This is a genomic window from Paenibacillus suaedae, assembly GCF_032337355.1.
Lineage (GTDB): Bacteria > Bacillota > Bacilli > Paenibacillales > Paenibacillaceae > Paenibacillus_B > Paenibacillus_B suaedae.
In genome coordinates, this window is sequence record NZ_JAVYAA010000006.1 from 173,015 (window position 1) to 288,357 (window position 115,343).

General features: G+C 46.5%; 105 protein-coding genes and 6 riboswitches (2 of these 111 running past the window's edge). Of the genes, 37 read left to right on the forward strand and 68 right to left on the reverse strand.

The genetic code is table 11. The annotated features are described in order from the left end of the window. Positions 1-328, forward strand: partial view of a DoxX family protein gene (locus RQP50_RS22150; RefSeq protein WP_021260279.1) — the 3' portion only. It extends 185 nt beyond the left edge of the window; only the last 328 of its 513 coding nucleotides appear in the window; its start codon lies off the left edge, out of view; its stop codon occupies positions 326-328. Between the two features lie 435 nt (positions 329-763). Beyond that, complete coding sequence (locus RQP50_RS22155; protein WP_315746781.1) at positions 764-916, forward strand: hypothetical protein; 153 nt, start codon at positions 764-766, stop codon at positions 914-916. 166 nt (positions 917-1,082) lie between these two features. Here the strand turns inward: RQP50_RS22155 and RQP50_RS22160 are convergent, their stop codons facing one another. From RQP50_RS22160 to RQP50_RS22200, 9 genes are all read right to left on the reverse strand, one after another. Next, positions 1,083-2,288: a VWA domain-containing protein gene (locus RQP50_RS22160; RefSeq protein WP_072730022.1), complete on the reverse strand. Its 1,206-nt coding sequence runs from the start codon at positions 2,286-2,288 to the stop codon at positions 1,083-1,085. 1 nt (position 2,289) lies between these two features. After that, complete coding sequence (locus tag RQP50_RS22165) at positions 2,290-4,632, reverse strand: DUF5682 family protein (protein WP_315746882.1); 2,343 nt, start codon at positions 4,630-4,632, stop codon at positions 2,290-2,292. Next, entirely contained in the window at positions 4,632-5,735 is a 1,104-nt protein-coding gene (locus RQP50_RS22170; RefSeq protein WP_036590943.1) for an AAA family ATPase, read from the reverse strand. The genes RQP50_RS22165 and RQP50_RS22170 overlap by 1 nt, the downstream gene beginning before the upstream one ends. A gap of 102 nt (positions 5,736-5,837) precedes the next feature. Next, positions 5,838-7,697, reverse strand: coding sequence for a HEAT repeat domain-containing protein (locus RQP50_RS22175; protein ID WP_072729969.1), 1,860 nt, complete (start codon positions 7,695-7,697; stop codon positions 5,838-5,840). Between the two features lie 12 nt (positions 7,698-7,709). Continuing rightward, a complete protein-coding gene (locus RQP50_RS22180) occupies positions 7,710-9,149 on the reverse strand; it encodes an SWIM zinc finger family protein (RefSeq protein ID WP_315746782.1) in 1,440 nt (479 codons plus the stop codon). 53 nt (positions 9,150-9,202) lie between these two features. Further along, positions 9,203-10,021 (reverse strand): hypothetical protein, encoded by an 819-nt coding sequence (locus tag RQP50_RS22185; RefSeq protein WP_072729967.1) that lies wholly within the window; start codon positions 10,019-10,021, stop codon positions 9,203-9,205. A 434-nt stretch (positions 10,022-10,455) separates the two neighbouring features. Further along, on the reverse strand, positions 10,456-11,352 hold the full coding sequence (locus RQP50_RS22190) for a serine/threonine protein kinase (protein ID WP_315746783.1): 897 nt from the start codon (positions 11,350-11,352) through the stop codon (positions 10,456-10,458). Positions 11,353-11,532: 180 nt separating this feature from the next. Continuing rightward, positions 11,533-12,357: an alpha/beta fold hydrolase gene (locus RQP50_RS22195; protein WP_315746784.1), complete on the reverse strand. Its 825-nt coding sequence runs from the start codon at positions 12,355-12,357 to the stop codon at positions 11,533-11,535. Between the two features lie 14 nt (positions 12,358-12,371). Next, the gene (locus tag RQP50_RS22200; RefSeq protein WP_315746785.1) at positions 12,372-12,851 is read right to left on the reverse strand and encodes a GbsR/MarR family transcriptional regulator; all 480 of its coding nucleotides are present in this window, start codon (positions 12,849-12,851) and stop codon (positions 12,372-12,374) included. 215 nt (positions 12,852-13,066) lie between these two features. Between RQP50_RS22200 and RQP50_RS22205 the strand changes: the two genes are divergently transcribed. Next, positions 13,067-14,305 carry an MFS transporter gene (locus RQP50_RS22205; protein ID WP_315746786.1) on the forward strand — a complete coding sequence of 413 codons (1,239 nt, stop codon included), beginning with the start codon at positions 13,067-13,069 and terminating at the stop codon, positions 14,303-14,305. Positions 14,306-14,369: 64 nt separating this feature from the next. On the opposite strand, the gene RQP50_RS22210 is transcribed toward RQP50_RS22205, so the two are convergent. Further along, the gene (locus RQP50_RS22210) at positions 14,370-15,290 is read right to left on the reverse strand and encodes a VanW family protein (RefSeq protein WP_072729962.1); all 921 of its coding nucleotides are present in this window, start codon (positions 15,288-15,290) and stop codon (positions 14,370-14,372) included. Between the two features lie 256 nt (positions 15,291-15,546). Here RQP50_RS22210 and RQP50_RS22215 point away from each other — a divergent pair, with 256 nt between their 5' ends. Then, complete coding sequence (locus RQP50_RS22215) at positions 15,547-16,413, forward strand: YitT family protein (RefSeq protein ID WP_072729961.1); 867 nt, start codon at positions 15,547-15,549, stop codon at positions 16,411-16,413. Between the two features lie 69 nt (positions 16,414-16,482). On the opposite strand, the gene RQP50_RS22220 is transcribed toward RQP50_RS22215, so the two are convergent. The 6 genes from RQP50_RS22220 to nrdI all read right to left on the reverse strand — a co-directional run bounded on the left by RQP50_RS22220 (position 16,483) and on the right by nrdI (position 23,627). Then, positions 16,483-17,520, reverse strand: coding sequence for a glycoside hydrolase family 18 protein (locus tag RQP50_RS22220; protein WP_315746787.1), 1,038 nt, complete (start codon positions 17,518-17,520; stop codon positions 16,483-16,485). Between the two features lie 46 nt (positions 17,521-17,566). Beyond that, positions 17,567-18,856 carry an alpha-L-fucosidase gene (locus tag RQP50_RS22225; protein ID WP_072729959.1) on the reverse strand — a complete coding sequence of 430 codons (1,290 nt, stop codon included), beginning with the start codon at positions 18,854-18,856 and terminating at the stop codon, positions 17,567-17,569. 161 nt (positions 18,857-19,017) lie between these two features. Beyond that, on the reverse strand, positions 19,018-19,854 hold the full coding sequence (locus RQP50_RS22230; RefSeq protein ID WP_065291164.1) for a YitT family protein: 837 nt from the start codon (positions 19,852-19,854) through the stop codon (positions 19,018-19,020). Positions 19,855-20,070: 216 nt separating this feature from the next. Then, a complete protein-coding gene (gene nrdF / locus RQP50_RS22235; RefSeq protein WP_021260297.1) occupies positions 20,071-21,069 on the reverse strand; it encodes a class 1b ribonucleoside-diphosphate reductase subunit beta in 999 nt (332 codons plus the stop codon). Between the two features lie 121 nt (positions 21,070-21,190). Beyond that, positions 21,191-23,287, reverse strand: coding sequence for a class 1b ribonucleoside-diphosphate reductase subunit alpha (gene nrdE, locus RQP50_RS22240; protein WP_072729958.1), 2,097 nt, complete (start codon positions 23,285-23,287; stop codon positions 21,191-21,193). Continuing rightward, positions 23,256-23,627, reverse strand: a complete 372-nt coding sequence (gene nrdI, locus RQP50_RS22245) for a class Ib ribonucleoside-diphosphate reductase assembly flavoprotein NrdI (protein WP_021253639.1) — start codon at positions 23,625-23,627, stop codon at positions 23,256-23,258. The genes nrdE and nrdI overlap by 32 nt, the downstream gene beginning before the upstream one ends. A gap of 631 nt (positions 23,628-24,258) precedes the next feature. Between nrdI and RQP50_RS22250 the strand changes: the two genes are divergently transcribed. After that, positions 24,259-24,540: a hypothetical protein gene (locus tag RQP50_RS22250; protein ID WP_021253640.1), complete on the forward strand. Its 282-nt coding sequence runs from the start codon at positions 24,259-24,261 to the stop codon at positions 24,538-24,540. Positions 24,541-24,696: 156 nt separating this feature from the next. On the opposite strand, the gene RQP50_RS22255 is transcribed toward RQP50_RS22250, so the two are convergent. The 8 genes from RQP50_RS22255 to RQP50_RS22290 form a co-directional block, all read right to left on the reverse strand. Next, positions 24,697-25,461: an alpha/beta fold hydrolase gene (locus tag RQP50_RS22255; RefSeq protein ID WP_315746788.1), complete on the reverse strand. Its 765-nt coding sequence runs from the start codon at positions 25,459-25,461 to the stop codon at positions 24,697-24,699. Between the two features lie 612 nt (positions 25,462-26,073). Next, positions 26,074-26,808, reverse strand: a complete 735-nt coding sequence (locus RQP50_RS22260; protein ID WP_072729955.1) for an ABC transporter permease — start codon at positions 26,806-26,808, stop codon at positions 26,074-26,076. Beyond that, a complete protein-coding gene (locus tag RQP50_RS22265) occupies positions 26,801-27,721 on the reverse strand; it encodes an ABC transporter ATP-binding protein (RefSeq protein ID WP_072729954.1) in 921 nt (306 codons plus the stop codon). Before RQP50_RS22265 ends, RQP50_RS22260 begins: the two co-directional genes overlap by 8 nt. A 71-nt stretch (positions 27,722-27,792) precedes the next feature. Beyond that, a complete protein-coding gene (locus RQP50_RS22270; protein WP_315746789.1) occupies positions 27,793-28,713 on the reverse strand; it encodes a sensor histidine kinase in 921 nt (306 codons plus the stop codon). Between the two features lie 109 nt (positions 28,714-28,822). Further along, on the reverse strand, positions 28,823-29,545 hold the full coding sequence (locus RQP50_RS22275; RefSeq protein WP_315746790.1) for a response regulator transcription factor: 723 nt from the start codon (positions 29,543-29,545) through the stop codon (positions 28,823-28,825). Positions 29,546-29,743: 198 nt separating this feature from the next. Continuing rightward, a complete protein-coding gene (locus RQP50_RS22280; RefSeq protein WP_315746791.1) occupies positions 29,744-30,619 on the reverse strand; it encodes a metallophosphoesterase in 876 nt (291 codons plus the stop codon). A 184-nt stretch (positions 30,620-30,803) separates the two neighbouring features. Then, complete coding sequence (locus RQP50_RS22285) at positions 30,804-32,204, reverse strand: sensor histidine kinase (protein WP_315746792.1); 1,401 nt, start codon at positions 32,202-32,204, stop codon at positions 30,804-30,806. Next, the gene (locus RQP50_RS22290; protein WP_072729950.1) at positions 32,197-32,850 is read right to left on the reverse strand and encodes a response regulator transcription factor; all 654 of its coding nucleotides are present in this window, start codon (positions 32,848-32,850) and stop codon (positions 32,197-32,199) included. The genes RQP50_RS22285 and RQP50_RS22290 overlap by 8 nt, the downstream gene beginning before the upstream one ends. Before the next feature lie 239 nt (positions 32,851-33,089). On the opposite strand from RQP50_RS22290, the gene RQP50_RS22295 reads away from it, so the two are divergent. From RQP50_RS22295 to RQP50_RS22310, 4 genes are all read left to right on the forward strand, one after another. Beyond that, positions 33,090-34,508: an MFS transporter gene (locus tag RQP50_RS22295; protein ID WP_315746883.1), complete on the forward strand. Its 1,419-nt coding sequence runs from the start codon at positions 33,090-33,092 to the stop codon at positions 34,506-34,508. Positions 34,509-34,731: 223 nt separating this feature from the next. Then, a riboswitch (TPP riboswitch) is annotated at positions 34,732-34,845 on the forward strand. A gap of 89 nt (positions 34,846-34,934) precedes the next feature. Further along, the gene (locus RQP50_RS22300) at positions 34,935-35,531 is read left to right on the forward strand and encodes an ECF transporter S component (RefSeq protein ID WP_315746793.1); all 597 of its coding nucleotides are present in this window, start codon (positions 34,935-34,937) and stop codon (positions 35,529-35,531) included. 64 nt (positions 35,532-35,595) lie between these two features. Next, positions 35,596-37,179, forward strand: a complete 1,584-nt coding sequence (locus tag RQP50_RS22305; protein WP_315746794.1) for an ABC transporter ATP-binding protein — start codon at positions 35,596-35,598, stop codon at positions 37,177-37,179. After that, entirely contained in the window at positions 37,176-37,964 is a 789-nt protein-coding gene (locus tag RQP50_RS22310) for an energy-coupling factor transporter transmembrane component T family protein (protein ID WP_315746795.1), read from the forward strand. The genes RQP50_RS22305 and RQP50_RS22310 overlap by 4 nt, the downstream gene beginning before the upstream one ends. Positions 37,965-38,187: 223 nt before the next feature. On the opposite strand, the gene RQP50_RS22315 is transcribed toward RQP50_RS22310, so the two are convergent. Further along, a complete protein-coding gene (locus tag RQP50_RS22315) occupies positions 38,188-39,123 on the reverse strand; it encodes a DMT family transporter (RefSeq protein WP_315746796.1) in 936 nt (311 codons plus the stop codon). Between the two features lie 180 nt (positions 39,124-39,303). On the opposite strand from RQP50_RS22315, the gene RQP50_RS22320 reads away from it, so the two are divergent. Continuing rightward, a complete protein-coding gene (locus RQP50_RS22320; RefSeq protein ID WP_142544600.1) occupies positions 39,304-39,678 on the forward strand; it encodes a VOC family protein in 375 nt (124 codons plus the stop codon). Between the two features lie 42 nt (positions 39,679-39,720). Here the strand turns inward: RQP50_RS22320 and RQP50_RS22325 are convergent, their stop codons facing one another. From RQP50_RS22325 to RQP50_RS22335, 3 genes are all read right to left on the reverse strand, one after another. Beyond that, positions 39,721-40,065 (reverse strand): ArsR/SmtB family transcription factor, encoded by a 345-nt coding sequence (locus tag RQP50_RS22325; protein WP_315746797.1) that lies wholly within the window; start codon positions 40,063-40,065, stop codon positions 39,721-39,723. Positions 40,066-40,157: 92 nt separating this feature from the next. Beyond that, the gene (locus RQP50_RS22330) at positions 40,158-40,760 is read right to left on the reverse strand and encodes a DUF1697 domain-containing protein (protein WP_315746798.1); all 603 of its coding nucleotides are present in this window, start codon (positions 40,758-40,760) and stop codon (positions 40,158-40,160) included. Between the two features lie 49 nt (positions 40,761-40,809). Further along, positions 40,810-41,880, reverse strand: coding sequence for a hypothetical protein (locus RQP50_RS22335; RefSeq protein WP_315746799.1), 1,071 nt, complete (start codon positions 41,878-41,880; stop codon positions 40,810-40,812). A gap of 174 nt (positions 41,881-42,054) precedes the next feature. On the opposite strand from RQP50_RS22335, the gene RQP50_RS22340 reads away from it, so the two are divergent. Continuing rightward, the gene (locus RQP50_RS22340; protein ID WP_072729942.1) at positions 42,055-42,744 is read left to right on the forward strand and encodes a DUF421 domain-containing protein; all 690 of its coding nucleotides are present in this window, start codon (positions 42,055-42,057) and stop codon (positions 42,742-42,744) included. An 8-nt stretch (positions 42,745-42,752) separates the two neighbouring features. Here RQP50_RS22340 and RQP50_RS22345 read toward each other — a convergent pair whose 3' ends face one another. From RQP50_RS22345 to RQP50_RS22370, 6 genes are all read right to left on the reverse strand, one after another. Further along, positions 42,753-43,148 carry an antibiotic biosynthesis monooxygenase family protein gene (locus tag RQP50_RS22345; protein ID WP_315746800.1) on the reverse strand — a complete coding sequence of 132 codons (396 nt, stop codon included), beginning with the start codon at positions 43,146-43,148 and terminating at the stop codon, positions 42,753-42,755. Further along, the gene (locus RQP50_RS22350; protein ID WP_315746801.1) at positions 43,091-43,600 is read right to left on the reverse strand and encodes a 6-phosphogluconate dehydrogenase; all 510 of its coding nucleotides are present in this window, start codon (positions 43,598-43,600) and stop codon (positions 43,091-43,093) included. Before RQP50_RS22350 ends, RQP50_RS22345 begins: the two co-directional genes overlap by 58 nt. 210 nt (positions 43,601-43,810) lie before the next feature. Continuing rightward, entirely contained in the window at positions 43,811-44,341 is a 531-nt protein-coding gene (locus RQP50_RS22355; RefSeq protein WP_315746802.1) for a GNAT family N-acetyltransferase, read from the reverse strand. 164 nt (positions 44,342-44,505) lie between these two features. Then, on the reverse strand, positions 44,506-45,858 hold the full coding sequence (gene brnQ / locus RQP50_RS22360; RefSeq protein WP_315746803.1) for a branched-chain amino acid transport system II carrier protein: 1,353 nt from the start codon (positions 45,856-45,858) through the stop codon (positions 44,506-44,508). Positions 45,859-45,963: 105 nt separating this feature from the next. After that, positions 45,964-47,313, reverse strand: coding sequence for a TldD/PmbA family protein (locus RQP50_RS22365; protein ID WP_315746804.1), 1,350 nt, complete (start codon positions 47,311-47,313; stop codon positions 45,964-45,966). A gap of 3 nt (positions 47,314-47,316) precedes the next feature. Next, positions 47,317-48,705 (reverse strand): TldD/PmbA family protein, encoded by a 1,389-nt coding sequence (locus RQP50_RS22370; protein ID WP_315746805.1) that lies wholly within the window; start codon positions 48,703-48,705, stop codon positions 47,317-47,319. A gap of 409 nt (positions 48,706-49,114) precedes the next feature. Here RQP50_RS22370 and RQP50_RS22375 point away from each other — a divergent pair, with 409 nt between their 5' ends. From RQP50_RS22375 to RQP50_RS22385, 3 genes are all read left to right on the forward strand, one after another. Continuing rightward, entirely contained in the window at positions 49,115-51,205 is a 2,091-nt protein-coding gene (locus tag RQP50_RS22375) for a serine hydrolase (protein ID WP_315746806.1), read from the forward strand. Positions 51,206-51,331: 126 nt separating this feature from the next. After that, on the forward strand, positions 51,332-52,021 hold the full coding sequence (locus RQP50_RS22380) for a response regulator transcription factor (protein WP_021253666.1): 690 nt from the start codon (positions 51,332-51,334) through the stop codon (positions 52,019-52,021). A 10-nt stretch (positions 52,022-52,031) separates the two neighbouring features. Beyond that, positions 52,032-53,441, forward strand: coding sequence for a sensor histidine kinase (locus RQP50_RS22385; RefSeq protein ID WP_315746807.1), 1,410 nt, complete (start codon positions 52,032-52,034; stop codon positions 53,439-53,441). A 58-nt stretch (positions 53,442-53,499) separates the two neighbouring features. Here RQP50_RS22385 and RQP50_RS22390 read toward each other — a convergent pair whose 3' ends face one another. From RQP50_RS22390 to aspA, 7 genes are all read right to left on the reverse strand, one after another. Next, on the reverse strand, positions 53,500-53,991 hold the full coding sequence (locus RQP50_RS22390; protein WP_036590961.1) for a C40 family peptidase: 492 nt from the start codon (positions 53,989-53,991) through the stop codon (positions 53,500-53,502). A gap of 378 nt (positions 53,992-54,369) precedes the next feature. Next, positions 54,370-55,515: an AI-2E family transporter gene (locus RQP50_RS22395; protein ID WP_028531490.1), complete on the reverse strand. Its 1,146-nt coding sequence runs from the start codon at positions 55,513-55,515 to the stop codon at positions 54,370-54,372. Between the two features lie 3 nt (positions 55,516-55,518). Beyond that, entirely contained in the window at positions 55,519-56,097 is a 579-nt protein-coding gene (locus RQP50_RS22400) for a hypothetical protein (protein WP_315746808.1), read from the reverse strand. 53 nt (positions 56,098-56,150) lie between these two features. Further along, positions 56,151-56,408: a hypothetical protein gene (locus tag RQP50_RS22405; RefSeq protein WP_315746809.1), complete on the reverse strand. Its 258-nt coding sequence runs from the start codon at positions 56,406-56,408 to the stop codon at positions 56,151-56,153. Beyond that, positions 56,348-59,536: a bifunctional cytochrome P450/NADPH--P450 reductase gene (locus RQP50_RS22410; protein WP_315746810.1), complete on the reverse strand. Its 3,189-nt coding sequence runs from the start codon at positions 59,534-59,536 to the stop codon at positions 56,348-56,350. Before RQP50_RS22410 ends, RQP50_RS22405 begins: the two co-directional genes overlap by 61 nt. 182 nt (positions 59,537-59,718) lie before the next feature. Beyond that, positions 59,719-59,970 (reverse strand): cold-inducible protein YdjO-related protein, encoded by a 252-nt coding sequence (locus RQP50_RS22415; RefSeq protein ID WP_227774756.1) that lies wholly within the window; start codon positions 59,968-59,970, stop codon positions 59,719-59,721. Positions 59,971-60,094: 124 nt separating this feature from the next. Then, on the reverse strand, positions 60,095-61,513 hold the full coding sequence (gene aspA, locus RQP50_RS22420; RefSeq protein ID WP_139295368.1) for an aspartate ammonia-lyase: 1,419 nt from the start codon (positions 61,511-61,513) through the stop codon (positions 60,095-60,097). Between the two features lie 218 nt (positions 61,514-61,731). On the opposite strand from aspA, the gene RQP50_RS22425 reads away from it, so the two are divergent. Next, a complete protein-coding gene (locus RQP50_RS22425; protein ID WP_315746811.1) occupies positions 61,732-62,376 on the forward strand; it encodes a metal-dependent hydrolase in 645 nt (214 codons plus the stop codon). A gap of 160 nt (positions 62,377-62,536) precedes the next feature. On the opposite strand, the gene RQP50_RS22430 is transcribed toward RQP50_RS22425, so the two are convergent. Next, positions 62,537-63,415, reverse strand: coding sequence for an AraC family transcriptional regulator (locus RQP50_RS22430; RefSeq protein ID WP_072729932.1), 879 nt, complete (start codon positions 63,413-63,415; stop codon positions 62,537-62,539). Positions 63,416-63,625: 210 nt separating this feature from the next. Here RQP50_RS22430 and RQP50_RS22435 point away from each other — a divergent pair, with 210 nt between their 5' ends. Next, positions 63,626-65,836, forward strand: coding sequence for a GH92 family glycosyl hydrolase (locus RQP50_RS22435; protein WP_315746812.1), 2,211 nt, complete (start codon positions 63,626-63,628; stop codon positions 65,834-65,836). Positions 65,837-65,943: 107 nt separating this feature from the next. Here the strand turns inward: RQP50_RS22435 and RQP50_RS22440 are convergent, their stop codons facing one another. Further along, positions 65,944-66,585 (reverse strand): DUF1232 domain-containing protein, encoded by a 642-nt coding sequence (locus RQP50_RS22440; RefSeq protein WP_051249901.1) that lies wholly within the window; start codon positions 66,583-66,585, stop codon positions 65,944-65,946. A gap of 375 nt (positions 66,586-66,960) precedes the next feature. Between RQP50_RS22440 and RQP50_RS29385 the strand changes: the two genes are divergently transcribed. Continuing rightward, a complete protein-coding gene (locus RQP50_RS29385; protein ID WP_021253678.1) occupies positions 66,961-67,173 on the forward strand; it encodes a DUF3973 domain-containing protein in 213 nt (70 codons plus the stop codon). A 77-nt stretch (positions 67,174-67,250) separates the two neighbouring features. Further along, positions 67,251-67,892, forward strand: coding sequence for a sporulation membrane protein YtaF (gene ytaF, locus RQP50_RS22445; RefSeq protein WP_315746813.1), 642 nt, complete (start codon positions 67,251-67,253; stop codon positions 67,890-67,892). 122 nt (positions 67,893-68,014) lie between these two features. Here the strand turns inward: ytaF and RQP50_RS22450 are convergent, their stop codons facing one another. After that, positions 68,015-68,935, reverse strand: coding sequence for a DMT family transporter (locus RQP50_RS22450; protein ID WP_315746814.1), 921 nt, complete (start codon positions 68,933-68,935; stop codon positions 68,015-68,017). A 103-nt stretch (positions 68,936-69,038) separates the two neighbouring features. Further along, positions 69,039-69,219, reverse strand: a riboswitch (FMN riboswitch). A 238-nt stretch (positions 69,220-69,457) separates the two neighbouring features. On the opposite strand from RQP50_RS22450, the gene RQP50_RS22455 reads away from it, so the two are divergent. The 4 genes from RQP50_RS22455 to RQP50_RS22470 all read left to right on the forward strand — a co-directional run bounded on the left by RQP50_RS22455 (position 69,458) and on the right by RQP50_RS22470 (position 73,116). Beyond that, positions 69,458-70,639 carry a GNAT family N-acetyltransferase gene (locus tag RQP50_RS22455; RefSeq protein WP_315746815.1) on the forward strand — a complete coding sequence of 394 codons (1,182 nt, stop codon included), beginning with the start codon at positions 69,458-69,460 and terminating at the stop codon, positions 70,637-70,639. A gap of 156 nt (positions 70,640-70,795) precedes the next feature. Beyond that, the gene (locus RQP50_RS22460; protein WP_072729927.1) at positions 70,796-71,107 is read left to right on the forward strand and encodes a hypothetical protein; all 312 of its coding nucleotides are present in this window, start codon (positions 70,796-70,798) and stop codon (positions 71,105-71,107) included. A gap of 119 nt (positions 71,108-71,226) precedes the next feature. Beyond that, on the forward strand, positions 71,227-72,009 hold the full coding sequence (gene pdaA, locus RQP50_RS22465) for a delta-lactam-biosynthetic de-N-acetylase (RefSeq protein ID WP_315746816.1): 783 nt from the start codon (positions 71,227-71,229) through the stop codon (positions 72,007-72,009). A gap of 177 nt (positions 72,010-72,186) precedes the next feature. Then, on the forward strand, positions 72,187-73,116 hold the full coding sequence (locus RQP50_RS22470; RefSeq protein ID WP_315746817.1) for a DMT family transporter: 930 nt from the start codon (positions 72,187-72,189) through the stop codon (positions 73,114-73,116). A gap of 118 nt (positions 73,117-73,234) precedes the next feature. Here RQP50_RS22470 and RQP50_RS22475 read toward each other — a convergent pair whose 3' ends face one another. From RQP50_RS22475 to RQP50_RS22510, 8 genes are all read right to left on the reverse strand, one after another. Continuing rightward, on the reverse strand, positions 73,235-74,311 hold the full coding sequence (locus RQP50_RS22475) for a lactonase family protein (RefSeq protein WP_315746818.1): 1,077 nt from the start codon (positions 74,309-74,311) through the stop codon (positions 73,235-73,237). Between the two features lie 163 nt (positions 74,312-74,474). After that, the gene (gene gpmA, locus RQP50_RS22480; protein WP_315746819.1) at positions 74,475-75,206 is read right to left on the reverse strand and encodes a 2,3-diphosphoglycerate-dependent phosphoglycerate mutase; all 732 of its coding nucleotides are present in this window, start codon (positions 75,204-75,206) and stop codon (positions 74,475-74,477) included. Positions 75,207-75,357: 151 nt separating this feature from the next. Next, positions 75,358-76,428 (reverse strand): undecaprenyldiphospho-muramoylpentapeptide beta-N-acetylglucosaminyltransferase, encoded by a 1,071-nt coding sequence (locus RQP50_RS22485; protein ID WP_315746820.1) that lies wholly within the window; start codon positions 76,426-76,428, stop codon positions 75,358-75,360. 55 nt (positions 76,429-76,483) lie between these two features. Continuing rightward, positions 76,484-76,852 carry a glyoxalase superfamily protein gene (locus RQP50_RS22490; RefSeq protein ID WP_090513723.1) on the reverse strand — a complete coding sequence of 123 codons (369 nt, stop codon included), beginning with the start codon at positions 76,850-76,852 and terminating at the stop codon, positions 76,484-76,486. A gap of 319 nt (positions 76,853-77,171) precedes the next feature. Next, complete coding sequence (locus RQP50_RS22495; protein WP_315746821.1) at positions 77,172-77,750, reverse strand: SCO family protein; 579 nt, start codon at positions 77,748-77,750, stop codon at positions 77,172-77,174. A 151-nt stretch (positions 77,751-77,901) separates the two neighbouring features. Next, entirely contained in the window at positions 77,902-78,831 is a 930-nt protein-coding gene (locus tag RQP50_RS22500) for a TetR/AcrR family transcriptional regulator (RefSeq protein ID WP_315746822.1), read from the reverse strand. Between the two features lie 154 nt (positions 78,832-78,985). Beyond that, positions 78,986-80,206 (reverse strand): MFS transporter, encoded by a 1,221-nt coding sequence (locus RQP50_RS22505; protein WP_315746823.1) that lies wholly within the window; start codon positions 80,204-80,206, stop codon positions 78,986-78,988. A 338-nt stretch (positions 80,207-80,544) separates the two neighbouring features. Continuing rightward, positions 80,545-80,955, reverse strand: a complete 411-nt coding sequence (locus RQP50_RS22510; RefSeq protein ID WP_021255023.1) for a DMT family transporter — start codon at positions 80,953-80,955, stop codon at positions 80,545-80,547. A 226-nt stretch (positions 80,956-81,181) separates the two neighbouring features. On the opposite strand from RQP50_RS22510, the gene RQP50_RS22515 reads away from it, so the two are divergent. After that, positions 81,182-81,307, forward strand: coding sequence for a YjcZ family sporulation protein (locus RQP50_RS22515; protein WP_227774755.1), 126 nt, complete (start codon positions 81,182-81,184; stop codon positions 81,305-81,307). 314 nt (positions 81,308-81,621) lie between these two features. Here the strand turns inward: RQP50_RS22515 and RQP50_RS22525 are convergent, their stop codons facing one another. Together RQP50_RS22525 and RQP50_RS22530 are read right to left on the reverse strand one after the other, a co-directional pair. Beyond that, entirely contained in the window at positions 81,622-82,500 is an 879-nt protein-coding gene (locus tag RQP50_RS22525) for a DMT family transporter (protein WP_065291218.1), read from the reverse strand. Between the two features lie 179 nt (positions 82,501-82,679). After that, positions 82,680-83,870: a dicarboxylate/amino acid:cation symporter gene (locus RQP50_RS22530; RefSeq protein WP_268624832.1), complete on the reverse strand. Its 1,191-nt coding sequence runs from the start codon at positions 83,868-83,870 to the stop codon at positions 82,680-82,682. A gap of 308 nt (positions 83,871-84,178) precedes the next feature. Here RQP50_RS22530 and RQP50_RS22535 point away from each other — a divergent pair, with 308 nt between their 5' ends. Further along, positions 84,179-84,883 (forward strand): peptidylprolyl isomerase, encoded by a 705-nt coding sequence (locus RQP50_RS22535; RefSeq protein ID WP_394358425.1) that lies wholly within the window; start codon positions 84,179-84,181, stop codon positions 84,881-84,883. 186 nt (positions 84,884-85,069) lie between these two features. Here RQP50_RS22535 and RQP50_RS22540 read toward each other — a convergent pair whose 3' ends face one another. From RQP50_RS22540 to RQP50_RS22550, 3 genes are all read right to left on the reverse strand, one after another. Then, positions 85,070-85,552 carry a hypothetical protein gene (locus RQP50_RS22540; protein ID WP_315746824.1) on the reverse strand — a complete coding sequence of 161 codons (483 nt, stop codon included), beginning with the start codon at positions 85,550-85,552 and terminating at the stop codon, positions 85,070-85,072. Between the two features lie 134 nt (positions 85,553-85,686). After that, entirely contained in the window at positions 85,687-86,547 is an 861-nt protein-coding gene (locus tag RQP50_RS22545; protein WP_174809809.1) for an amidohydrolase family protein, read from the reverse strand. Continuing rightward, positions 86,544-89,663, reverse strand: coding sequence for a GNAT family N-acetyltransferase (locus RQP50_RS22550; protein WP_315746825.1), 3,120 nt, complete (start codon positions 89,661-89,663; stop codon positions 86,544-86,546). Before RQP50_RS22550 ends, RQP50_RS22545 begins: the two co-directional genes overlap by 4 nt. A gap of 414 nt (positions 89,664-90,077) precedes the next feature. Here RQP50_RS22550 and ftsW point away from each other — a divergent pair, with 414 nt between their 5' ends. Next, positions 90,078-91,244: a putative lipid II flippase FtsW gene (ftsW, locus tag RQP50_RS22555; protein WP_315746826.1), complete on the forward strand. Its 1,167-nt coding sequence runs from the start codon at positions 90,078-90,080 to the stop codon at positions 91,242-91,244. Between the two features lie 268 nt (positions 91,245-91,512). Here ftsW and RQP50_RS22560 read toward each other — a convergent pair whose 3' ends face one another. The 4 genes from RQP50_RS22560 to pdxR form a co-directional block, all read right to left on the reverse strand. Next, on the reverse strand, positions 91,513-91,911 hold the full coding sequence (locus RQP50_RS22560; protein ID WP_072730012.1) for a DivIVA domain-containing protein: 399 nt from the start codon (positions 91,909-91,911) through the stop codon (positions 91,513-91,515). Between the two features lie 213 nt (positions 91,912-92,124). Further along, positions 92,125-92,298, reverse strand: a complete 174-nt coding sequence (locus RQP50_RS22565; protein WP_175560738.1) for a hypothetical protein — start codon at positions 92,296-92,298, stop codon at positions 92,125-92,127. 92 nt (positions 92,299-92,390) lie between these two features. Further along, positions 92,391-93,326, reverse strand: a complete 936-nt coding sequence (locus tag RQP50_RS22570) for a D-alanine--D-alanine ligase (RefSeq protein ID WP_315746827.1) — start codon at positions 93,324-93,326, stop codon at positions 92,391-92,393. A gap of 3 nt (positions 93,327-93,329) precedes the next feature. Continuing rightward, positions 93,330-94,781, reverse strand: a complete 1,452-nt coding sequence (gene pdxR / locus RQP50_RS22575) for a MocR-like pyridoxine biosynthesis transcription factor PdxR (RefSeq protein WP_072729914.1) — start codon at positions 94,779-94,781, stop codon at positions 93,330-93,332. A gap of 221 nt (positions 94,782-95,002) precedes the next feature. Here pdxR and RQP50_RS22580 point away from each other — a divergent pair, with 221 nt between their 5' ends. The 5 genes from RQP50_RS22580 (at position 95,003) to RQP50_RS29390 (ending at position 98,825) form a co-directional block, all read left to right on the forward strand. Continuing rightward, positions 95,003-95,974 carry an aldo/keto reductase gene (locus RQP50_RS22580; protein WP_072729913.1) on the forward strand — a complete coding sequence of 324 codons (972 nt, stop codon included), beginning with the start codon at positions 95,003-95,005 and terminating at the stop codon, positions 95,972-95,974. A 264-nt stretch (positions 95,975-96,238) separates the two neighbouring features. Continuing rightward, the gene (locus RQP50_RS22585) at positions 96,239-96,991 is read left to right on the forward strand and encodes an MBL fold metallo-hydrolase (RefSeq protein ID WP_315746828.1); all 753 of its coding nucleotides are present in this window, start codon (positions 96,239-96,241) and stop codon (positions 96,989-96,991) included. A 244-nt stretch (positions 96,992-97,235) separates the two neighbouring features. Beyond that, positions 97,236-97,634 (forward strand): MerR family transcriptional regulator, encoded by a 399-nt coding sequence (locus tag RQP50_RS22590; RefSeq protein ID WP_072729911.1) that lies wholly within the window; start codon positions 97,236-97,238, stop codon positions 97,632-97,634. A 33-nt stretch (positions 97,635-97,667) separates the two neighbouring features. Further along, a complete protein-coding gene (locus tag RQP50_RS22595) occupies positions 97,668-98,372 on the forward strand; it encodes a VOC family protein (protein ID WP_072729910.1) in 705 nt (234 codons plus the stop codon). Positions 98,373-98,522: 150 nt separating this feature from the next. Continuing rightward, positions 98,523-98,825: a DUF5316 family protein gene (locus RQP50_RS29390; RefSeq protein ID WP_072729909.1), complete on the forward strand. Its 303-nt coding sequence runs from the start codon at positions 98,523-98,525 to the stop codon at positions 98,823-98,825. Positions 98,826-98,953: 128 nt separating this feature from the next. On the opposite strand, the gene RQP50_RS22600 is transcribed toward RQP50_RS29390, so the two are convergent. The 3 genes from RQP50_RS22600 to gcvH all read right to left on the reverse strand — a co-directional run bounded on the left by RQP50_RS22600 (position 98,954) and on the right by gcvH (position 100,917). Beyond that, complete coding sequence (locus RQP50_RS22600) at positions 98,954-99,547, reverse strand: GNAT family N-acetyltransferase (RefSeq protein WP_065291195.1); 594 nt, start codon at positions 99,545-99,547, stop codon at positions 98,954-98,956. Continuing rightward, on the reverse strand, positions 99,507-100,340 hold the full coding sequence (murI, locus tag RQP50_RS22605) for a glutamate racemase (protein ID WP_072729908.1): 834 nt from the start codon (positions 100,338-100,340) through the stop codon (positions 99,507-99,509). Before murI ends, RQP50_RS22600 begins: the two co-directional genes overlap by 41 nt. Before the next feature lie 184 nt (positions 100,341-100,524). After that, positions 100,525-100,917 carry a glycine cleavage system protein GcvH gene (gcvH, locus tag RQP50_RS22610; protein ID WP_072729907.1) on the reverse strand — a complete coding sequence of 131 codons (393 nt, stop codon included), beginning with the start codon at positions 100,915-100,917 and terminating at the stop codon, positions 100,525-100,527. Between the two features lie 192 nt (positions 100,918-101,109). Further along, positions 101,110-101,218: riboswitch (glycine riboswitch) on the reverse strand. A gap of 163 nt (positions 101,219-101,381) precedes the next feature. Beyond that, a riboswitch (glycine riboswitch) is annotated at positions 101,382-101,476 on the forward strand. A gap of 3 nt (positions 101,477-101,479) precedes the next feature. Continuing rightward, positions 101,480-101,603: riboswitch (glycine riboswitch) on the forward strand. A 101-nt stretch (positions 101,604-101,704) separates the two neighbouring features. Between gcvH and gcvT the strand changes: the two genes are divergently transcribed. From gcvT to gcvPB, 3 genes are read left to right on the forward strand one after another with little or no spacing between them, the layout of a single operon-like run. Next, the gene (gene gcvT / locus RQP50_RS22615; RefSeq protein ID WP_072729906.1) at positions 101,705-102,832 is read left to right on the forward strand and encodes a glycine cleavage system aminomethyltransferase GcvT; all 1,128 of its coding nucleotides are present in this window, start codon (positions 101,705-101,707) and stop codon (positions 102,830-102,832) included. After that, the gene (gene gcvPA, locus RQP50_RS22620; protein WP_072729905.1) at positions 102,829-104,184 is read left to right on the forward strand and encodes an aminomethyl-transferring glycine dehydrogenase subunit GcvPA; all 1,356 of its coding nucleotides are present in this window, start codon (positions 102,829-102,831) and stop codon (positions 104,182-104,184) included. Before gcvT ends, gcvPA begins: the two co-directional genes overlap by 4 nt. Further along, entirely contained in the window at positions 104,181-105,638 is a 1,458-nt protein-coding gene (gcvPB, locus tag RQP50_RS22625) for an aminomethyl-transferring glycine dehydrogenase subunit GcvPB (protein WP_072729904.1), read from the forward strand. Before gcvPA ends, gcvPB begins: the two co-directional genes overlap by 4 nt. Before the next feature lie 136 nt (positions 105,639-105,774). On the opposite strand, the gene RQP50_RS22630 is transcribed toward gcvPB, so the two are convergent. Together RQP50_RS22630 and RQP50_RS22635 are read right to left on the reverse strand one after the other, a co-directional pair. Beyond that, the gene (locus RQP50_RS22630) at positions 105,775-107,376 is read right to left on the reverse strand and encodes a PASTA domain-containing protein (protein WP_072729903.1); all 1,602 of its coding nucleotides are present in this window, start codon (positions 107,374-107,376) and stop codon (positions 105,775-105,777) included. A 375-nt stretch (positions 107,377-107,751) separates the two neighbouring features. Continuing rightward, positions 107,752-108,897, reverse strand: coding sequence for an NAD(P)H-dependent flavin oxidoreductase (locus RQP50_RS22635; protein WP_265332110.1), 1,146 nt, complete (start codon positions 108,895-108,897; stop codon positions 107,752-107,754). 544 nt (positions 108,898-109,441) lie between these two features. On the opposite strand from RQP50_RS22635, the gene RQP50_RS22640 reads away from it, so the two are divergent. The 4 genes from RQP50_RS22640 to RQP50_RS22655 all read left to right on the forward strand — a co-directional run bounded on the left by RQP50_RS22640 (position 109,442) and on the right by RQP50_RS22655 (position 112,869). Continuing rightward, positions 109,442-109,696 carry a FeoA family protein gene (locus tag RQP50_RS22640; protein ID WP_072729902.1) on the forward strand — a complete coding sequence of 85 codons (255 nt, stop codon included), beginning with the start codon at positions 109,442-109,444 and terminating at the stop codon, positions 109,694-109,696. Further along, on the forward strand, positions 109,693-110,427 hold the full coding sequence (locus RQP50_RS22645) for a FeoB small GTPase domain-containing protein (RefSeq protein ID WP_072729901.1): 735 nt from the start codon (positions 109,693-109,695) through the stop codon (positions 110,425-110,427). Before RQP50_RS22640 ends, RQP50_RS22645 begins: the two co-directional genes overlap by 4 nt. After that, positions 110,405-111,808 carry a nucleoside recognition domain-containing protein gene (locus RQP50_RS22650; protein ID WP_072729900.1) on the forward strand — a complete coding sequence of 468 codons (1,404 nt, stop codon included), beginning with the start codon at positions 110,405-110,407 and terminating at the stop codon, positions 111,806-111,808. The genes RQP50_RS22645 and RQP50_RS22650 overlap by 23 nt, the downstream gene beginning before the upstream one ends. A 227-nt stretch (positions 111,809-112,035) precedes the next feature. Next, on the forward strand, positions 112,036-112,869 hold the full coding sequence (locus tag RQP50_RS22655; RefSeq protein WP_072729899.1) for a DUF2785 domain-containing protein: 834 nt from the start codon (positions 112,036-112,038) through the stop codon (positions 112,867-112,869). 120 nt (positions 112,870-112,989) lie between these two features. Here RQP50_RS22655 and RQP50_RS22660 read toward each other — a convergent pair whose 3' ends face one another. Together RQP50_RS22660 and dhaK are read right to left on the reverse strand one after the other, a co-directional pair. Continuing rightward, the gene (locus RQP50_RS22660; protein WP_072729898.1) at positions 112,990-113,847 is read right to left on the reverse strand and encodes a CAP domain-containing protein; all 858 of its coding nucleotides are present in this window, start codon (positions 113,845-113,847) and stop codon (positions 112,990-112,992) included. A 6-nt stretch (positions 113,848-113,853) separates the two neighbouring features. Next, a riboswitch (cyclic di-AMP (ydaO/yuaA leader) is annotated at positions 113,854-113,983 on the reverse strand. A gap of 171 nt (positions 113,984-114,154) precedes the next feature. Then, on the reverse strand, positions 114,155-115,343 hold the 3' portion of the coding sequence (dhaK, locus tag RQP50_RS22665; protein ID WP_072729897.1) for a dihydroxyacetone kinase subunit DhaK. The gene runs 572 nt beyond the window's last position; the window shows 1,189 of its 1,761 coding nt (coding positions 573-1,761); the start codon falls outside the window, past its right edge; its stop codon occupies positions 114,155-114,157.

Consider the following 115,343-nt stretch of genomic DNA (forward strand, 5'->3'; position numbering starts at 1 on the left):
GTGGGCGTCATTCCTCGAACATGTCGCAATCCCGAATGCCCAACTATTCAGCCTCATGGTTCAATGGGGAGAACTTCTTGTCGGTATCGGCCTGATCGTAGGCGGGTTAACGAGAACTGCAGCATTTTTCGGCATTGTAATGAATATGTCATTTCTACTAAGTGGTTCTATCAGCGCCAATCCTATCATGATTATCCTTACGTTGTTCATTCTCGTCGCCTATACCAATGCAGGCCGCTTCGGAGTGGACCAACTGTTGTTCCGCAGACTGAAATTGACTCGCAGCCATTCACCTCAAAGCAGCACTTCAACCTCAGTAACCTCGTGAGTAACACAACTGCTCATCAAAACGCTCACAATGGTAAACAACATAGCTCGATCACTATTGTTCTTTTTTAGTCCTGCAAGTTATAGCGTATTTATTTTATTGACTATACAATTACAATTGTCAGCGTGACTCCCCAACCGCCTTTATTTAATCGCTTTAAATACACTCGATGTTGTCATCGTATCCAGCATTTCTTATTTACCTATACCTCATCAAAACATAAGCTTCCAATCAGTCTCCATCAATAAGGTATATAAGATTCACTCTGTTCTCGCATATCTCCCATTATATTTTGGCTCATCCTGTCATTGAGCTGCGAGAGAATACTTCGTGTAAGTGAATTCTTAGCGGCTCTATGGCAGTAAACTCATGATCGCAGTACAATATAAATATAGATGTCTAGATGGAAAATCAATGCCACTGGGAGAGGATACTTTGATTGCAAATTCTATTGCCAGACTCGAAGCTGCCTTGAATACGCTGCCTGAACAGTTTCAAGCGCTGCAAGAGGAAGTCTATCAACCGCGTACTCTCTCTCTCAACCAAGCCTTGATGTTCGCTGCAAACTCCCTGACGGACAAATCGTGACCTTGGAATGGTTGATTCAAGACTACGTGGCGCATATGGAGCATCACCTGCATCAAATTTTCAGCAATCGTGACATCTTGTATTCCAGTTCATAAATTAAAATGAAAAAAGGACGGTTAACATACCGTCCTGTCCTTTTTAGATCTATAACTTTGTGAGCACCACATCACTTGGTACCTACCCGCTTAGCCAGCTCAGTCAGATCATGCCCTTTCAACGCTCCTTCAACCAATTCTGGCAGCAAGCTTGGTGTACAAGCGAAACATGGTGTTCCATCCCGCGCTAGAATCTTAGCAAGATTCTCATCATAGAAGGGCTGGCCTTGATCAGATAGCGCGAGCAGGCACATTGTCCTTACCCCTGCCTCCCTTAGCTCCTTCATCCGGCGGATGAGCGCTCCACGATTGCCGCCTTCATACAAGTCGGACACAATGATGAACAATGTCTTCTTCGGCTCCGATATGTACTGCTCACAATACGCCACAGATTTGTTAATATCCGTTCCACCGCCCAATTGAATCCCGAACAGCATGTCAACCGGATCATTAGCACACTGTTCTGTCAGATCAACCACTTCGGTATCGAATACGACAACCCGTGTATCCAACGATGGTATTGATGCAAATATTGACCCGATTACAGACGCCCAAATTACGGAGTCCGCCATCGATCCGCTCTGGTCGATATCTACGATGACCGTCCATTCTTTATTGCGCTGCGCGCGGTCGAAGAAATAGAACCGCTCCGGAATGATCTGCTTCCGCTCCATGTCATAATGCTTCAGGTTACGCGAAATGGTTCTCTTCCAATCGATACCGCTTACAGACGGAAGCGGAGAATGCTGTCTTCGATTCAGCGCCCCCGTAACCGCTCGGCGTATGTCACTTTCAAGCAGCTTCACGAGTTCATCCACAACCGCCTGTACAAGCATGCGAGCCGTATCCTTCGTCTTCTCAGGGATTTTCCCCTTCAATGACAGCAATGTGCCCACTAATTGAATATCTGGCTTTACTTGCGCCAGAACCTCCGGCTCGAACAGCAGCTGCTTCCATCCTTTTCGCTCCATCGCATCATGCTGAATAATCGATACGACATCTTCAGGGAAGAAGGAACGTACATCTCCAAGCCATTTTGATAAGCGCGGTGCCGATTGGCCAAGTCCTGCTCCCTTCCTGCCAGCGGAAGAACTGGATTCGGCCTGCGAATCACTCGTCTCGTCATAGATAGCCGCCAATGCTTGATCCATGATCTGTTCTTCTTCCGACAGATCGGTACAGCCATTCACGGAATAGCTGGATAGCTGCGCTTCAGCTGGCTGGCCGAGGATGAGCCGCCAACGTGTAAGTGCTTGTGATTCAGCGAATTTGCTCATGTTATATGTCCCCAAAATCAAAATCATTCAATTCGTCAATCATGCTCGCTTCTTCCTCCTTCAACTCACCCATAAGCAGCTCTTCGGCCTGTTCGGGTTGGACGCCCCACAATTCCCCAAGCAGCTCGGCAATCATCGCCTTCTCTCTCGGATCGAATGTGCTGAATGCTCGCCGCAGGAAGACGAGTGCTCTTACAAACTCATTATCATCCAGAGATAGAATATATTCATTCAACTGCTCCCAGAGCGTCATGCGTGACAACAACGCATATCGATTGCGCATTGATAATCCTTCGAACCACCCCGCACCCAGCTCTGCTGGGATACCTGGGGACAAGCGGCGTGACACCTCCTCTGCACATTGCTGTGCAGAGATGACGTTGCGTTCCATCAATATGGCACAGGCAAATCCGCACAACCGTGGATTCCGATCATCCCGCTCTGCCAAGTGTTGCAATTCTTGCAGCCATAGCGCTTCATCAACCCGTTCGCTATGATCGAGTGATATGCTGTTCAACTCGTTCATCGCGATGATCATGGCATTGGCAGCCTCATCATTGCAGCTGCTAGCATCGAGCAGGAACAGACAAGCGCGGAAGAACAGCTGCTCCAGCAGTGGCAGCAATGGCGTCATATCCATACGTCTTATATCGCCGTAACGGATAATCGTAGACAGGTCTCTTGCCGCCGCTGCAATCTGAACGACATCCCGACTATCCACTGCCAGCCGCTGCAGCGCTTGACGAGCGGCTTCCATCTGCGTCAGCATGCCGCACTCGCAGGCGACGCGGATTAGCTTGGATGCCTCGTTAATCGTTACGCAGCTATCCAGCCTCTGCTGAAGCTTGTAGGCAGCAGCCACCTCAACTGTCTCTCCCAGCAACGTGGATTCGACAACTTCAATCTCCACTTCCGGCGTCCATTGAAGTACCCAATGCTCGGCCCAGGTTGCTTGCTCTTGTGGGCTCGGCTTCTGCTTCGCAAGCGATATACCAAGCAGAGTCAGCCGATGGAATAGAAATGAGCGATTCAAGTCAAGAAATGCAGACTCTTCCGAACTGACACGACGATTCTCGCGCAGATCAAGCGCGAGATCGGTCGCCACGGCCGTCTTGTACTTCTCCAGCTTCAGCTTGCGCAGCCAACGGTTCAGGTCATCCTGAATCGGTGTCTGGCTAACGCCATCAGCAAGCGATCCAATTGCAGTTCCGATATCAACTCGCACTAATGCTTCTGCGATAACGGACAGTTCACCGCGACCGAGCAATGTAAGTGCCGCGTCACGTAAATCCAGCAAGGTCGGCGCACTCCCTCCGTGTAAGGAGGCAAGCGATTGCGCCAGACGTACGGCCTCAATTACCTCTGCTGTAGAGCGATGCGTCCCTGATTTGCGCAGTGAACGAGCAACTGCGGATAAATAATGCATCGGCAGATCAGCAAGCGTGCCGTCCAGCATATGCTCCCACATCATCTGGAAGTAGCCAGGCGCATGATTACCCGCTCCATAACCTGAGCGTGAGGACAATCGATAATAGGAATAAGGCATCAGGGTAAGCTTCGAGCTCCGCTTCGGCAGCTGCGCCACTTCTTCATCCGTCATCGCTGCCGTTAGATCCGCCAGTGCAGAAGCATGATACGCACCGCATATAACGACGATTTTTTCAGGAGCATGGCCTGCGTTTATCGTGTCTTGGATGTTCCGCCGCATATATGCTTCTCTGATCGCGTTGTAGGCATATTCCGTGCGATCGGTCAGTCGTTCTGTCTCTTCTGTTAACAGCCGCATCTCAGCGGAAAAAGCCAATATGGAATCACGATAGGCACCCGGGTTCAAGTTGTGCTCGTAGTTTCGTTCCCAATACGTATCATAGTCAGGCTCCCCTGCCAGCTCGGCAATTCGGCCGTAAATCGAGCGCTGTTCCCCTTCCTGTATCCGTTGTTCAAATGATTCAGTCTCCATGCTGTCACTTTCCTCATCAGCAGAATCTGCGCGATGCCGTGTTTCCTGCAAAGCAAGCGTGACAGAGGATGGAAGATCGATAAATGCAGCTTGTGCGCCATGTTGCTCTGCCCATCTCATGGCTTGCAGCTCTGGCGAATAAGCGGAAAATGGCCACATGACCGTCCGCACGGGCAAGTCATCCGCAAAGGCCAAAATGGCGATAGGCGGCTTCGTTACTTCGTTCGTCAAATGACAGATGACCGGCGTCGCATCCGAGGGGCCTTCGATAAGCACAGCTGTAGGCTGTATCCGCTCCAGTTCATCCAACATATGCTTCGCGCCGCCCGGCGATAAGTGCCGAACCCCGAATATGTTCACGGCAGAAGCCGCAACCACGCTCATCACTCGTTCAGCTCCTTACAAGCCGTGTATAGTCCGCGCCATTCCGCGCCGCGCTTTTTCATCACGTTGTCGAGATATTCCTTCCAGACGAGTTTATCCTTGACATCATCCTTCACGATGGCTCCCTGTAGACCAGCCGCCAAGTCCTCATCGCTCAGTTCTCCGCTTCCGAAGCTTGCTGCAAGCGCCATGCTGTTCGTGAGCAGGGATATCGCTTCTGCCGTCGATATGACACCCGCCGGAGACTTCACCTTCTCCTTTCTGTCAACCGTCATGCCGCTGCGCAGCTCACGGAATATGGTTACAACCTTGTGAAGCGCCTCATCAGAAGGAGCAGCTGTCTGCAAATCATAAGCGGAAGCGATCTCCTGAACGCGCTTCTTCACGATCTCAACCTCGGTATTCATATCTGATGGCGTTGGCAGCACAATAATATTGAATCGGCGCTTCAGGGCAGCCGACATCTCATTGACTCCGCGATCTCTTGTATTTGCTGTCGCAATGATGGAGAAACCCTTGCGCGCATTTACTTCCTTGCCGAGCTCAGGCACAGATATTGTCTTCTCCGAAAGTATCGAGATAAGTGCATCCTGCACCTCAGAGGCGCAGCGAGATATTTCCTCAAATCTAGCGATCCCACCAGCCTCCATCGCCCGCATAATTGGGCTCTGAACAAGCGCTTCCGGCGTAGGTCCGTTCGCAAGGAGCATCGCGTAATTCCACGAGTACCGTACATGTTCTTCGCTCGTTCCAGCAGTTCCTTGTACGACAAGACCGGAATTACCGTAAATAGCGGCAGTCAAATTCTCGGAAAGCCATGACTTGGCTGTACCCGGTTCCCCGATCAGAAGGAGTGCTCGGTCTGTCACAAGTGTTGCAATCGCCATTTCCACTAATCGTCTGTTGCCGATATATTTGGGTGTAATTGTCGTCTTTCCTGCCTTGCCTCCCGTGATGAACGTGAGCACCGCTTGCGGAGACATTTGCCATCCTGTTGGAATCTTTCCTTTGTCCGCCTTGCGTAGTGCCGCAATCTCATCCTCATACAAGCGCTCGGCTGAGAGTCGCATGATATCCTGCATTTGCTGTTGGCTCGTTGCCATCTCATCATCTCCCCTGACGTTTAAGCTCGTTGCACGCACCTGTCTTATAACTCTGACAATGCGCCCACAATTCTTCAATTTCCGTGTTAGAAGGAATCAGCGCTATACCGATTCTGACGCAACCACTGCTTGCTTCTTCTCCATCTGTTCCACGACATAGCGCAGTTGTTCGCCAGCCGTATACTTGTATATAGGAAGAACCTCTGACAAGCGAGCGTGATACGAAGCTGGCAGCTCATATATGCGTTCATACACATTTCCATCAAATGTGTAACAATTCGAATTTTTTTTGTTCTCGATAGCCCCCACTAAAGCTTCCCACATTACTTCTTCAGGCACGTCAGATCGTTTCAATCCAGACAAAATCAAGCCAGCGTACGTATTGCGGAATTCAGGATGCTGCTCCAACTTCCTCAACATAAACTTGGCGCTTATTTCGTGTCCCGGCCGTGCAAAAGCACATACGAGCTCAAGCTCATTCTGCTCAATGAACCAATCCAGCCAGCGCTCATCCCATGCAGCAAGAATAAGCGGAAGTGGTTGAATGACAATCGTGTATAGTGACATCATTCCGTTGGAATAGCTCCACTCTGCAGGCACCTCAACATATTCTCTGGACAGTACCAGTGCTTCGATTGTGGAGCACAGTTCCTTCTTCCTTCTCTGCATCTCTTTGTTCGTCTGCATCTTCCACTTGTTCCGCATCGATTCTACATAGTGATCGTACATTGCCTCTGGTGATAACAGATGGAACGAGGCGCGAACAGCATAAGACATGAAGCGTACGTCAAGATCTTCAATTTTTCGCAAATGAGCAAGTGCCTCTTCCGAATTCTCTGTCTCCATATACCAAGCGACAGTGTGGAGCAGCTCCAGCCATTGGAAAGGTCTATATTCTTCATAGCGGCCCACGTAATTCGCATATACGTCGTAGAGTTCTGCGCACCGCTTCTCATGCAATGCACGAACTACATATCGGATCCTCGTCCAAGCCGCCTCCAGCTTCTTCTTATCGTCTGCTAGTTCCAACGCTGCGCTCAAATCGCGATCCAAATCCTGCACCAACTGGGCAGTCAGCTGCGGATGATCACATTCAGCTGCCGCTTCTGAGGCAAGTTCAATATCCTTGCTGGCAAACGCTTCATGCAAGCGTGCCACCGCTCTGTCTGTTCCATAGTTCGCAAGCGTATGATACGCGGATTCTCGAATCGCTTTCTTCTTCTCCTTCGTCCAATCAAGAACCGATTCTTCATATTGGATATAGGCTGACAACAATCGGATTGCTGTCGCTCTCACTTCATCCGAGCCGGACTGGGCCGCTTCATAGATAAACGATGCCACGTCTTCTCCGCCGACGGTACCGATGACGCGAAGCTTTCTTGCTTCCAGCTTGCCGCCATCGATTTGGAATGTCTTCATCAGATGTGGTACGACTTGCGATCCGTAGGAAGGAAGAATCTTATCCGTAGTTAGATCAGCAATTTCCGTATACGGGTCTCCAAGGGCTGCAATCGCGTACTGCAACAAGCGAAGATCCGCGAACATACCGTCCTCGAATGCCTGTAAGATCACTTCATAGCGTCCTCCGCCTGTTGTCGTTAGTGCTTCTTGCACCGCCGCCAGCTTGCGGTAGGACAGCTTCGTAGACAGATTGCTCGGATAGCTCTCCATGTCAGTCAACTGCCCTGCCGGAGCCGAGCTTCCCTGCGTATATAAGACGGAATGAAGGAGCATTCCAATGTCCTGCAGCGTCTCCGCTGAAGACTGCTCCTTGCCCGCAGGAGGCTCAATTAATGATGCAATTCCTTCTGCCAGCCGCTTGAAAATGGGGGCCCGCTCACCTAGCTGCTGGAACTGTGGAAGTAGTCGTTTTAGACGGAAGTCGCCGACTGCCAAATCACTGCCTGCAATATACAGTCGCCGTACTTCTTGATGAAGCTCTTGCAACAATGCTGTACTCATGGCCAATCCTCCTTAATACATGAGACGGATCATTTCCGCATCCTTCATTATTGTTAATGGCTGTGCAAGCAATCGTCCGCTTGCAAGTCGGTGCTCGAACATGACCAGCATCGAAGCATCCTTCGTCCAATCAGCAGGGAGCAGCGGGAGCAGAGACACTGTGGAATGATGAGAAGCGCACACATCATCCAGCACGATCTGCTGGCCCGCTTCATCCAACATTACATATTCATTCTGATCTGTCTGCTTTATGTCTGACACATGAAGGAGCATCACTGGATTTTTATCGCCGAGCGGATTTTTCAGCTGATTTTTCACTTTCTTTAGTACGTCAGCATACGAACGCTGTGCATGTGCGGACAAGCATTCCACATCTTCCGCTCCTACTACTCTAGTAATCAATTCATCCCAGCGTACTCTGCGATTCATCTCTCCCGGATATCGATAGAGCGTCTTCACTTGTGCAACATCGAAGAAGCTATCATCTGCACGCATTTGCTTAGCCGCCTTATACGGACGATACTGCATCGTGCGATGAATATCACCAGTTTCTCTCTCCATCCAATAGCCCTGATCGACATATTCTTGTCGAGCTTGATCATCGTAGCTGAGGAAGGAGAGTTGAATAAGCTCCACATTCTCGCTCATCAATCCGCATTCTTTCAATTCGTTAAGCTGCCATGCATGACCCAGCCACTCTTCTACGGTGCTCTCGTGATCCAATGCCAGTTCCGGATCATCCAGCTTCGCAGTCAGATGGCTCCGCCCCTTCTTAATGAAGGCATGTAGGAGAGTCAACTGCTCCATTACATTGGTATAGATGGTCTCTCGATCTTCATCACTCGATAAATATAAGGCCAATCTCCGGAGTTCATTCTGCGCCCCAGGCAAATAGTGATTCCCTAGCTGCTTGGCATGATCCTGAATCATCTTAATCGTCTTCGTATCAATCGTACCGATGCCCCCGCGCACGAGCGACAGCACCAGCTTCTCTAACGTCTCCAGTCCGTCCAGCTGTGCTTGAACTTTCTTCTTCAGAGCGGACTTGTTTACTTTCTTCGGCTTCGGCTCGGCTCCATCCGCTGCTTGCTGCTGCTTCTTTTCTTCGCGTTTCTCTGCCTTCTCCCGTTTGGAGATGATATCCTCAGGCACAGGCGCTGTTGCGAATTCCCCTCCGCCTACATAAGCATATAGCAGCCCAAGCGCATGCTTGCATGGCAGCTGCCTGCTTGGACAGGAACAGCGCAGAATTGGCTTCTCAGGCTGGATGAAGTCTGCCGAGCATTGATAATTCGATTTGCCGCTGCCTGAGCATTCCCCAAATAAGAGTGAACCGTCCTCTGAGCGGTTCAACTGTACGAAGCTCCGCTTTTTCACGAGCCCCTGTCCATTCTTGATGGCTGACGCGTTCGGGGCAAGTGAATCTACGTATGACTCTGTAATTTCGATCATGTTGATTCCTCCTATCTGTCCAATGTCAACTATCCTTTTTATGTACTCGATTCCTATTCATACAACCACTTGCCAAAGTAATGCTCAACCGCATGATCGGAATACCCATCCACTCCACGCCAGTTTACAACAGCGAAGAAGTCGTTTTTCCCACCCCTGCCTGGCCTGTTCTCCGAACCAGCTCGCAGCACACCCGCATAAGACAAAATTTCCATCATCACATCGCGTTCCTGTTTATTGGATGGCAGCACATTGCTTAAGTTCTTCTCCAATTGACGCGCAGCATCGCTAGGCTGGCAGCTTTTTATCGCGGTCAGCATATGTTGGAGAATGGTCACGTCCTCTTCCGTAACGTCAACTGTCCCTTCTGCTAGGAGCTGTTCCAGATCTAATAGACAATATAGGATATGGTTAAGACGAACGCCTCCCCATTTCATCCGCTCGAAATTCAGAACATTGATATCTTCATTCGTATAGGATTCAAGAACGGCAATCCCGCTCTTGTCACATTCATAGCAATCCCCATACATCGCGTACGTGCTGCTCGTGCATCTACCGATATTGCTCTCAAATGGATGGGGTAGCAAACCATGTGTTAGTGCCCAACTGGAGAGCGCACTTCGCAGATGCACCTTACGCGTAGACAAGCTATGCAGGAAGGCTTGTGCCACCATCTCCTTCGTAATCAATTTATGCAATTCTACGATGCGCAGCACACATTCATCGTGACTCATCGTCACGGGATCGAACATCAGACCTTTGTCCTTAGCGTACTCGAAATCCTCCCCAGCGAACGTTATCGTACGAGTATCTTTCCATCCCGCACTGCTCCAGAACGTTTTCATCAGTATCTGCTTCGCCTTCTTGTCCACTCCGTCCTCCTTCAAATTCGCCACATTCGTGTCATTTTGATGAAAGTTACGAACATACGTTTCCTTTGATTATGAAAAAAAACGCCGAAAGCAGTGCTTCGACGAATCTTTCCTTCATAATAACGAATTTATAAGCTATCAGTACAGGTCACTTAGTCCCATTCCTATCAATTCTTCTCTGCATATTTATAGGAATATAGTACCACTTGATATATTTAGGACTACTTATTGATTGTTATCGCGAGTACATTCTCAGCCATTATGCCCCTCTCCGATAGCTTACCTCCCCTAGTGGAAATAAACAGTTATAGTACGTGTTGACCTGCGATTTCGCCAGTATATAAAACATGAAAAATCCCCTCCAACATTACTTGGAGAGGGTTCATAAGTAAAATTCATTCGTTCCTACTCTATCGGTTCATGCAACCATGAGATCATGATATCGTCTGCCCTCGAGCTTCATCCCAAGCAGATTTGAAAGCTGCAATGCTTGGAAATCGTTGGTCTCTATCCTGCTGAACGGCTTGCAGAGCGATCTCATACAGCACTTGTCCCGCTTCCCAGCGTTCCAAAGCGTGATTTCGTTCCCCACCTAACAGTCCAAAAGCAATGGCTCCTAAATTATACACATTCGTTCGGGAATCGATCAGCGCGCCTAATTCGTATTCCTCTGGCGATTTGGATCGCATAGCTCCCCAGAATTGTTCCCCGATATCATTGACAGCAGGAGATCTCCGATAAAAGTCGATATCACAAATCTTCGTTCGATTGGTTATGAAATCATATAAGATACTTCCATCATAAAAGTCTACAGCCACATATCCCTGTGCCTCCACATGCTCATGAAATGAGAAAATGACATCCAATGAGTTCAATCGCTGCTGCATAGGAAGATGCCGATGTCGATAAAATGGAGATCTTGGATCATGGTACTTAGCCGGTGGCGGGAACGACCAGTGAGAATGAAGACATTCTCCTTCGAACCACTCAAATACGGCTGCATATCCACCACCCTGAACCTCAAAGTGTTCCACGAGTTCAATCAAGTTCGGATGCTTCAGTTCCGTATATAACGGAATCGCCGCTTTTAACCGCTCGATGGCAGCTTCCGGCTCGCCCATATACTCCTTCGTTCTAGCACCTGCATATTTAATAAATCGCTTGCGCCCTTCCTGCTCAACGCCAAACGCAATATTCCCAGAATCCTGCTCGTCGAATACGCAGAATACGTGTCCATACTTGTGAATCCAATCGAAAGAATGAGCTTCCTTGAGCTCAAATGATATATTTCCTAGCTGAATCGTTACAGAAGTGAATGAATGTGCTGTCACGATGCTTCCCCTCTCATCCTATCGGGGCTGCCGCAGTTTCGTGGGCTACTTATGCGTTGACCCCATCTCGTTGATACACCCAATTCAAATTCGTCATTTTTGCCATAGCACAACGCCTCCTTCACTTTTAACGTTCCACCACCGTATCACATTCATAAACCGCGTACAATAGAAATCCGATTAGGATTGCTTCCTTTCTATCACAACATCGTTGTGCGCTCTCAACGGCCTGTCCTCGAAGAAATCGATAATCATCTCATTGAAAATATCTCTGCGCATTGTGCTCAGCGGATCATAAGCATCTCTGAACAAGGCAAGAGTTGCATGATTAATATGATTATAAATGGTACGAGACCCTTTCCTCTCGTCAATACCAGTCATTATCTTTCCTTCTCCTCCCATGACTAAAGCTGGTGACTGAATGCGGTACAGTTCATTCGTATGCGTCGGGAAAGGAGCCGTCTTCATAGCAAGGAGCATCTTCTTATCGATTGAGAAAGAATTGCGTAATATTCGCTGTGTATATGGATCATCCTTATAAAACTTCATCATGAGATTCACGATCGTACGGTAAGGAAGCAGGCTGAAAAGAAAATTGGAAATGGACAGCACCCAGCCTGCTGCAACCGTCGGCATTTCACTATAGCTGTTCGATATGACTAGCTTATCTATATATTGTGGATACCGGATCGCAAGCAGGGTCGCCAATTGTCCGCCCTGCGAGACACCGATGACATGTACTTTGTTCAGCCCAAGCTCATCCAAGAAACACTTCAAATCTTCAACAATCACGTAATGATCATATTTGCCTTCTGGAAATTCCTTAGTAGAATCGCCATGCCCCCTATAATCCGGCATTATCATGCTGTACCGTTCTGAGAAGGCTTCGAATTGCGGTTCCCACATTCGCCATGATGATCCACTACCATGTAGGAATAAGACAGGCGAACCCTTCCCCTTACTCTCATAATGCATGAGCATCCCATTCACAGCTGCCTTCGGCATGATGTTGTCTCCCCCTAGTTATGACTGTCCTTATGTTGACGTTGTTCCTGCCACTGAACTAGAATTTGTTTCATTTGGTGGACGACAAAATCAAAAAACTCGATGCTTTCATCCATTTTCATTTTTGCTTGTTCATCCGATGCGATGGACTTCGCCCGCCTCACGTAATTCCCCATCATTCCCCCTTGCGCAATGCTCGTATGCAAAATTGACGTCCAAGCATCCGGATGCACTTCGTAGTAATCCCGTTTGCTTCCAGGGATACCTACTTTGCGAAATAAGGACACTTGAACCCCTTGACGGACAGATAAGGATGCTGTGCCTTTACTAATCTGCAAGTCCAGCACCATTTGATCAAGCGAACGCGGTTCTCCTGCTAGCAGCAGATAGCCCCATATTTTCCCGAGTGAGCGCGCACCCCCTGATGATTCGATATACGTTCCGAAATCCTCGATCAAGGACTGCTGAGCATCGTTCAACTTGAAATTCCCCATGACAACACCCTCTAATGTTTAATTGATTTAATATATATTAAACACAGAAAATAAAAAAAATTCAATCTTCTTTTTCTTTTTTCGACGTAACAATCATGAGTGAAGAAAATATCTGGTATAATTCATAAAAATAAAGGTGAAACAGTCCATTGCGCGATAAGAACTCAAATTAGATAAATATAAATTAGATAAATAGACTGATTGGGGTGAATGTTATGAAATCCGAACTGCGAGCGATTGATTATTCGCTTCCCAACAAACGCAGTACGGGGTATACCATTTTATTGATTCTATCATTGTTTCTCGTATCTACAAATTTGCGAGCCGCGATTACGTCCATTTCCCCGCTGCTGGAAGACATTCAGAGAGATTTGGGAATGAACGGGATATCGGTCAGCCTGCTAACGTCCATACCACTGTTCTGCATGGGAATATTCGCTCCTATGGCGGCCAGCTTGAGCGATCGATTGGGAATGGAAAGAGCGATCACCATGTGCATCGGACTAATCGGCATCGCGACGGCCGCTCGCTTCTTCGCCGTCACCTCCTTCCTGCTCTTGCTTACCGCATTGCTTGCCGGTATCGGGATTGCGGTTGCCGGTCCGCTGATCTCTGGTTTCATCAAGCATCATTTCCCTGCTCACGCCTCATCGATAGTCGGCGTCTATTTAACCGGCATGGGCATCGGCGCTTCGATCAGCTCCGCCTTCGCGATACCGATTGAGCGTGCCGCACACGGATCATGGAGCACGGCGCTTGGCATCTGGTCCATTTTCGCGGTTATCGGGATACTTGCGTGGTGGCCGATTATTCGAAAGCATGCGTCAACTGACCATCACGACGCATCGTCTCGCAAGCAATCGAGCAAGCTTCCGTGGAATAATAAGCAAGCATGGCTGTTCCTCATTATTTTTGGACTGCAATCCGGCATCTACTACACCGCTGCTACCTGGCTTGCCCCCCGTGCTCAGGAGATTGGGATGGATGCGGCAACTGCAGGGACGCTAGTAACAGTATATTCGATCATGCAGATGATCGCAGGCTTGGTGACGCCGCTTATGTTGAATCGTACCACTTCTCGCAAGTCATGGCTGTTAGCCTTTTCCATATGCAGTCTGGCAGGGTGCAGCGCGCTTTCTTATTTTCCTGCCGAGGTGAATCCATTTCTGTCGGCAGCAGTGATGGGGATTGGAGCGGGCGGCCTGTTCTCGATTGCGTTAATCCTGCCTCTCGATGTAACAAGCACTTCGCGCGACGCAAGTCTATGGACGGCCATGATTCAGTTCGGCGGATATTTGATAGGCGGATTACTCCCCTTGGTTTCCGGAGTCTTTTACGACATCGGCGGAAGCTATCAAGCCTCCTTTCTCATTCTAATCTTCACCAGTCTGATTCTTATCGCGGTATCCGTATTCTACCGCGGCAAGCGGTACACGCATTATTCGCAACAATAAGACGGTTGCTCTTCCATCGAGAGGAGCAACCGTCTTATTGTTGATTATCGCACCCTCACCTGCATTATTCTTCCTTGTCCACATCGATATCCTTCACTTCTTCAGGCAGTTCCTTCGAAGCACCAGGTACATCACGTTGCTTGTAGCGAATCTCTTCCGATGAGTAAACACCAATATGTACGCTTCCCCCGTTGGCAAAGGCTCGGATCAATATCGGTTGATTGTAAAGATTATGGAAGGTAAAGTCGGGTCCATTCCAGCTTACCGTTGCATCACGACCAGGCGGCACATAGGTTACATTCCTAGAGTGAGAGTAGCGCTTCACAATATGTAGCCCTGCGCGGTCGACAGCGTTGAACAGGGTGGATGATATCTGACATATGCCGCCCCCTATTCCTTCTGACAATTCCCCCTTCACGATGATAGGCGCACGCACATACCCTCTCTCTTGCGTGCGCTGCCCAACAACTTCATTAAAGGAGAACGTCTCTCCTGGAAATAGGACGTGATTGTTAATCGCCTCTGCAGCAAGCTTTATATTCATAGAACGGTTTTTATTGTTCGTATTATAGAAGGTTGTGTAATGACCAATTTCCTTCTCACGAATATGCGATAGGAGTTCACTGTCTACTTTTGGATAGACAATCTGCATCGGCACCTCTATCCTCATCGAACCGCTGTTGACGATGTATTTATAAAACTGCTCGATAAATGATTCTCGATCCAGCCTCATCCCATTTTTCTCGGGAATAATCCCACCATAACCATTCAATGCTGCATTAATCGGAGCAATGGCTACTTGGCGATCTATCGCTTTCATCAGCTTGTCTAATTGTTGCTCGTTCACAATAGCAGCACCAGGAAGTAAATAATCCGCACGGTGAGCAGATGCAATTTGTTGGCCATGATGTCCAATCATGATTGGTTCCGATACGGTTGGCCGTTGGAGCAGCAAAAGCACTAACCAGAGAAGTTGCAGATACATGTTGTTCTCCTTTATGACAATTCCTCATCCTTGAGGCACATCTGAACCCATTCCGCTTGCATGAAATAATTGCCGCTATCTTATCCTTTTCTTACTCCAAACGATATATACATGCTCTACCAGTTCGCGCTGAGTTTTGCATTTTATGACTGTTATTTTCATGACCTTGGTCGCTTTATTGTTCATGTTTCATGAAAATGATATGATATACATACGTAAAGTTAGTACTAACCTATAGACAGAGAGGATTTGTTGCATGGCTAGAGTTCATAAGAAAATGTCCGTTCTAGACATCTTGAAGAGATTCATCTTCATCACGTCTGGTGCAATTCTAATGGGGGTAGCGTTGGAATTATTCCTCGTACCTAACAGTGTGATTGATGGTGGGATAACCGGTATTTCGATCGTGGTATCCAAGCTAACGGGCCTGCCGCTAGGTCTGTTCATCTTCCTTATTAACCTTCCGTTTCTCATTATCGGATACAAACAAATCGGAAAAACATTTGCATTTTCCACCTTATACGGAATCATAGTCATGTCCGGAACGACATTTATGCTGCATTCAGCAGAAGCATTTACAAATGAGAAAATATTGGCAGTTCTGTTCGGTGGCTTTATTCTCGGTCTCGGTGTTGGTCTCGTTCTTCGCTTTGGCGGATCACTAGATGGTACTGAAATCGTAGCCATTCTCGTGTCCAAGAAGACTCGGGTGCCAGTTGGTCAAATTATTCTCATTATCAACGTATTCATCTTTATCATAGCTGGATTCGCATTCGGCTGGGATTCAGCCATGTACTCCATCTTTACTTTCTATATTGCTTCGAAGGTGATGGATATCGTCGTTGAGGGCTTGAATGAGTCGAAGTCGGTAACCATCATATCGCAGGAATATGAGGAAGTCTCAGAAGCAATTCAGAGCCGCTTGGGTCGAAGCACGACCTTCATCTACGGCAGAGGCGGTTACAGCAAGGAAGATACCCAAATTATCTATTGTGTCGTTACCCGTCTGGAGCTAGCGAAGCTGAAGTCTGTTGTCCAAGAGATTGACAGCAAGGCGTTCATCGCGATCGAAAGTGTATCGGATGTACTCGGCGGCAACTTCCAGAAGAACGATATCCACTAATCACAAATCCCCTGCATGTCTCAGCGCTTCGCTGACGTATGCAGGGGATTCTCTATTTTACATCCCTAATTAGCTTGTGTAGGCACGGTACATGGCATCCAGCAACGTATGCGTATGGTCGCAGCTATATTCCCAGAACATAACGCCAGCAATTCCCTGCTCCCTCACATACTTGCACTTGTGCGTTAAGGATTCTGGATCGTCATACGTAATAAAGCTATGTCCGTCGTACAAGTATGGAGATTTTGCTTCCTCATCCCAATGACGAACGAATCCATTCTTGTCGATATATTCCGCAACCAGCTTCGTATAATCAGGTCCATACCCTCCCGATCCAGGCGCCATTTGCAAGTAGCCATTATTCGTATTCGGCACATCCTTCCACATTCTTGAATAGAAGGCAGCACCGATGACAATCTTCTCTCTAGGCACTCCTGCAGCAGCGAATAACCGTACAGATGCATCTATGCTAATGCGGAACAAGTCGCCAGTCGATGTGTACAAGTTCGTGTGATGCCCCGTCAAGGTTTGGAAGCCGCCGCGCATATCGTATGTCATGAGCTGAATGAAGTCCAAATACGAATGGATCACATCCATTTCCGTACCATCGATATAGTATTGGTCTGCCCCTGCTGCAATCGTCAGCAGATAGTATCTTCCGTCTGCGTGCCCCTGGGCGTCAAGCACCTCGCGCAGTTCCTTGAGAAGCAAGGTGAAGTTCTGCTTGTCATTCGGGCTGGACGCTATTCCTGCTTCCGAATAGCACGGGTACTCCCAGTCAAGGTCGATGCCATCGAACGGTGCTGTCTCTAAGACCCGCACTGCAGACTCTGCGAACAGTCGTCTTCCTTCAGCTGTCGACGCAGCCTCAGAGAACCCGCCTGCACTCCATCCGCCCACAGACAGTAGAATGAGCAGCTCAGGGTTGTAAGACTTCAATACTTGCAATTGAGACAAATTCTGCAAATGATCAATCGTAATGCGGTCGTTCTTCACATGACCAAATGCCACGTTCAAATGAGTTAGTTTCTTCGCATCTTCTGCTGTAACATTCGGTAGTACAGGATCACCTGCATAACCCGCTAAAATCAGCTTGTTGCTGCTCATGCTGTCGTCTTCCTCTCTACGTTGTGTTCTCTATGATTGCAACTCCCTAGTTGTGTGTAACCACGGCACCGGAACCGCCGTACATATCCAGTTCGCCTTCCAGTTCAATCTTCAATACCGTTACATTCTCATGCGCATCTTCCGGCGTCATATGTATCCATGTTGTACCCGGAATATTGAACCACGGCACGCCGCCTTGAATTTCATAAGTTAATTCCTTGCCAGAATGAAGCACCGTAATCTTTTTAATTTTATTCGAGAGACCTTTTAAGCAAACGCTTTCTTTCGGATCATCATATACGAACAAATATAACGTCTGACGATCCTTGGACACGGTACTGCCGCCCAAGTAATAACGAGTATGAATGCCTTCATCCGTCTCATAAATAGCCTCTTCATGCGTCCGAATCCAGTTGCCCAGACCAATGAGTGTCTCTTCCTGACGCTGCGGAATTGTCCCGTCCTCCATTGGCCCTACATCCAACAGCATATTCCCGCCCATCGTAATGCAGTCACAGAACATTCGGATAATTTGATTCAATGTTTTATAATAATCATCATCGTGTTGGTAGCCCCAAGAGCTATTAATGGTTGTGCAGAACTCCCATGGCCCTACTGGTCTTGTAATTGGCAAGCCCTGTTCCGGAGTCTTGTAGTCCCCATGCCCTTGAAGCCTGGAGTTAATGATAAGCTCAGGGTTGAACGACAGCAGGTAATCCTTGAACGCTGGCAAATTCCACTGTTCTGCGCTGCGCTCCCAGTCCCCGTCGAACCACAGCAGATCCACCTTGCCGTAGTCAGTAAGCAATTCACGCAATTGATTGTTATTGAATTCGAGGAAGCGCTGCCATGCCTCTTCATCCTGTACACCATCCGTCGGACTGCAGAAGCGGTTCACCTTGCTCAAATCCTCAGGCACCTTCCCGCCTTCGTACACACTTGCATAATCTGGATGTGACCAGTCTATCAAGGAATAGTACATACCAAGCTTAATACCGCGATCTGTAAGCGCCTTGGCATACTCTTTGATAAGATCACGCTTGGCAGGCGTCTTCTTCACAACGTTCAAGTCACTGTACTTCGTATCCCACAATGCAACGCCATCATGATGCTTCGTTGTCAGAACTGCATATTTCGCGCCAGACTTCTCGAAGAGGTCTGCCCACTTGTCTGCATCGAACTTGCTTGCCGTAAATCCATCGAGCTGCTTCATGTAGTCTTCATACGACACTCTTCCATTATAGAAAGACCAGGATTCTGAAATCCCATCGACCGCATAAATGCCATAATGAATGAAAATCCCAAGCTTCGCTTTCTCAAACCACGGTTGTACCATTGTTGTGCCCTCCCATATTCTAGTTGTACAATTCGTATTATCGCACATTTTGGCAGAAAAGTGTTAGCGAAAACATTCCGCGCCACACCTAACTTTTTCACAGTTAGATGTGGCGCGGAATCCAAGTGGCAGACACGCCATATTTGGTTGTTGAAGCCTGGTTATTTCGTAATATCAATAAAGCCTTCTCCGAACACATCCCTAACATCATGAATCGTAATAAATGCATCCTTATCTGTTGCTCGGACGATTTTCTTCAAGGTTGATACTTCCTGCTTACTAATAACAATGTACAGTACTTGCTTCCGATCCTTTGTATAATAACCATGTCCTTCCAGTACCGTCACTCCACGATCCATGACGACATTCACTTGCTCCGCGATCCGATCATGCTCCACGGAAATAATCGTAACCGCCTTCTTCGGATTCAATCCTTCGATAATGAAATCCATCACCTTCGTCCCTACATACAGCATCGCAATAGTTAGCATCAAGCCTTGCGGTCCAATGATGAAGAACGACGCGAATGCCACAATGAGGTCGAAGAACAATAATGCGTAACTTACATTCCAATCCAAATACTTGTTCATAATGCGAGCCAAAATCGTCGAGCCTGCTGTTGTGCCCCCGACTCGGATGATAAGACCGATCCCGACACCTGCGAAAATACCGCCAAAAATCGCATTGATCATGAGCTCATTGGATGCAATCCGCCAGCTCTCCGTCAAATGCAGGAATAATGAGTTGAACACAACTGCAATGATGGTATAGATCGTCGTTTTCTTATCCAAGAATTTGTAGCCAACGACAAGCAATACCGCATTTAAGATCAAGTTCATCAACCCTGGTGACCATTCGAACAGATAGTAGAGAATAATGGTAACCCCTGTTACCCCGCCCTCACCGAAATCATTGGGGATGACAAACAAGTTAACTGCTAATGCAAAAATGAAAGCGCCTGCGATAATGATAGCAATATCCGTAATTCTTTTTTTCATGAAAGCCCGTCCTTTATGTATGAAAATCATCTGTCCGAATTATCTCATCAAACTAAAGCAGTGAAAATTGATTCATGAATATACGGGTGTTCCCCTAGTATGGATATACATGCAGCCGGTACATTAAGTATTCCGCTCTTATGACACGACAATACAAAAACAACTGAGCGTTCCCACTCAGTTGTTCTTGCATCATTCCTAGCAATCCTTATCATCTTATGCAAAGATATCGGATTGTTTGACACGATCGTTCAGCATTGTAAAGTCTTTGTCTTGCAAAGGCTCTACCTTGCCCTTTTGATACCCGCTTCCCTTCGTGGAGAAGAAGTCATGTGTACTTGTTTCGGTACGGATACCGTTCAAGACAACGGGGTTAACATCTTCTTCTGGGAAGTATTGCTCAAAGCCCAAGTTCATGAGCGCTTTGTTGCCGTTGTAACGAATGTACTTCTTCACTTCATGTGTAAGTCCAATTGCATCATATAGCTGCTCAGTGTATTCAAGCTCGTTCTCGTACAATTCAAGCATCAGCTTGTTCACGAATTGGGACAACTCACGCTGCACGTCCGCACTTTGCTTATTGTAAATTTCCTGTGCAAGCAAGCCTACGAACACGCCATGGACGCTCTCGTCGCGGATGATCAGCTTAATGATCTCACCGCTTGCTACCATCTTGCCTTGTCCAGCCAAATACAGTGGATAGAAGAAGCCGGAATAGAACAGGAAGCTCTCCAAGAATACCGATGCTACCATCGCTTTGTACAAGCTGATTGGATCGTTGTCTTGAATACCCTTATATAGGCCGTCAATGATTGCTGTCTTCTTCTGCAAGTGCTTATTGTCTTTTACCCAATCGAATGTCTCATCAATCATTGCTGTGCTAGCAACCGTCGTAAAGATGGTGCTGTAGCTCTTCGCATGAATTTCTTCCATTGCCGCTTGGAAGATCAGAATTGCCTTCTTCTGCTTCCCTTCTACATGCTGCGCAATAACCGGCATTCCCACGTTCCCTTGTTCTGTATCCAGCAAGGTCAAGCCGCCAAGCACATGCATATAGGCAAGTTTCTCATCATCGGACATTTTCGTCCAAGACTTCAAGTCTTTCGAGATTGGAATCTCCGTATCAAGCCAGAATTGGGACGTATTTTGCGTCCACAGCATTTCCATATAATCCGATTCAGGTCTGTTCCAGTTAACAGCTTCAAAGTTTCTCATCTACGAATCTCCTTCTAGAGGTAATTCAAAAAGACCGCTTTAGATCACGAAGTAATATACACAGTGCTCGGTGCTGAAAACCATCCTTTTTGAACTCTCATTTAATGCAGGTTGCGCTCAATTAGACAACGCAGCTTACACATTCATCGATTGTTTTCTTCTTCGTACGTGTATAGTAGAGCGTCTTAAGCCCCTTCTTCTGTGCGTAAATATAATATTTTGCAAGATCACGAGTCGTCAGATCATCCTTAACAAACAGTACCGTTGAGATCGCTTGGTCAATATGAACTTGAACATCCGCAACCAAGTCAATCAGGTTGAACATATCCATGTCATATGCTTCTTTGTAATAGAAGTAGTTCTCATCGTTAATGTAAGGCATTGGATAGATCGTCTTGGAATCTCCGTACTCACGCTCCTCGATGCGCTGAGTAATTGGCGCGATCGAAGCTGTAGACGACTGCAAGTACGAGATAGAGCCTGTAGGTGCGATCGCCAGACGGTATGCATGGTACAAGCCATGCTCCATCACTTGCTCTTTCAAGCGAGCCCAGTCTTCCAATGTAGGCATCGTGTGACCTTCGAACAATTCCTTCACGCGATCTGTCTTCGGAGTGAAGTCCGTGTTCAAGTATCTATCGAAATATGCGCCGCTCGCATATTCACTCTTGTCAAAGTCCGTGAACGTCACGCCGCGCTCTTTCGCAATCAGCATGGAACGTTCCAAGGAATAGAAGTTCAGCATCATGAAGAACGCACGCACGAAGTCTCTTGCTTCCATGGACTCATATGCAATCTTGTTCTTCGCCAAGTAACCGTGCAAGTTCATTGCACCAAGGCCTACCGAATGAAGCTCACGGTTCGCCTTCGCTACGGATGGAACGATACTGATATTGCTGCGGTCAGATACTTCTGTCAGTGCGTCCATAGAACGATGAACCGTATCACGCATCCGCTTATTCTTCATGACGTTAACAATGTTAAGTGAACCCAAGTTACAGGAAATATCGCGGTTAATCTCATCCTCAATGCCGTAATCGTTAATTGTGGACACTTCACTAAGCTGTGCGATCTCACTGCACAGGTTGGAGAATTTAACCTTACCGATTTCTTTCAGGGCATGATATTCATTCGTGTTATCTACGAACATGATATATGGGTAACCAGATTCCATCTGAATCTGTGCAATTTTCAAAACTAGGTCGCGAGCGACAATTTTCTTTTTGCGGACTTTCGGATTGTCTACGAGCTCATCATACATTTCGGAGAGATCCATATCATCCAAATGCTTGCCATATGCTTGGAATACCGTGTGCGGATAGAACAAGTACATGTCTTTATCCTGCTCAACAAGCTCGAAGAACTTGTTCGGAGCAACGACGCCGAGCGACAAAGTCTTAATGCGGATTTTCTCATCACTGTTGATTTTCTTCGTATCCAGGAATTCATGGATGTCAGCATGGAATACGTTCAAGTATACAACGCCGCTTCCGTCACGCTGTCCCAATTGGTTTGCGTAGGAGAAAGCATCCTCAAACAATTTCATAACGGGGAGTACGCCGCTTGCTTTACCGTCTAGCCCTTTGATCTGCTCGCCTGCACCGCGAATCTTGCTCAAGTTCAAACTCACACCGCCGCCAATTTTACTTAACTGAAGTGCGGAGTTGATCGCAAATCCGATCGAGTTCATGGAATCGTTCACTTCGAGCAGGAAGCAGCTGACGAGCTCTCCTCTGCGCTTCTTCCCTGCATTCAGGAAGGTTGGCGTTGCTGGCTGATACTCTTGTGCAATCAACAGATCTGCATATTCGAATGCTTTGTTCATATCTCCGCTCGCTAAGAACAAGGATACAACCGCCAGTCTGTCTTCATAACGTTCCAAGAACTTCGTATCATCATTCGTCTTCATCGCGTAGTTATTATAAAACTTGAACGCGCTCATGAAGGATGGGAAGCGGAATTTCTTCGAGTACAGGAACTCGTACAATTTCTTAATATCTTTAAATTCATATTGGTCGAAAATCTCTTTCTCATAGTAATCATTTTCGATCAAATAATGAATCTTCTCTTCAAGGTTATGGAAAAACACTGTATTTTGATTGACATAATCAACGAAGTAGCTCTTTGCTGCGTCGTGATCCTTGCCAAATTGAAATTTACCGTCCTTCTGAACCATGATTTCATTGTTAAGCTGTATCCATTTTGGTATCAAAGTCATGGACCTCCCGAATAAAGTTGTCTACATCTCGTTTTGTCCCGCTGAGTTCAAACTTCATCAGTACGGGGACGGAGTATTCTCTGGAAATATGGTCAGCTGCAAGCCCATACCGAGTGCCCCAGTTCATGTTGCCGCTGGCCGCGACACCTTGGAGCAAATGACTGTGTTCTTCCAGAAACTCTTGCGTGGACTGTGGAACTTGTCCGAACCCGGTCGTGTACGTAATCAGGATAAAGGGTTCATTAAGCTTGGTGTCAGGCGTGACACGAACACACTCCAAATCCAATTTATCGACGAATCGTTTCACGTTACCCGTCTTCGAATCGTAAGCGATAAGCACGTGACCCCTCCGTTGTTCGACTAGTTTGCAAATGGAACGAACAAAAAATGCTCATTCAAAAACAAGGATCAAAGCGATCGACACGTTGCGTACCCTAATTGCGTTTATGCTGTCGCTTTAATCTCTCAATCTCTGAATAGGCATGTCTTAGAATCTGGCGCGTGGCGCCGCTCGATTCCAATTGCTGTCACAATATATAGTGTATGTATCGCATTAAACCAACTATATATAGTTCGCTATAGAATCATATACAATTTTAAGAGAAATGGCAAGGTCCATTTTATGACGCTTTCTCTATCAAATTTCATGTCGACTATTGGCACAAAACATTACTATCGTACCACACCTCAGACGAATATTGGAGATCATTTATTTTGGAATTGTAGAGAAATACATGATAAAAAAATTCGAATATTCCCCTTTTCAGCGACGGGATGGCGATCTCTCCAATCTCAACTTTTTTTTATTTAACCATGACATTGGAGTCAAATCAGCACATTTTTTGATTACCACATACACAATCCAAACATCGGATATGAACAAGCATATAATAATTGGAAGTGATTACTAGAAGTGATTACTAGAAGTGATTCATGTCAATTCATTTTGAATAGACGGAGGGAAACATCCGATGAGCAAATCTAAAGCGCTACGAACATCGAGATCATCTGATGTGGTAAATCAGGTGTATTCAAACCGGGTACTGCGATCTGAGTTTGATCGGAATTGGAGAACGGAAATTTCAAGAAGTGGGTATGTTATTTACATTGCAACTGCAAACCGGGCTAAAGTTGAGGTAATACTGTCAGGCGGGATAAACAAGCGATTGGTGTTTCCGAGAGGCGGAAGAGTGATCGTCGGTGGTGGCGGAACATCGCATTATAGCAAACCACATCGCACGATCACGATTTAATGATCATTGGTTAACTTGCATAGTATGATTATGAGTTACACTGGAACGTTAAGATATCGACCAGATACAGATATAGATACAGATATAGCGGCAGTACAAGACACCAGAGTCGTGTCTGACTGCCGCTGATTCGTGAAATGTCACGGAGTTTGTACCCTACGATTCATCCCCTGCTGCCAAAAAAGATAGAATGTGCGAGGCCATTTCTTGAGGATGCGTCAATGGGAGCATGTGGTCTGCACCCTCTATTTCGACGAAAGCAATACGTGGTATCCGCTTGAACTCCTCCGCGATCATGCGCATATCGTCCCACTCCACTGTCCCGTACATAAACAAGGTAGGAACCGCGATTTCCTCCAACTGTTCGATCGCAGGTGGCTGAGGCCATATCACCTCAAAGCTGCGCCACTCTGTGAAGACACGCGTAAAGTATTGGGTGTGCATATCAATAAAGATATCACGCTGACCGCTAGCCATGACCGTTCGATAAATTGGCCCCTCCAATGAAAACTGTATCATCTTGCCCACATCCGGAGCGAGTGAATTCAATTGCTGAATCCAGCCCCGATACGTCTCTGAGAAGATGAAACCTGTCAAGGATGGAGCAACAGCGATCAGTCGAGCGACTCTATCCGGGAAGGTTAATGTAAAGTTAGTAGCCAATTCTCCGCCTATAGAATGCCCAACTAGGGTCACCTGTTCCAGCTTCAGGTCGTCCAGCAGTTGACGTAAATCCTCGACAAGGTTGAACGGTACTTGCGGTGCGGGCGATCGCCCCGTACCACGAGCATCAAAGGTAACGACCTGGTGAGTTGTTGCGAGAAGTGGTACTAGCTCCCCCCATGCCCTTGAATCGACGCCTCCGCTGTGAATCAGCACAATCGGCTCGCCTGTTCCATAAATCGAGTAGCTCAGATCCATTCATGCTCCCTCCCATGTGGCTTTCTATTGATTGTTTCACCTCATATATTAGATATGGATCAATATTCAGATCAATGATTTTTTGTTTTTTCTTACCTTACATTCCACAGAAGCACTACGATCCCATTCTGGTCATCGCCAGTATCCAGATGGAGAAACCAACCCGATAAGGAAGTTTCCTTACTCGATGGAAATTCCCCAGCAATCCATACTCATTTCCCGTGCTTGTACTCTCATTTCCCGGGCAACCGCGCGGTTTCGAGCCATTGTGACAGTGATGTTCAACATAATCACAGAAAAACAGAGTCAGTTCCATGCCGAACCTCACTCCTTTTTGTCTCTTCAAGCAGCAATGTGCATAACCATGCAAAAGAATGATCCGCTACGGAAATAAGAAATTTTATTTTTGCAATGCCTACCTATTCCCCATCTCATTCATATTGCCTCTTGAAGGAAGATCATCATCATAAAACACTTGCTAAAGGTTGTAGCTGTATTCCTGATTGCTTTGATCCTCATTCTCTACGCGTCCGCCATGTTGTTTGGTAGAGAACGTAAAATAGACCGACCCGGAGGTCGATCTGCTTCAATTAACTTCCTATATATTTCACTTCATTTAATATCCATTCTGTTGAAATACAGAACGCTTGCTACTAAGCCGAATAGCGAAGTGATACCGACCGCAATAAACGAGTATAGAGGCGGATAATCCGCTACATAACTTTGTGTCACAATTACATGTGCAGCTGACCAAGGGAAAATCGCCTTGTAATCGGAACTGATCACGGTAACATTCCCTAACGTGATCACCGCTGTGAACATGATGGTCGGCACATAATTTTTGAATAAGAAGGTTACCCAAATCGTCGGTGTGGACAACAGGAACATAAGGACAGCACCTAGTACATAGTCACCCAATGAAGACACCAGTACCGTGGCACTTACCCCGTCTGATTTGATAAAAAATCCGAATCCCAATGTAAGCACCCATGCCACCATCGTCAATAGAAGTATCCATATGAGCAGCATAAGCATTTTGCTCGCGATTAGAGCAACTCTTGATACCGGGATTGTAAGCAGGTTCTTGAGTGTATCCTCCACAAATTCTCGATTGAATAAATATGCAGTAATAACACCATACAACAGTACTCCAAGCAGCAGCATCACATTCAGATTCGTGTTATAAAATGAAATTTCGAAAGGGATTACTTTCTCTGGCTCACGCTTCATCTGGCTCAAGTATGCGATGAACATCATAATTGGTGCGGCAGACGCCCCAATTATACTCACGAGAAACATCTTCGATCGTTTCAGCTTCAATAACTCGGTATAGAGCAAATTAACCAATCGTACCACCACCAATCCGCTTTACGAAATAATCTTCAAGCGTGTCCTCGTGGAGTGTCATTTTGAACACATCAATATCGTTCTGAACAAACATCTTATTCAGCTTGTTCTGTTCTCCAATCCGTGAATATACACGTATCAATCCGTCACCATGGATTTCATAATCATGGACGCCCGCTCGCGACTCGAGCAGCATCGCTGCCTTATTGTCATTGGACACACGGAACTCGATATATCTGCGATTTCGTTTATGCAGCTCTCCAATTGAAATTTCCTCAAGCAGCTTCCCCTCATGGATAATTCCAAGCTGGTCGGCAAGCTGCTCAACCTCGGATAAAATATGACTGGATATTAGCACAGTGATGTTGCGTTCTACCGCTAAAGATTTAATGAGCTTGCGCATCTCCTTAATGCCAATCGGATCAAGGCCATTCGTTGGCTCATCAAGAATAAGCAGCTCTGGATGATGCAGGATCGCTCTGGCAATCCCGAGACGCTGCTTCATCCCCATCGAATATTGACCTACCAGCTTCTTCGTCTCTTCCTGCAGCCCCACCGTTTCTAGTGCTTCCTCCAACGCATTTCGTTTGTATACGCCCATCAGCTTCGCATTAATGAGCAAATTCTCATATGCCGTTAAATTCTCATAGAATCCGGGATGCTCCACCATCGAACCGATTCGGGACAGGATTTCTCTAGGCTTAGCGTTCAATTGCTGCCCGAATAGTTCAATTTCCCCTTCTGTAGGCTTGATTAATCCAAGCAGCATGCGGATAGTCGTTGTTTTGCCAGCGCCATTGCGACCAAGAAAGCCGTATATCTCGCCTTGCTTCACATTCATGTTCAGATCATGAACAGCAATCTGTTCCCCATACTGCTTCGTGAGCCGGGTCGTACGTATGATCGTGCTCATGCAGCACCTCCTGAGTAAGTCTACTATTATCGTAAGGGGTTGATTTTAAATGCTGCTTAATGAGTTCTTAACTATCTCTTAACTGGTGGCAATGTCTTTCGAATGGGAATATTGACGATAAAGGCAGTTCGGACATGCGGCTCGCTTAACACGGAGATGTGGCCGCCAAGCTTATCGACAAACGCCTTCGTAATTGCTAATCCTAGCCCGCTACCGCCATGAAGCAGACTCCGTGATCGTTCGGAGCGGTAGGTTCGCTCGAATACCTTCGTTAACTCGTCCACTGGAATTCCCGGCCCTTTATCCCATATCGTAATGGCAATGTTCGCCCCATTCCGCTCTAGTTCCACCCCTAATACCTGACCATCCTTGCCATACTGTATCGCATTCTTGATCAGGTTGTTCAAAATTCGGATGTACCCATAGCGATCCATTGCAACCATACAGGACTCCTCAGGAATCTGAACCGCTAGATCCATACCGTTCTTTTTCAACTCTGGCAGAAATGAAATCAACGCTTCCCTCAGCAGCTCCGCAGCATCTAATGACTCCCATCTCATCTCGACTTCATCCGCATCCAGCTTCGCCATCTGGAAGATATGGTCGATCAATTCCTTAAGCGCTTGTGCTTTCGCTGAAATAATCGCAACACACTCATCCCTCTCTTGCTCTGAAGAGATATGTTCATCCTGCAATGCATCGACATAACCGATAATCGAAGTAAGCGGTGTTCGTATATCATGCGAGATATTAGCGAGAAGCCTCTTACGGGCAGCATCGGATCGAATTGCATTCACTTGAAGCTTCTCCATCTGCTCAATTAATTCATTAATCGAAAAGAGCATCTCATCATACGCCTCAGATTCATTCGCCAGCAGTCTCGTATTGACATTGCCGCGAACAGCACGCTTCACGGCGGCAGCATGGCTCCTAACCTCCGCTATAAACCGAACACGTCTGTAGAGCAGCAGCGCAGCAACGGTAAACAACACAGCAAACAGCCCCCACCTGTATATACCTAGAGGCTGTATTGTCATACTATCGATGACGAACCATATAGTTAATCCCATTAATAAAATAACCAGCATTAGACTGTTTTTGTCATGCCTCATCGCGTTCACCTGTAAACTTATAGCCAATGCCCCACACCGTCTGAATCAGCTTCGGTTCAGATGGGTCTGTTTCAATTTTCAGCCGAAGCTTACGAATATGAACCATAACTGTATTATCGTCCTCAATGTATTCTGATCCCCACACCTGTCTAAAAATCTGCGTCTTCGTAAATACCTGCTCAGGATGAGAAGCGAACAATCTCAACAACTCAAATTCCTTGGCGGTCAGATTTACTTCTTGCCCATTGCGGGTAACTACATATTTTTTAACATCAATTATTAATCCCTTAAATCGCATGGTTGCTGAACCTTCTTCTGCAAGGCTACCGGCTTCGCTGCCTAGGATCATGAATCTTCTCAGCAATGCCTTGCTCCTTGCAACCAGTTCATGTATGCTGAAGGGCTTCGTCATATAATCATCAGCACCGATACCCAGACCTACAATCTTGTCCATCTCTTCGTCCTTCGCCGTCAGCATCAAAATGGGCACATTGCTTCTCTCCCGAATACGACGGCACACCTCTACTCCATCTATGTAAGGCATCATTAAGTCGAGAATGATAAGATTATACTTATGCTGCTCGAACAATCGCAGCGCTTCTTCACCGTGAGCTGCTGTATCTACCGTGTATAATTCCCGCTCTAAGTACTTCTTCAATAAATCTCGAATCTCTCGCTCGTCGTCGGCGACAAGCACGCGAATAGGCTGCATCGTTCCGTTCTCCCCTTATATCTATCGTAGATTACCCATATCTGATTCGCATTCTACATACTTGCAAATGTAAGTGTAACGAATCTAGCAGCCAATTGCACGTGTTTGCCAATTTCCATACGCTCGTGTCCCTTCATCGGGATGCAAATGGATAAATTAGAGCCCTATCTGTTCTCCAAGCATTGCTGTGAAGAGTTCTCACGAACGCATCAATGTATGAACCGTAATTTCCGGCTTGCTTAGAAAGCGGACAGGCAGTTCTGTCGTCCCGATGCCTCGATTGACATAGAGTTGCATCTGCTTATTCAGGGTAGTTGTTCCCTTAATTGCGTACAACCCCTCAACATACTTCTTCGCTAAAGGCGGCGTATATATTGTGCCATACCACGGCAATTGAACTTGACCCCCGTGACTGTGGCCTGATAATTGCAAGTCGATCGGATAATCGATAACTTGATCGGCAACATCCGGCTCATGCACGACGAGTAAATTGAAGTTGTCAGGTTCTAAGTCTTTTAGCGTTCCATGTATATTGGGCGAACCTAACAAGAAATCATCAAGCCCGCTAATGGTGATATATTCATCATGATTCGGGAGATGAATTTGCTTGGTATCGTTCACGAGTACAGTGAAGCCTGCTTCCTCCATATAAGACTGATAAATCCGGCTGCCTCCTCCACCGCGATCATGATTGCCGAATACGGCATACTTGCCTAATGTTGCTTGCAGCTGTCCTAGTATTCGCTGGGAACAGTCTCTCCGATTTCCATACGCATTGAAATTGTCAACCATATCTCCCGTAAACACAATAATATCTGGATGTTCTTGATTAATCCGATCAACAAGTTCAAGCAGCTGAACATCATTGAAATGATCCCCCAAATGAACATCGGAAAAATGTACAATCTTCATCCCATGAAAACTTGGAGGGATATACCGATTTAGTATCATCTGCCTCGTCACACTTAAGCTGTTCGGTTCCAGCTTTATGCCATAAAATAATGTTCCTGCAAGCAGAAGCAACACAATCAGAGACACACGAATCGCATGCTTGCTCCACTTCTTGTCCTTCATGATCTCACCTCAACCCAATCATAGGAGATCAATGTTACGCCAATATGACAAAATGAAAATAGCCATCAAGAAAACCAGTCTGCGTGAACATGATCATCTAATAACGAGAGCACGAAATTTATTGCTTACATACAAAAAAACTGCCTTTCAGCAGTATATTGAAAACACTACTTGAAAGGCAGTTTTACATCTGCTCCCCCTGCTTGCATAGAGGAAGCGCAATATGAAATTCGATATCTCCATTGTGCAGTCGCACGCCATAAGCCGCCTTGTGCTTCTGCAGGATCCCCTTCACAATAGCCAGACCAAGCCCTGCACCACTAAGCTGCTTGTTCCGCGAGCTCTCAGCAACGAAGAACGGCTCCCACAATTGCTTCAGCTGCTCTTCAGTCATGGAGAATGTACATCCATTCCGAATGAACAGCACTAACGCATCATCCTTGTTCGTAAGATCAATCTGAATTTTCCGATTCGTCGTATATTTCATTGCGTTCGATACGAGATTGTTCAGCACCATTTCAAGCTTGACCCTATCAGCCTGGACGCAAAAGCTTTCCGCATTCTGATCATTTAAGGTCAACTCAATCGAATGCTGCTGCAGAGGTAGCTCATATTTCGCAATGACTTGTTCAAGAAGATTAACGACATGAACATTTTCAATGTTCAGCTCTTCCGTCTGCAAGCGAGACCATTCCAACAGCTTCGTAACGAGCTCGGACATATCATCCGTTTGCGACTGTATGACATCCATGTAGGTGCCGTCATCCAGACCATCCTTCACCCCTGCGGAATATGCCTTGATCACGGCAAGCGGTGTCTTCAGTTCATGTGAGATGTCACGAATAAGGACACGCAAGTTCCGGTTCTTCTCCTCCAGCTCCAGATGCGCTTGCTTCAGCTTATCACTCATCGTATTAATGCTGTGTGCAAGCTCCTCAATCTCATCTCCTGTTCGGATGTCCACTGTCCGGTATCGTCGTTCGGCGATATCCTCCGCCGTATTCTTAAGCTGCTCAATTGGCTTCACCGTTCGCTTGGAGAACCAAGCAGTGAGCAGGAGGGCTAGAGTGAGCGCACCTACCGCAATAATCGAATTGAACTGATTGACGATACGTATCGTCTCGCCTGAATTGGCCACCGATTCGCCTACAGCGAGAATCATTCCTTCTTTCATGACAAACGTAACGAGAACGCTCGACTTCAACTTCTCCTGCTGATACGACTTCGTAACTATCCCACCGCGCATTAGCTCTGCAAGGCTCTCTTCCGTAAGCCAGAATTTGCTCATCGCAATCCGCTCCCGCGTAAATTGTTCACGCAATGTCCAATTCAAGCGGTCAATGTCATGGTCGTAGGGGGTATGAACGATTGTGAAGTGGTAATCATCCGCCACCCGCTGAACTTCTTCAAGGAGCTGCTTCGACTCTATGCTGAGCAACCTCTCCACCGCTTCCGTCAACGCAGCACGCTTCTGATGGACAAAATAATTCGGCATAAAGAACGTATTCACACAATACGAGAGTCCGAACACTACGACAAGAATAAGTGCAATTTGCACAAACAGCTTGCGACTAAGCTTATTCATGGCTATTCGGATGCTCGAAGCTGTAGCCCATACCACGGTGCGTCCGTATCCACTCCTCGCCGATCTTCTCCCGCAAGCGGCGTATATGCGTATCTACCGTACGTTCCTCGCCGAAGTAATCATAGCCCCATACATGATCAAGCAGCGCTTTGCGCGTTAAGACCTGCCCCTTATTCAGAATAAAAAACTTCATCAATTGAAATTCCTTCTTCGTAACTCGCAGATCAATTCCACGCTTGCTAATCTTCTGTCCTTCCATATCTACCTGGATATCCCCGAATAGATATTGTGCCTGCATGTTCAGCAGCTTCTTCGCCCTCACCAGCAAAACCCGAGGATCGAACGGCTTCCGCATATACTCATCCGCTCCAGAATCAAGAGCTGTCAGCTCATCTTCATGCTCTCCCTTGGCCGTTAGCATGAGCACCTTTAACTTCGAATTCGATTTGATTTCTCGACACAACTCAATCCCGCTCATCTGCGGCATCATCCAATCGAGCACTGCCAAGTCCAGCGGTTGGTTGTAATAGATCTCAAGCGCTTGATGCCCGTTCTCCGCCGTAAAAGTTCGAAAGCCCTCTTTATCAAAATAAGCCGCTAAAATTTTCAACATATGCGGCTCATCGTCTGCAATAAGTACATTCATCTACTTTGTATCTCCTTACCCTTGTCTGTCTTGCGTTGAGTGCATTCTATATTATTGCATTTTTAATTGAATAAGGAAAACCCCACTGCTATACTGGAAGCAACAATAATGAGGAGGCGTTAAGATGAAGTGCGTAACATCAACTGGGGCAGGTATTGATCGGGGATAACGCATAACACCCCTGTAAACTGCGCAATTCCCCTTTAGCAAGAGAAAGGGGATTCCTATTCGTGGAACAAATGAACAATAACAACCGCATCGAGGCGGCAGAACAAGAACAACCCGTGTATGCCTTTCCCAATGTGAAGAAATCGATCGCATGGTTAAGCTTTTTAGCTTTTTTCAGTGTGTTGAATGAGACTGTGTTCAACGTATCATTGCCCGACATCGCACACGATTTCAGTATCACTCCGTCCGTTGCGAATTGGATCAACACATGCTTCATGATTACCTTCGCGCTCGGCTCCATCATTTATGGCACCCTGTCATCCCAATACGGCATTAAGAAGCCGCTGCTCATCGGTGTGCTCATCTATGGTAGTGGCTCGTTGCTCGGTTTCTTCGCCCATGACTACTTTTCAGCTGTATTGTCAGCCAGATTGATACAAGGTGCCGGGGCTTCGGCTGTGCCCGGACTCATCATGGTTATGGTCACTCGCTACGTTGGAGAACAGCATCGAGGCAAGGCGTTTGGCATGATTGGTTCTATGGTAGCGCTTGGTGAAGGGATTGGCCCAGCTGTAGGCGGTGTACTGGCAGATTATGTGCATTGGTCCTACCTATTTATCATTCCGGTAATGACAATAGTCAGTCTCCCCTTCTTCTTGACCGCACTGCCGCAGGAGCCTTCTCGCAATGGGAGAACAGATATCATCGGCATTGCCCTCTTGTCAGCAGGCATTATTCTATTTACCTTGTTTACTACGACATATGTCTGGTTCTATCTGGTCTGCAGTATGATTCTCGTTCTTGGGTTTGCCTTGCACATCCGACGTATTCGCGAACCATTTATTGCTCCATCCCTGTTCGCTAATCGACCATATGTACTCGGCACGCTTGCTGGTTCCATTTTGCTAGGAACGGTAGCTGGATTTATTTCCATGGTTCCTTACTTCATGCGGGATGTACATCAACTCTCGACCGCTGTTATCGGCAGCGCGATCATTTTCCCAGGGACACTCAGCGTCATTCTGTTCGGCATACTCGGTGGAACTCTCGTTGATAAGAGAGGAACTTCATTTGTTTTTGTCGCTGGATTAGGTCTCGTCACATTTAGTTTCGTCACGCTCCTTGCGTGGGGGAATGATTCTCCATGGCTGATGACGTTCGCACTCGTGCTCGTGTTCGGAGGGTTGTCATTCATTAAGACGGTTATCTCTGCTTCCGTTGCAGAATCACTTGCACCTGACCAAGCAGGAGAAGGAATGAGCATGCTCAGCTTTGCATGCTTTATGGCTGAAGGCATCGGCATCGCTGTAGTCGGCGGTCTGCTTACACACGGGTGGCTGTTGACTTCACTGACACCTACCGTTGCCAATGAAGCTGCTTCATTCCCCTTATACAGCGGCCTGATTATTCTGCTCATAGCAGTTCTTGCTTGCGGAGGGATCGTATACAGCTTGTCATTGAGACGACATTCTACAGCTTCACACGATTAACTATTCATGAGGATCAGGATTTCTTCCTGATCCTCATTTTTGTCTATTCCCCCCTCTTCAAATCTCCTAAACACGCTCCTTATCTCCTTATTCCTCTTTTCTTATGTTGTCTAGCTAACAATTGCAATCATTGGCTTCTATCTCTCTAGTAATTTTTATGTTTTTTGTAAACATTTCGTTGTCAACCTAACATGAATATTGTATGATATGAGCAATTGCATAGTCATACAAATTCGGGGGCTTGAGGAATCAAGCTGAGATTGTAGATAGGTATACCGCTACTGACCGTTAATCTGATCTGGGTAATGCCAGCGTAGAGAATCTGTATTTGTCATGTGATCATGCTCTGCTGTGATCTAGGACTCTTCTACCGTCTGGTTGCCAGACGGTTTTTTGTATGCAAGCTATACAACAAAGGAGAGGGTTATGTTGCCAGAACAACAGAGAAGCAACAAATTAAAGTTTACGGATATTCTCATTACCGTGATGATCGGGGTCGTATTTGGTGTGATCTTCAAAATGTGGGAGAGCGTCTACAGTCTCGCGAAGCCGCTGTTCCCACAAGCAGGACAATTAACATATGGCATGTGGTTTATGGCTGGCCCATTCGCGTACCTGGTCATTCGCAAGCCCGGCGTCTGCTTCCTAGCAAGTCTTGCTGCCGCTAATTTATCGGCTATTCTTGGCTCTGCTTGGGGACTAGAGACGATTGTGTATGGCTGTGTACAAGGTCTGGCGGCAGAATTGGCATTCACCATGACCGGATACCGCAAGCACAGCATCGTCATCGCAGGTATCGCTGGCATTCTGTCCGCAGTCGGCTCATTCATCATCGATCTCGGTTATGGATATGCAGATTACGAGACATGGGTGCTCGTCTTGAAGTATGGACTTCGTGTCATTAGTGCGTTCATCTTCGCTGGCGTATTTGCCGGCTTGCTCGTTCGTGCATTGGAAGCGACAGGGGTAACCAAATCCATACGTCCTGTGTCCAAAGAGGATTACGCGGTACTTAATCAATAGCACGCATAATATGAATAGATAGAATTTGTGCGTACGCCATAAATTCGGAATAAGGTGGTTACACATGCAACAGGAATCTCATGCGAATTCGTCTGCATTTGTTGACCGCTTGCGCCTAACATTTCCAGGAGAGGATTCCTTGCTGTTCAAGGACCTCTCCTTCCACATTTCTACCGGTGAGAAGGTACTGCTCCTCGGGCCAAGCGGTTGTGGCAAATCAACATTGCTGCAAGTATTAAGCGGAATTATGCCCCACTCTATCGAAGTGCCGATGAAATACGATCAGATTAAGCTTCCTTCAAGCTGGGGCTACGTATTCCAAGATCCGGACAGCCAGTTCTGCATGCCATATGTAGATGAAGAGCTCGCCTTTGTACTGGAAAATCTCTCAATCCCACGTGATCAAATGCCAGCATACATGATAGGCATACTTGAACGAGTGGGATTGCAGTTCAACAATCTGCATACAGAAATCCAAACGCTATCCCAAGGGATGAAGCAGCGGCTCGCACTTGCGTCCGTCCTGCTGCTAGAACCGGAGGTGCTGTTCCTCGATGAGCCTACAGCGCTTCTTGATCCTGAAGGAACGAAACAAGTCTGGGACACCGTAAAACAAGCTGCCGATTCCTCCACCATTCTAATCGTGGAGCACAAAATCGAGCATGTTATCGACATTATCAATCGTGTGGTATTATTCGACAGCACTGGACGAATCATTGCGGACGATGAACCGCAGATCGTATTTCTACACCATAAAGATAAGCTCATTGAGTATGGCATATGGTATCCAGGTGTATGGCAGGACTACATTCATTCAGAAGCCTACCAAGCCATATCGCAGCAACGAACGGCGAACGGATTTCAACAGCCTCATTGCAAGCAGGACGGTGGGCACATCTACGCGCGTCTGCAAGCCCTGCAGCCACTGCTCTCTTTGCGTGATTTTAGCGGATACTATGAAGAGATTCGTCGCATATCCGTCCCGAGCGTTGATATTTATCCGGGTGAATGGATAACGATTATTGGAGAGAACGGGGCTGGCAAGAGCACACTATTGTTGTCTCTTATGCAAATTCTGCGTACTAGCGGCATTTATCTTATTGAGGGTCAAGAGCTGCCAGCACCGGCTCGCAAGCGATGGTTCCCGCGATTCGGAAATACGGGAAAGCAGCCTCCAGCCGAACTCGCCTTCGTATTTCAGAATCCTGAGATGCAGTTTCTAACGGATTCGATCTATGATGAGCTTGCTTATGAACCTAGGCAAAACAACTGGAATGAATCGGACATTGCACATAGAGTGGAACAAGTCTTGGAATCATTCGATCTGAATATCGGACAGAATCGGCATCCGTATCATTTGTCACTTGGTCAGAAACGCAGATTAAGTGTCGCCACAGCGATGATGCGTAAGCGTCCGATCCTGCTCCTGGATGAGCCAACCTTCGGGCAAGACGCTAAAAATACATTTGCTATATTGGAAAAGTTGAACCGGCTTCGGACAGAAGGAACCGCCATAGTCATGGTGACACATGACATGAATATCGTGGATCGTTTTGCAGATCGGATATGGCATGTTGAGAAAGGCCAACTGATGGAACAAGAAGTTTCCCCAAGTGGACAGACAATGCGGGAGGTGCAGATGAAATGAAACTGCTCGCTCCCAAATCTGAAACATGGCTCCATCAGGTTAACCCTGCGCTCAAGCTTCTCGTCTTTCTCGCTTTGCTCATTATTGCGCTGCTAACCCGAGAGCTTGATTTTGCATGTTATCAGCTAACTTTCTACACACTGCTGTTGTTTCTATGCAGCGGCCACTCTACGAAGAAGCTGCTGTTCGTGACAACACCGTTCCTTCTCCTGTTCGTCTCGACGGCATCCACGATGATCTTGTTCGGCAAGGGGGAGCATGAATGGTGGTCATGGGGAATAATCCGCATCACAGAGGAGAGCTTCCTCCGTGGACTTGTCATCGGAGTGAAGACACTTTGCTTCGGCATGCTCGGCATCACATTCGCCTTCACGACGAAGCCAATATTGTTATTCTATGCGCTGATGCAGCAATTCCGGCTTCCGCCGCAATATGCTTATAGCTTCATCGCCTCCTTGCGGCTGCTCCCTGCGATCTGGGAGGATTACCGAGTTCGCACGCATGCCCTGCAAATCCGCGGCGTTCAATACAGCAAGGGATTTAAAGGGATATATGAGCGTCTACGCATGTACGCCCTGCCACTGCTCGCACAGAGCATTCGCCGTGCACAGCGAGTTGCTGTCGCAATGGAGGCGAAGCGGTTCCAGATGGGCCGATCACGTACCTACTATTATATTACACGCTGCCATTGGCGCGATGTATGGTTCACTCTGCTTATGGCTGGATTAATTACGCTCGCCTATATGGCCGCACTGCACTTCCCGTTCACCGGCCCGACCATCTAATTGGCTTTAGATACAATCTGATAGGTAATTTAATTTTTATCATCAAAGAAACTCTCCCAGATCTAATAAGGAGAGTTTCTTCTCTTTCTTCTCTAGCAGGGAGATAAGATTCGACAATAGTCTTGTTGAACGCTGTCCAAGCTGGCTGATCGCAACCCTTCAGAGTGTTGCATATTCATTATCTACCTTCGATTTACGGTATATGACCACGTATCATCTTCTGTCACTTCACCGATTGACCGATGATTGATGTTCTAGCTTTTCGTCTCGGCTGAATGGTTGCCAAGCATACACCTGCCAGCACGAAGACAAGACCCACAGCAATCGACCACGTCATGCTGTCGCCGTACAGCCATACGGACAATAGTGAGGTTATGATTGGCGTCAAGTTCAAGTATATGCTCGCCTTGCTCGCACCGATCTGCTGTACGCCAAGGTTGAAAATAATATAACCGATAAGCGTGCCGCATACGACCATATACGCCATCTCCGTCCAGCCTTGCAGAGACATATCGGGAACTTTACCCCAACCCCCTTCAAATAGTGAACTGACTCCCAGGAACAGAGAACCTAATAAGGTCATTACTGTAGTCGTGAACAAGGGCGAGACATCATGCACTACCTTTTTCCCAACAAGACTATATATGACCCCGCACATTAATGCTGCCAGAAACAATAAATCACCTTCGTTGAAGGACAAGCTAGCTAATCGATGCCATGAGCCCTTCGTAATTACGATAACCACACCGATGAAGGACAGCACAAGGCTAATCCCAAACTTGCCGCTCCATCGTTCCTTGAAGAATAACATCGCACCAAGCGATACGAACAGCGGCATCGTCGCAATGATGAGTGAACCGTTAATTGCAGACGTATAATGCAGCGCCATAAAGAACAACGCATTGTATCCGAAAATGCCCGTAAGTGATACAATGAGAAGCCCCTTCCAATTATTCCTCCATGCACGGAAATTCCACTCTGATCGCATCGTGAGCAGCACCGCTAAGATCATCCCTGCCAATGCAAATCGAATCGTTGCGGCAACAAGTGGAGGAATCTCGGTAATGACATGAGCTGCTGTAGAAAATGATCCACCCCAAAATAACGGCACGAGCAGCATAAGCACATAAATGCTTCGGTTAGACTTTTGATTACTCATGATAATCGTTCACCCTTTAGTTAGATAATATGTTTAAACATTTAAACATACTGAGCAAAAAAATAAGCACTTCTTGCACAGAAACACTTCACCCATTGGATTTTACAACTTGATCCTATATAATAGGATTAGAAATTGAAACCGCGTTCCATAGAGCGGAACAAAAAAAGGAGGTTGCTCATGTCACATATCTTTCATGGTCTTGACCATATCCAGTTAGCCGCCCCCGTCGAATGTGAATCCGTAGCCCGGAAATTCTATCACGAATTATTGGGCTGGACAGAGATTCCGAAGCCCGAAGCTCTTCAGCAGCGTGGAGGTGTATGGTTTCAATGTGGAAGCCACCAAGTCCATATCGGCGTGCAGCAAGACTTCGTTCCTGCGACAAAAGCTCATCCCGCCTTCGTTGTTACCAATCTTGAATCCCTACAGTCCCATCTCCTGCAGCATCATATTGAAGTGGCCGACGACTCTGCCCGGATAGAAGAAGGTGTAATTCGATTCTATGTAAACGATCCATTTGGAAATCGACTTGAATTCATGGAGTATCTGTAACACGATACGCATCTTCTATCCGAACCAATCTGCCTTCATTGGTTACACTCCCGCTTCAATGGACAGCATCAACTCTTTAATCGTCGTCATAAATCCCCCTGCACGCAAGGAATACAGCTTCTCATTCGCCTGCTTGTCGAACGTGATGAGCCCGGCTTGTCTTAAGATTTTCAGATGGTGCGAGACGGCCGGTCTCGATATCTCCATATGTTCGGTAATTTGGTTCACATTCAGAGCGCTATGTTCAAGCAGGAGCATAATGATCTGCTGCCGATTCGTGTCTCCGAGCGCTTGAAAAATGGGGGTCGCCTGCTGGAACTTCTCCAGCACCTGCTCTTTGTTACTGCTGCAATCATATTGTCCGTGCTCAGTCGTGATGATTCTCACCTCGTATGTTTATATGTTTAAACATTACATATTATGATGTGAAAACACCCATTTTGTCAATAGAGTAAGTCTCCATCGGACGAACCAATAGATTAATCATTTCCATTACCATTCTCACGCTTCAGGAAATCATCAAGTTCACCCGCAAGCGCCGCAAGTTTCGTCATGGTATTCCAATTCCGTGTCGTTACATTCGATCCTAGCTTCTGAAAATTATTTGCCAGCTTCGAATCTAAGACCCTCTGGCGATACAAACAATATATCTCACGACCTTGTATCTGGAATTCATCAACTTCTTGCATACCCTTAGACAATATACAGGCGGTGTCAGGCGAAGGCTCGTCCTTGCACATTGTAATCTGAATCCCCTCTCCTTCCTTCAGCACAGCTGCATCATACGGACATTCAGCTACAATAGCCTTCATTTCCTGAGCCGTCCGCAGCATAACGTTCGGCTTGAAGCCAAATGCATTCCCTATTTCCTCCTGAATTTGTGCTTCTAGCCATTCCCTTGCTTCTGATGAAGCAAATACAACATTGCCGCTCTGCAGCAGCGTTCGTACATGGGTAAGTCCCATATTTTCAAGAAGAAGCTTCAAATCCGCCATTTTTATCTTGTTTTTGCCACCTACGTTAACTCCACGCAGTAACCCTACATACATTTGCATCGATCCGACCACATCCCTTAGTTCCAATCTTCAGTTTCTCATTTCCATGACTACTTCAAATCATCACACTAAACCACTACTTCAAATAAATGCCGAGCGGTAAATTGGATTCCCCTGCCGTCATCAATTTGCATTGAAAGGTACGAACACCAACAGAAGCCACAACCTTCGCGATCAAGCATACATTCGTGTTGTCCATCATGAGCGGTACACCGATTACTTTTCCATCAACGAATATAGCCCCTGCGAATGCTCCCCCTCGAGGATTTACATAAATGCTAACAACCGCTTCTTCCTCTGTATCATTATGCAGCGGAATATCCACCAAGTAAATAGCACCGAATTGACCGGTATTATCAACCGCACCTTCCCGTAATTCGCTTGCACTTGCGGCAAACAAAAAGTCAGAAGCCATTTCTCCATTCATCTTCTTTCGGGCACACACACGGTATACACGCTCTGTCCCTATAACATAGGCAGGCATCCTAGCATGAACCTCGGCATAAGGCCAGCTTCCTCTAGGATGAGTGCCGTACGGAGTCAGCGGATCTGAATGAATGAGTCTTATATCGGCAGTGACGTCCCGACTTGCGACTGTACGGATCGCATACTCCATCTCCCCTGCCCCTGAATCCCGTTCTATCGTGAACTCATAGATAAACCCTGCAAAATAGTTGGTATCCAGCCTTACCGACTCAATCATTGCTGTGCTAGTCACATCTGCGTGTTGGTCTACGGAAGTATAATGATCCAGCGTTCCGCTTAAACAAGACTTTGCAAGACATTGTCCTACTTGAATCATCTGCTCTGACACCGGCTGAATATGAATATCCCTGCGGATATGCTGAATGGCTATCCGGGTAGATGTGGACAGGTTTTGTACAGTCACCCCCAGCTGCAGCGGCTGTCCTGTTTCATTGCGATGCCATCCGAATAGGCGATGCGTGACAGATTCCTCTTCGGTGCGCACAATATCATGCCATAAGGTACACGCTGTTCCTGGGAATGAGGACTCATTTAATATTTCAGGATTATCGCTAACCATGAGTCGGCGTTGATCACTGGCGAACGCACTTTCTACATCAACAAATACAGAAGTAGGTACATTTATTATATCAACGGTCAAATCTTCTTGTTGACAAGCCATTATGTATATCCCCCTCATCTATAGCAGCTTCAGCAACCCTATATCCTATGTAGATGGATGATCACTTAGCCTTTTGCTGCAAAGAACGTACTCTATGTATCCGTAGTCAGGACTTATATTCGAATAATATCAAAGAGGGTGGGACAAACTCCAATTACAAAGGAGCGTGCATCCGTGGACATCATAGCTCGTACTATATTTGCATTCATCTCTTTGCTTGCATTTAGCCGATTGCTAGGCAAAAAACAAATGAGCCACATTACCTTATTCAACTACATCACTGGAATCACATTTGGTTCTATCGCTGCGGATATCGCGATTGAGACTCATATTTCCGTTGTTGACGGAATCATAAGCTTAACAGTATGGAGCCTGCTAACAATAGGGATCGGTAAGCTGTCCTTAAAGTTCCCACGAATTCGCGTACTCTTAGACGGTGAACCTACCATTGTCATCAAAAAAGGAAAGATTCTCGAAAAAGCAATGGCGTCCATGCATCTCAATATGGACGATATTAGCATGCTGCTTCGCGAAAAGGATGTCTTCTCCATTCAAGATGTTGATTATGCAATTCTGGAACCGCATGGAAGAATGAGTGTGCTCAAAAAAGCCGAAAAAGAGTCCCCTACGAAAGAGGACCTGAAAGTGTGCGTACAGCCTACATTGTATATGCCTACCGAGATTATCGTTGATGGCTCTATCGTCTATAAAAATCTACTTGACCTTAACCTGACGAAGGAATGGTTAAGTCAAGCGCTGCGTAAAGCTGGATGCTCTCCCGAGCAAATCGAGGAAATCTTCTATGCGGAGATACAACGTGACGGCACGCTGTATATAGACAAAAGAGTAGACAACATGAAATGATAAACACACTACTTCAAGTGAACCGGGATCTGCACATAATGCTCCACCTGTGGAGGTGACTCATAATAAGCTTCCAGCAGCGCATTCCATTGTTCATATTGCACGGTATGACGAAAACCAACCGCATGCTCTTTCAAAGAGTGCCACTGTACAATTACTATGTATCGATCGGCTGCCTCTACACATTTATGCAATTCATGTGTGATATACCCTCTTGCAGCTTCTAATATCGAAGATGCATGACGGAAGGCGCTTTCGAAATCATTGCGCATACCAGCCTTAATGGATAATGTTGCAACTTCTCGAATCATTTCAGCGCCTCCCTTCCCTGGCATAACATCTGTCGTTAGATCCACGTAATGAAGTACGTTTGCTTCACGGGAACGCCATTGCGTTCCGCCCATTTCAGAAGCTCCTCATTTCCACGCTGTTCTCCCTTCGTGAAGGAAAAACAACATTTCAACGGAATTATATGCTTCGATTTTAATTGTATACCGATTGCAGGGGAATTGACGCCTTTTATCTTAATGGATTCGATCTCATTTGCATGATACACATTGCCATGCAAGCGAATCGTGTCTGAAGTTGGATGTATTTCGACTGTCCGCTTAACCCATGTCGCGTATGCTCCCGCGATCAATGACATTATGACAATGCCAATAACCGCCATCTGCATGAAGAACAATACAGGAAATGTCCGCTCTGTCATGGCCGCAATTTGCAGCATTCCGGCACTGAATAACAGAGAGCCACCCAATATCGCTTTTGTTCGCGTAGGAACCTTCACCTGATAATTCATTTCATCCGCCCCATTCTGATATGCAAGATAGGTTGTATGAAGTTTCTTTGTTGTCATTCCTTATTATACCATTAACGTTAACGGAATTGACACATATTTTTCACATTAAAGACACAATTATATTCAGGATCGATTCGTTTACTTAAGAACACAATTGTTGGAGCGAATCGTACACCTGTTTCAAATACGAAACGCTGCTTTCATGCAACAAAAAAAGCCTGCCTTATGAGAAGGAGGCTTCACCTAGCCGTTATGTATCCCTTGCAACTAACGCGAGAACTTATAATACCAAATAATCGCTCTTTCCTTCGCAGTTGCAAAATTCGCATACATCATATTGTCTACTGCGCCAATGACAAAGCCATACTTGGCATATAAGCGACACGCTTGAATGTTCACATCCTGTGTCTCAAGCATAAGACCCGCACAGTTATTTTGCATCGCCCATTCCACAGCCGTCTTCAATAATGCAGTTCCAATTCCCTTGTGCCTCCAAGCTGCTGCAACTTGAATATGTTCAATGAGCGCAAATCCATTCCAGTTTGAACAAATTTTCATTTGACCGACGCAGCTGTCCTCCTCGTAATAGAAAAACACTGCCTTATCTTTGTCCTCTATATAACGGTTATCAAATTCTTCCTCTTCATATTGCTTGAAATACGGCTCATCAAATCGTTCTTCTGTATAAGACCATGTATCATTTTTATAGGTGGGAACAATTCGACCAATCACAGTAAACCCGTCGTCGTTTGGCTTATTGTAATCATCCCTATTCGAATCTGTCATTTTCACGATCATCGTATCTTGATCCCCTTTCTTACATACTGCCTAAGCAAATGCTCGGCAACATATCCTGATTTTATTCGCTCTCCGTTCGAGTATTCCTTCTGCTTATCCATACAGCGAGATGAAAAAAGCTTAATCTCCTAACTAAGGAAATTAAGCTTATACTCACTCTACTATTATTCAATTGCTTCCGTTGCTTCGGTTGGCTGACTATCCTGTGATTCCTTGCGAGCAAATGCCCACAAATAGCCGATAATTGCCCCCGCAATGGCAGGAACGACCCAGCCAAGTCCAGCTGTATACCACGGGAGATGGCTGTACAGTCTCTCCACCGCTCCCATTTCAAAATTCGCCTGCTTCAAGCCATCCACAGTGCTGATTAATGAAGTTGCGAGCAAGCTGCCAATATATACGGCCGAATGTCCATGGAACATGCGATGAAGCAACGCCAAAATGATAAGAACAATGGTAAGTGGGTAAATGGCGGACACGATTGGCGCTGAAAATGAAATAATCTGATCAAGCCCCAAATTGGTTACAGCTACACTTACGACACATAAGATTCCAATCCACTTGTTATACGAAATCTGCGGCATAATGGAATGGAAGTACTCTCCACACGCTGCCAACAGGCCGACCGAAGTCGTTAAGCAAGCAAGAAGGAATACAATCCCAAGCAGTACGGTGCCCCATTTGCCAAATAAGAATAGCACGATTGCAGTCAATATTTGACCGCCATTCGCAGCCCCTTCGATTACAGAATGGCTCGTGGAGCCAAGGTATCCGATCATCATGTAAATGATGGCGAGACATACACCTGCGATCAGCCCAGCCTTAATCGTGATGGCAGACAGCTTCTGTGTGTTCGTAACGCCACGCTTGCGTATTGCCGATACGACGACACTACCAAGCAATAGAGCAGACAAGGCATCCATCGTTGAGTAACCATCTATACCACCCTTAAAAGCAGCATATTGTACATACCCTTCTGCAGGCACACCATAGTCCCCGAGCGGATGGAATAAACTCTGAATGAAGACGATAATAATCATCACCAACAATATCGGTGTCAGTATTTTGCCGATGCGCTCGAACAGCTTCGATGGATTCAAGCACAACCAATAGCTGATGACAAAATAAATCACGGAATACGTCAATAATGACCAGCCGCTTGTTCGAAGCGGCTCTGGAAGGAGTGGGACTGTTCCCATCTCAAACGCTACGCTGCCGGCACGCGGAATGACGAGAAACGGCCCTAGCGCTAAATACGTAATAAGCGTAAACACAAACCCAAATCCTGGGTGGACGCGATTTGTAAGCGACTGCAAATCACCAGATTTAGCGATTGCTGCAACACCTAGAATCGGCAGTCCTACTGAGGTAATTAAGAACCCTACCATCGCCTGCCATACACTTGAACCTGCCGCATATCCCACCGCAGGTGGGAATATGAGATTACCTGCACCAAAGAATAAAGCAAATAACATTAACCCAAACACAAACGTTTCTTTTTTTGATAGTTCAGTCATGCTGCATCTCCTGCTGTTATCTACCGACCTTATTATAACAATTCATTATAGAAAGCGGGCTTCTTCCCTGTCAAATCCAATTCCTGTGTTGCATTTGCTTTAGATTTATGCTCCTGAGATCGTCAAGCCCTTTACCTTCAATGATGGCGCATTACATCTGCCTGTGAATCGGATATCACTGCCTACAACCTCTATCTGCTTCAACATCTCGAACAAGTTGCCGGATACCGTGATTTGATTGACAGGACGTACGACTCTCCCCTGCTCGATAAGGAAGCCGGTGCAGGATAACGAGAATTCGCCGGATACGGCATTCGTCCCCGCGTGCAGACCTTGGAGTTGTACAATCATTACACCTCTCTCCATGCCTGCAATCATGTCCTCTAGCGCCGTCGAACCTGGAAGTACATACATATTGTGAGGCGCAATACCGATTTTACCGCGGTACCCGCCCTTAAAGGCATGACCTGTCGAGACCAAACCTGCCTTGCTTGCCGTCTTCCCATTATGCAAATAAGTGAGCAGCTTGCCTTCCTTAATCACTTCCGTACATGTGCAGGCATACCCCTCTGCATCGAACGAGCAAGCACCCAGAACGCCATTCATGAGCGGGTCATCCACAAGGGTGACATTACTTCCCGCTATCTGCTCACCGATCTTATCCTTCAAGCCTGAGAAGCCCTTATTTACCGCCTCTGCCGAGAAGATGGACGTATAAGAACCTAGCAGCTTGCTGGCTGCATCATGACGGAATATAACTGGATATTGATCGGACAATATGGTATCCGCCCCCAGCTTCGACACCGCTTCCTCAACTGCCTTGTGAGCAATAGCCTCGAAGTCGATATCCTCGAAGCGTTCCATGGAGTAATCGAACCAATCGCCTGTCGTCGTCTGGCCAGATTGTGTCGCCACAACGGATAGGCTGCCAACTGCAGTGCTGTATAATGCGCTACAATTCAACCCCTCTGTATTAGCGATCGTGACCTCATTCTCAGTGAGCGTAACGGAAGAGCTTCTCACTAAGGTAATCCGTTCATCGGATGCTAGCGCGATTCGCTCCATGTCCATCGCTGCATCAATGAGAAGCTGTGGAGCCGTAAGCAGCAGCTCCGCTTCATGGGTTTTGACCTGCTGATAAGTGGGTGCTCCAGGGAACAACTGGTCTATTTCGCTACTTTCGAGTGCATACGCATTACTTCTTGCTTCTTCAATCAGAAATGCAATGACATCCGTTTCTAATCTTTCCGAATAGGCATAGCCCATTTTGCCGTTGAATTCACCACGAAATGAGACGCCGCCCGTCTCCTTAATTGTAAATGCGTCGATATCTCCCTTAGAGACACGCACAGAAGTTGAACGAATCTGTTCATAATAGACTTCCATCTTCACGCAGCCTTGTTTACGCCCTTCTTCAAATAGATGCTGTTGAAATGCTGCAATCTCCAATGCCATCGTTTATTCCCCCTTTCTTCCGCCAACCGTCATGCTGGATACACGAAGCATTGGCTGACCGCAATTGACGGGAATACTGCCGCTCAATGAGCCGCACATGCCTTGACCGTGATCTAGATTGTTGCCTACCATATCAATTTTCTGGAGAACATCGATTCCCTTGCCGATGAGCGTTGCACCTTTGACCGGTTCTTCAATCTTTCCGTTGCGCACGATATAGCCTTCATTGACTGCGAAATTGAATTCACCTGTCGCTGTATTCACGGAGCCTCCGCCCATTGTCTTGGCATACAGGCCATACTCTGTATTGGCAATAATCTCTTCCGGTGTGGAATGACCTGCTGCAATGTACGTGTTATTCATGCGGGAGGTCGGTGCAAATTGATAGGATTGCCGGCGGCCAGATCCCGTTGACGGCATTCCCATCTTGCGGCTGCCCAGCTTATCAATCAAATAGCCCTTCAGCACCCCATTCTCGATGAGCACATTACGCTGTGTTGGCGATCCTTCATCGTCGATATTCAGTGAGCCCCATGCGTTCGGAATCGTCCCGTCATCAATGGCAGTTACAAGTGGAGACGCCACTTGCTCACCGAGCTTGTCGGCGAACACAGAAGCCTTCTTCGCAACAGCTGTCGCCTCAAGTCCATGCCCGCATGCCTCATGGAATAGGACACCGCCAAAGGCATTATCGATAATAACCGGCAGCTTGCCGCTCGGTGCATAGCCGGCGCCTACCATCGTAGCCGCGATGCGGGACGCTTCTCTAGCGTACCAATCAATATCCATCGACTCGATTAACTCCAGACCCGCGTGAGCACCAGGAGCGACGTATCCTCCTTGCTTGACGCCCCCCGCTTCAGCAATTGAGTTGAAGCTCATTCTCGTGTAGGTTCTGCGATCTTCCACCAACAGTCCTTCGGAATTGGCAATGCAAATATCTTGTACCCAGTTATTCAGTGCTATCGAGGTTTGCGTAATCGCTGGGCTGTATGCCATGGATGATTCATGCGCGCGCCTCATCCATTCTATTTTGCGTCCCTTCCCTACTTCATTCGGCGGAATAAGAACAGGATGAAGATCAGCAATGGCAGCTCGACGCAAATCAATCACAATATCTCTGGTTTGACCACGGATCGCTTGTGCAGCTGAAGCAGCTACCTTGATCAGATTATCTGCGGTGCAATCATTCGTATACGCATATACCGCGAACACCCCGTTGAATATGCGTATCCCGACGCCATAATCTCGACCGCCAAGTGCATGTTCTACGATCCCACCAATCATCCCCAAGCTAGACGTCGTCCGATCTTCCATAAATACCTCAGCAAAATCCCCGCCAGTTGCTAAAGCGGCGGTAAGCACATTCTCAATTAACGACGGATGAAGCATAAACTGTGCCCTCCTTGTAAGCTAGATTTCTTAGTTGCATATGTATGTATGTCGAAGCAGAGGATATCCCTAACGAACCATTTTCGCAACATCTCCGATGACGTATAGCTTATTAATTCATGTAGCTCGATAGGTAACTCGATGAATGCCTCTCTTCTATATGTAAATGATTATACTATGATTTCTATCATAACCAACTCAAACCAACAAAAAAAGAATGGTTAACCCACATTAACTCCATCTATCTCCTTCATGCAAGTAAGAAAATTTTCAGCATGAGTCTCATATTTATTAAAAGCAGCGCAAATAGATGCTCAGCAATTGAAGTACCGTGCAAGAATGACACAGTCTCATATGTACTCGCAAGTTCAGTCTCCATTAATCCTTATCCATATTGGAGGAGAGAAACATGCAACCACATTCTTCAGATAAAACATCTTCAAGCCCTAATCCGAATCATCGTCGTGCTCGGAAGCTGATGATAATACTCTCACTTGCCGTGGCACTCACAACTGTCGCTCCTGCGTATGCCGCTGATTCGAGTACAGAATCTTCCCCGTCCGCAAGCACAGTAGTACGGAACACACAAGCCTCGATCCCATCAATCGTGACTAATGGCCCCTCAGATCCTAAGGAGGTTGAAGCATTTGCTGACAAGTTATTTTCCTCACCTTCAATGAAGAAGCTTCCGGGAGCTGTCTTTGTCGTCGTCAAGGATGGGCAAGTCGTATTAAGCAAAGGGTATGGCTATGCAGATGTAGAAACCAAAAAATCCATGGATCCCGATCGTACGATTCTAAGGTTTGCTTCCATAACGAAGCCCTTCGCATCATTGGCCCTGCTTCAGCTCGCTGAGCAGGGTAAGATTGATCTGAAGAAAGACATCAGTGCGTACATGGGGGATGTCGCCATTCCTCGAAAAGTCGAAGGGCCGTTAACAGCTGAGCATCTTATGACGCACACGACTGGTTTCGATTACCCCGAAGCTCCTGACGACATGGCAGTCAAGACGAACGCTGAGTATATTCGCAAGTATATGCCAACCGTTGTACGCAAGCCAGGCACTGTATACAGCTATGACAATTTTGCCTTTCGACTTCAAGGCTATCTCGTTGAGCGCATAACTGGAGCTCCGTTCCATGAATATGGCATGCAGCATATTTTGCAGCCGCTTGGGATGACGAACAGCAGCTTCGTGATGACGCCTGATGCTAAGAAGGATCTAGCAACAAGCTATACGAAGACAGGTGAAGTTCTTCCCTACTACGAAGTATCTCCCGCAGACGGCCCTGACGGGAGCCTTGTATCAACCGGTGCGGATATGGCTAAATTTATGATCGCGCTTTTAAATGGCGGTACGTACAAGGGGCAGCGAATCTTACAGCCTGAAACCGTACGCGAGATGGTAAAAATCCGTGTATCCGCTCATCCGAAAATTCCGAATACGACATACGGCTTCGAATCCTTGTTTCAAGAGTCATATCATGGTGAAACCGTCATAAGCAAGGGTGGAAATCTTCCAGGGTTCGGCTCTTGGTTAAGTCTCTTGCCAGAACAAAATGTCGGCTTTTTGGTCGCATACAATTCCAACGAAGACTCTAGTGCAGATTATCGCAATACGGTTTTTCGTGCCTTTATGAATCACTATTATCCAGACAAACGACCTGCCCCACCGCAAACGGAGCCCTCACAAGAGGTGAAAAGTAAGCTAGTTGGCCACTACCGTAGTCTTCGGATGGGCATCCAGGTCGTTCAAATTGCTGAGCAATCTGACAAAAAATTATCCCTTATCGATCCATTCTACGGAACCCATCCATTGACTCAGATCGAACCATGGCTGTTCCGTACGGATCACGGAAAACTGGTTGGCTTCAAACAGGAAGAGAATGGGGAAGTTTCCTACATGGATAACAGCAACGTAGCATGGTTCGAGAAGCTCACTGTTCCTAAAGTCCTCTATTCAGATATCGACAAGAATCATCCGTATTATGGATACATTCAAGATATCATGATGAGGAGTGGAGTATCCGAACATCAAGGACAATTCCGTCCCTCCTCTACCATTACGAGGGCTGAATTCGTCTCCATGCTCATGCAGTGCTTGCGCATGCAGCCTTCGTTGAACGCAGTCTCCTTCACCGATATGAAAGGCCACTGGGCTGCCAAAGACGTTCAAACGGCGTATGAGCTGGGGCTTATCACCGGAGCATCAGGTGAGCTCTTCCGACCTGATCAACCCATTCAACGGCAAGAAGCGGCAATGATTGCGTGGCGAATCGCCCAAGTGTTCGGATCTCCAGTGCAAGAAGCGAAACTGGTTGGCGATACTGACGTCTGGGCATTAGAGGGTGTCAAGTATGCTGCCGCTATGCACAAATACGGCCCCGAAATTAAAGCTAACGCAGACGGCACTCTGAATTATGAATCTAAACGCAGCATGCTCAAGCAAGAAGCAGCTGCCTTGATCAGCACATTGCTTGCTCAGCCGATTCCGCGCTAACCACAAGATAGCTCTCGTCGAATCTCTACGTTGCGACGAGAGCTATTTCCTTTTCCAGCAGTCCAGAATGCATTCCCAACCCCAAGGTCATACTATAGGAAAACTTTGTGTAAACGTGGTGAACACATGTCAGCCCACTCCATATTACTAGTCGAAGATGAACAAAGTGTATCTCAATTCATCCAGCTTGAACTTGAGCATGAAGGGTACGAGGTACTTGTCGCTGTAGACGGGGAACAAGCATTAGAATTCTTTCAACAAGGCGAGTGGAGCCTCATCCTGCTAGACTGGATGCTGCCCAAGCTGAACGGCCTTGAAGTATGCCGGAGAATTCGGCGCGTCAGTGATGTCCCAATTATCCTCTTATCTGCTCGTGATTATGTTGGAGATATCATTGCTGGTCTCGATACAGGTGCAGATGATTATATTACGAAGCCGTTCGAGATTGAGGAACTGCTTGCCCGCATACGCACCGCTTTACGACGCCCCAACCATGCCGCTAATCCGGAAGAGAAGGAAGTATACCAGCTCGCCGATCTCATCTTGGATGTGAAGAAAAGAGTCGTAACCCGTGCTGGGGATCGAATCGAATTAACGCAGCGTGAGTTCGAATTACTTCAATACTTAATGGAACATCTCGGTGAAGTGATTGGCCGTGAACAGCTATTGTCCTCTGTGTGGGGATATGACTTTGTTGGTGAGACGAATGTCGTCGATGTCTATATCCGATATTTGCGCAACAAGCTGGATCGCGGCTATCAGCATAAGTTAATCCAGACCGTTCGTGGTGTCGGATATGTGCTGCGTGAACCATAGGGAATCAGAAATGACCATGTTCAAGTCACTTATCCAACAGCTTAAGCATTCTGCCAATACGTTAATGTTCCGCTTCACGATCTGGTATGTTCTTAGCCTATTAGCTGTCATTCTGTTGATCGGGATCTGTATTATGGGAGCAGTTACCCATCTGTTGCTCCAAGACTCCAAGCAGGAACTTTTCGCCGTCGAACGCAAACTAAGGGAAAGTATTCAAGATGGCTTTCTGGAGTGGCAATCCCTTCTCGATGAACTGCTATACCCCGATCACGCGAACTATGATGTTCAAATTGTGTCCTCTGATGGACGCATATTAGCACAAACTCGCAACTGGGACAAGGCTTTCCTCGCCGAACAGAAAAATCGATTCCGATGGTTTAATACCGTGCAGTGGAACACCGACTATGGACTGTTCATCAGAGATGAAGTCATATGGAATCAAACCAATGGGCAGGTCGGTCGAATCTATATTCATGTTCAGCTCCACTCCATTGAACGCATCTTGCTCATTATCACTAAAGTACTTGTCATTACTGCACTTGCCAGCTCAACTGCAGGATCGCTGCTTATTTATCAAATAACAAGGAGGAACCTCTCCCCCCTGTTCAGCATAATGAATTCAATTGTTCAGATGAAGAATTCACCGAATTTAAGGCAGAGGGTTCATGTCCCCAAAACGCCGGTGGAGTTAACGAAATTGGCGGAGCGCTTCAATCAGTTGTTAGATGAGCATGAAGAACTGATTGAACGGGAGATGAACTTTATTACAAATGCTTCACACGAGCTCCGCACTCCGCTGACCGCGTTTCGTGGTCATGTGAAGCTGCTGAAGCGCTGGGGGAATCAAAATGCTGAGGTTCTGCAAAAATCACTGGATTCGCTAGACCTAGAGAGCCAGCGCATGCAGCGGCTTATTGTTCAGCTATTGACGTTAGCCCGTTCAGGCAAAAGCCCCTCACCGAAGGAACAAGTGAATCTTACCGACATTGTCCGAGAAGCAATCAAGCAGCTATGGAAATCCGATTCCAAAATTTCCTTGCGTTTGCATCTGAATAAGGCTGCTTATGTACATGGGGATAAGGAACAATTGCGCCAGGTTGCGATTATTCTCATTGAAAATGCCATAAGGTATACCAATGACCTGGGCTGGATCGAAGTTGCCGTCTATCAAGAGAAAGAAAATGCATGCCTTCGAGTATCGGATTCCGGAATTGGCATACCCGAAGAAGAATTAGATAAAATTTTCGATCGATTTTATCGAGTCGATAAGGCTCGCTCTCGCGTAACTGGAGGCACGGGCTTAGGGCTGCCTATTGCGAAGGAGCTCGTAGAGCAGCATCATGGCACCATTCGAGTTGAGAGCACGATCGGACAGGGCAGCACATTTATTGTGTGCATACCGTACTCGCACAACGCCTGAGAACATACAACAAGCCTAAAGCAGTACATCGTATTGCTTTAGGCTTGTCCATTATAAACTATTTAATTACACGACGAACTTTCGTCAAGCGGGACTCCCACTTGCTCAAGTTGTCAATTCTTACTCCGCCCTTGCCATAAGTGTGCAAGATTTTTCCATTTCCCATATAGATTCCTACATGATGAACCGGAGAGTAGAAGAACAGGAGATCACCCTTCTTCATATTCTTTTTGCTAACTGCAACTCCAACCTTGGATTGCTGCTTCGATGTGCGTGGAAGCTTGATTCCGTGTTTGCCATATACATATTGTGTGAACGAAGAGCAGTCGAATGCTTTCGTGCTTCCCGACTTGGCACCGAATTTATATTTAACACCTAAGTATTTTTTCCCTGTTGCTATAATTTTGTCTGCCTTGGAGCTTTGCGATGTAGAAGCCGCGCTAGCTGTTTGAACAGGCATTACTGCACCTGCTGACAGTGCAAAGGACAATGTTAATGTTACGCATACAAATATTTTTCCAAACTTCTTTTTATTCAACAATATTCTCATCTCCCAGAAAAATGGATAGTGCTGATGTGCTCACCAGCGACGTTACATACCATAACACATAATTTTTATCCATTATTTTCTAGAGAAGAGCTGAAACATTGCTGTTGTTTACTTTTTTGTAATCTATTAGAGCAACATTATAAATTTCTCATCTCTCTCTTCTTGACAAATAGGTCGTTGTGATCATTCCTCCTTTGGCAGGATAAAAAATTAATAGATTCGATACTAGATCATCAAAATTTTGCGGTGCAGCAACTGCCGTTATCTCAGGATGCAGAATAAGCGATGAACACATGAAACAGCGCCATCTCATCGCATACAAACGTTGAAATGGCGCTGCATATGAATATTATCAATTGCCCAAGCTGCAGAGTCAACTTACATCGTAAGATGATCGTCATAGAGATTAGAGCGGCGCTTGAACCAGTCAAATAAATGCGTAACAACAACCTTGAGCACTGCATACCCAGGCACAGCCAGAATAATGCCCACTACACCGAACAGGTTGCCGGCTGTCAAAATGACGAAAATGATCGTAATCGGATGAATGCGGAGTGTCTTCCCCATAATTTGTGGCGAAATGAACTTCCCTTCCACCAATTGGACAATCGTCCAGACGATGATCATTTTCAGCAGCATCATCGGTGAAGTGACAAGCGCCACAATCATCGCGGGTGTGATTGCAATTGCAGGGCCCAAATACGGTACAATACTCGTACAAGCTGCAATTACTGCTAGAATTAGTGAATATTCAAGCCCAATGATTAAATAGCCCGCATACAGTAAGATGCCGATACAGAAGCTTACAATAATCTGACCCCGTATGTAGGAACTGATTTGATTATTCATCTCGGACATCACTTGATGGGATTGCTTGCGCAGCGTAGTCGGCAAAAATGTAAGGATATAATCAGGCAGCCGCCGGCCATCCTTCAGCAAATAGAAAAGAACGAATGGAACGATGACAAGGCCGAGAATCGTTTCGGTGACTGCACCTAGAAATCCACCGATTCCATTGAATGTGTTGTTTAAGAGCGAGGTAGCCCGCTCGGACAAGGAGCTTACGAAGTTGCTGGAATTAATATCGATGCTCTGCTGGATACGGTTGAAGAACTCACTGCCGATCATGTCGCGGAACAACGTCTCAATCTGGGTGCTGAACCCTGGAAAGTTGGCAATCAAGTCCATAACTTGCTTCTTAATGACAGGAATAACAGCAAGAACGACGACCGTAATAATGCCAATAATGAGAATATAGAGAATGAGAATGGATATGAATCGTTTGACTCTCCATTGTTCCAGAAGATCAACGATTGGATTCAGCAAGTAATAGAGCACACCTGCTAAAAGCACTGGAAACAGTACTGTCTTAATGAAAATAATGAATGGAGAAAAGATAAATGAGATTTTCGTAAAAAGTAACACGTTCAAACTAACTAACAACACAATCAACAAAAACGAGATCAATCTATGATTCAAGATGAACGTTAACATTCGGCCTGGCCTTGTTGATCGTTTCTCCATGCATTAGCTCCCCTCAGTGTTGGATGTAATCTTAATCACGAATTGCCCCTTCCCACGCGGAATAATTGTTAAATTCCAATCAAATGCTTGCGCAACCCATCGTACTTGTACATACAGTTGGCCGTCTCGGATGATTGGTCCGCGGTATGACTTCTTCAACACTCTACAGACATCCGAGTTTGGAGCACAATCCTGATCTGGTTGATAAACATGGGTGTAATCTTCGTACTCCTCCTTGCCATTCGGATGTGTGCTGACCCAATATCCACGATAGTCATTCCCCCAAACTTCGACTGTCTTGGTCTTCTGCGGCATAGCGTATACATGATAATCATATAATCCCGGTTGAAAAGCATAGGACATGTCGAGCCCCATAGAACCCGTTATTGTGGATAGTGGAACTAGGATCATCCCATGCTCATTCAATATCTCATTTTGTGGTACCGTTGCATTTCCTAGCTGAACTGCATATTTTGATTTCGCAGCAGCAGCGGTATCATCAATATTGACACTCCATCCCAGCAAGGCAAAAACAAGCAGCACACCAGCAAGAAACTTTCTTTTTATGTAATGTACAGTCAACTCCATTCCTCCTTTTTTCGCTTCTCAATTTCAATTGCACACCTATCCACATATTACCACAAATAATTAATCAGTTGAGAAAGACATTTTGAAGCATTTTCTGCATTAAAAAAGCAATGACATGCAACGACAACATCGTCGTTTTCTCTGTCATTGCTAGTTGTTTCTTTCCTCTGCGCAAATTCCCAACCATCCGATGAAATGGTGTATATCCAGACGACCATAGATGGTGCAGCCTTATGTTCTGATGCTACAAACCAGACCACACATCCTTTGCGAATTTCCCTTCCGCTTGCAAACGTTCCAGCCAATGCTTCGCCTCCTCCTCATGAACACGATGCACGTCCTGAAAAGCTTGCCGCACAGCAGCTTCCACATCAGGCGCCATTTTGCTTCCATCTCCGCAGATATATAAGTGGGCTCCCTTATCCAGTAACTCTACGATTTTTTCCGCATGCTGAGCTATAATGTGCTGGACATACGTTTTAGCCTCACCTTCTTTACGCGAGAAGGCGGTATGCACGGTCACAATTCCATCCTGCACGAATCTCTCCAGTTCCTCACGATATAAGTAATCTGCTTCATTCCGGCAGCCGTAATAGAGGATCGCTTGTCCAAGCGATTTCCCTTCTTGCTGCATCGCCTGTCTAGCCTGCAAAAAGCCGCGGAAAGGTGCGACCCCGGTTCCAGGTCCAACCATGATGATCGGCGTTGCAGGATCGGCAGGGGGCTGGAATTTGGATTCAGGTGTCCGTACGAACATCAGAATCGAGTCGCCCGCTTCACGCGAAGCCAAATAATTGGAAGCAACTCCACGATATTCTCCCATGCCGCTCCAAGCCGGGCCGAGGACGACCCCGACCGTGATGCTCGCCTGCTTCTCCTGAATGCGAGGTGAACTGGAAATGGAATAGTATCGAGCCTTAAGCGGAGGCAGCAGTTCTAAAAAACGCTCGAACGGCATCTCGCAAGCTTCGTATTTCTCAAGCAAATCAAGCATGGAAACCCGTTTGCGCAGCACTTCAGCTACATACTTATCCTCGTCTAGAAGCGATTCCAACTCACGTCTATGAGGCGGGCAAGCTGTATAAGACGCCAATTCACGAAGTTGAGCCCGGGTCGCAGCTTCCTGCAATTCTACACTATGACTAAATAAATCGGACAGGCTGACCGGTTGGCCAGTAGGCAGGTGAGCCGCACTGCGTCCGCTTGCATTAACAATCAAATGATCGCTGCCGTTCAGCGCGAATCTTTGCAGCACGCGATTCACCTGAGAAGTATGATTACGCGGCAGCACTCCCAAATGATCGCCTTCCTCATAGGTGACTCCATCAGGGAGTGCGATCTCGATATGACGGGTACTGCGCCCGCTTCCTGCCTGCTGCAACTCGCGATTGCTTACAACCTCGGCATGAACCGCTTCATACGAATTGGCAAGCCTGCTGCCTGCATAATCCTTTACGAATTCCACGGTAAGCGTGCTGCGAACGGCTTCGGATTGCTTGCTCAGCTGTAAACCTAGCGCATTCATCATATCTGGCCACAGTTTGGAACGCCAGCTCTCGACATTCAGCTCAAAGTCGCCGCTCGCATCCCCTTCGCCCCGAATCATCAGCCGTTCAGCACCCTTTTTCTGCATCTGCTCGTCAACGAATCGCGGTACATCTTGATAGGTGCTGGCCCAATTATGATCCCCACATCCAAATACGGAATAACGGACACCTTCCAGCTCGCCATCGTCAATCTGCTCGAGCCACTCCACGAAAGCCTGTGCATTGCTTGGCGGCCTGCCGTTGTAGGAAGAGGTTACAATGAGGAGGGCCCCCGTCTTCGGGAGCTTGCCTACATAGTCGTTTAGTGGAGCGACCTCACTGCGGAATCCCTGGTAGCGTCCCTCATCCGCCAGCTCGCGGGCAATGCCCTCGGCCGTTCCGAGATTGGAGCCGTATAGGACGAGCAGCGGAGTGTCGTGCGCTTCGGCCAATGGAGCTTGTTGTTGAGCACTTTCATGCGATTCTGATTCGCCACCCAGCCCTCCTTTTGCAGACAAAGTCCCTGCCCCCAGCTGCTTCCGCAGCCGAATGCGAATCCGAAAATCGTCAGGCTTCAGCGTGAGTGCTTCCTTCACCTTCAACTGGTAGTTGGTATGATCGATGATCTCAAAATGCTTGAGCACCATGCCCAAAACGAGCGCAGCCTCTTGCAGCGCGAACTGCTGCCCGATACACGCGCGTTGGCCATTGCCAAACGGCTTGTAGGCGTGGTGAGGAATTTGGCTCGGGTCTTCAAAGCGTTCGGGTCGGAATTGCTCTGCATCCTCACCCCATACAGCACGGTCTCGATGAAGCCTCGGTACAAGCACATTCACACTCTCGCCCTTTGCAAGCGGGTATTTGCCAGCCAGCAGTGTATCCTCCTTCGCAAATAGTGAGAAAGCCGGGGCGGTCGGCCATAAGCGAAGTGATTCATTAAGTATCATCCGTATGTATGGCAATTGTCTCACTTGTGCATACGTCGGAACAGGATCCGTCAACACACGATCCACTTCCTTGTAAGCCTTCTGCAAGCATTCGGGATGCTTCAGTAAGTAATAGATTGCGAACGACAGCAGGCCGCTTGTCGTCTCGTGACCCGCGATTAGAAACGTAATAATCTGGTATCGGATATTCTCGTCAACCAATGACTCCCCGGTTGCTGGATCCTTTCCGTTCAGCATATGGCTCAACAAATCCTGACCAGCTTCATCCGGCTGCTGCTTCCGCTCCGCAATGATTTTGTCTACGAGCGAGTACATAAACTGGATGTCATGCCGATACTGCCGCTTCGTGACTACCATGAGCTTATCTTGAATATTGAGGCGCTGAAGCTGATGCATTGCTTCGCTTAACGCACGAACCATGCTTGTAATAAACGGATGGGGCTGATCGCGATAGAAGCTGTTGAATCGATAATTGAATCCACAGAGACCAATCGTATCGAGTGTCAGACGGGTCATGTCTTCAGGCACATCGATACTCTCATCCGGATTCAGCCTCGACCATTTTTGGATAAGCTGCACCGCAATATCAACCATCATCTCATGGTAACCGCGCATAGCCGACTGGCTAAAGCTCGGCAGCAATATATTGTGCGCCTTCTGCCAGTTCGGCTCTTCTGTTTCGCTTGTGAACAGTCCGTCGCCGGTAAATGCCCGCACACTGCGCAAGGGCGCCCATACGTTTTTATCGAAGCGCGATTCGTCGCACGCATCCTTTACCAACTCATGACCAGAGATAAAAATTTCGCTTCTCCCTGGTAAATCAATGCGAAATATAGGACCATACTCCTCAGCCAACTGTACCATGGATTGAACTGGAGCTTCCAAGTTCAGCTGCGGCAAATTCCCCAGCAGACCAAATGTCTTCGGCTGAGGAATATGGGGTGAATTTGATTCTGACATTGCGGTTATCTACTCCTTACTAATAGACATATCAAAGCGTATATCCTTTCAGTCTATTATTTGCAATACCTCATCACTTCATCCCACATCGCAAAAGAGCCGCTGCAAAACAATAACGGTTCCCCGAAATTATCTTCACAGAGGCTCTTTTACCTAGAGGCTATAAGTGCAGCTTCGCTTGCTTACCACAGCTCTTCTTTCTTTTTCTTAGGCTGACGCTTTATTTTATTCTGAACAGCAGGCAAATGCTTCATGCTTCGAATCATCGGTCCTTTGCAGAGTGGGCAAGATTGCTCACCAGAGGCAAATTCGTCTCTTACCCATGCTTTGCATTCCGGATTTCTGCATTTCAGAATTTTTGTGATTATCAATTTCGGTTTGTCGTCTTGACTCGTTGTCACTTTCCAGTACATCCCTTTCCAATCAGCATTCATTTACCATTAGGCCGATAAAATATATCATTACTTAGCGTCACCTGTCAAAGCAAAATGTATGCCGATCCGACTATAGAAAAGAGACATCTCACGTGAGATGTCTCTAACATTCTTCAATATACAATTATTCCCGATCGAACAAGGCTGCACCAGCAATTCCTGGCTTCGTCATTTCGTACGCATCCAGAATCGTATCCAGCTCTTCCTCTGTCAATACGTTATATAACAGACATAGCTCCCGAACTGACTTGCCATTCTCTGTAGCTTCCCGCGCAATACGTGCCGATACTTCATACCCCAGATGCGGGCTCAGCGCAGTGATAATGCCGACACTGTTCTCCACTAACTCGCGGCAGTGGTCTTCGTTTGCTTCAATTCCTTCAAGACAGTGCGTCCGGAATACGGTGAACACATTTTGCATCATGCTCAGCGATTGCAGCAGGTTGAATACAAGTACTGGCTCCATGACGTTCAATTCAAGCTGACCCGCTTCTGAAGCAAGACAGATCGTATGATCGTTTCCGATAACTTGGAAAGCTACTTGATTGACAATTTCGCACATAACCGGATTCACCTTGCCCGGCATGATGGATGAACCTGGCTGGCGTGCCGGCAATCGAATTTCACCAAAGCCAGCACGTGGACCTGAAGCAAGCAAACGCAGGTCATTGGCCATCTTCGACATATTCATCATGCATACCTTGAGCGCAGCAGATACCTCTGTATACGCATCCGTATTCTGCGTTGCATCAACAAGATGCTCCGCATGCACGAGCGGCAATTGACTAATCTCAGCAAGCAGCTCAACAACACGCTGAATGTATCGAGGATCTGCATTCAAGCCTGTTCCTACAGCCGTTGCACCCATATTCACTTCATATAAATGCTGCTTCGATTGCTCAATACGGTGCATATCTCTCGCGAGAACACGACTATATGCTTCGAAAGACTGTCCCAAGCGAATCGGTACCGCATCCTGAAGATGTGTGCGCCCCATCTTAATGACATGATCGAATTGCTTCGCCTTGCTGCAGAATGCGCTGTGAAGCTCCTTCATAACAATGAGCAGCTTATCTACGAGCGTTAAGACAGAAATATGAATTGCAGTTGGAAATGCATCGTTCGTCGATTGCGAACGATTGACGTGATTGTTCGGGCTTAGGCTTGCGTAGTCGCCCTTCGCTTTGCCAAGCAATTCAAGCGCTCGGTTCGCAATAACTTCGTTCGCATTCATATTCATCGATGTGCCTGCCCCGCCTTGAATCGGGTCAACGATGAATTGATCATGCCATTGACCGCCAATAATCTCATCAGCGGCTTGTACGATCGCATTGCAAGTGTCTGTCTGAAGCTGCTTCACCTCCATGTTGGCAAGGGCGGCAGCCTTCTTGACGATAGCCAAGCCACGAATCAATTCCTTGTTCATCCGCGTGCCCGATATTGGAAAGTTCTCTACGGCACGAAGTGTTTGAATGCCATAGTAGGCTTCGGCTGGTACTTCTTTTTCCCCTAAAAAGTCTTTTTCGATACGAGTCGGGTTCATAATCATTGGATTCCCTTTCCTTCTCTCATGAGTAGTAGGTTCATGTATAAGACAGAAAAAGCAACGCTCGCTTTGATTGTAATACTGTTTCACTAAATGTTCAATTTCTCATTTGGAAAATCATTATATTTAATTTTTTTGTTATTAGCTATATAATAGATTGGCAAACATATGTTTGCATAAATGAGTACCATGTGCTTGTTTAGAAAGGAGATATTATGAAAGGTTCAACACACCTTAGTATCGGTGTGGCTATCGGAGCCGCAGCTGCGGCGCATTACCCGTTCTCCATCCAGAATGCGTCCATCTACCTCGCAGTTGCTGCGTTATCTGCGCTGAGCGCGGATCTTGATGGCCCAAGCATACTAAGCAGACGAATTGGCAAGGCTGCCAAACGGGTACATACTCTATTGATGTGGCTTGGCGTATGCTGTGCTGCAGGTGCCATCTATCAATATGGAGCGAATGGTTCGTTAAGCCAAGAGGCCATCGTTCTTACAATTGTCGTGCTTCTGCTCGGATTTGTAGCGAAGGAAGGGTTAATTCGCAACATCATCGTCAGCTGTGTCGGTGGGAGCATGCTCATAGGCGGCATCCTGCTTGGCTGGAGCTGGCTCATCGGCCTGGGCGTATTCGTTGCCTGGGTGCCATGGCTGAATCATCGGGGATTATCCCACACCATCTGGGCTGCTCTTTTATGGGGAGCTATTGGCTGGGGATTAGAACAACACTTGGAGCTCGAAGGAATTGCGATCGTATCCTTACTTGGCTACGGTTCCCATCTCATTGCAGATACCTTAACCCCTCGTGGTGTGAAGTGGTTGTATCCACTATATAAGCGGTCGATTAAGCTGCGTCTGTAATGGCGCTGTCTCTCTGACGGTCAACCCGTTCCGTATCATGACAATGATGTGATGTCCCATGCAACTATGTTAATAGACATCCATAGCCTTCATCATTAACTAGGCGAGGAGCCTCTAAGCGGTTGTACAATAGTACTTATCGCGATAGAGGCTCCTTTTCTCATGATTTTAGTAATGCGATATGATTTTGTTGTCGGTACTTCGTTGGACTCGTCTCCATTCGATTCTGGAATACCCGATTGAAGGTCGGATATGAACGAAACCCTGCCTCAAATCCTATTTCCGTTATCTTCATATCCGTACTGATTAACAAGTTGCATGCATGTGCCACTCGTATCCGCTCTAAGAAGGAGTAGTAGTTCTCTCCGACCATTTGCTTGAAGGCCGTGCTAATATAGGACGAGCTGTAATTATACTTTTGCGCTAAGGACTCAAGCGTAATCTCTTCTTTGAAATTTTGGTATACATAGTAGACAACCTCCCACATTCCCCTTCGCAAATGATCCTCGCCAGTATGGGCACCCTCATGAAGGTGGGAGATACGATATCGGTCGAACCACACGAATAGCTCGGTAAGTTTCGCAAGATAGATCATCCGGCTCCAAGGCTTATGCTCCTGCATTTCCTCAAACATGTCTTGAAGCAGCAGATGAATGCGCTCAGCGGTGCTTGGATCCAGATGGTATGTCGTATTGCTGTCGCCCTCTGCGCCTTTGAGCAAGCTGTGAAGCGCAAGCAGAGATTCTCCAGCCCCAAAGAAGGCCTTAAGTCCGATTGCCCCAACATACAGCTTCAGTTCCTCTCCTTCCCGTATATCCAACTCATGAACCTGATGCGGGAATACAAGGGTGAAGGTTCCTGGAGTGAGCTCCTTCTCTACCCCATTGATCAACTCCTTGCCTGAACCCTCTATGACGTATGTAAACTCAATAAAATGATGCACATGAGCGGGGACCGGTGCTTCAAGATGATGGATCTTCAGTGTGAACGGAAAGTCTCCGTAGATCTCCTCATCTCCCTGTAAATAGTATGGATACATCCGCTCTCCTCCTCTTATCTTTCGATTATTTGTTAAGATTATTGTATCATAAAAGTTGAGAGTTTTTTTAAATTAATGATAGGAGATAAATATAATTATGTCATATAATACATTGTGTAAGTCATATTTGATATAACATTTCATGAGTTGTGTATGATGGGAGTATTCATTGCTCCTCCTGCGCAACCTTCTACAAAGGAGCGAACACCGATGAGCTTGCTATCTCACGTAAACCCACTTCAAGGTACGGATTCGATATATCCTTATTCCAACGGGAACACATTGCCGCTTATTTCCATGCCATTTGCTATGAATGCATGGAGTCCACAGACGACTGAAGCTGGTGGCGGCTGGTTCTTCAACCCGAATCACAATCGATTTGAAGGCATTCGTCTTACCCACCAGCCGAGCCCTTGGATTGGAGATTACGGACATATGACATTTATGCCGCAATCCGGACCATTGAAAGCTTGGGCACCTGAGCGTTCTTCCTCTTTCCGCAGACAGGACATGATCGTGCGTCCTGACTATTTCAAGGTTCGGATGCTGCGCTATCAGGCTACATTGGAATTGACGCCAACGACGCGCTGCGCAAGCATGCGTCTGACCTTTGACCGTCCTGAGCAGTCTCGTCTTATCCTGTCTCCATTCCCTGGTGAATCTTCGATGAAGATTGATCCGAAGAACGGTACATTGACAGGCTACACGACGGCTAAGGCTGGAGGAACCCCTGACAATTATCGCATGTACTTCGTTGTGAAGTTCGACTGCCCAATCGATGCAGATGCAAGCGGATTGACGAACCATGAATCCAAGCCGGTTGCTGGCTTGTCTGGTACAGATGAGCGCCTCGGTGCTTATGTAGGACTGAACGTGCCAGCCAACCGTGTTGTTCACGTTCAGGTAAGTACTTCTTTCATCAGTGAAGAGCAGGCCTTCATCAACCTGAATCGCGAAATCGGCGAGCGCAGCTTCGATGAAGTACAGAAGCTGGCTGCAGATGTATGGGAGAAGCAGCTAGGCGTCATTCAGGTCGAAAGTGATGACAAGGACAAGCTGGATACGTTCTATACTTGTCTGTATCGGACTTCCCTGTTCCCACATCAAATCCATGAATTTGATGCGAATGATAAGCAAATCCACTTCAGCCCGTACAATGGAAAGATTGAAGATGGTCCGCTCTTCGCAGATATTGGATTCTGGGATACGTACCGTACGTCGTTCCCGCTGTACAACCTGCTCTATCCGTCCTTCATGAATGAAATGATGCAGGGCTGGGTGAATGCTTATAAGGAAGGCGGATGGATGCCAAAATGGGCTTCCCCAGGTGAGCGCAGCATGATGCCTGGTACGTTGATCGACGTCAGCTTCGCAGATTCCGTAGCCAAAGGCGTTACTGGTTTTGATGTTGCCACTGCCTTCGAAGGTTTGTTGAAGCATGCGATGACTGTAGCGGATGATCATCGTGTAGGACGCAAAGGAATGCAGGAGTACTTGAAGCATGGCTTCTTGCCTGCTGACATCCATACCCATGAGAGTGTCTGTAATACACTGGATTATGTGTACGGTGACTTCTGTATTGCACAAATTGCGAAGCATCTGGGACGTGATGCGGAGTATGCGCAATTGATGGAACGTGCCCGCAACTATAAGCACCTGTATGATCCAACAATCGGTTTCATGCGCGGTAAACTCGAAGACGGAAGCTGGCTGGAGCCGTTCGACGCTACAGAATGGGGTGGCCCTTATACGGAAGGTGGAGCATGGCAGAGCAGCTGGGCTGTGCAGCATGACCTTCTTGGATTGGCAGACCTGATTGGCGGACGCGAGAAGTTGAAGGAGCGACTGGATGCCTTGTTCGCAGCAGATCCAGAATTCAAGGTAGGGTCCTATGGCTTCGAAATTCATGAAATGTCGGAAATGGCTGCGATTGACTTCGGTCAGTTCGCGATCAGCAATCAGCCAAGCTTCCATATTCCATATGTGTATACTGCGTTAGGCTACCCATCCTTGACTCAATATTGGGTGCGCAAGACGATGGACGAACTGTTCAGTGCTCAGCCTGACGGCTTGCCTGGCGATGAGGATAACGGCAGCTTGACAGCTTGGTATGTATTCGGTGCAATGGGCATCTTCCCTCTTACACCAGGGGTACCACAATACGTACTGGGAACACCAATGTTCAAGAAGATGACGGTCAACCTGGACAACGGCAAACAGATTGTCATTGAGGCGCCGAACAACTCTTCGGAGACGAAATATGTTGCAGGTGTACAAGTAAATGGCGAGCACGTATCCAACCTGTATATTGATCACGAGCAGTTGAAGAATGGGGCCTCGTTGTCCTTCACGATGGCAGCAGAACCGCAGCAGCAGCAATATGAAGAGACAACCCTGCCATATGCAATGTCAAGAGCATAAGGATGTCATATCGTCTCGAACGTGATTAAGCTCGTTGCGTAGATATTAACGAACAAGAATGAAACAAGACTAGGGGTGCTCCGGTCAACATCCGACCTGGAACACCCCTATTTCTCTACAATACGCTCTGCAGCCTGAAGGGCCGTCAGTCTCTCCATCGCCAACTGCACTGCCATCACATCATCAATATATCCAATTGGGAACAGATAATCTGGAATAATGTCTGCCGATAAAATGAAATACAGCAGTGCGCTCCCTAATACGGCACGTTCTTCTACTGTTCCTTGTTCGCTGCAATATTGGGTGTACGTATCATTCAATTGATCGATAAATGGTCCCCAACCGCTTACTTCCTTCACCTTGGCATGGAAATTGTCGCGAATCATTCGATCTCCTTCATTGGTTTGCGCGTATTGCTCGTATTTATCCAGTTCTAGACGTACATGCTCCTTCGTGAATGGATAATCAAGCAGCTGTATGGACTTGAGTATGAATTGAAGGCTATCCTCCTGTAATTCATCTCCAATCGGTACCACTGGTACCGTGCTCAATTTGCCGAACTCGACGCCAACCGCCTCCATGAGCTGTTCAACGGGAATTGATAAATGCTTGGAAAATGAAGTTAGATGGTGTATCTTAGCGGGCTGCTTGCCGTTAATAATTCGAGAAATTGTAGCGGTATCCATTCCAGTCCGCTCCCCCAATTTGCGCATGGAGAGCGAATGCTCCTTCATCGATTTTTTCAACATATCACCGAGTGGGTTGTTCTGTTCGATGGTTATCACCCCTTGTCGCAGTCACATTCTACTGCCCATTCTCGCTCTGTTTATGACATGTATATGCACAAGTTCGCCTAGCCTACCCCATAAATTTGACATCAACGTATGACCAAGTTTGAACGAGGAAGGCCACAGATGTAGACAGATAAGCATTCATTGCAACCACCTCAACACATCTCCCATCAGCATGCGGTTGATTCTTATCACAGGCCAATCAGCTTGCTGTTGATTTTTTTTCAACATTTCGGCGATTCTGGTTCACAACTCTCAACATCGTGACATATGATACCTCAACAGTGCTGCAAGCGGCACCGGATTATACCCACAATAAGGAGTTGAACAGCTATGTATTACTGCCTGCAATGTTCCAAAGTCCATCAAGAGGATGGCACATCGGTAGTATTTCGGAATGTGTTCTATGTAGATGAGATGAGCAAACGCAAATTCCAGCTTGGAGATTGTCATTCGAACCCCCCCCTGCCCTATTCAGCAGGAAGTGAGCATCAGCTAGTGTTCGTGCCTCCGAGGGAAACTGTGCTGCAGATGCTTCACGATTGACAGGACGGCAAATGACATTCAATTAACAACCATTTATAACTTCGAATCAAGGGAATTAACCAAGGGAGAGATTCATCATGCAATGGATTATGATTATAGGATTAGCAGTCGCTTCGAGTATAGATAATTTAGGGGTGGGAATATCGTACGGAATACGGAAAATACGAATTGGAGTCCTTTCGAATCTATTCATTTCGCTCATCTGCTTCATTTTCAGTATGGCCGGTCTCATGTTCGGTCAATGGATATCGCAGGTTCTTCCTGGTATACTGCCTACCTTGCTTGCCGCATTCATCCTGCTTATTGTCGGAATCCGCATTGTTCTACTGACCTCTCACCATGGCAACTCGACGGAGACCGCTGCAGTAGAAGCAAGCAGTGAAGCTAATTCAAGCTCTTCACTAGAGCGAATGCTGCAGAGACCAGAGGAAGCGGATAAGGATAAATCGGGAACGATTAACTTATGGGAAGCAGCTGTGCTTGGCGTTGCACTGTCTGCCAATGCGCTTACAAATGGCCTAAGTGCTGGACTTATCGGATTATCACCGCTCGCCATATCCCTAACCGCAGCGATCGGCAGTTTTGTCACATTGTGGCTGGGTGCCGTGCTTGGGCAGAAGATGGCCAACATTCGCATAGGACGCTATACAGTAGGACAATTCAGCACGGTGCTAAGCGGAGCTATCATCATTCTTGTCGCTATCAATTCCTTCTTCTAACCTAACTAACATAAGAGACCCTGTCTGCTATGCGTTCAAGGCATAGCAGACAGGGTCTCTTATCATTTATGGAAGACGATTGACAGCAACTTCATTAAGAATCATAGCACTGCCACCGCCGATTAATTTTGTCTTGATACCATATACAACGCAATCCAGATGAGAACGAATCCTGAAATTTGCGCTGCAGTGACCGCCTGATGGAACACGAACCAATTCATCATCATCCCTACCAATGGGAATGACAACTCAGCCAGAGTCGCATATGAGGCCTTGGTAGTCGATAGACCGCGATAATACAGCAAGAGACTAACCAATCCTGGAAGAAGAGCCTGCAAGAAGATGTAGAACGACAGTGTCCCCCATTCTGATGCGGCGAAATTCCAGCTTGGTGACTCCCATGATGTCAGCACGATGAGCAGAGGGAGTGCCATCAAAAATCGCAGCGATGTGACCGTCTCATATTCCATTTTGTCGAGAAGCAACCGTCCCATAACTGTGGAACCGCCCCATAGGAATGCTGCTCCAAGTGCCAATAGACTGCTGAAGCCAATGACTTCATTGTAATGCCCAATTGGCAAAGACCATCCAAAAGTCAATAAATACGTACCGATAATAGCAAGAATAAGCAGTAGCGAGAAGCGACGCGGGAGCGTCTCCTTCAACAACAGCCGCGCTAAAATAATTGCAAAGACTGGTTGCAGCTTCTGCAGCAGCAGTACGCCATTCGCATCACCATGTGCAAATGCTTCGGTAAACATAATGGTCGCTATTACTGAGCCGCCCCATGACAGGAACAGCAATGCCAGTACATGCTTCCATGTGCAGTTTCGCAGCTCTTTCCGGTGCATCCATAACACCGGGATCGCGTACAAGGCGAGCATCAGATGCTCGATCAATACAATTTGGGTCGAAGTCATGGACTCCATGACCCATACCCGGAACAGTGGGCCAATTCCCCACAGTGCCGCTCCCATCGCAACGAACCATACTCCTCTTGCGGAGCTGCTCATGCGTGTGTCGGCCTGGATACGATGTTCCATATTCAATAACCTCCAAGGTTGTTGAATATAGGATCTAGACATGCAGAAGAGAAAAATTCGCATTAGACCTGTTGTTGTATGCAGTTGTACCAAACAACGTGTGCGAGATCTTCTTCCATCCGGACTATACCGTCGGCCTTGGCTTCTCACCAAATCAGTCGCTGTTCTTCCGTTCGATGCTTACATGTTACAAGTAACCGAGTAAGCGAACAACGAGTCGCGGGCTCGGGCGCAGCTGCACCCATACCGCCGGTCAGGAATTTCACCCTGCCCTGAAGATCCATATTCAATCCACATAGTAGCATGCTGTTGCTTCCTTGACATGCCCTGACTTCATTATATCTAGATTTTCAGATTGAGCAATATGACATTTCGCATTTTCATGAAAGTTTTCACCATTTGCATATATTACCATCCCTACTTTTCAATCGAACCTTCTTCATTCAATCGTTGCATCCCTGTCTATTTCATCTACAATAGATCATATACAGCGGCACACACATTTATTGAGGGGGATTGTCAATGTCAATTGCTCGTTTGAACAAGGAACAGTTTTCTGAAGCCATATCGCTATCCGAGTATTCTTTCCAGTACAGCGTTGAACCTGAAGACTATGAAGAATATCTGCATAAATTGGGGAAACATGAGATTTTTGGTGTGTACGATGAAGGCAAGCTCGCTGCGAAGCTTCATATCCTTCCTTTTCACATCTATATCGGCCAGAATAAGCTGAAGATGGGTGGAATCGGTGGGGTTGCCACATATCCTGAATTTCGACGCAAAGGATATGCCAAGCAATTGCTGCACCACTCACTGCGCGTGATGCAGGCCGCTGGAACTTCTATATCCATGCTCTATCCTTTCTCCATCCCCTTCTATCGCAAAGCAGGCTGGGAAGTATTCAGCGACCGCATGACTTGCCAATTCAGCCGGCATGATCTAATTCCATTGAATCCTGAACTGACAGGCGTTGTTCGCCGCTATACCAAGGATACGCATTCTACTGATATTGAAGCGGTATATGACGCATGGTCATTGCAGCATTCAGGTATGGTCGTTCGCGATCACGAATGGTGGCTTGCTCACTATCATAATCGCACCGCGGCGGTGTACTATAGTGAGCATTCGCAGCCTCAAGGGTATATGTTGTATGAGATAAAAAATAATGCTATGCATGTACATGAATTCATGTGCGTTACAAGGGATTCTAGACAGGGGCTATGGAATTATATTTGTCAGCATGATTCTATGGTAGAGCAAGTAAATATGCGTCTTTGTGAGAATGAGCGCCTGTTTTTCGCCTTGAACCTTCCACGAATTGTTCGTACCATACAACCTTTTGTCATGGCACGAATTGTAGATATTACATTATTTCTACAGCAATATACGTTTGCACCTGTACCTGCACACCCTCCCCTCTCTCTGTACATAAGTGACGACCAGGCTCCGTGGAATAATGTAGTCATTCAATTTGAGAACGGGCAAGCTGCTATTCACTCTCAAGATAGGAAGCAGGTTCGTACCACTGTCAACACGACCAACACCCTGTCCATGAACATTAGAGCACTCACAACCATGCTGCTTGGCTATCAGCGACCATGCGAATTATTCGATAACGGATTTATTGCAGGTTCCATCAACAGTATTGAAACTCTAGAGCAGTTCGTTCCGCGACTTCATCCATATATATCCGACGCTTTCTAAGCTAAGCGAGTAAGTAAGTATGAGCATTCATCTCCAATTGGCATTACAGGCCGATCATTGCAACGTCTTTCCCTCTCAATTAAGTAATAGGATTGAGAATCACAATTCATCTTCGTTATAATAAGCTGTATGAATCTATGTAAGGGAGTTTTTGCAATGACGCGTAGTGCAGTAGAACAACAAATTATCGACAATTATGAGCGTGATGAGCAAATGATGATTCTTATCTTTGCACAATGGTGTGTGAACCATAATCTTGATCCAGCCGAGCTCTATCATCGCGCATACCCGAAGCAGGGCGACAACTATCGATTGCAGCAGGCAATTGATCTTACGGTTCCGAAGGAGGAGGCCGGACCAATTCCTGACGACACTTTGTTCGCCGTGCTGTCTATGTACAACAACGAAGATCTTGCCTTCGTCGTGTCGGAAGAGTTGGAGAAGATGAAGCAGTCTAACAACAAATAAGGATTACTTGTATTCTCATTAGGAATGCATGGGTATCAGTGCGTATAAGTTTACTGCAAATATGGAATAGTAAGCCATGATTGATCGATTCTAACCTACATCAAGGAGTATATTTGCATATGAAACGCATTCTGATTGCCACTGCTCTCCTCTGCTTGCTTGCCGCAAGCATTCAGCCAGCCGCATACGCCGAACAGGGTCCAGCATTTCACTTTGGATTCAAAAAGAGTGTAAACGGCAAGCTTCCTTCGATTGACGAGGAAGGCTTCAAACCGACGATTGAGAAGCACGGAGCTATTTTTCTCGGAGATACAAACAAAAAAATGATTTACTTAACCTTCGATAACGGATACGAAAATGGATACACGGCTCAAATTCTGGATACGTTGAAGGCGAAGAAGGTTCCAGCCATCTTTTTCGTTACCGGACATTATGTGAATACACAGCCAGATTTACTGAAGCGAATGATTAATGAAGGACATCTGATCGGGAACCACTCGTGGAGTCATCCGGATATGACTACCATATCGGATGAGCAGATTCGAACCGAACTGGATAAGGTCAAACAGGCAGTATCAGCTGTCACGGGCAAGCAGGATATGCCTTATCTGCGACCACCACGTGGTATCTTTAATGACCGGACTCTAGCCATCACGAAGAAGATGGGGTACACGAATGTATTCTGGTCCGTGGCTTACTTGGATTGGGATGTCAATGCCCAACGGGGAACGAGCTATGCATATGATAAGGTTGTAAAGCAGCTTCATCCTGGAGCGGTCATTCTGCTCCACTCCATATCGAAGGATAATGCCGGGGCCCTTGGCGCCATTATTGATGGTGCACGTCAACAAGGATATGAATTTGCAAGCCTCGATCAACTCAACGTACAGCAATCCAAATAGAAACAATCATTACTTGTTCAACGCAAGCTGATGAGCGCAATTAAGGGCTGGGGACGGTCATTCGTCCCACAGTCCTTTTTTTAGGTTGATAATCATGATTTTTATTTCAAGTTGGGGGCAGTTGGTGTATACTAGCACATTGTGATTACCATTCATATACCGAGGTGTCTTCTGCTCATGTCATCAAGAAAATCATCGCATCTGTATGCCCTGCTCATCGTAGGTATGATCGCAATCTCTTTCTCGGCCATTTTTGTGAAATGGTCAACTGCCCCCGCCGCTGTCATTGGCATGTATCGTCTCCTGATAACGAATATTGTGCTTCTGCCATGGGCGTGGACCTATCGTTCCGAATGGAGCTCTGTCCAGCGCAATGATTGGCTGCGTCTGTTCCTGTCAGGCTTCTTCCTCGGTTTGCACTTTCTCCTCTGGATGGAGTCGCTGCGCTATACGACTGTAGCGAGCTCGACCGTTCTGCTTGCCTTGGAACCCATACTTGTAATGGCCGGATCATTCTGGATTTTCAATCAACGAACGACGAGAAATTCATTAATTGGTGTCGGGATTGCTTTATGCGGCATGCTGCTCATTGGCTGGGGTGATATGGCCATTTCCGGGAGAGCGTTATATGGAGACATTTTATCTATCCTTGGTACGATTTCGGTCGTCATACACATGCTGCTGGGTCAGGATTTGCGACAGCGCGTCTCGTCTTACGTCTATAACTTTACCGTTTTTCTCGTAGCTGGTCTGGCGTTGGCTGTTTACAACCTTTCCGCAGGCTACTCCTTTATTGGATATGAAGCTAGAGAATGGCTCTTATTCGCATTAATGGCTGTCATCCCAACCGTGCTTGGACATATGCTGTTCAACTGGTTGTTGAAGTACACCAGCGCCACATCGATTTCGATGAGCGTGCTCGGCGAGCCTGTAGGTGCTACCGTTCTCGCGTGGCTTCTATTGGGAGAATCATTAACGACTACCCAATTTATTGCCTGTGTGCTGCTCATTGCTGGGGTATGGATATTCCTCATGAGTGAACGACGGGCGAACCACTCCACTCCAGCTGCAGCAATGGACCCGAACACGACTCGTTCGGTCTCCTAATCAACTAGATCCCATTCAATCGTATCATTCAACTGTTAACGACAAAAAAGCCGATGCTCGCAGATGCGAAAATCGGCTTTTTCTATTCTTACTGGTCTATCTGAACGCTAGACAGAAATTACTTCTTGATGTACACCGGCTTCACACATACCGGCTTGGACACCTCAACGGACTGCCCTGTACTCGTGAGCTTGCCAGTCGATTTATCTACACGGAATACGACGATATTGTTCGCATCTCGATTGGCAGCCAGCAAATACGCTCCACCAGGTGTCAATGCAAAGTGACGGGGATGACCTCCCTCTGTTGAAACAAATTGTACAGTCGTCAATTTGCCAGTGTCAGGCTGTACTTCGTATACAACGATACTGTCGTGTCCACGATTGGATCCATACAAGTACTTTTCATCTTCTGAAATGGCGATCTCTGCACAGTAGCTCTCGCCATCGAAGTCCATAGGAAGTGCCGACACCGTCTCAATCGCATGGAGCTCACCATTGCTCACGTCGTATGAGAACACACTCACCGTTGAATTCAATTCATTGATGACGTAGACGAATTGACCATTCGGGTGGAATGTCAAATGACGCGGCCCAGATCCTGCTGGAACCTCATATTCACCGTGCGGAACAAGCACGTGGCGCTCCTTATCTATGGAATAGCACTTCACCCGGTCAATCCCCAAGTCAGACACGTAGATATACTTCTCATCTGGACTGAAAAATGCAGAATGCGGATGCGGCTGGTTCTGATTCGGATGCGGGCCATGGCCGTGATGCTGCTGTACATCAAGCTGGCTTCCTACTTGTCCATCTTCTAGGAGCTCTACCAATCCAATGCGGCCGCCATGATAGCTGGCAACAATCAGGTAACGACTCTGAGAGTCTCGTTGAATATGGCATGTCGGAGCATCAAGTGAGAAGGCGCGGTTCAATTGCGTCAGCTTGCCTGAAGCTGTATCTATTGCGAAGCTAACTACCTCCGCAGTCTTCGAACCATCTTCAATGACACATTCTCCAATGGAATAGAGCTTCTGCTGATCAACATCGACATTGATGAACGTTGGATTTTTCAACCCTGCTGCTTCATCCAGCTTCGTCAATTGACCAGTATTCTCATCCATCGAGTATACATAAAGTCCAGAAGAATCTGCTTCAGCATACGATCCAACAAACACTAACATACGTTGTTCCATATATGTAACTCCCTTCGGTGTTGTCCTTATGTAATATAGGAACTGATATTGTGTCTCTACTTTACACTTGGTACAGCGGAATATCAACATCCGAGGCTCAATCAACAGAATCAAATAGAGAGAGCCGCACAATATGACAGCTCTCCCTCTCGTTTTGAATAACTTATATGTGCTCAGGGATAATGCCTGCTGGGATTTTCCCATCTGGCCCTAAGTAATACCGATGTGTTGGTGTCAGCTTCTCATCAAGCTCGTACACAAGCGGTGTCCCTGTTGGTATGTTCAAATCTGCAATGCCGTCGGCAGGGATGTTGTCCAGATACTTCACAAGCGCCCGCAGTGTATTGCCATGAGCAGCAATGATGATCCGTTCCCCTGCTTGAATTGCCGGTGCAATGGTCTCATGCCAATAAGCAAGCACTCGCTTCTCCGTATCTTCCAAGTTCTCTGTTAGCGGAAATTGTCCTGGCTGCAAGGAAGCATATTTCCGATCTGCTGCTTCATAGCGTGAATCAGTCGGCTCCAATGCAGGTGGTCGTACATCCACTGACCGTCGCCACAGATGAACCTGCTCTTCCCCATACTTCTCTGCTGTCTCTGCCTTATTTAATCCTTGCAGCGCCCCATAATGACGTTCATTCAGCTTCCATGTATGGTGGATAGGAATCCACATCTGATCCATCTCATGCAGTGCGATCCAAAGGGTTCGAATGGCCCGCTTCAGCACAGAAGTATAAGCGGTGTCGAAGACGAACCCATGCTTGCGCAAAATCTCGCCTGCCTGTCTCGCTTCAATGAGTCCTTGTTCAGACAGATCGACATCCGTCCAACCTGTAAATCTATTTTCCAAATTCCATATGCTTTGTCCATGTCGAATCAGTACAAGTTTAGCCATTTGTTACCCCTTTCTGTGAGCGAGCCACGTTCATGCCATGTTAGATAATCATATTTGATCATGTCCTTCTATTCTTTTTTTAACCAAAATGAAATGGTATGAAACAATTATGAAAACCAATGTAATCCAAACACATTTATCCCCTACCTGGCTACCGCTCGGCCACAGAGTGGATTACGTCTAACAGCTGTTCGATCGCATCGTCTTGACGATAATGTCTCATCTTCTCCCGCATCACTTCTTTATTGGCATAAGCGCTATGAATGGCTTCGATAAATGCAGACCCTTCCATTTCTTCTTCAAGCAGAACATGGCAATAACCGGCGGATTGAAAGGAACGGGCATTCTGTATTTGATCTCCTCTGCTCGCCTTCATAGACAACGGGATCAGCAGCATAGGAATCTGCAGCTTCAAATACTCAAATATTGCATTGGAACCTGCTCTTGAAATGACCAGATCAGCAGCTGCAAGCGCATCGCCAAGCTCTTCCTTCATATATTCGTATTGTCGATAGCCGCGATACGTAATGGAAGGATCTATATTCCCTTTTCCACATAAATGTATAATCTGATATTGTTGCAGTAACTTCGGCAGACTGCTCCGAATTCGCTCATTCAATCGTTTAGAGCCTTGACTTCCGCCCATGAAGAGGAGTACTGGCTTCGTACGCGTAAAGCCGCATGCATTCAACCCTCTGGATCGACTGCCCAGCAGCAGCTCGGAACGAACAACTGCTCCCACATAGATAGACTTGCGCTGCTTCACATGTTCTATCGTCTCCGGAAACGTAACACATACCTTCGTGGCAAAGGGCAAGGCCATCCGATTCGCCAATCCTGGGGTAAGGTCTGATTCATGAATGATAACCGGTACACGATTCAGCCAAGCACCAATGACAACAGGGACCGATACAAATCCCCCCTTAGAGAAGACCACCGCAGGCTGATATGTACGGATATATCGATACGCCTGCCATGTCCCCTTCAATACACGGAATGGATCCTTCACATTGTTCCAGTCCCAATATCGGCGCAGCTTGCCCGTTGCAATCTTGCAGTATTCTACCCCATCTAAGCCAACAATCAGTTCGGCCTCAATTCCATGCCGGGAACCAATGTATCGTACTTCCCATCCTCTGTTGATAAACTTAGGGATGAGAGCAAGGTTCACAGCCACATGTCCTGTCGTTCCTCCACCAGTAAAAAGGATGCGTCTTGTCACATTCAGGCACCTCGCCATCTATCTGTAAATGAACCGATCCGCACGATACGTTCCTCTAACAACTTGCCTGCTCATAAAAAATGATTCGGTTGCCAAATGGATCAGTGACACACATTTCATGTTCATCCGGATCGAGTCCAGGTTTCGCGTATTTATACTGCTTGCCGCGCATCTCAGCATGCAGCTGCCGTATATGGCTAACTTCAATTCGCACTGCCGAGCCAGGACAGCAATCCCCATGATGCTCTGATAAATGAAGTATGCAATTGCCGCGTGCTACCTGCATGTACAATGGGAAATCTTCTCCGTAGCGATGTTCCCACTCCATTCGGAATCCTAAGAAATCTACGTAAAATTCACGCGCTTTATGCTCATCGAAGATTCGCAATATCGGTATAGCTTCTCGGAACGAAATATCCTCCATGCTAACTCCCTCAATTCGACTCAGAATATCACATTGATTTATTATCGAAATGATACCACAATTTGGTTACATACACACACTATTCCCGTTTCATTCGTTGCGAACCCTCTCACCTTTATCCGTCTTCTTGACTGACTCTTGACATCCTGCTCCTTCAACAAAAAACGGCACAAGAGCAGTAGCTCCTGTGCCGTTATCATTGCGTTTCCATGAATAAATCAGCCTATTAATTGCGATTGTTCCATACGCATTAATTTCTAATGGGATTTCAGTACATGATCAAGCTGACCTCAGCATGCACTCTACCTCCGTCAAGATTTCACTCTAGCAGTGACTTAACATCCTCGACAATCTTATCTTCTGGCGGTTCTAATCCATTGTAGCGAGTGAGCACGGTCCCCGCTTGATCAACGAGGAAGACTGAGGTGGTATGGATCACCTGATCATCGCCTTCCACCTTCTGCACTTGTGATTTGAACATCTCAAGACTGTATTTTTCAATCGCTGCCTGACTGTAACCCGTGACAAAGCGCCAATGAGTTGTATCAGCCTTATATTTACCAAGGAACTCCTTAATCTTTGCCGGCGTATCAATAGAAGGGTCGACACTGAATGATAGTATATGTACGTCTTCAATTCCCTTTTCTTTTAGCTTCTGTTGAATTTCTGTCAGGTTGAAGGTCATAGGTGGACATACCGTAGTGCAGCTTGTAAACGCAAAGTTAACGAGCCATATCTTCCCTTTCATTTGCTCGGTACGAAAAGGCTGTCCGTCTTGATCAACCGCCTCAAATGCAGTAACCTTCCAGTCGTAATCATTCGGCTTCGGCTTGCCGCCACAGGCGACTAGGACGATCATAATCATAGCGATTACACTACTTACAAGTATCTTCTTCATACCGACCTCCACATTACGATACCACATCGTTTTTACTCTTATTGTATCGTAATTGCAAGTCTATTTTTACCATCTGCGTCCCTATTAAGCTACGATATTGTGACATTTTCATACATACATCGTAGTGAGCAAAAAATACTCTCTCCGCGTATTAGCGAAGAGTGCTTGGTGCCGTTCCGGACAACGCTTCAATAGATTTGCATAGACGCTCATACAAGGAAGTCCGAGGTGCAATCTCTTTCAAATTTGACAGCATTCCGAGCAAAATCACCTTACGGGGACGTACTTGCAGCAGTTCTTCTTCCAGCACTTGAATAGAATCCAGAACATCTTGCTTATTCCAGCTTTTCTTCTCCTTCGAATCCATGTCCATACTCTCTACAGCCTCTCTCAGCTGCTTCACAAGAACAAGCGGATGCAATTGCTTTGGCTTCAAATGCTCCTCATCGAATCCGACCATGCTTCCATTCAGTATTGGCTCCGGTCCATGCTTCAACATCCCCTCGGCTACATAATCCATGATCGTAACAATGTACCTACTGAGGCTGTCCATCTCGATGGGGAAATTGTCGAATAGCTTCATATACATATAGGTAAAAATCAGACTGCTAAGCAACGTTGCGCTGTCAAGCATATAAGGGCTGAATTGCTCCCCATAGATATCTTGCAAGGATTCCATCAGCGTCTCTATATTAAACATATTCATTTGCTGCATGTGTTCACGAAGCTCTTTGCTTTCGGTATGCTTCGTATTATCCCGTATCTGCATCTTGATAAACTCAGGATGTTCGTTCCAGATGTGAATATAAACCCCGATTTTGCTTATTAACCGTTCACGAGGATTAGGCTGTTTCTCGCGCTCCAACATCAGCAAGCGATCCTTCAATAATTTGGATTGATACATGAAGATGTTCAGCAGCAGCTCATCCTTGGAACTATAATATTGATACACACTTCCTTTTGACATTTTACAGAAGGAAGCGACTTCCTGCATCGTCGTCTGTACGTATCCCTTGGATGCAAACAATTTCATAGCCGATAATAGAATCTGCTTCTTCTTCTCTGGCATATGCTCTTCCATTCGCTGTCCTCCACACTTGGTTCCTAACAAGTTCTTAATATGACTATTGAGTTCTCAATATCATAACAAAAAGTGGCCATTACCTGCAACCACATGGGTTTGGACATATGAAGATAAACTTATCATCTACTCCGATTGAGCCAAGATACACCTTTTATCGGACTATTTCGCCCCGCTGTGCTGCACTGGTATAAGATGCATCCCGCTTCCAGCCAATAAGCATGCCCCCACTTGCGAACAACACAATGGCGCCAAATGCATAGGGGATCTGAACATGAATATCAAACAGGATTCCTGCAATCGCTGGCCCAATAATATTTCCAAGACTCATATAAGCATTGTTCATTCCTGCAACGAACCCTTGCTCATTCCCTGCCATCTTCGACAATAGCGTATTGATAGCAGGCCGTACGATGGATGTTGCCACGAAGAACAACATCGTAACAAAGAAAATAAGAAAATAATTCGAAACGAACAATAGCAAAATCATACTGATGGCAGATAATCCAAACATCGTGAGCAGAATCTTCTTCTCACCGAATGTTCGCAACAGGCGCTCAATTAGGACAGCTTGACAGATGACTCCGATTATCGCACCTAGTGTAATCATTAAGGAAATATCCTTCGGCGTAAATCCATATTTCACATCTACATATAAACCAAATATCGCTTCAAAATTCTGCAATCCGAACGTTAATGCGAACACCAGCACAAGCAGCATGAAATACGGCTCCTTCGCAGAAGCGGCCATCTGTCGGAGCAAATTTTCCTTCTTCTTCGTGTTGCTTCTCGCTGCCATCCGTTCCTCGACAGACAGAGATTCAGGCAGGAACAACAAAGAGACTACCGTGGACAATCCAGCAAGTGCTGCTGCTGCGTAAAAAGGAACTCGTATTCCGTATTCCGCCAACATACCTCCGATACCAGGCCCTATGACAACGCCGAGCGTCATGGAAGCCATCAGCATGCCGAGCCCCTTCCCCCGTTTCTCTTCCGTTGTAATGTCCGCTACATAGGCCATCATCGGAGGTGTCATTAACGCTGCTGACATTCCGCCTAGCAGTCGTGATACATACAACATCCACATGTGTTCAGCCATACCGAACAGTAGCTGTGAAACGGTAAATAATCCAATTCCCGTTACGATTAGCAGCTTCCTGCCATATTTGTCTGACAACTCGCCTGCAATCGGCGAGCACAGAAATTGCGTTAATCCAAATGCCGCCACCAAATACCCCATCGCTTGACCCGTAGCCCCAAACGCCGTCACATATTTCGGCATAATCGGAATGATCAGCCCCATTCCAACCATAGCAATGAACATGTTAACCATGAGGATAACAAGCGAACCTGAACCTTGCTTTTTTGTTGACAATGTTCTCCACCTCTCCTAAGAACCAGTGAGTTTTATTTTCGACTTATTAGTCAAAATCCATAGTACTCTACTCGACTCCAGAATGTCAAACTCCATTTCCATTCCCTGTGCTCCCCATACTTCTCTTGCCAGCTACAAAAAAAGCCCTCAGACGAGGTAACTCGCCGAGGGCTGCCGTTCAGTTCATGAGAGTGAAAGATTATAGCTATAATGGGATCAGACATGTTGAATTCCTTCACCCTTCCTATCAAGCTCCTTAAGAAAGTTATACAGGCAGAAGGTGTTTCCTCCTGACCTTGTGCAGAACAATTGTCTGGTTCCCCGCTAAATATATTCCCTTAGATAGTGGTTGATGCGTCCTCTGCAGTCACCGGAGAAGCAGCTGTATCAATGGACTGCGGCGTCACCTCGGCTGGACGGCTTTCGTGACTGCCTCCTTGCAAATTCAAACCAATTACGCCGAGAATAATAAGCAAGATCGATACAACCTTAATCCAAGACATTGACTCTGAGAAGAAATAATATCCGATAACGGCAATGGCTGCAGTACCAACACCTGACCATATCGCATAAGCGACACTGACATTAATCTGCTTCAGTGAGAAATTCAAGCTCGTAAACGCAAGCAAATAACAAACAATCATGAGAATGGAAGGAACCGGTCTTGTGAAGCCGTTCGACATCTTCATTGAGATGGTTCCGATAATCTCCAATGTAATCGCACCGATTAAGTAAAGCCAACTCATCATAATTGCATCACTGCATCTTCCCCCATAACTATCGTTCTTCGCCTATTGAATTCACGAATAATAGGCACAATAGTGCTATTATGTTGCATCACGAACGGCTTGTCAAACAGCACAACCACTCGCTCAAATTAGACGTTCTCTTTCCCACATTCGTCTAGTCACCGTGCTCCTTACCTACATACACTTATTACGTAAGATAAATGCATGACGAAAGGAGCCAATGAACATGTCTGAATGTGGATCAATTGGAGGCTTTTGTGGTGGAGGTTTTACTAGCATTGGCGTAATTCTTGTTCTCTTCATTTTGCTCGTCATTATTACCCGTTCTCTTGGATGCGGTTTCGGTTTCTAATTTACGCCAACAACCCCGGCTGTTTCAGCCGGGGTTGTTCTTCTATCTCCTACTTCTTCACCTATTAGGATTCAAATAATGCCTAGGCGATATATTGCCCTTGGGCACACCCTCCCGGTATGGCGTACAAAGCACTCGCTACCGTCTTCGTATATTCGTTCATCTTGTCCTTCTGTCCAAGAATTTTTAACATCGGACAAGCTGTTTATATGGATTCATCCATAAAGGACCGTCATTCATCCATGATCGTGCTATATACTTCTTTCCTGCGGTGATCACTGCATGATCGCTGCAAAATGGATATGGTCATGTATTCAATGCTGCGTTCCATCATAGCTAAGCCTCGCTTTGGCTTTAGGTTTTATCATTGCACATGCCATACCTGCAAAGATGAGAACGATTCCCCCTATCTGCATCCCTGTCGGCCGAAATCCAGTGATCCACGTATCCAGTAAAATTGCCACGGCGGGATCGAGAAATACGAGTACTGAAATGACTCGTGTAGGCAGCTCTCTCAAACTGTCAAAAAACAATAAATATACAAATCCGGTATGAATGAACCCAGTCGCCACAATTGCGAACCAATTGCTCCATGTTAATGCACCATAAGACGACATATCAACGAATGGCAGCAGCAATACGATCCCGAGGCTCGTCTGCACAATCGTAATCGCATACCCACTTAGTTGAACAACACCCTTGCCTAACAATGTCGTCATTGCATAAAACACGGCTGCCATGAATGCCCACACTACCCCTGATGTGAACAGCTCGTCCATGCTTGCGCCTCCTTCGATACCGATAACAAGAACAGTACCGACGAAGCATATCCCCACAGATAAAATAGACCAGACCGTTAATTTTTCCTTGAATAAGATACTTCCAACTAGCACGACAATTACCGGAGCCAAATGATATATCGATATCGCAATCGTAATCGACATCCACTCGAAGGACTTGAACAAGAACACCCAATTGCCCACAAGAAATACACCGCAAGCTATCGTTTGCAGCAATTCCCGTTTGCTCCACTGTTCACGCCGGTATTGGCCTGAAGCCGCCCAGCAAATTCCCAGAAATAATGTTGCGCAAATGCATCGTATGAAGACAAGCTCCATTGACGGTAATCCAGTATGCTCGGAGAAAAATCCGATAGAGCCAAAGATGCACATGGATATGATCATTTTCATCATTGGCAGCGAGTTATTCCATTTCAAGACGATGACAACCTCCTTAATGTACCTCTCCTGGTGAATGAATTTCATAGAACGCAGCCTTACTACCCTTCTACATTTTACCACATGTAACATATATAAAAAGAAGGGACAAGCTGTGCATCGCCTATCCCTTCCCTATAATCAACCTATCTCTGTTATTCAGATGCTTTTACCGCCCTTGTCTTCCCCTGCCACTTGTTCTTAATCGAATGAATGATTTGGGCAATCGCGCCATCACCAGTTACATTAGCAGCCGTACCGAAGCTGTCCTGTGCAATATACAGTGCAATGGCAAGACTAATCATTGCTTCATCGAAGCCGAGCATGGATTGGAACAATCCGGTTGCCGCCATGACGCCGCCGCCAGGAACACTTGGTGCTGCAATCATCGATATGCCTAACATGAAGATGAACGGCATCATTGTGCTAACCGATAATGGTGCGCCATTAATGTACATGATCGCACTTGCTACGGAAGTAATCGTAACCGTTGAGCCAGTAATATGAATCGTTGCACATAACGGTACCACGAAGTTTGATACTTCTTCATCGGTACCAAGCTTCTTCACTTGAGACATGGTCACGGGTATCGTTGCCGAAGAAGACTGCGTCCCTAGCGCTGTTAAATACGCCGGGAGCATCGTACGCAGCATCGAGATTGGGTTGCGCTTGTTCAATATGCCCGCGATCGTATACTGTCCAACAATGACCACAGCATGCAGCACTAATATGACAAGGAAAACTTTAAGGAACACTTGCAGAATGAATGCAACCTCGCCTGCTTGTGTCATGTTCATAAAGATCCCCGCAATGTGGAACGGCAATAGTGGTATCAATATCGCATTGATTACCTTGCCTACAATCTCCTTGAACTCCAACGATGCGGTAAGCAAGACATTAGACTTCACAAACGTAATGCCGACACCGATCACGAAGGACAGCAGCAGAGCAGTCATAATATCGAATACCGGTGGCATGTCCAATTTGAAGTAACTTGTTAGCAGCATCTCTTCTGGATTGCTCGCCCGAAGGCCAGATGCTCCAGACAGCAGCCACGGGAATGTTGTCTTGGCGACGCCGTATGCCAGCATGCCAGACAATACCGTAGATACATATACAATCAATGCCGTTATGCCAAGAAGCTTGCCAGCTCCCCTTCCCAACTCTCCAATGCCTGGGATAATAAAGCCAAGAATGATTAACGGTATGAGGAAGCTCAAAAATTGCCCGAATAAATGATTAAACGTAGCAAATATTCTTATAAACCAATCTGGCATAATTAGTCCCGCTCCAGTACCGAGCAGGATTGCGATAATAATACGCGGTAATAATCCTAGTTTTCTCATGAAGTACTCCCCTCCAGTGCACGCAAACAAATCAATATATATGTCCTCACACAGTATACATATGTATTCTTCTTGAACACATTGTCCATATTAGCACACAACGAAAGAGAACAACACTGACAAATTGAGGGATTCATTGCTCAACTATAGGATGTACTCGTCCCCTTGAATCCATGATAACTGATTCAAGCATTCTCATTAACTTGGCGATACGATCATTTCAAGATTATGCTTCGCTGCTCATATGTGGTAATGTGATAGAGAGACAACTGCAGCGTTGCTGCAGCAAGGACAAGGAGGAAATATTTTTGAATCGCACAAAATCCATTACATTCTTCACGCTCATGCTAGTCGTACTGCTTATCGTGGCTGGCTGCGGCAGCAAGCCAAGTACTGGGCAAAATGGAGCGGCAGACACAACCAAGTCTGGTCAAGAGACGAACAAGGAGGCTCCGAAAGATAACAGCGATAGCAAAAAGACTTCCGATTCCAAAAATCCGATTGTCACGATCGAAATGGAAAGCGGAGACAGCATTGAGATTGAGCTGTATCCTGACAAAGCTCCTAACACCGTAAACAACTTTATTTCTCTCGTGAACAAAGGATTTTATGACGGGACGATCTTTCATCGTGTTATTCCAGGATTTATGATTCAAGGAGGAGATCCTCAAGGCATCGGCATTGGCGGGCCTGGTTATGGCATTAAGGGAGAATTTGCGAACAATGGAGTAGAGAATGACCTGAAGCATACGGAAGGCGTATTATCAATGGCACGCTCTCAGGATCCGAATTCAGCAGGATCCCAATTCTTCATCATGGTAGCAGACGCACCACACTTGGATGGGGATTACGCGGCCTTTGGCAAAGTGATCAAAGGGATGGAAATCGCGCAAGCGATCGTGAATGTACCAACCGGGGCTAACGACAAGCCGGAGAAAGACCAAAAAATGAAAAAGGTTACTGTAAATACATTCGGCATCACGTATCCGGAGCCTGAAAAAATTCAAAGCTAACTCATAAGCTAATATATTTGATAACAGGGACAAAAGAAGGCTGGCTCCTTCTTTTGTCCCTGTTCTATTTTATATAACCCATCAATGGGAATCACGTAATCATGCTGATGTGCTGGTGAGCACTCTATTTATCGGCTTAAGGTGATTTCGCAGCCTAAGGAACGTTGTAAGGAGTCAGGGGCTGCACTACTTCCGTGCGCCCCGTTGTCCTTTGCTGGCATTGCTGCGAGATGAACGAGATTGGATCGACGGCTGTGACTTGCGTACTGGCTTTCCAGAATGACGGCGACCTCCTGCTTTTGCACGATTTCCTTTTGTGAGCGCAATTGGGCCCATTAATGACTGAAAAGTGCTGTACATGGATCGTGCTTGCTGGAACATGCCGAACATCTTCTGAATTTTGCCGAACGTATTCATCAGATCATCGATTCCATACTGTCTGTTCAATGAAGTGTAAGAATCACCGCCTGCGTTGCCTGCAGCTTCTTGATTCGCAACTGCATTGAATGCAGAGGGATCCGTTGGGGTTGTCAGCCCCATTACATTTTGATTCATGTAAGGCGCAGATGCTTTCGTTCTGCCCGGCTTGCTGATAGATCGTGAGGCTGCTCTAGGCGAGGCGGACAGCTTGTGCTTGGGTTTCGAGCCTTTGCGTCGAGACGTTCTCATGATGACGACCATCCTTTACCTCTGCTTGTATGGGTGATTCCACTCTTGGTAGAGCGGAAGCCTTACAAGATAATCTATGCACTCCCGCAACAGCTCGTATAGGTATCTATCTCTTTATTCGTATTTTTGTGCCATCACCCAACTAGGGGTCTGATCTTAGGAAATACTTGCAAGGCGTTATGATAAAATACTTCCTCATGATGACGCTCCGGAATGACCGTTTTCACAAAGTCAATGTAGGTTCCAATCGGTGCAAGTGGCCAATCTGTTCCGAAGAGCAGCTTATCATAGCGGTCACAATACACGATGGCGTGGCGCAAATGCTGAAAAAATAATGGCGACTCCTCGTCCAATCGCGCAAATCGCCTTGAATCTCCCACAAGCAGCCCCGACAGATCTGCATACACGTTTCGATTCTTATATACGACTTCTGCTCCGTCCAGTACCCATGGATCACCGAAGTGTGCCATCATCATCGTCACATCACGATGCTTCACGGCCACTTCATCAATCGTTAACGGATGGGCGTATTTCAGCAGCCCCCGTTCTGAATACGTATCTCCACAGTGGAATACAACCGGAACCTCGTACTTGGCAGCCAACTCATATACCCGATCATAGACACTGTCGAATGCATAGAATGGATAATAGCCAAGATATAATTTCAATCCCACTGCTTGCGGCTTCTGCAGTTCGAGCTCTATCCGTGCCCATGCCTCTTCATCGCATTGATAGGGATTGATTCCAATACAATAAGCAATCGAAGGAGGGAGCACATCCACAAGATCAAGTACCATCGGGTTATGGGCCTCAGCATCAGGGAATCCCTCTGCTTTCGTCTCTGCCAGCCCCATTCCGATACCGAAGACAACACCATGCTGTGCGTATTCTTGCAGAAGCCCCTTCACACTGTATTCTACCTTGGATAATTCGTCTGCCGTACGCTGGAACTCCTCGATTCGGGACAGGTGCATATGGGCATCAATGATTTTCACCCCTTGACCACCTCCGGCTCAGATTGCGGAAAACGAATAGCACGAAGATCGGTTAGCGCCTCCGGTTCGATTCTTTCCATCGAGAACATCAGCATAACGGGAGAAGTACGCTGAGTATGACCGTTCGGGATGTGCAGCTTGTGAATCACATTTGTATGTGTCACTTCTTTATTGGCATACACGCTCGAGCGAGAAATCGTATGATCTGTCACGATGTGCATAATGGCTGTCTTATCGCTGGAACCGAATCGATAATCAGAATTTTCGTAAACATCGACAACTCCCTTACCTTGAGGGAAAGCGATTGGCTTTCCGTTCGAAGAATACGCTTCGAGCCAGCTATTTTGCTCAGGTTCCCCGTTATAAATGAACATTTCTTGCTCCAATCGATCATTCAAATAAGCTTGAGAAGCTTGATGCACATCCGTGAAATGGCATAATACTGGTACACCTGGCAACAGTAAATAATAATTGCTCAATCGAATTCCTTTATACTTTTCATGCTCACGAATATGAAGATCAACCCGAATTCCCTGCCATTCATTACGATGCTGATCAAACAGCTTAACAAATTGTGCAGACCGTTCTTGTTTTAAGGCTGACAGCATCGTAAGCTGATCGAGGCTGGAATAAAGCCCACCGACAAATGGATTCCACCATGACTTAACGTCCCGATCCGGGAAATTACTCATTAACCATTCTTCCCCTTCAACTTCGAGCGAGAACAGAGAAGAATAATAGTCAGGTGCCGCTTTCATCCGAATAACTCCGTTATCAACCGTGTATACGGTATACTCCGAATCCACCGTCTCGGTGCAATCAATCGGGCTCGATAACTGACGGAAGATTGCTGAATGATACTGCCCTAGCTCTACATCCAAGCATGTGTGAGCATCAACAACATCAATCGATTGAAGTAGTGGGCGCAACGTCACGCTTGCTTGCGTCACCTCTTCTTCAGGCGTTATGGAGCACTGGGCTTCAATCTCTGCCGAATAGCGGTATGACATCTGCACATTGCCACTCCATATGCTTTGTTTTCGATCCTCCAAGATCATGGTAGGTTCGCCCTTCACGAACGGATTCCGGTCGACTGTCTGCAGATGCGTCTGAGGGGTAAGTTCGATATGCTCATCCCATCCCTCCTGCATGGTACAAGCACGGAAGGCCTTCCAATCCACAAAGCTTCCCAGTGAAATGAATATGGGTTCACTCTTCACTGTCTTCCAAGCATCAAGCATCCCTATATTCGTATCCAAATCCATATACCAGCCTTGAAACTTCAATTCGTATTTCTTACCCCAGCTTATCCCGATCGGCAGCTCGTCTCCGCGGCTGAATAACCAACGTTCCGTTATTAGGTTGCTATCCCAGAACTCATATTCACTTCCGATAGAATCATTCATTTCTACAAACTGACCCGCATAAGGAATGATTGCACGGTAGAGATCATGACGAACGGATTGGGATATCCATAAATCTTCAAGCAGCGGCTTATCCCCTTCATTCGTTGCTTCGAACCAGCGTTCAACGATGCCATCACCATGAAGCCGAGTCATTACTTTCAATAAGACGCCCGGGAAAGCTGAGGAGCGGTAATGCGCTTCCTTCACCATGGCTCCGTTCTCTTCTTTTGCAAAAGACACATGACTAGGCGCTGCCTTGGAGAACTCATCCGAAAATGGCTTGCCTAGTTTCGGAAATAAGAGACTCATGTGCTTGTCCATTCCGACGCAGCTAAGCGTTGTGTCGTTATGCTCCTTCATGAGAGATACTGCATATTTTCCATGTCCAATCTGCCATCCTGAGTTGCAACGCCCCCCGTAAGCTGCACCTATCCCTGGGAATGACGCACTGATTAACGGAAGGAATGACAATGATTCTCCAGACCCTGTCTCAACTTGTATAAGAAGCTCGGTTTGGTAATAACCGAATTGAAGAACTTGATACCGGAGTGGAATGGACTTGCAGGAGAGCGGCTCGATCTGAATTTCGAACTGGCTGTGCTCCCAATCGATCTGATCTTGAGAAGGGAGCATGAAGCGGAACGTCGCTGACTCTGCCAGGTGACTTGCGATGTCAAGATAGGCAACGCCTTGCTTCCTATGGAAGGCGCCGAGATCAGGAAGCCTCAATTCCACAGCAGCGGGCTGTTTCGGAACAACACCGACTCGGAACTGTGCGGATTTCCCATTGATCAACAGCTCTGTACATACAGTTGGAGTCGTTCTCCACTGGCTGATTTCCTCCTGCAATTGCTGAACATTGAATTCTGCCTGGAGGGTTGCTTCTCCAATTACATCAATTGATGACTGCCAATCAAAATGAATATTGCGATCACTCTTCCCTTGAAGTTCGATATGAAGAGGTTTCCCTGACTTATTTACGAGATGGTAGTGAATCGAGTAGGTTCTTCCGCAAATCAGATCCGGCTGCGCGATCTCGGCCGTCAATATATAATCATCCGTATCAATCAGCCTCATACCGCGTCCTCTTCGTTCAAATTCCACTCTCAGCTTCTTGCCGGACTTCTCCCACTCATACCGATAATAGTCGAACCCATTTTGCTTGAAGCCGTCTGGTGCGAGGGTGATTTCTCTCACGGAATCCAGATACCAATCAAAATACTCAAAATGAGATGCCAATGCTTCTGTGCGGACTACCGTTGGGATAAAGTTCATGAGATGTGTCGTTTCATCCCGATCCTCCCAGAAGAACCCGCATTTTTTATATAAAGGAACCGCCTTCGTATTGCTTTGCCACGTGTACAAATCCAATCTTGGCCATCCTAATGTAATCGTGTCATCAATGACTTGAAGTAAGAGCTGCTTGCCAATCTTCTGCCCATGATAGTCGGGATGGACATTTAATAAATGCACATACAGTGCGCCCGTGTCTTCCCGATACTCGCATATTTTGCAATAGCCTACGACCCGTTCGCCGTCTAGCGCTAAGTATAAGGCTAGAGTATCCGCACTCTCCTCCCTCTGCCGCACTTGCTGTGCCGTCATCCTTGAATTTCCGCCGCCGAATGATTCATGACTATCATTCCACATGTCGGCGATCGCTGCTGCCAATTCGGGTCGATACTTCTCAATTTGGATTGTACGAATCATACCGCAACCTCCCAAGATTACTTCAACTAGAGCTAGTAGAGATGCCATTATATGACATCACCACTGTTGATTATATCATCATATCAGTGGATAAATGTTACATTTGAAATACACTTTCGAAATCACGTTCTCCCTCGTAAAACAGTCCAAAATCTAGTTGACAAGCTCAATCGTGAACAGCTACGATATGATTGTTCATATGTCCATATATTGGAATTTACATCGTCTCCATCCTTACGACTCCCTGACTTTGGACGTTCCTTTCATTCACTGCAACTCATTTGTTGTTTAGCTTCGAATGCATAATTGAATCCCCCTCTAGCGTATATAGAGGGATTTTCAATTTGTAGATCTAGAATATACGTTCTTAATCACAGTACATAGCGTCTTAGGTAGATTGGATGTGGAACTAGTATGAAAATACGGAGAACAAGACCGGACTTTCTCCTACTGCTGCTAACTGTCTTATTGGTAAGCTTCGGAATCATGATGACATTTAGCGCAAGCTCATATACCGCGTTGCAATATTATAAACAACCTTGGTATTTCATTGATCGCCAGCTCGGATTTGCCTGTGTGGGATTCGTTCTTATGCTGCTGTTTATGTGCATCCCCTACCCGAAACTCAAGAAGCTATCTGTCCTGCTTGTCTTCGGCTCCATTGCCACCTTACTGCTCGTCCTGCTCATTGGCAAGGATGTAAATGGTGCAAGGCGCTGGCTTATGATAGGCGGCTTCACCATACAACCGACAGAGTTCATCAAACTATTTGTGCTGCTATATGCATCTATTCTCATTGCCCGCAAGGGAGACAAGATTCGCAGCTTCAAGCTCGGGCTGCTTCCACTCCTATTCGTGGTTGGCTGCATCGCCTCATTAATATTGAAACAGCCGGATTTCGGATCTTCCCTGCTTATCATCATTGTAACCGGGGTTCTCATCTATGTCGGTGGTGCAAAGCTGTCCCATCTTCGTTCGATCCTGCTAGGACTGGCGCCCATTATCATATTCCTCGCCGTGTTCAAAAGCTATCGGTTGAAGCGGATTACTTCCTTTATGAATCCGTGGGACGATCCTGATGGAAGCGGCTATCAGCTGATTCAATCATTATATGCTGTATCCCATGGCGGGATTGCTGGGACTGGATTTGGGCAGAGCATACAGAAGATGTCTTACCTGCCAGAGGCACACACAGATTTCATTTTCTCCATCATTGCAGAGGAATGGGGGTTATCAGGTACAATCTGTTTTCTCTTGCTCTACTTCCTCTTCCTGGCTCGTGGACTGCTTGTAGCCTTGCGTTGCAATGAACCGTTCGGACTAATCCTTGGTACGGGGATTATTTCTATGATAGGCATCCAACTTGTGATGAACATAGGTGCTGCCACTGGATTTCTGCCGATTACAGGTATCCCGCTTCCCTTCATCAGCTATGGAGGCTCTTCCCTGATTGTGTGTATGACTTCGGTTGGCATGCTGCTGAACATCTCTCGCTACACCTATGAGACTCAACAGGCTGAAAGTAAAAATATAAAGAGGAAAACGAGGTTTACTCATGAAAGAAAGATTGGAGTGCATTAACTATGTCATTAGCTGTTGGTATCGATCGGTCTCGTTCTAAGTACAAGCAGCTGCCAGAAATCTGAAAGCGGCTATCACTTATCTGAATCGAATCCATATAGCATGCCAATATGATATTGCGGCACACTGCTGTATTACCATGAAGCACGCAGAGACTTACCGGATAAGAACACGAACTTTAGAACATGCCAAAAAACCCGCGACTCCGCGGGTATCTTTATGTATTCGACTTGCGGTACAACATGCAGCTGTGCATCGCCTAGTCTGTTTACATTTCTTTGTTCGAATCCTGACCGATGGTCATACGATATTTCAGTTCCGTAATATTTTGCTCCATTTTACGAACGATTTCCTCAATGAATTTAACATCCACAGACGGCTCCGTGTTTACGATTTCTTCACGTTCACGATGCATCATTGAGATCTTATTTGCTCGTTCTTGCAGCTTCAATTCCTTGTATTTCTCCAACAGATCAGAGATTACCGCATAGAATTGGCTGTAATCCTTAATAATATCATCCAAGAACGCGTCTACTTCATCGGGATCATATCCACGGAATTTAATCTGAAAATCCTTCTGATGAATGGTGAATGCATCCAGCGTAATTCCTAACTGCTCAAACAATTCCTTCTGATGATCATATTGATCGTTCTTATTCTCTTCCATCTCTGTTCCTCCGTTCCATGCCAACCGGATCGCCTTCCTATTCCAAGTTGCGATCGATTTTATCTAAAGAACACACTATCAGCACTAACCGAACATTTCAAGTGTTTCCTTGTAACCTGTAAGTAAATGGCAAGAAAAATCCTTCTTAGCCCGCGTCAAATCGGAAAATGCCCCAGTCTTGTATGATAAGACTGAGGCAAGGTGCCTACACGATTACACGGTATCGTTGTCCTTCGCTGCGGAACGGTTCGCTCCCGTTTGTTCGAAAGCTTCTGCACTAAACTCCACATTATTGGCCTGCTCAGGAACAGGAAGCTTATTCAGCTTCGTGGATTGAACCTCTGCTTTTGTAGCAACTTGATCATCTTGAGATTGCTTGTTGTTCATTGCTGCCCCTCCTTTCCCTAACCTAGGATCGAAGGTTATTATGTGCATGAACATGCATTTCCATACCTATCCATCACATTGTTCGTAGTGGATTAGGAATTCACTACAGCAGCATTCCTGTTTATATAAGTCCGTTCTTGCAGTGAGATTTCGATAATACGATGAAGCAGCTCACCGTACGATATCCCCGCTGCTTGTGCACTTTTAGGCAATAAGCTGTTTTTCGTCAACCCAGGAAGCGTATTGACTTCAATCACGTACGGAGTTCCTTGATGTAAAATCATATCAATACGAGCGTATACACTGCATTGCGCAGCTTCATATACGCCAAGAGCAGTCCGGCTAACCTGCTGCATCACTTGCTCCGGCAGCTCGATAACTGCCTCGTCCGCACCACCATCCTCGTACTTGGAGGTATAATCGAAAAATTCCCCCTTCGGCTTAATCGATAGAATTGGCAGCATTGCTCCATCTAATATGGAGCATGTGATCTCTTCGCCCCGAATATATTGCTCAATCAGCACTTCCGAATCATATTGGAACGCTTCCTCTAAGGCCGCGACAAGCTCATCACGATTGTGCACCAACTGTACACCGATGCTGGATCCGCCTGCGTTTGGCTTAATGACGAGCGGATAACCTAGGTCTGCCTCAATCCGATCGATATCATAGGCGGAATTCGATCGCAGCATAAGCCAATCCGCTGTTGCGAAGCCTTCAAACTTCACTAGCTTCTTCGTCAGCAGCTTATTCATACATAAACTGCTTGATAATATCCCGCCCCCGGTATACGGAATCCCGAGCGTATCAAGTGTTCCTTGAATGGTGCCGTCTTCTCCGAACGCCCCATGCAACGCGAGGAGCGCGATATCAATCCCTGTAACCTTGTCAATCAGCTCTGCTTTGCTGTTCAATACAATAGGTACCGCCTCATACTTGCCAGTTAGGTGTTTCATCATTTCCTGACCTGTCATAAGCGAGACGTCTCGTTCTGTAGACACGCCCCCCATAATGATACCAACCTTCATCTGTTATCCCCCCTGGATGATTTGCTTTATTACGTTCCCTATGATTCGAGTCCCTCGCTCGATGTCTGGCTCCGATACGCGTGAAAATCCAATTCGGAATGTGTTGGCGCCTCCTCCATCTGTGTAGAATCGGCTTCCAGGTGTAAATAGAACGCCCTGTTCACGGCACTTCATAAGTACATCCTCAACATTAACCGAAGGATCCAGTTCAATAAATAAGTGGAGTCCACCATCGCCCCATAATCTGCGGAGTGGAATATGTTGTTCACAACACTGTACAGCCCATTCGTACTTGCGTTTATATACGGATTTGGCTTTTTTCAAATAAGATTCAAAATGCCCATTGTGTAAGTATTGATAGAGTACCGCTTGATCCAATGTTGAGGTATGGATCGTTCGAGCCCTCTTCATACTAACGAGATATGAAATGAGCTGCTCATCTGCAATAATCCAGCCGATTCTCATTCCTGGAAACAAAATTTTAGAGAAACTCCCGATATAGATAACATGATTAGCCCCGCCAGCGCAGGCAATAAGTGGTGCGACATGCGCACCTGAATAGCGCAGTTCCTCACTAAAGCCGTCTTCGATTACGGGTATGCCATGCTTGGCAAATAAGCGGATTGCAGTCATCCGCTTGCTAGGAGACATCACCACTCCAGTAGGATTCTGATAGGATGGGATTAAGTATGCCAGATCATAGGAACGTTCCTCTAATGCATTCGTTACCTGTTCCATGTTCATCCCATCGTGCTCCATCGCAATGCCTTCGATCTCGAGGCCATGCATCTTGAACAATTTAATGGCACTATGATGGGTAGGATTCTCACAAATGACACGCCCATGACGCTTATCCATAGCAGATAGGACAATATCGAGTCCTTCCGTGAAGCCGTTCGTAATGAGCATATCCTTGCCCTTCATATCAATGCCCTTAGATTCCATATATCGCTTCAACTCTTCAATTAGCGGCTGATATCCCTGAGCATATCCGTAATTCAGCATAATCTCGCCTTCGGCTGCAATACGGTCTACCAATGCCTGCTTAACATATTGAAGTGGAAATAATGATTCATCTGGCGCAATACTCATAAACGAGATCATTCCGCGCTCGCCGCGTACACCGTGTTTCATCACATCCATGCGCTCAGCAGTTTGCGCCTTCTCGCTCATTCTCTTGTTCCAGTCCATATTTGCTACAATTGTATCGGCTCGTTCAGCAGGTGAAGCATAGCTGCCCTGCCCAGGGATTGAATAGATGAGCCCTTCATCAGCAAGTTCTTGATAAGCTGCAATAACGGTGTTGCGGCTTACACCCCATACATTGCCAAGCTCCCTTGTCGAGGGAAGCTTCTGATCAGCTGTAAGCCATCCGCGATTAATGAGCAATCGCAAATAATCTCTAACTTGCAAATAAGCTGGTCTCCCCGGGATCAGCTTAAAATCTTGGAACATGTGCTCAACTCCCCTTTCTTATCTTGGCACAAACCCTTCCAATTGAGAAGAACCACATTCAGGTTATTTTACAACCGATGCGGTTCTTAGTCGATGTGATAGTGGAATCTAGCACTCTGCTGTAGTAAACTAGTAATGCATCATCCAGATATGATTTGGACGAACTCTAGGAAGCAACACGATTACTATTAATATTGACTACTACATTGGAGTGATTGCTTGTGACAACGTTACCATTGAATGAACGTGGAATTCCGGCAAGCCGCATCGTGCTTGGCTGCATGGGAATGGGCGGAAGCTGGGATAATGAGCCGTATACAAATGAACATGTGAAGCGTGCGGAAGCTGCTATTGAAGCGGCGCTTGAGATTGACATCAATATGTTCGACCATGCGAATATTTACTCCCGCGGCAAAGCGGAGCAAGTATTTGGCGACGTGCTGAAAGCGCAACCAGGATTACGCGAGAAGATTATTATCCAATCCAAATGCGGCATTCGTTTCGCTGATGGTGATATTCCGGGAAGATATGATTTCTCCAAGTCTCACATCTTAGAGAGTGTCGACGGCATTCTTAGCCGTCTCGGTATTGAATACTTGGACATATTGCTGCTGCACCGTCCTGATCCTCTGATGGAACCAGAAGAAGTCGCTGAAGCATTCAACCAATTGAAGCAATCCGGCAAAGTGCGTCATTTCGGCGTATCCAATATGAGTGCTGGTCAGATTCGACTTCTGCAATCATGCTTCAATGAACCTTTCGTTGCAAATCAGTTGGAAATGAGCTTAGCCCGCTATGGCTGGCTGGATGCAGGCGTGCACGTGAATCAAGCAGCTTCTGCTGACGATACCTTCCCAGATGGAACACTCGAATACTGCCGCATGAATGGCATTCAAATTCAATCTTGGGGACCGCTGGCGCAAGGCTTGTACTCTGGACGAAATCTTGACAATGAACCCGAATCGGTTCAAGCTACCGCGAAGCTTGTTCAGAAGCTAGCTTCCCAATACAATACAACTTGCGAAGCGATTGTACTTGCATGGCTAATGAGACATCCAGCACATATTCAGCCCGTAATTGGTACTGTTAATCCAGAGCGGATCCGCGCTTGCAAGGATGCAACTTCCATTACATTGTCACGTGAAGAATGGTATTCCCTCTACGTTAGCACGAGAGGCCGTATGCTGCCTTAATCATCGTTGACACAGCGATATAGATGACTGAAACAAGCGGCATCCGGATGGATACCGCTTTTCTTCTGTTGAATACGATTTTTTCGTTCAATATCGTAAATTCAAGATGATCAAATGCACAAAATGATTCGATGAGCATATTGACAATAATTTATTTATGTGTTAAGATATAATATTTATCTATTGATATTGAATACCATCCGTGATAAAACATATTATGCTAAGACGTAATGGCAAACCTTACTCACGATGGAGGGATATACTATGATCGTTGCACCAGGAGTCATGATGTTAGAGTTGGAATCTGAAGGCATCGGAGGACCAGTAGCAATTCATCCTACTCTAATATGGGATGAAGAGGATGCAATACTAATCGACACTGGGATGCCAGGGGATTGGATTCGAATCCAGCATGCGATGCAAGAAACAGGCGTGCCGCTCGATCGATTGCATGCTGTCCTGCTTACCCATCAAGACCTCGATCATATCGGGAGTCTGCCTGATGTGGTATCAGCCAAGGATGGCCATCTCGAGGTGATAGCACACCACGAAGACGCCCCATACATAGAAGGCAAATATCCACTCATTAAGATTAGCCGCGAAGCTATGGCGAAGCTTCTGCCGCTGCTGCCAGAAGAACATCGTCCTAAAGTTCTGGCCATGTGTAACATGCATCCATCAGCGAACGTAACCCGATTGATTACGGATAATGAAGTTCTTCCTTACTGCGGCGGAATCCGCATTATCCACACGCCTGGTCATACAGCTGGGCATGTCAGCATCTATTTGGAGCGCAGCCGTATCTTGCTAGCCGGCGACGCGATGATAAGCGTTCATGGAATGCTGCAAGGCCCCGTCCCGCATGCGACGCTGGACATGGACAGCGCAATTCACTCTCTCGCCAAGCTGACCAAATATCCGATTGACACAGTTATCTGTTATCATGGCGGTCTGTCTGAACAGAACATACACCATCAGATCCTGCAACTATCACATTCGTCGATAACGAAGCCATAATAAAGAGGGCAGCTAACCAACATCCTATTGTGGTTAGCTGCCCTCCTCTTTCCTTTTGAAATCAACACACCATACACTTTTCAAATCGGATAATGTAAAAAACCTTTCTTTTCTACCTCACTGGTTCCTACTCTTACATTTCCTGCTCGCTCATAGAAATGTTGATTATTACGTATTGACCTTCACATCATGTCATCCTTTACACTATGTTTGTGGCCGCATTATGAAGGAGTTGGTACCAACAATGCATATTCGTGAATTATCTAAGCTTACAGGAGTCAGTCTTCGTTCCCTGCGTTATTACGAGCAGAAGCATCTGCTGTCCCCCGCTCGTTCAGAGAATGGGTATCGCATATACGAAGACATCGATGTCCAGCGCGTTCAGCTGATCCAGTTATTCTTGAAGCTTGGAGTTAGCACTGTTGAGATAGCGCGCCTGATTCAGAACTGTGAAGGGTTGCCAGGGCGTAACAGCAATAACAGCAATAACAGCAATAACAGCAATCATCAAGCTGAATGCGCTGCAGCATTTTATGAAGAACGACTTCAGGAGATAAGAGAACAGATTCAATTATTACGAGAAGCAGAGCTGCAACTAGAAAAACTAGTTACTCATTGGAAGCAACATATAACAGACAATTAATATTGTAATTTGAGAAGAAACGAGGGATTTCCTATGCTGTTTTTGGATCATGTTACACTTGCAGTACCTAATTTGTCTCAAGCAGTCCATCTTATTCAAGAAACTACTGGCATTATATTTACGAAGCAAGTCATTCCGTTCCCAGGAACAATTGGGCAGGTTGCCTATTTAAGAGAGGGATTTATTGAACTCATCGCCTTAGAGGATTTAGAAGAAGCACAGAAGACGCCATTGGGCTCAGCATTCGCTGCATTTGCCTCTCAACGTGCAGGGATTTTCGGAGTCGCATTAGAAGTAACAGGAGGGTTGCCTTCATTTATTGAACCTGCAAGAAGTCTAGGAATACCTTACATAGGACCTAACCATCAACTCGCTCCATTAGAAGACGGAACCAGCATCTCTTTTCAGACGGCCTACATTGGACCACACATGCCATGGTTAATCGAGTACGAGCAATCGCGTGTCTGGCCTAGTTCATATACATTGACTGGAGTCGAAATTCAAACAACGAATATTGAAAAGGATTTATCTGTGTATTCCAGCGCCTACCAGATGCAAGCATCCATTGCAACAGATTCCGGCAGCCTGGATCGGATATTCTTGCTTGATCGTGGTTGGCTATCACTTCACCATACCGATACAAATGAAACATCAGGGTTTAACGCCATAGTTTTGAAGAAGGATAGCGATACATTCCGTATTCTGTGTACATCTCAGGGTGTACAAGTAACTTCGTAAGGATGCTGGCTTCATAAGTCTCCTTGTTCACCATCATAAATTCAATACTCGTTTTTTTGATTGATTTTATTCGAATTAAATTTGATCTAACTTTCACATAGATTGAATTTGGTGTATGATGGGTAATAGTGGAATTCGAGGAGGTGTGATATGATCTTACGACGTATTGCAATTGGGCTCGTTTTCATTGTACTTTCAGTATTGTATGTGTACATTTGGCAAAATGGAGATCTCCGCTCCTTATTCAACATCAATTGCTATTTAGGTTTAGGGTTGTGGGTAGTCGGTTCCCTTTTCTCGGGTCTATTCAGGGATGATACGAAGCTTAAATTTAATATGGGCCATATTCCAGAAGAAGACCATCGAAGAAATATTAAATTCAGCGGTACGATGTTTTTAATTGGGCTGCCGAGTATTATAACATCCATCATTATCTTTACTTTTGTCCTATAAGCGAGCGGCTTAATCATCATATAAGAAAGAGAGGATGTTAGCCCCATCTACTTGGCGGGCACATCCTCTCTTTGTATTTATTGATACATAACTGTGAATTGAACGATTGAATAGCGGTATAACTATAACTACACATACACCTGGTGCAAATATTGCTCGAGCCTCTCCTTCACCTGTGGCCATTCCTCATCAACTATGCTGTACACATTCGAGTCGCGAATATACCCGTCCTCCATCACCCGATGTCGGCGCAATTTCCCTTCGTATACGGCTCCTAACCGTTGAATGGCGCGATTCGAGCGCTCATTGCGCACATCTGCCGTCAGCTGAACACGAATCGTATGCAGCTGTTCAAAGCAATATTGCAGCAGCAAATACTTGCACTCTGTATTGATGCGAGTACGCCATACAGAAGGGTGATACCATGTGCCGCCAATCTCGGCATATCGATGCAAGGCAGACATATTCATTATTCTCGTCGCGCCAATAATTCGCTCTGTAAGCTGATCAATGACAACGAATGGATACTCAGTCCCCTTCTCGCGGTTCAGAACAGCATCATGAATCACTCGTTCTGCATCCGTAAGACTGCGGATGGTGCGCGGCAAGTAGTGCCAAATATCAGGATGAGATGCTGCTTCGTATAAATCTTCCTTATGTTCAGGAAGCATCGGGATCAGCTTAGCACTGCTCCCCGTCAGCTCGAACAATTGATTGTTCATTCGTATCCATTCCCCCGAAGGTCTGATAGGTATAGAGTGCAGTCTGTAACTTGTCTATGTATTTCTGCTCATGACTTGAACACATAAATTGAATTGAAGGGCGAACTGACGTATCCGATGACTGCTTAAGCTGGTTTTCCTGCATTACTTGTGCTAGACGCTGCACGGTGCCATGGCTGCCGTCTATAAGCTGGATATGAGCAGGGATAATGTCTCTCAATATGTGCTTGTAATAGGGATAATGCGTACATCCTAACACAATCGTTCCATACTGATTCAAATCCAATCCAGCAAGCTTATGCACGAAGTAGTCTCCTATCACTCCCTTATCAAAGTTTAACTGCTCGCAATACTCTACCAATTCCGGCAAGGGAATCGAATCCACAATATGTTCTTCGTCAATTCGACTGATTAATGTATGGTATTTGTTCTGACTTAAGGTTAACGCTGTCGCGAATACAAGCACACGCTTGCCATTGTCGCGATTCATTTCCACGGCAGGCTTGACTGCTGGCTCCATCCCGATGATCGGAATGTCGTACTTCCGTCTTAGTTCTGACGCTGCGATGCTTGTCGCTGTATTGCACGCAATAACAAGCGCCTTCACATTGTGCTGCATGATGTCTTCCACAGCTGAATCTACATGGCGCATTACTTCGGATTGAGATTTCGTCCCATAAGGGACATGCAGCGTATCTGCATAAAATAAATATTGTTCATGCGGCATATGCTTCATAGCCTCAGCCAACACGGTTATTCCACCGATTCCAGAATCAAAAAAAGCGATTGTCATTCCATTCACCTAGCATTCTTATTAGCATTGCAACATCTAGTTGTCGATGCTTATATTGTACTCCTTTTCGGCGGTGAATCCTATCGAAATTTGTCAGAAAGCAAATGAAAAAACCTGCTGCACCAGCATGATACCGGTACAGCAGGTTCTTAGTTCTCAACCTATTGTTCCTTCAACTATTCAACTATTCATCTATCAGCTTCGTGTACTGCTCTGCATTCAGCAAGTGCTTCACAGCTTCCTCAACGCTGCCTTCTACTTCAACTTCTGCAATCCATCCATCTTCGTAGGGGCTGCTGTTCACAAGCTCTGGCGACGCTTCCAATCCATCATTGACCTTCGTAATTGTTCCGGATACCGGACAGTACAACTCAGATACAGTCTTCACCGATTCAATTGATCCCATGCTGTCCCCTGCGGACAAGCTGGTACCTACTGGCGGAAATTCGATGAATACGATGTCTCCCAGCTGGGATTGTGCATGATCTGTAATGCCAACTCGTACCGTATTGCCTTCTATGGCAATTACCCATTCATGCTCTTCACTATACAGCAATCCATTCTTCACTTCACTCATGTCAACGCCCCATTTCATTCATAATGTCATTCATCAGGCCGTCTATCCAATCGAGATCGTAAAAATGGACAGGAAGCGGCCTTGTCGCCTTGTTCTCTGTCCTCGGTACCTGAGAGTTCCCGTTCCTCCACAGCCACAACTGCGGTTGAACTTACCCCTTTGGCGGCATAGAAATGCACTCTCCAGAGCTGCGTCAGAATGGCGGTTATGGAACCTGAGAGATTCATTGCCAATCGGCGGCTGGCAACTTGCTCCTTCGGTGTTGACAATCGCAATTGTCAAACTCTCCCGACCTTCCTCGTTCGCGAATTACGATTAAACTGGGTAATTATAACACCATTAGATTATTGCAAGATATGCATGATTGTCAATATGACAAGCTATGAAATCAGTTGTGAAGAAAATATCAATTGACAAAGTGTGGAAAGCTCAACTAATGTAGAGATGACAGCTGAAAATGGCGAATGATGGTAAAGGGAGAGACTGCTGAGACATAGCAGCGCCGAAGGAGTAAGCCTGAATGGGTGAATCTCTCAGGCAAAAGGACTTTTACCGGACGCACCTCTGGAGAGCACTGCTATTCATGAAAACGAATACAGTCACCCAAGGGGAAAGTCGATGGTAGACACGGAAACAAACAATTTGTTTGCGACAATCGGCGACACTCTCAGGTACAAAGGACAGAGCGAGAGAATGAGAGGATGCGATGCATCCACTTTTCTTTCGGCTGTCCTTTTTATGTTCGTATACCGATAATTAGTCCAAATACGCGTATCGAGGTGAATTCATGAGTCAATTGAAGAGAACGCCAATATTTGATCAATACTCTGCTTATCCGGGTGCACGCTGCATTGACTTCGGCGGCTGGGAGCTCCCTGTTCAATTTATCGGCATTCAACGAGAGCATGAAGCAGTTCGTACACATGCAGGTCTATTCGATGTCTCCCACATGGGTGAATTTATCGTAAGCGGCCCTGCCTCCCTGACGTTTCTTCAACAGATGACAACAAATGATGTATCGCGGCTCGAGGATGGCAAAGCACAATATACGCTGCTGTGCTACCCTGACGGAGGAGTTGTCGATGATATTCTCATTTATCAGATGAAGAGCGACCGTTACATGCTCGTCGTTAATGCCTCCAACATTGATAAAGACTATGCATGGCTGCAGAAGCATCTGATTCATGGCGTTACATTGACCAATGTTTCGAATCGCACAGCATTGCTTGCCCTTCAAGGGCCGAATGCCCAAGCGATTCTTGCTGCGGTAACTGAGGCACCTATTGATTCGCTCGCTCCATTCCATTTCCTATCGGATGCTCAAGTCTGCGGCGTATCAACACTGCTGTCTCGCTCAGGCTATACCGGTGAAGATGGCTTCGAACTCTACTTGTCCGCAGAAGATGCAGCGCACGTATGGAATGAGCTGATTCGCGCGGGCGAACCGTTCGGCTTGCTCCCAGCAGGGCTTGGTGCTAGAGACACCTTGCGCTTCGAGGCACGTCTGCCCCTCTATGGACAAGAAATTACTGCCGATATCTCGCCGCTTGAGGCAGGACTAGCACGATTCGTCAAGCTGGATAAGGGCGACTTCATCGGCCGTGTAGCATTAACGAAGCAGAAGACCGATGGACCGGCACGAAAGCTGGTAGGCATCGAGATGATCGACAAAGGCATTCCTCGCTCCCATTATCCAGTGCTTGCAGATGGGCGCGTGATCGGAGAAGTTACAACAGGAACACAGTCGCCGACATTAAAGCGCAATCTAGGGCTAGCCTTGATTGAATCCGCATTCTCTGAATTGGATACAGAAATTCTTGTCGAAATTCGCGGCAAGCAGTTGAAAGCCCGCGTCGTCTCGACTCCATTTTATAAACGAATCCCGACCCCTGCCAAAGGAGCGAATCCATCATGAAGCATCGTTACATTCCAGTGACGGAACAAGATCAGGCTGACATGCTGCAGCAGATCGGCATCTCTTCCATTGACGAGCTATTCCGCGATATCCCAGCCTCCATTCGTTACAATGGAGTACTGCCCATGTCTGAACCATTAGATGAAGCAGCCATGATGAAGCATATGAAGGAATTGGCCTCCCGCAATGCTAACAGTGAGAGCCATACCAGCTTCCTTGGTGCTGGCATATACGATCATCATATCCCTGTAGTCATTCAGCATCTAGTCTCTAGATCAGAGTTCTATACCGCCTATACACCCTATCAGCCTGAAATCAGTCAGGGTGAATTGCAAGCAATCTTTGAATTTCAATCCTATATATGCGAGCTGACTGGTATGGCTGTTGCCAATGCCAGCATGTATGATGGCGCTACTGCACTTGCAGAAGCTGGGGCACTGGCGGTCGGCGCAACGAAGCGCAAGCAGCTTGTCATCTCGAGCACTGTCCATCCAGAAGCGAGACAGATTGTTCGCACAATGGCTCGAGGACTTAATGTTGAAGTGGTCGAGATTGGATATGAAGACGGCGTGACTGACCTTGATCAGCTGAAGCGTGCTGTCACGGACGAGACTGCTGCCGTACTGATTCAGTCCCCGAACTTCTTCGGATGCATTGAAGATGTGCGCGCCATTGAACCGATTGCACATGCAAATAAAGGCCTGCTCATCATGAGTACGAATCCACTGAGTCTTGCTATGTTGGAGAGTCCTGGCAAACTAGGTGTCGACGTATGTGTTGGAGATGCCCAGCCGCTTGGCATTGCAGCATCTTACGGCGGTCCTACATGCGGTTTCTTTGCCGTTGCAGAGCCCTATATGCGCCGCATCCCAGGCAGGATTGTCGGCTTGACCAAGGATCTGGATGGCAAGCGTGGATTTGTTCTAACACTCCAAGCGAGAGAACAGCATATTCGTCGCGAGAAGGCGACATCCAACATCTGCTCAAACCAAGCACTTCTTGCTCTTGCTGCTTCCGTCTATATGTCCGTCATGGGCAAGATGGGAATGCAAAAGGTATCGAAGCTCAATATACAGAAGTCTCATTATGCAGCTGCTTATATCAATAACAAGCCCAATCTGGGATTAGCATTCCAAGCGCCTTATTTCAATGAATTCGTACTTCGTCTCCCGCAAGGTACTGACATGGATCGATTGCAGTCTATGCTCCTGGACAACGGATACATCGGCGGCTTGGATCTTGGCCACTTCTATCCTGAACTGGAAGGACATATGCTCATTGCGGTCACGGAGAAAAAATCCAAATCAGACATCGAACAATTTATTGACCTGCTGGAGGTGAGCTGCGTATGAAACCGGAACAAGCACTCATATTTGAATTAAGCCATCCTGGCCGTATTGCCTATTCCTTACCGGAATGTGATGTTCCAGAAATCGAGATTCATGAGCTTATCCCAACTTCGATGCTACGCAGTCAAGAGGCTGAGCTGCCTGAAGTGTATGAGGTTGATGTGATTCGACATTATACCGCCTTATCACGCCGCAACTTCGGCGTAGACAATGGCTTCTACCCGCTCGGCTCTTGTACGATGAAATATAATCCGAAAATTAACGAGGATGCAGCAAGGCTGACAGGACTCGCAGCAATCCATCCTTATCAGCCTACAAGCACGGTGCAAGGGGCTCTAGAGCTGCTGTACACGCTGCAGGAAGATCTAGCTGCCCTTACTGGTATGGATAAGGTCACCCTTCAGCCTGCGGCAGGCGCGCATGGAGAATGGACGGGGTTGATGATGATCCGCGCTTACCATGAGAGTCGCGGCGAGCAGCGGACGAAGGTAATCGTTCCTGATTCCTCGCATGGTACGAACCCCGCTAGTGCAACTGTAGCTGGCTTAGATACGATTACAATACCGTCTAACGAACAAGGGTTCGTTGATCTGGAAGCACTCAGAGCCGCAGTTGGATCTGATACGGCAGCATTGATGCTCACGAACCCGAGTACACTCGGATTGTTCGAAGAGCATATTGTCGAGATCGCGAGCATTGTTCATGAAGCTGGCGGATTGCTCTATTATGATGGCGCTAACTCCAATGCCATTATGGGTATTACGCGTCCTGGGGATATGGGCTTTGATGTTGTCCATTTGAATTTGCACAAGACGATGAGTACGCCTCATGGCGGCGGCGGCCCTGGTGCTGGCCCTGTTGGCGTGAAGAGCAAACTGATTCCATTCCTCCCTTCCCCTACGGTGATGAAGCATGAGGATGGTTCATATGAATTCGATCAAGGCTCTCCGCTGTCCATTGGACGAGTCAAGGCCTATAACGGTAACTTCGGTATCCTCTTGCGCGCCTACGTATATATTCGCACTTACGGTCCAGAAGGGCTGCGCCGTGTATCTGAATGCGCGGTACTGAATGCCAACTACATGATGCACCGTCTGGCGCCTTATTACGATATTCCATATCCAGGCGTATGCAAGCATGAGTTTGTGATGTCAGGCAAAGGGTTGAAGCAGTACGGCGTGCGGACGCTGGATGTTGCCAAGCGCCTTCTTGACTTCGGCTTCCATCCGCCAACCATCTACTTCCCGCTCAATGTCGAGGAATGTATGATGATCGAGCCTACGGAAACAGAGAGCAAGCAGACGCTGGATCGCTTCATCGATGTGATGATCCAGATCGCACAGGAAGCGAAGGAACAGCCTGAACTGCTGCTGAATGCACCGCATTATACGGATGTGAAGCGATTGGATGAAACCCAAGCCGCACGGAAGCCTGTATTGAACTGTGCTTGTAATTAATTAGTAATAAGCAGCAACATGCAAAATGCCCCGAGCGCCTACCGACAATTCGGTTACGGCACTAGGGGCATTTCATTATTGGACGAAATGTAACTTACCTTCAGTCCTTCAGTTTTATAGCATTAGATTGCTTTTATTATTTCTTCGCTCGGCTAACATAGAATTTAATCTTGTCACCCTTCTTCGCAGCTCCACCAGCAGGAACTTCTTGCTTAAATACTTTCCCTGCTTCCTGTTCATCCGAGTTCTCGAGAACATACTCATATTTCAAGCCGCTTGCAAGAATCTGCTTCTCCGCTTCTTCCTTCGACAAGCCCACCAAGTTAGGAACAGCAATCTCACCAGACTTCGGCGGTTCCGTCGTTGTATTCGTGTTCGGATCCGGCTGCTGGCCATCAGGCTGCTGACCGTCTGGTGGCGATGTCGTGTCTGGCGTTGTCCCTGTCTGACCATCATGAGCACCGTTATTCGTCGTACCAGAATCTGTTGTATGATCGTCAGGTTTCTTCTCTGGCGTCGTAGGCGGAGTTACACTCGTATTGTTCGAGTTGGAATCCCTATTACGGTCATGGTCACGGTCGCGCTCTGTCGACTTCCGATCCGCATCATCCGATTTCTTCTCCGTCTCGCGTTCTTGAGAGGAATTGTCATTGGATGAATTATTATTGTTATCTGTCACTGGCGGCTCTGTTACGTTTGTAGAAGAGCCAGAGTCCTGTTGGCTTGCATCTGAATCCGTTCCCAGCTCTGTTGCTGGATTCTCTGTTGCAACCTGATCGTTAGACTCTGGAGCATCAGTAGATATTGCTGCATCATTTGCCTTCGACAAGGAGTTTGCCAACATGACTGCTCCGCCCAATACGCAAATAAATACGGCAGCACATGCAAGAATGAGTATCATTTTCTTGCGGCCCACATTCTCCGCGTTATCCGCTTCATAAGGTGCGGCTTCTTCTTCCTCCGCCTCTTCCTCAGCAGTGATGAGCAGCTCTGGATCCACTTTCGGAACGGGCGGCGTATAAATGCCCCCAATTGTCTTCACAGGGATGTTCGGCGAATCCATAATCTCGCGGAGCGTCAGCATGAAGGAAAACTGCGAGATTTCTCCTAAATAGACACTCTGTACGAGAGACAACAGCGCTTCCTTCTGACCTGGAGACAGTTCCTTCAATGCACCGGCCAAGCGCGACTCATACATTTCATAGTATTGAGGCACATTCAAATGCAGTGTGCTCAGCTGATACAGCAAGTAGCACAGTCCCAATGTACCGCAGCGCTCGGTCGGTGCCTCTGACCAATAGTTCATCACAAGAACTTGATGATCCTCCGTAATCCACAAGTTGTCGACAGATACGGAGAAGTTCGTAATATTCGATTCCAGCGCATCTTGAATCGCCTTACCAACTTCATATAACAAGGACAGCGTCTTGTTGGCACTCAGCGCGTGATGCTGTATGTACTTCGCCAGCGGCATTCCGCTATAGGAGGTGAACACCACGAAGAAATCACTGCCGGACGTCCCTGCATTCAGCATATGGAAGAATCGATTATTTGAAAAATGCGAGATTTGACCAAACGCTTTCTTGCATTGCTCAGCCTTATCCAGTCCCTTATTCTCTACCAAATATATAAATACATCTCTCTTAAGTGACAAATCTATGGCTTCATATAAAACTCCATCTGCCAAATGCAAAATTACCTTGCATAATTGATAACGTTCCCCAATGTAAGCACTCATATGTCTTGCTCCTCCGCGATTCATGCTTGGAAGCCCAACGCTGAACGTCGAGCTCTCCTAAGACATTATGAAGCAAATTATGATTTTTTGCAAAACTTGCATTAACGAAACATTGTGCAGCTATTTGCCAATTCCTTAAACTATCGCCTACATAGCTTAATCTGGCTCATTTTCGTAAATTTTTCAGATTATTTTCTTCCATCATTTTCATTAACGATTCATCAACATTTCGTTATCAAATTATCGTGATTTATTCGTTGTCTAGTCGTTGATGAATCATTGATTTGACATCGTTTCATCATCGTTTCATCATCGTTTCATCATCGTTTCATCATCGTTTAATCATCATTGTATCACCATCGGTCGCTCTCAATTTTACTTTTGCAACGTCTCCACTACATCTCTCCATTGCTTGATCAACTGCTCCATCTTGTCATGCGCTCCTTGAATTTCCCCCATTCGTGCTGCTTGCCCTGCCCATAATGACATGTATTGAGGATTATTGGTTCGAGCAGCCGACTGTCTAACGCTTCTAGTAAGTTCATTCATAATTGGATAAGCAGGTATGGAATCGTGATAAGTCTCCAGCCTGCGAATGAGATCATTCCGTATTCCTCTTGCAGGCTTGCCTGAGATTGTCCTCGTAATGACCGTACTGCATTCGTCAGATGCGCGAATGGCCGCTTGATAAGCGGGATGTGCCCCACTCTCCTTGCACAGCAGGAAAGCACTCCCTAACTGTGCTGCTTGTGCTCCAAGGGCCATGACCGCCGCTATCCCGCGTCCATCCATTATACCGCCGGCAGCAATGACGGGAGCGGATACCTGATCGACAATAAGAGGAACTAACGCCAATGTGCCGATTAGAGATGAATAGGGGTCTCCCACAAATGTTCCACGATGCCCGCCTGCCTCACTGCCCTGAGCCACGATCATATCGATACCTGCAGCTTCAAGCTGAATCGCCTCGGCAACATGTGTTGCTGTTCCTATTAAGATAATGCCAGCTTCTCTCAATTGACGAATATAGATCTCATCGAGAATTCCGAATGTAAAGCTGAGAACCGGAACGTTCTCTTCAAGAATGACTTGAATCTGGTTATGAAAAGTTAGCCGATAAGCTGACTCATCAAAGCAGTATGTCTCTTTGCTTCTATCTTTACTTCTATCTTTACTTCTACCCTCGCTGATTTCTTGACCTTGCTCATTCAGCTGTCTATCGATATTCTGTAAATCTTCCATCACTGCATCCGATATATGCTGATCAATCCCAGCTGGTTCTGGTATGAATAGATTTACTGCAAAGGGCTTGCTCGTAAGCTGCTTAATTGCCCGAATTGCTTTTCTCATCTGTTCAGGCTGCATGTATCCCGCTCCCAACGTCCCGAGCCCTCCAGCGCTCGATACAGCCGCTACAAGCTCAGGTGTGGTTGCTCCCCCTGCCATCCCTGCTTGAATAATCGGGTATTGGATGCCTATTCGATGGATTATCGTATTAGACTTATTCAATCTATCACTCACGATTCAATCTTCCCTTCTGCACCAAGGATTTGAAAATCGATCATGCTATTTTCGTACATGTACGATATCGCCTCGTTCCACACTCTACCCTTCGACGAATGAGGTGGAATTTCCTGTATATTAGCCGCTTCTAGTTGTTCTGACACGGTACATAATTGATGCATTGAACATAATGTGTTCCCATCAGTGTCATCGTGCGTACAATGTCTATGAATCATTATGCAGGGTTTAGAATTGCTGGTGGGCTAAGCGTAATCCGTTTACCATCATCACTGTCGAGAAGCGAACTCACGATATTTAGAATGCGATAATGATCAATCCAACTAGAATGATAATTTTCACGGAGAAGATGGCAACGTTTCCACCCTTCACGCATATGATAAATATAAATATTTTTGCATCGGGGAAAGTTTTTGTTGCCCAACAAACATAGTTGACCTATACTAATGAAGTAGCATGAACGGAACAATTCCGCTTTTTTTTGGGACAAATCTTGCACTAGGCAAACTTTTTAGGACATGGTGAAATCAGGAGAGTGAATCAAATGCATTCAAATGTCGTAACGCTATACAGTGCTGGCACAGGCCAGCATGTACGGTTGAATCGAATCGAAGTTCAAGGAGTACTACGGAGAAGATTGCTTGATCTCGGTTTTGTTCCAGGCAATGTGATCGAAGTGCTGCAGCGCAGTCCGCTCGGCGATCCGATCGCATTCCGAGTCAATAATACAACGATAGCGCTTCGCAAGGAAGAAAGCATACTCATGTATGGCGAAATAGTTGGGAGTGATGATCAATGACAGAACAATATACGGTTGCCTTAGCCGGCAATCCAAATACCGGTAAAAGCACCTTATTCAATTCCCTTACAGGAATGCGGCAGCATACGGGAAACTGGGCGGGAAAAACCGTCCTAACAGCAGAAGGCCACTTCAATCATGAAGGTACTACCTATAAAATGGTCGACCTGCCAGGTACGTATTCGCTCTATTCCAATTCCGCCGACGAGGAAGCCGCTCGGGATTATATTATTTTTGAGAAACCCGATGTGACACTCGTCGTATTGGACGCGACATCACTGGAACGTAATTTGAACTTGGCACTGCAAGTGATGGAAATGACCAACCGCGTTGTTGTCTGTATTAACTTGATGGACGAGGCGAAGCGGCTCGGTGTTAAGATCGACATTGATGCGATTGAGAAGAAGCTTGGTGTACCCGCAGTGGCGATCTCTGCACGACACCGTACTGGGATTGATCAAATGATGGAGAAAATTAGGGGCGTAGCTTCCGGCAAGATTGTACCTGCCCCGCTGCTCGTGCAATATAGCGAGGATATAGAAGAGAAAATCGCAGCACTAGAACCGATCATTCGGGAGAAGCTTGGCACATCATTTCCAACAAGATGGATTGCACTTCGTCTGCTTGACGGTGATGAGAGCTTGATCAATTCGATGAGATCCAGATGGAACTCGCCGGTCGCAGATACCGTGAAGGGAGTTGTTTCATATGGCCACACCGCTTGCCACTAATTCAGAATCATTGGACTCCTTATTGTCCAGAGCACGCACTCTTGCAAGCGGAGAAGCAATTCGGGACGGAATTGTAACGGATATTTATCGTACGACGCGTGATATATGCAGTGCAGCCGTTGTCTATGAAGACAAGAAGAAATTAAAAAGCACATACCGGTTAGACAAGATTCTAACCTCTCCGATCTGGGGCTTTCCGATCATGCTCGCCATCTTGGGTGTTGTATTTTGGTTGACGATTGCTGGAGCGAATGTTCCGTCGGAAATGATATTTTCCTTCTTCGAAGTGATTGAAGGGTACTTAAACACGGCATTTGAAGCAATGAATGCTCCTGCTTGGTTGCATGGCATTCTTGTACTCGGCTTATATCGCGGTACATCATGGGTAATCAGTGTCATGCTGCCGCCAATGGCTATTTTCTTCCCTATTTTCGCGTTACTTGAGAATTTCGGGTATCTGCCTCGAGTTGCATTCAACATGGATCGTCTATTCAAAAAGTCAGGCGGACACGGAAAACAAGCCTTGACGATGTCAATGGGCTTCGGATGCAATGCAGCAGCGATCTTGTCTACACGGATTATCGAATCGCCACGAGAACGCATGCTAGCGATATTAACGAATAACTTCGTACCATGCAACGGCAGATGGCCGACCCTGATTCTGTTGTCATCTCTGTTCATGGCAGCAGGTGTAGCAAGCGGGATGCAGACGATCGTAACGGCAGCTATCGTGATGGGTATGGTTATGATTGGGATTGTTGTCACCTTGACCGTATCTTGGGTCATGTCCAAAACAGCACTGCGCGGTGTGCCCACACATTATACGCTTGAACTTCCACCGTACCGCAGACCGCAAGTCTGGAAGACGATTTTATTGTCGTCACGTGACAAATCCCTTAACGTATTGACTCGCGCTGTCGTTATTGCGGCACCGGCCGGCGTTCTGACTTGGATTCTTGGCAACGTATTTGTCGGTGGCGACAGCGTATTGAATCATATGGCTTCGTTCTTCGATCCATTCGCCCATGCTATTGGCTTAGATGGATTCATCGTTATGGCATTCCTGCTCGGCTTGCCTGCGAACGAGGTTGTCCTACCTATCTTGCTAATGGGCTACTTGTCCTCTGGGGCAATGGTTGATGCAGATGGAATGGAGAACATCAAGGATATCTTCCTGCAGCATGGGTGGACGTGGTTGACTGCATTGAACATGATGCTGTTCTCCTTGCTCCACTACCCTTGCGGAACGACATTATTCAACATTTATAAAGAAACGAAGAGTGCAAAATGGACAATATTATCTGCCGTTATTCCGCTTGGAATCGCTATAGCTGTCACCTTCGCCACGGCTCAGCTCGCTAGAGCCTTCGGTTGGGTATAAAGTTATCGCCCACCCCCTTAACGATTATGTTCAGGGGGTTTCTTATTCATTCCCTCCTTACTTGCTAACTATACCGTATTGCTAGAAACCATGATTTCGTTCGTTACTACCATTCGTCTACATATACATTTCTTTCCTATCATGTTAAAATGATCATCTCATTCTTTTTATGATTATTCATTAGCGAATACAAATACCTAAACATCTTTAATGGGGGGATTCATTTCATGGACAAGCAGCAGCTGCGCTCAATTATGGATCATCAATATGAGCTACCAACAGAAATCGAACAATATGAAGCCGTACAACAAGTAGTCAGCCTACTTGGCTCTACAGATCCTGAATTGAGGGATGATCTTGCATACGGGATATTATATGAATGGCTTATTACACAAAAAATCCTGACCGCTGGACAACTAACAGAGCTTCTTCATCAGACGTTATCAGACCAAATGCTTTTCAAAGGAATTGGGACTGCTGAGAACGATTCGGTCTTCCAACGTACATTCTCCGCCCTCTTACTCGCACTGCTTCTGAAGCGTGATGAACAACAGCCTTATATAAGCAAGCCTTTATATGAACACATTGCGAAGCGAGTTGTTGATTATTGCATGCAGGAGAACGATTATCGCGATTATGTAGAAGTTAAAGGATGGGCTCATGCTCCAGCTCACATCGCAGATGTCATGGCTGCTTGTGTACGCAGTCCACACATTGGCCCAGAGGAATGCAAGAAGCTTCTCAGTGCCATTGAGCACATGCTTCTTCATGCGAATCATATCTTGCGAACAGAGGAAGATGAACGCATGGCGACAGCCGTCTTGTCAATGCTTGAGCTTAATAAGTTGTCGTTCACGTCCTATTGCGCGTGGCTTATGCAGGTTGAGCTGCCCAATGAAGACAAAGTGATTTATCGCTGTAGACGCATAAATGTTAAAAATTTTGCTCGATCTGTATGGATGCGTGCAGCAATGAGAGAATTCATCGTTCCAACAACAGAATGGCACAATTGGTATAACATTGAAAAGAAACTGAATCCGGTCTTCAACAGAGACATATAAGATCAACTTCATTTCTGTTAATTTCCTCGTTATTCTCTTGTAGAGCGCCTGATTAAATACAAAAAAAAGAACCTGCATTTACCTGCAGGTTCTTGATGTGATATCTACATACTTAACTCGTTAGCCTGTGAATGATTGTACCCACACACCATTGTAGTATGCAACACCGATGGAAGTGAAGCTGGAGTTCAGGATGTTCTTACGGTGTCCATCGCTGTTCATCCACGCGTTCATTACTTCTTGCGGATTACGTTGGCCTTTGGCAATGTTCTCGCCAGCAGTATTGAAATTGACACCTTGTGCTCTCATCAGATCGAATGGGGAGCCAAGTGTTGGAGATTGATGGTCAAAGTAGTTGTTATCATTCATATCTTTCGCCTTGATCATCGCAACTTTGTTCAATTGTGCATCGGATTTCAATGGCTGCAAACCAGCATTCGCACGTTCTTGGTTCACCAAATCGATAACTTGGCTAGCGAAGTCACTGTTCGCATTGTTGTTGTCTTGTGGCGCAGTTGGTTTATTGTCACCAGGTGTTGCTGGTTTTTCAGCTTCTGGCTTGTTTACTTCTGGTTTGTTAACCTCAGGCTTTTCAACTTCAGGTTTCTCGATTTCTGGCTTCTCTACCTCAGGTTTCTCAACTTCAGGTTTGTTTGCTTCTGGCTTTTCAACTTCTGGTTTATTTACTTCCGGCTTGTCCACCTCTGGCTTTTGAACGGGAGGCGGAACGATTGGCTTATTCCCAATTTCTTTTTGAATGGCTTCCATCCATTTGGACAAGATTTGCTTCAATTCCGAGTTATCTTGGAATACTTTATCAAAGTCCATATTCATACCCAGGTTTGAACAATTCGAGTTCATCATTGGATTCGGCTGTTGCACTGGGCTAACGGGTGCTGCCATAGCAGAGTTCACCGCCATAACCGGTGCCAATGCAATCGCACTTGTAATTACAACTTTCTTAAATGTCTTCTTCATCCTGTACATCTCTCCCTTTGCAGCCTGCGAGGTTAGCTGTCGGGTTCGGGTTAAAGTGGACTCCCCTGTCGCTACACGACTTCACCCCAATGAATCGGTTCCCCCGCGCTCTGACGAGCTTCGGCTTGTTTTGTGGTACGTTTCCGATCCTAACACGGATAATACAGGAGATCATTTCAAATATATTGTAATTAATTATAATATCTTCCAAACGAAAAGAACCGGAGTATGCTAGACTGCACTCCGGTTCTACTTTTCTAGTATTCCATTTGGTCGGAAATTGTTCTATTCCTAATTCGCTCGCTTCTTACTTGATCACTTGGGACAACGCTGTGAAAATCACACCAAGCGCATAGGCACCAGCATCAGGATAGCCAAGACTCCGTTCGCCAACCGCCCCCGCTCTTCCCATACGAGCTACAATTGTCTCTGTATACTTTGCACCTTGAACAGCAGCCTCTGCCGCTTTCACAGAAGCAGTCTTCACATCATCGCCCTCAGACGCACTCTGTACCCACGCATCTGCAAATGGAGCCAACGCATCGACAAGTGTCTTATCCCCAACTACAGCTCCTCTTCCAAATGAGCGCTCGCCCGTGTCTTGAATGCCTTTAACAACTGCTTGCATCATTTGTGCAAATTCAGAAACGGTCAATTCTACGCGTTCGCCCGCGAACTTGCTGGCTGCACGGAATGCTGAACCCCAGATTGGGCCAGAAGCGCCGCCGCAATGCTCCATAATAACTAACGAGCAAGCATGGAGGAAGCTGCCCATGTTATCTGAATGATGTGCAATGATGTCATGCCATTCTCTTTTCAATTGCTTGAAGCCCTTCGCCACACTCATACCGAAGTCGCCATCACCTGCATGTGAATCCAACTCGCAGAATGGAACTTCATTTTCAATAATGATTTCGCTCATCTTGTCTGTTAGATAGATCAGGTTATTAACCGTGAACACATTATGTTCGACCTTCGAGAAGGCCTCGTCCGTCTCTACTGTAAAAGATACCTCGTGGCTCGCAGTTCCTGCTTCGGACATCTCCTCAGGATGGATTGGTTCAAATGAACCACTCACCTGCAGCGCTGGCGTATTGCAGCTTGCTTCGAGGTAATGCTTAAGCTGTTCATCCAAGCGGATAACCGACACCGACGCACCAGCCATATCGATACTTGTCATGTAGTTGCCTACGAATACTTTAACAAGAGTAATTTGTTGCGCATGAATCTCCCGAACTACAGCGTTCGCCAGCAAGTACAATTCTTGCAGCGGGGAACCGCCAAATCCGTTAATCAGCACGGCTAACTCCTGCTTAGAGCCTGCTGTAATCTTCATGTCACGGAACAAATCCGCAACCATTTTCTTCGCCAGTTCGTTAGCAGAAGCGATCTTCTCTCGGCGAATGCCAGGCTCCCCATGAATTCCTACGCCGTACTCGATCTCATCGTCATTCAACTGGAACGTTGGTGTTCCTTTTGCTGGAACTGTGCATGAG

Coding starts and splice junctions, on each gene's coding strand:
- RQP50_RS22160 (WP_072730022.1), bottom strand. CDS start 2,288: ATGAGCAAATTCGCTGAATCACAAGCACTTACACGTTGGCGGCTCATC.
- RQP50_RS22165 (WP_315746882.1), bottom strand. CDS start 4,632: ATGAGCGTGGTTGCGGCTTCTGCCGTGAACATATTCGGGGTTCGGCAC.
- RQP50_RS22170 (WP_036590943.1), bottom strand. CDS start 5,735: ATGGCAACGAGCCAACAGCAAATGCAGGATATCATGCGACTCTCAGCC.
- RQP50_RS22175 (WP_072729969.1), bottom strand. CDS start 7,697: ATGAGTACAGCATTGTTGCAAGAGCTTCATCAAGAAGTACGGCGACTG.
- RQP50_RS22180 (WP_315746782.1), bottom strand. CDS start 9,149: ATGATCGAAATTACAGAGTCATACGTAGATTCACTTGCCCCGAACGCG.
- RQP50_RS22195 (WP_315746784.1), bottom strand. CDS start 12,357: ATGCCGAAGGCAGCTGTGAATGGGATGCTCATGCATTATGAGAGTAAG.
- RQP50_RS22200 (WP_315746785.1), bottom strand. CDS start 12,851: ATGGGGAATTTCAAGTTGAACGATGCTCAGCAGTCCTTGATCGAGGAT.
- RQP50_RS22205 (WP_315746786.1), top strand. CDS start 13,067: ATGAAATCCGAACTGCGAGCGATTGATTATTCGCTTCCCAACAAACGC.
- RQP50_RS22210 (WP_072729962.1), bottom strand. CDS start 15,290: ATGTATCTGCAACTTCTCTGGTTAGTGCTTTTGCTGCTCCAACGGCCA.
- RQP50_RS22215 (WP_072729961.1), top strand. CDS start 15,547: ATGGCTAGAGTTCATAAGAAAATGTCCGTTCTAGACATCTTGAAGAGA.
- RQP50_RS22220 (WP_315746787.1), bottom strand. CDS start 17,520: ATGAGCAGCAACAAGCTGATTTTAGCGGGTTATGCAGGTGATCCTGTA.
- RQP50_RS22225 (WP_072729959.1), bottom strand. CDS start 18,856: ATGGTACAACCGTGGTTTGAGAAAGCGAAGCTTGGGATTTTCATTCAT.
- RQP50_RS22230 (WP_065291164.1), bottom strand. CDS start 19,854: ATGAAAAAAAGAATTACGGATATTGCTATCATTATCGCAGGCGCTTTC.
- nrdF (WP_021260297.1), bottom strand. CDS start 21,069: ATGAGAAACTTTGAAGCTGTTAACTGGAACAGACCTGAATCGGATTAT.
- nrdE (WP_072729958.1), bottom strand. CDS start 23,287: ATGACTTTGATACCAAAATGGATACAGCTTAACAATGAAATCATGGTT.
- RQP50_RS22250 (WP_021253640.1), top strand. CDS start 24,259: ATGAGCAAATCTAAAGCGCTACGAACATCGAGATCATCTGATGTGGTA.
- RQP50_RS22255 (WP_315746788.1), bottom strand. CDS start 25,461: ATGGATCTGAGCTACTCGATTTATGGAACAGGCGAGCCGATTGTGCTG.
- RQP50_RS22265 (WP_072729954.1), bottom strand. CDS start 27,721: ATGAGCACGATCATACGTACGACCCGGCTCACGAAGCAGTATGGGGAA.
- RQP50_RS22275 (WP_315746790.1), bottom strand. CDS start 29,545: ATGCAGCCTATTCGCGTGCTTGTCGCCGACGACGAGCGAGAGATTCGA.
- RQP50_RS22280 (WP_315746791.1), bottom strand. CDS start 30,619: ATGAAGGACAAGAAGTGGAGCAAGCATGCGATTCGTGTGTCTCTGATT.
- RQP50_RS22285 (WP_315746792.1), bottom strand. CDS start 32,204: ATGAATAAGCTTAGTCGCAAGCTGTTTGTGCAAATTGCACTTATTCTT.
- RQP50_RS22290 (WP_072729950.1), bottom strand. CDS start 32,850: ATGAATGTACTTATTGCAGACGATGAGCCGCATATGTTGAAAATTTTA.
- RQP50_RS22295 (WP_315746883.1), top strand. CDS start 33,090: ATGAACAATAACAACCGCATCGAGGCGGCAGAACAAGAACAACCCGTG.
- RQP50_RS22300 (WP_315746793.1), top strand. CDS start 34,935: ATGTTGCCAGAACAACAGAGAAGCAACAAATTAAAGTTTACGGATATT.
- RQP50_RS22305 (WP_315746794.1), top strand. CDS start 35,596: ATGCAACAGGAATCTCATGCGAATTCGTCTGCATTTGTTGACCGCTTG.
- RQP50_RS22310 (WP_315746795.1), top strand. CDS start 37,176: ATGAAACTGCTCGCTCCCAAATCTGAAACATGGCTCCATCAGGTTAAC.
- RQP50_RS22315 (WP_315746796.1), bottom strand. CDS start 39,123: ATGAGTAATCAAAAGTCTAACCGAAGCATTTATGTGCTTATGCTGCTC.
- RQP50_RS22320 (WP_142544600.1), top strand. CDS start 39,304: ATGTCACATATCTTTCATGGTCTTGACCATATCCAGTTAGCCGCCCCC.
- RQP50_RS22335 (WP_315746799.1), bottom strand. CDS start 41,880: ATGGCTTGTCAACAAGAAGATTTGACCGTTGATATAATAAATGTACCT.
- RQP50_RS22345 (WP_315746800.1), bottom strand. CDS start 43,148: ATGGGCGGAACGCAATGGCGTTCCCGTGAAGCAAACGTACTTCATTAC.
- RQP50_RS22350 (WP_315746801.1), bottom strand. CDS start 43,600: ATGACAACAAAGAAACTTCATACAACCTATCTTGCATATCAGAATGGG.
- RQP50_RS22355 (WP_315746802.1), bottom strand. CDS start 44,341: ATGATCGTGAAAATGACAGATTCGAATAGGGATGATTACAATAAGCCA.
- brnQ (WP_315746803.1), bottom strand. CDS start 45,858: ATGACTGAACTATCAAAAAAAGAAACGTTTGTGTTTGGGTTAATGTTA.
- RQP50_RS22365 (WP_315746804.1), bottom strand. CDS start 47,313: ATGGCATTGGAGATTGCAGCATTTCAACAGCATCTATTTGAAGAAGGG.
- RQP50_RS22370 (WP_315746805.1), bottom strand. CDS start 48,705: ATGCTTCATCCGTCGTTAATTGAGAATGTGCTTACCGCCGCTTTAGCA.
- RQP50_RS22375 (WP_315746806.1), top strand. CDS start 49,115: ATGCAACCACATTCTTCAGATAAAACATCTTCAAGCCCTAATCCGAAT.
- RQP50_RS22380 (WP_021253666.1), top strand. CDS start 51,332: ATGTCAGCCCACTCCATATTACTAGTCGAAGATGAACAAAGTGTATCT.
- RQP50_RS22385 (WP_315746807.1), top strand. CDS start 52,032: ATGACCATGTTCAAGTCACTTATCCAACAGCTTAAGCATTCTGCCAAT.
- RQP50_RS22390 (WP_036590961.1), bottom strand. CDS start 53,991: ATGAGAATATTGTTGAATAAAAAGAAGTTTGGAAAAATATTTGTATGC.
- RQP50_RS22395 (WP_028531490.1), bottom strand. CDS start 55,515: ATGGAGAAACGATCAACAAGGCCAGGCCGAATGTTAACGTTCATCTTG.
- RQP50_RS22410 (WP_315746810.1), bottom strand. CDS start 59,536: ATGTCAGAATCAAATTCACCCCATATTCCTCAGCCGAAGACATTTGGT.
- RQP50_RS22415 (WP_227774756.1), bottom strand. CDS start 59,970: ATGAATGCTGATTGGAAAGGGATGTACTGGAAAGTGACAACGAGTCAA.
- aspA (WP_139295368.1), bottom strand. CDS start 61,513: ATGAACCCGACTCGTATCGAAAAAGACTTTTTAGGGGAAAAAGAAGTA.
- RQP50_RS22425 (WP_315746811.1), top strand. CDS start 61,732: ATGAAAGGTTCAACACACCTTAGTATCGGTGTGGCTATCGGAGCCGCA.
- RQP50_RS22430 (WP_072729932.1), bottom strand. CDS start 63,415: ATGTATCCATACTATTTACAGGGAGATGAGGAGATCTACGGAGACTTT.
- RQP50_RS22435 (WP_315746812.1), top strand. CDS start 63,626: ATGAGCTTGCTATCTCACGTAAACCCACTTCAAGGTACGGATTCGATA.
- RQP50_RS22440 (WP_051249901.1), bottom strand. CDS start 66,585: ATGTTGAAAAAATCGATGAAGGAGCATTCGCTCTCCATGCGCAAATTG.
- RQP50_RS29385 (WP_021253678.1), top strand. CDS start 66,961: ATGTATTACTGCCTGCAATGTTCCAAAGTCCATCAAGAGGATGGCACA.
- ytaF (WP_315746813.1), top strand. CDS start 67,251: ATGCAATGGATTATGATTATAGGATTAGCAGTCGCTTCGAGTATAGAT.
- RQP50_RS22450 (WP_315746814.1), bottom strand. CDS start 68,935: ATGGAACATCGTATCCAGGCCGACACACGCATGAGCAGCTCCGCAAGA.
- RQP50_RS22455 (WP_315746815.1), top strand. CDS start 69,458: ATGTCAATTGCTCGTTTGAACAAGGAACAGTTTTCTGAAGCCATATCG.
- RQP50_RS22460 (WP_072729927.1), top strand. CDS start 70,796: ATGACGCGTAGTGCAGTAGAACAACAAATTATCGACAATTATGAGCGT.
- pdaA (WP_315746816.1), top strand. CDS start 71,227: ATGAAACGCATTCTGATTGCCACTGCTCTCCTCTGCTTGCTTGCCGCA.
- RQP50_RS22470 (WP_315746817.1), top strand. CDS start 72,187: ATGTCATCAAGAAAATCATCGCATCTGTATGCCCTGCTCATCGTAGGT.
- RQP50_RS22475 (WP_315746818.1), bottom strand. CDS start 74,311: ATGGAACAACGTATGTTAGTGTTTGTTGGATCGTATGCTGAAGCAGAT.
- gpmA (WP_315746819.1), bottom strand. CDS start 75,206: ATGGCTAAACTTGTACTGATTCGACATGGACAAAGCATATGGAATTTG.
- RQP50_RS22490 (WP_090513723.1), bottom strand. CDS start 76,852: ATGGAGGATATTTCGTTCCGAGAAGCTATACCGATATTGCGAATCTTC.
- RQP50_RS22495 (WP_315746821.1), bottom strand. CDS start 77,750: ATGAAGAAGATACTTGTAAGTAGTGTAATCGCTATGATTATGATCGTC.
- RQP50_RS22500 (WP_315746822.1), bottom strand. CDS start 78,831: ATGGAAGAGCATATGCCAGAGAAGAAGAAGCAGATTCTATTATCGGCT.
- RQP50_RS22510 (WP_021255023.1), bottom strand. CDS start 80,955: ATGATGAGTTGGCTTTACTTAATCGGTGCGATTACATTGGAGATTATC.
- RQP50_RS22515 (WP_227774755.1), top strand. CDS start 81,182: ATGTCTGAATGTGGATCAATTGGAGGCTTTTGTGGTGGAGGTTTTACT.
- RQP50_RS22525 (WP_065291218.1), bottom strand. CDS start 82,500: ATGATGAAAATGATCATATCCATGTGCATCTTTGGCTCTATCGGATTT.
- RQP50_RS22530 (WP_268624832.1), bottom strand. CDS start 83,870: ATGAGAAAACTAGGATTATTACCGCGTATTATTATCGCAATCCTGCTC.
- RQP50_RS22540 (WP_315746824.1), bottom strand. CDS start 85,552: ATGAGAACGTCTCGACGCAAAGGCTCGAAACCCAAGCACAAGCTGTCC.
- RQP50_RS22550 (WP_315746825.1), bottom strand. CDS start 89,663: ATGATTCGTACAATCCAAATTGAGAAGTATCGACCCGAATTGGCAGCA.
- ftsW (WP_315746826.1), top strand. CDS start 90,078: ATGAAAATACGGAGAACAAGACCGGACTTTCTCCTACTGCTGCTAACT.
- RQP50_RS22560 (WP_072730012.1), bottom strand. CDS start 91,911: ATGGAAGAGAATAAGAACGATCAATATGATCATCAGAAGGAATTGTTT.
- RQP50_RS22565 (WP_175560738.1), bottom strand. CDS start 92,298: ATGAACAACAAGCAATCTCAAGATGATCAAGTTGCTACAAAAGCAGAG.
- RQP50_RS22570 (WP_315746827.1), bottom strand. CDS start 93,326: ATGAAGGTTGGTATCATTATGGGGGGCGTGTCTACAGAACGAGACGTC.
- pdxR (WP_072729914.1), bottom strand. CDS start 94,781: ATGTTCCAAGATTTTAAGCTGATCCCGGGGAGACCAGCTTATTTGCAA.
- RQP50_RS22585 (WP_315746828.1), top strand. CDS start 96,239: ATGATCGTTGCACCAGGAGTCATGATGTTAGAGTTGGAATCTGAAGGC.
- RQP50_RS22590 (WP_072729911.1), top strand. CDS start 97,236: ATGCATATTCGTGAATTATCTAAGCTTACAGGAGTCAGTCTTCGTTCC.
- RQP50_RS22595 (WP_072729910.1), top strand. CDS start 97,668: ATGCTGTTTTTGGATCATGTTACACTTGCAGTACCTAATTTGTCTCAA.
- RQP50_RS29390 (WP_072729909.1), top strand. CDS start 98,523: ATGATCTTACGACGTATTGCAATTGGGCTCGTTTTCATTGTACTTTCA.
- RQP50_RS22600 (WP_065291195.1), bottom strand. CDS start 99,547: ATGAACAATCAATTGTTCGAGCTGACGGGGAGCAGTGCTAAGCTGATC.
- murI (WP_072729908.1), bottom strand. CDS start 100,340: ATGACAATCGCTTTTTTTGATTCTGGAATCGGTGGAATAACCGTGTTG.
- gcvH (WP_072729907.1), bottom strand. CDS start 100,917: ATGAGTGAAGTGAAGAATGGATTGCTGTATAGTGAAGAGCATGAATGG.
- gcvT (WP_072729906.1), top strand. CDS start 101,705: ATGAGTCAATTGAAGAGAACGCCAATATTTGATCAATACTCTGCTTAT.
- gcvPA (WP_072729905.1), top strand. CDS start 102,829: ATGAAGCATCGTTACATTCCAGTGACGGAACAAGATCAGGCTGACATG.
- gcvPB (WP_072729904.1), top strand. CDS start 104,181: ATGAAACCGGAACAAGCACTCATATTTGAATTAAGCCATCCTGGCCGT.
- RQP50_RS22630 (WP_072729903.1), bottom strand. CDS start 107,376: ATGAGTGCTTACATTGGGGAACGTTATCAATTATGCAAGGTAATTTTG.
- RQP50_RS22640 (WP_072729902.1), top strand. CDS start 109,442: ATGCATTCAAATGTCGTAACGCTATACAGTGCTGGCACAGGCCAGCAT.
- RQP50_RS22645 (WP_072729901.1), top strand. CDS start 109,693: ATGACAGAACAATATACGGTTGCCTTAGCCGGCAATCCAAATACCGGT.
- RQP50_RS22650 (WP_072729900.1), top strand. CDS start 110,405: ATGGCCACACCGCTTGCCACTAATTCAGAATCATTGGACTCCTTATTG.
- RQP50_RS22655 (WP_072729899.1), top strand. CDS start 112,036: ATGGACAAGCAGCAGCTGCGCTCAATTATGGATCATCAATATGAGCTA.
- RQP50_RS22660 (WP_072729898.1), bottom strand. CDS start 113,847: ATGAAGAAGACATTTAAGAAAGTTGTAATTACAAGTGCGATTGCATTG.